Raw genomic sequence first — 112,348 nt, 5'->3', positions numbered from 1 at the left:
CGACCTGGACCTCGGCGTGGCCGGCCGGGTGGTGCTGGGTGCCGAGTACCTGAACCAGAAGGTCGACAGCACGCAGGCCTATACCCGGAACGAACGCAACAACAAGGCGGTGTTCGCCGGCTGGAGCGGCAATTTCGGCGACCACCTGCTGAATGCGTCGCTGCGTCATGACGACAACTCGCAGTTCGGTGAAAAGACCACCGGCTCGCTCGGCTATGGCTACCGGCTGACCGACAGCATCAAGCTGACCGCGAACTACGGGACCGCTTTCCGCGTGCCGACCTTCAACGATCTGTACTGGCCGCTGGCCTATGGTTTCCAGGGCAACCCGAACCTGAAGCCGGAGTCGGCCCGCAACGGGGAAGTCGGTGCCGAGTACAACGGGGCATACGGCATGCTGCGGCTGACGGCGTTCGAGAACCGCATCGACGACATGATCAATGGCTATGTGTGCAGCGGCAGCGGTCCGTGCACGGCGGAGAACGTCGACAAGGCCCGCATCCGCGGTCTGGCGCTGGCAGGCAGCACCACCCTGCTGGGTACCCGCATCGCCGCCAACGTCAACTGGCAGGACGGTGAGGATCGCAGCAATGGCAACCAGCTGTCGCAGCGCGCCAGGGTGTTCGGCAGCGTCGACGTCAGCCGCGACATCGGTCCGGTCACGCTGGGCAGTGCCCTGACCGCCGCCGGCTCGCGCTACAGCGATCCGGCCAACAAGCAGCCGCTGGCCGGTTATGGTCTGGTCGACCTGTATGCCGACTACCGGCTGACCCCGACCACCACGCTGTACGCGCGGGTCAACAATGTGTTCGACCGCGACTACACGCTGATCCGGAGTTTCAACCAGCCGGGCCGCGAGTGGCTGGTCGGCGTGAACTGGCAACCGAAGTAAGACCGTGCGTCCGGCATCCCCGGCAGGAGGTTCCATGCTGCATCTGATCACCGGCGGCGCCCGTTCGGGCAAAAGCCGCCATGCCGAGAAACTGGCGCTGGCCCACGTCGGCCCGGTGCATTACCTGGCGACCGCCAGTGTCGGTGATGCCGAGTTTGCCCACCGGGTGGCGATGCACCAGGCACGCCGGCCGGCGTCGTGGCGGGCGGTCGAGTGCGGTGTGGCCCTGAGTGACGCGCTGCAGGATGCCGCGCGTCCGGACGGGCTGGTGCTGATCGACTGCCTGACGCTGTGGCTGGCGCACTTTCTGGCGCCGGGGGAGGCGGAACGCTATCCGCAGGCGCGGGCCACGCTGCTCGACGCGCTGGCCTCGGCGGCGGGCGACGTGGTGGTGGTCAGCAATGAAATCGGCCTCGGCGTGGTGCCGATGGGCGCAGAAACGCGCTGGTTCGTCGATGAGCTGGGCTGGCTGAACCAGTCGGTTGCCGCCATTGCCGACCGGGTCACCCTGGTTGCCGCCGGCCTGCCGCTGGTGCTGAAGGGAGGGGCGTCGCAATGAAGCGAGTGCGCCATGTGGCCCTGCTGCTCTGCCTGTGCCCGCTGCCGGCCATGGCGACACCGGCCGGCGTCAGCGTCAGCGACGATACCGGTGCCCGCGTTTCACTGCCGCAGCCGGCGCGGCGCATCATTTCACTGGCACCGCATGCGACGGAAATGCTGTACGCGATCGGTGCTGGCGGGCGGCTGGTCGGGGCGACCAACTACAGCGACTGGCCGGATGCCGCCCGCCGCCTGCCGCGCGTCGGTGGCTACAGCGGCGTCAGCGTGGAGAAGGTCATGGCGCTGAAGCCGGATCTGGTGGTCGGCTGGGCCAGCGGCAATGCCCCGCGCGAGCTGGCGCGAATCCGGGCGCTCGGCATCCCGGTCTATCTGACCGAACCGGACTCGCTGGATACCGTGCCGGCCAGCATGGAAAAGCTCGGCATCCTCAGCGGCTTCAGTGACGGTGGCCGTCGTCAGGCCGCGGCGTTCCGGACCCGGATCGCCGCGCTGCGCGAACGCCATGCCGGACTGACGCCGCTGCCGGTCTTCATCCAGATCAACGTGTCGCCGCTGATGACGGTCAACGGCCGCCAGTTCATCTCGGCACTGGTCGCGCTGTGCGGCGGTCGCAATGTGTTTGCCGCGCTGGCGCCGCGGGTACCGCAGGTCGGGGTCGAAGCGGTGATGGCGGCGCGACCGGCGGTGATGCTGGTGCCGGGCGACGTCGACCGGCTCGCGGCGTGGAAGCGCTGGACGACGATTCCGGCGGTGGCGAACGGGCAGTTGTACGGCCTGCCGGAAGACCTGGTCAGCCGGCCGGGTCCGCGCCTTGCCGACGGCGCCAGCGCGGTCTGCCGCGTGCTGGACAGTGCCCGCAGCCGGTCGTGACCGGTCGGGATTTGACCCTGTCGGACGGCCACGCTACAGTGCCCCGGATATGGATACCGAACTCGAAAAACTCCAGGCCAGCGTGAGCGAGCTGGCCGCACTGGCCACCCGCCTCGGCAATGAGAATCGCGCCCTGCGCGCAGAGCGGGAGACGCTCGAGCAGGCCAATCGCACCGCGAACGAACGCGTGGCCGCCGCCGAACAGCGGCTGGTCGACCTGTCCGCGCGGCTGGCGGTGACCGAACAGCGCGCGCAGGATGCCGAAGCGCGCAATACCGACCTGACTGCCCGGCTCGATACCACGCGCTCGCGCATCGAAGCCCTCCTGACCCGACTGCCGGAGATCGATAAATGAGTGATACCGTCACCGTCGGCCTCGATCTGCTTGGCCGCCGCTTCACCTTTTCCTGCCCGTCCGAAGAACGCGACAGCCTGATGGCCGCCGCCCGCATCCTCGACGAGAAAATGCGCACCATCCGTGACAACAGCCGGGTGGTCGACGGCGAGCGCATCGCCATCCTCGCCGCGCTGAATCTGACCCATGACCTGATGCTGAAACGGGTCGAAAATCCGCTGGACATGGAAGCGATTCAACGTAAAATAGAATCCATCGACGAGACGGCACAGCGCGCCATACAGGCCCAGGCCGACTTGTTCTGATCTCTTACAGCTTTAGTCCCCTGCGGTGTTCGGGAAGGCTTAAATTCTCTGAACCAATAGATGTTAAAAGGCTGCCAGCTGATTGCGCGTGGGCGAGTCGTGCCGCTAGCCGGTGCGCCCGAAATGCGCTGCCGGTGGCCACCTGAACCTCAGGTTCGGGATGACAAGTCTAATCGGCACCTGCGGGGGCTACCCTCTTCTCCCTCCCCATGACCCTGACGGAAGCCAAGCGCGCCCTGCGCCGCGAACTGCGCGGCAAACGGCTGATGCTGACGCCCCGTTACCGGCTTTCCGCCGCGAACCGGGTCGCCATCCGGGCCCAGTCCTATCTGGCGCCGGGTCGTCGAATCGCCGTCTATCACGCCAGTGGCAGCGAGCTTTCGCTCGCGCCGCTGATTGCGCGCGCGCTCGCGCGCCGCTGCCGGGTGTTCTGGCCGGTGGTGCCGGCGCGCGGCCGGGTGCTTGGCTTCGTCGAACTCACGTCGTCCACCCGCTGGCGCGTCAGCCGGCTCGGCATCGTCGAACCGCTCGGGCCGGTGGTGCCGGCCTCGCGCCTGCAGGCGGTATTCATGCCGCTGGTCGGTTTCGATGCCGCCGGTTACCGGCTCGGCCAGGGGGGCGGCTACTACGATTGCACCCTGTCTCCGCTGATGCGCCGCCACGCCCGTCCGTGGCTGTTCGGCTGCGCGTTTGCCTGCCAGCGCGCCGACGCCATCCCGCGCGAGGCGCACGACCTGCCGCTGGACCGGGTCCTGACCGAACAGCGCGTCTGGCGGCCCGCCCGCTGATCGCCTGCTTGTTCCTGCCGTTCGCCGCAGGCACAATCGATTCCTTCCGCATAGTGAAATGACATGTTCTGGCTGATGAAGTCCGAGCCCGCCTGCTGGGGGATCGACGACCTTGCCCGCGACGGGCGTGGCGAGTGGACCGGGGTGCGCAACTACCAGGTGCGCAACTTTATCCGCGATCGCATGCGGCCCGGCGACCGGGCGTTCCTGTGGCATTCGAGCTGCCGCGAGATCGGCCTGGCCGGGGAGATGGACATTGCGTCGGCCGCCTATCCGGACCCGACCCAGTTCGATCCCGACAGCCGCTACTTCGACCCGAAAGCCACGCCGGACCAGCCGCGCTGGTATTCGGTCGACGTGTCGTTCGTCACCCGCTATCCGCGGGTCATCACCATGGCCGAACTGCGTGCCGTGCCCGAGCTGGCGACCCTGCAGGTGCTGGCGCCGGGCAGCCGGCTGTCGGCCATGCCGGTCGATCCGGCACACTGGAAACTGATTCACGAAAGGTGGCGCTAGTGCCCGATCTGTCCATTCTGGCCGCGCTGGCCGGCGTCGGTGTCATTGCCGGTTTTCTGGCCGGTCTGCTGGGGGTGGGGGGCGGGCTGATCATCGTGCCGGCCATGGTGTGGACGCTGGAGGCCAGCGGTTTCCATACCCATGTCCAGCACCTGGCACTCGGCACCTCGCTGGCGGTGATGGTGTTCACCAGCATGTCCAGCGTGCGCGCCCATCATCTGCGCGGTGCCGTCGACTGGAGCATCGTGCGCCGGATGGCACCGTGGATGGTGATCGGCACGCTGGCCGGCACCCAGGTCGCCGGCTATCTGCCCAGCCGCGAACTCAAATGGTTCTTTGTCGTCTATGCGTACGCGGTTGCGGCGCAGATGCTGCTCGACAAGAAGCCGAAGGGCACGCGTACTCTGCCGCAAACCGCCGGCATGGGTGTCGCCGGTGGCCTGATCGGGCTGGTTTCCAGCTTTGTCGGCATCGGTGGCGGCTCGATGAGCGTGCCGTTCATGGTCTGGTGCCAGATCGCCGTACCGCGGGCGATTGCGACCAGTGCCGCGCTCGGCTGGCCGATCGCGGTGTCCGGCGCGATCGGCTACCTGATCAGCGGCTGGCAGGCACCCGGCCTGCCGCCGTGGTCGGCCGGCTTCATCTATCTGCCGGGCCTGATCACGCTGTGCGTGATCACCAGCGCGCTGGCACCGCTGGGCGCGGCGCTGGCGCACCGCTTGCCGGTCAGCCGGCTGAAGAAGGTGTTCGCCGCCCTGATGGTGGTCATGGCGACCGACATGCTGTGGGGGCTGCTGCGCTAGCAGCCGGACTTCGCCCGCCGCCACAGCGGCCAGCCGGACCCGGCCGACGCCGGGCGGAACACCAGCCAGTTGCCGAGCATGACCAGGGCGACGCCGGCCAGCGCCAGCGGTGTCCATACATAGCCTTCGGCGAACACCGAAATGTTCAGCGCCACCAGCGGGAACAATACCGTGCAGTAGGCGGCGCGCTCCGGGCCAAGCCGGCCGACCAGCATCAGGTAGGCGGTGAAGCCGATCACCGAGCCGGGAATCGCCAGATACAGCAGCGCGCCGACATAGCCGGGGCTGGGGTCGAACACGAATGGCACGCCCGCCGCCGCACTGCCGACCAGCAGCACCAGCGCACCGCTCAGCATGCCCCAGGCGTTGGTGTACAGCGGCTTCAGGCCGAGTGACTGCAGCCGCGCCGACAGCAGGTTGCCGGCCGAGAAGCACAGGGTGCCGACCAGACTCAGGCCGAGGCCGATGGCCGTGCGCATGCCCGAGGTGTGGGAGAACTCCGGCGAGAACAGCGCCAGCAGGCCGAGCAGGCCGACGGCGCCGCCGAGAATCACGTTCGGGGCGATGCGGCGGCCGAGGAACAGGCGTGCATTGACCGCATTCCACAGCGCAGCCGTCGAGAACACCACCGCTTCCAGTCCGGTGGTGATGTAGTCCCCTGCATGGTAGAAGCACAGGAAATTGACGCAGAACAGGCACAGGCCCTGGGCGAATACCAGTCCCCAGGCCTGGCGCGGCAGCGGTTTCAGCTGGCGACGCACGGCGAGAATGGCGAACAGCACGGCGGCGGCCAGGGCAAAGCGCCAGCCGATCGACAGGCTGACCGGCACCTCGCCGAGCTGCATCTTGATGGCGATCCAGGTCGTGCCCCAGATCAGCACGACGGACAGGTAAAGCAGGGCATTCATGATGAAACATCCGGAGACGGGAATGTTTCCATCATCACCAGTGATGGCCGTTGCTGCTTGCACGTTCTTGCGCTTTTGTTGCAGCGCGGCAGCATGCGCGGTCGGTCGGCAGTACACTGCCGCACATGGACTCGTCGCTGGACCATCAGATCTTCACCATCCTGTCCGAGCGCTCGCATGCCACGCTCGAACGCGCCGCCATGCTCAGCGACGGCATCGGCGTGGCCGAATGGCGCAACCACGACGACCAGACCTGCTACAGCGAACCGGGCAGTCATACGCTGTCGCTGTACCTGTCCGGCGGGCAGGGCACCTGGCGGCGCAGCCAGCCCGGCCACTATGGCGCACCGGGGCGACTGTGCCTGCTGCCGGGCGACCATGCGTCGGAATGGGTCATCGACGGCGACCTGCACTTCGTCCACCTGTATTTCTCGCCGACCCGGCTGGCCGAACTGATCGTGACCAGCATGGATCGCGAACCCCGCGCGGTGCAGCTGGCCGACCTGACCTATCTGGACGATGCCGTGCTGGCAGGCTGGTGTCGCCGCATCCACGCCATCGACTGGACGGAGGATGCCATGCGGCTGGCGGCGAACGAACTGGTACAGCAGACACTGCTGCACCTGGTGCGCCAGCACAGCGGCTGGCGGCCGGGCGCGGTCCGGGGCGGGCTGGCGCCGGCGCTGCGCCGGCGGCTGGTCGACTATATCGATGCCGGGCTGGATGGCGAGATCACGCTGGCCGAACTGGCCGGGCTGTGCGCGCTGTCCGAATTCCACTTTGCCCGTGCGTTTCGCGCCAGCTTCGGCCTGCCACCGCACGCCTGGCTGATTGCGCGCCGGCTCGACCGCGCGCGCCGCTTGCTGCGCGACGGCGACCTGCCGCTGACCGCGGTGGCGGCGGCCTGCGGCTTTGCCAGCGGCAGCCACCTGACGCGGCGCTTTCGCGACGCGCTTGGCGCAACGCCGTCGCAATATCGCGCGGCGTTGCGGCGTTAGCTGTAGTCGACGATCAGCGGCGCGTGATCGGAGAACTTCTCGTCCTTGTAGACGCTGGCCGAGGTGGCACGCGCGGCCAGTGCCGGTGTGGCGATCTGGTAGTCGATGCGCCAGCCGACGTCCTTGGCATAGGCCTGGCCGCGGTTCGACCACCAGGTGTAGCCGGGGATGTCCGCATACAGCCGGCGCCAGACGTCGACGAAGCCGACGCGGTCGAACACGTCGCTCAGCCACGCGCGTTCCTCGGGCAGGAAGCCGGAGTTCTTCAGGTTGCCCTTCCAGTTTTTCAGGTCGATTTCCTTGTGGGCAATATTCCAGTCACCGCACAGCACCAGGTCACGGCCTTCGGCGATCAGCGCTTCCAGTTGCGGCAGGAAGGCGGCCATGAAGGCGAATTTCACCTGCTGGCGCTCTTCGCTGGACGAGCCGGACGGCAGGTACAGCGAAATCACGCTCAGCGGGCCGAAATCGGCGCGCAGATAGCGGCCTTCGGCATCGAACTCGGGCAGGCCAAGTCCTTCGATCACCCGGTCCGGCTGCTGGCGGGCATAGATGCCGACGCCGCTGTAGCCCTTCTTCTCCGCGCAATGGAAGGCACTGAACGGGTAGCCGGGCGGCTGGCGGTGAAGGGGCGACAGGTCGGCGTCCTGGGCCTTCAGCTCCTGTACGCAGACGATGTCGCCGCCGCTGCCGGCCAGCCAGTTGAAAAACCCTTTCTTGTCCGCCGAGCGGATACCGTTGAGGTTGGCGCTGATGATGCGTGGCAAAGTGGATCTCCGGGAAGGGGGTTGCGGGGCGGGATGCGGCGTGACGCGAGGCGCCGGCACGGGTATGCTTCGCGCCGTTTGCGCGGCCGCGCTGGACGGCCGCCACCGGATCAGGAGTGGGGCCATGAGCGATTTTCGTCAGGATTTTATTCGTTTCGCCGTCGATGAGCAGGTTTTGCGCTTCGGCGAGTTCGTTACCAAGGCCGGCCGGCCGAGCCCGTACTTCTTCAATGCGGGCCTGTTCAACCACGGCGCGAGCCTGCTGGCACTGTCGCGCTTCTATGCCCAGTCGATCGACGCCAGCGGCATCGGCTTCGACATGATGTTCGGCCCGGCCTACAAGGGCATCGTGCTGGCCGGTGGCGTGACCATGGCACTGGCCGAACGTGGTCGCGACGTGCCGTTCGCCTACAACCGCAAGGAAGCCAAGGACCATGGCGAAGGCGGCGTGCTGGTCGGCGCCCCGCTGCGTGGCCGGGTGCTGGTGATCGATGACGTGATTTCCGCCGGTACTTCGGTGCGCGAATCGGTCGAGCTGATCCGTGCCGCCGGCGCGGAACCGGCCGGTGTCGCCATTGCGCTGGACCGGATGGAACGCGGTCAGGGCACGCTGTCGGCCACCCAGGAAGTAGCCGAACAGTTCGGTATCCCGGTGGTCGCCATCGCAACCCTCGACGATCTGCTCGGCTACCTGGCCGGCGCGCCGGAACTCGAACAGAACCTGCAGCGGGTGCAGGCCTATCGTCAGCAGTACGGGGTGGCGGCGAGCTGAACCGGACCCCGGCAGTGCAAAAGCCACGGGCATATTTCCGTGGTTTTTTGCATTCCGTTACCCTGCCTGCCCCCTTTTTCTACAATACTTCCGGATATTGCCAATTCCGGGAGTCGATAAATGCGCACGCTATGGAAACTGTTGATCGCCGCATGGGTGCTGAGCCTGTCCGGTTGCGGCTACAACACGCTGCAGGCCAATGACGAGCAGATCAAGGCCAGCTGGGCCGAAGTGGTGAACCAGTACCAGCGTCGTGCCGATCTGGTGCCGAATCTGGTCAATACGGTCAAGGGCTATGCGACGCACGAGGAAAAAGTGCTGACCCAGGTCACCGAGGCACGGGCGCGGGTGGGCAGCATCCAGGCCTCGCCGGAACTGGTCAACGACCCGGAGGCGTTTGCCCGCTTCCAGTCGGCGCAGGCCGGTCTGAGCAGCGCGCTGTCGCGCCTGCTGGTGGTGTCGGAGAACTATCCGGACCTGAAGGCCAATACCGGCTTCCGCGATCTGCAGGCGCAACTGGAAGGCACCGAGAACCGCATTGCCGTGGCCCGCAACCGCTATATCCAGTCGGTGCAGGACTATAACCTGACCGTGCGCAGCTTCCCGTCCAACCTGACCGCCATGGCATTCGGCTACAAGGTCAAGCCGAACTTCACGGTGGAAAACGAACGCGCCATCTCGACGGCGCCGACGGTCGATTTCGGCACCACGCCGGCGGCGCCTGCCGCTGCGGCACCGGGCACGACGAAATGACCCTTGCCGCCACGACCAGGACCCTGCTGACGGCAGTGGCCCTGGTCTGCAGCCTGTTCGCCGCCGCCGGGCCGGTGGCGGTGCCGGCGCTGACCGCGCGGGTGACCGATCTGACCGATACGCTGGACGCCGGGCAGCGCGCCGCGCTGGAGCAGAAGCTGCAGGCCTTCGAGGCGAAGAAGGGCAGCCAGCTGGCGCTGCTGATCGTGCCGACCACTGGCGACGACAGCATCGAGCAATACGGCATGCGGGTGGTCGAGCAATGGAAGCTCGGGCGCAAGAAGGTCGACGACGGGGCACTGCTGATCGTGGCCAGGAATGACCGCAGCCTGCGCATCGAGGTCGGCTACGGGCTGGAGGGCGCGCTGAATGACGCGACCGCCAAGCGGATCATCAGCGAAATCATCGTGCCGCATTTCCGTGACGGCGATTTCTATGCCGGCATCGATGCCGGCCTAGACAGCATGATGGCGGTCATCGATGGCGAGCCCCTGCCGGCGCCGCAGGCGCCGCGTGGCGAGAACGGCGGTGGCGGGCTGGACCTGCTGGTGTTTGCCGTGGTGCCGGTGTTCGTGCTGGGCGGGCTGCTGCGCAGCATGCTGGGCCGGCTGCCGGCCGCACTGCTGCTGGGGGCGGGGACGGCGGCGGTGTTCGAATGGCTGTTTGCCACCCCCTTGCTGCTGACGCTCGGTGCCGGTGCGCTGTCCTTCGTGCTGACCCTGCTCGGCATCGTGGGGACCGGTGGCGGCTTTGGCGGCGGGGGCTTCGGTGGTGGTGGCGGACGCGGCGGCGGATTCGGTGGCGGCGGTGGGGGCTTTGGTGGTGGTGGGGCTTCGGGAAAATGGTAATGACAGTATGCAAACGCCTGTACAGGCATCTGGGCATGACACGCTGGCGCCAGCGGCAGGCATTTCCGCCGGCGACGCTGGCGGCGATCGAGGCCGCCATCGCCAGCGGTGAAAGCCGCCATGGCGGGCAGGTGCGCTTTGCGGTCGAGGATGCGCTGTCGCCGGGGGCGATCCTGGGCGGGCGCACGGCGCAGAGCCGCGCCATCGAGGTGTTTTCGCTGCTGCGGGTCTGGGATACCGAGCACAATAACGGCGTGCTGGTTTATGTGCTGCTGGCGGACCGGGCGGTCGAAATCGTTGCCGATCGCGGCATCGATGCCAGGGTGGGGGCGGCCGGCTGGGCCGGGATTTGCGAGCAGATGGAAACGGCCTTTGGCCGCCGCGACTTCCGTGGCGGTGCGCTGGACGGCATTGCGGCGGTGACCGGGGTCATTGCGACCCATTTCCCGGCCGGTGGCGGGCCGAACGAGCTGCCGGACCGGCCGGTGCTGCTGTAGCGGCATGGGTGAGCAGCGACGGCCGCTGTGGCGTCGCTGCTCACCCCTCCGCTCAGGCGGGACGACGCGCCAGTGCCCGGGCGCCGATGTCACGGCGCATCTGCCGGCCGTCGAAGTAGATCTGGTCGGCCACTTCATAGGCGCGGTGCTGGGCCATGCGCACGCTGTCGCCGAGCGCCGTCACGCACAGCACGCGGCCGCCGGCGGTAACGACCTGCTGCTGCTCGTTGAAGCGGGTGCCGGCATGGAACACGACGCAGTCGGCGCTTTCTGCCGGCAGGCCGTTGATCACGTCGCCGGCCTTCGGCGTTTCCGGGTAGTTGCCGGCGGCGAGCACGACACCCAGTGCCACGCGGCGATCCCATTCGGCCTCTACCTTGTCCAGGCGGCCATTGACGCCGGCTTCCAGCAGTACGGTGAAGTCGGACTTCAGTCGCAGCATGATCGGCTGGGTCTCCGGGTCGCCGAAGCGGCAGTTGAACTCGATCACCGACGGCGAGCCCTGGGCATCGATCATCAGCCCGGCATACAGGAAGCCGGTGTAGACGTGGCCGTCCTTCTTCATGCCTTCGAGCGTCGGCAGGATGATTTCGCGCATCACCCGGGCATGGACGCCGGGGGTGACCACCGGTGCCGGGCTGTAGGCACCCATGCCGCCGGTGTTCGGGCCCTGGTCGTGGTCCAGCAGGCGCTTGTGGTCCTGGCTGGTGGCCATCGGCAGCACATGGTCGCCGTCGACCATGACGATGAAGCTGGCTTCCTCGCCGACGAGGAAGTCCTCGATCACCACACGGTGACCGGCGTCGCCCATCTTGTTGCCGAGCAGCATGTCGTCGATGGCGGCATGCGCTTCTTCCGGCGTCATTGCCACGATCACACCCTTGCCGGCGGCCAGGCCATCGGCCTTGATGACGATCGGTGCGCCCTTGCGGTCGATATACGCGTGCGCGGCGGCGGCATCGCTGAAGGTTTCATAAGCGGCGGTCGGAATGCCATGGCGCTTCATGAATGCCTTGGCGAAGTCCTTGGACGATTCAAGCTGGGCCGCATACTGGGTCGGGCCGAAGATCTTCAGCCCGGCCGCGCGGAACGCATCGACCACGCCGGCCGCCAGCGGCGCTTCCGGTCCGACCACGGTCAGCGCAACGTCCTCGTCGCGGGCGAATGCCACCAGCGCGGGAATGTCGGTGACGGCGATATTGGTCAGGTGCGGGTCGAGCGCCGTACCGGCGTTGCCGGGGGCAACGAAGACCTTGGAGACGCGGGGCGATTTGGCGATGCGCCAGGCGAGCGCATGCTCGCGACCGCCCCCGCCGATGACCATGACTTTCATGCTGTTTCCTCAATGTCTGCGACACGGGCCGTCAGCGACGACCCCGGTGGTCCGTTCGTCGGCCAGGCCTAGAACGAGATGTTGAATGCTTTGGGCACCGGATAGCGCAGGGTGGCCGCATCCGGTTGCAGTGTCATTTTGCGCTGGATGGCCTGCCCGCGCAGCCGCCCGCTCCAGTCGACTTCCAGTGAATAGAACGGCTTGCCCGCCTCGGGAACCAGGCGCCAGCTGGCGGTCAGCTCGGTGCTGACCGGGCAGTTCGACGCATCGGGGCAGGTGCCGGCATCGCTGGCGCTGGTGACCAGCTCGCCCATCGGGACGATATGGCCGTCGCGCGCAGCGAAGAATTCGACGTTCTCGCGGCTGTAGCCCATGTGCGTCCAGCCATTGCTGATCTGCCAGCCCCAGGCCTGCTCGCCGAGCCGGACCAGCCGGACCCCGGGCGCCATGCCCTGGGTACCGGCGGTCAGGGTACGGCTGTCCTTCAGCACGAAGTCGCCGGCCTGGTCGGCGAACAGCAGCGTTCGCACCTGGCCGGAAGCCGCGAAGCTGTCCATGCCGTCGCCCTGTGCATCCACGGTGTCGGCCACGAAGGCGGTCAGCGCGTAATGCACACCGTCGGCGGCGGTGAAGAACTGCGGGGCGAGGAAGTGGCCGTCGAGGCGGGTCGGGCCGTTCTGGGTCTCGGCATCGACCAGCCAGCGACCGGGTTTCGGACCGGCGCTCATCTTCTGCGCGCTGCGATAGTGCTCGAGACCGCGTTCCAGCGTCCGGCCGTCGGGTGCCGGTGCCACCGCCACCGCCGTGGCGGCGGGGGCACCGGACACGGCGGCAGCCGGCGTGGTGGTCAGCATGCGGACCAGGACGGCCAGCACGATGCCCGCCAGCGCCAGAATGGCCAGAAACAGCAGCAGGGGTGTTTTTTTCCTGGTCACGGGCTTAGTGGCGGAAGTGGCGGAAGCCGGTAAATACCATGGCGATGCCGTGCTCGTCAGCTGCGGCGATCACTTCCTCGTCACGCATCGAGCCACCCGGCTGGATGATGGCGGCGATGCCCTGCTCGGCGATCACGTCGACCCCGTCGCGGAACGGGAAGAACGCATCCGACGCAGCCACGGCGTTCTTCAGTGCCAGACCGGCATCCTGCGCCTTGCGGGCGGCGATGCGGGTCGAGTCGACGCGGCTCATCTGGCCGGCGCCGATGCCGGCGGTCTGGCCGTTGGCAACGAACACGATGGCGTTCGACTTGACGAACTTGGCCACACGCCAGGCGAACAGCAGGTCGCCAAGCTGTTGCGCGGTCGGCTGGGCTTTGGTGACCACCTTCAGCTCGGCGGCGGTGACGTTCTTGATGTCCGGCGTCTGTACCAGCACGCCGCCGCCAACGCGCTTCAGCTCGAAGCGGTTCGAGCCGGTGGCAATCGGCACTTCCAGCACGCGGACGTTTTTCTTCGCCGCGATCAGCTGGCGCGCTTCGTCGGTGAACGACGGCGCGATCAGCACTTCGAGGAACTGGCCGGTCACGGCCTCGACGGTCGGGCCGTCCACTTCGCGGTTGAAGGCGATGATGCCGCCGAAGGCACTGGTGGTATCGGTCGCGAACGCCAGCCGGTAGGCGGTCAGCGGATCGGCTGCGACGGCGACACCGCACGGGTTCGCGTGCTTGACGATCACGCAGGCGGCATCCTCGAAGGTCTTGACCGCTTCCCATGCCGCATCGGCATCGGCGATGTTGTTGTAGCTGAGTTCCTTGCCCTGCAGCTGCCTGTAGTGGGCGAGGGCGCCCGGTGCCGGGTCGAGGTCGCGGTAGAACGCGGCGGCCTGGTGCGGATTTTCGCCGTAGCGCATGTCCTGGGCCTTGACCAGCTGGACATTGAGGCGGTTCGGGAAGATGACCCGGCTCGGCTTGCCGCTGAGTTCGCCATCGGACAGCGAGGTCAGCCAGTTGCTGATCGCGCCGTCATAGGCGGCGGTGTGGGTGAAGGCCTTCTTGGCCAGCGAGAAGCGCGTGGCGCGCGACAGGGCGCCGGTGGTCGAACCCAGTTCTTCGAGCAGCGGTGCGTAGTCGGCACTGTCGGTGACGATGGCGACGTGGGCCCAGTTCTTGGCTGCCGAGCGGACCATGGTCGGGCCGCCGATGTCGATGTTCTCGATGGCGTCCTCGATGGTGCAGTCGGGATCGGCAACGGTGGACTCGAACGGATACAGGTTCACGCACACCAGGTCGATGTTGCCGATGCCGTGTTCGACCATCTTGGCGACATGTTCCGGCAGATCGCGGCGACCGAGAATGCCGCCATGGATTTTCGGATGCAGGGTCTTGACCCGGCCATCGAGCATTTCCGGGAAGCCGGTGTAGTCGGCGACCTCGATGACCGGCACATTGTTGTCGGCCAGCAACTTGGCAGTGCCGCCGGTGGAGAGGATTTCCACGCCATGGGCGGCGAGGCCGCGGGCGAAGTCGAGAATGCCGGTCTTGTCGGAAACGCTGATCAGCGCGCGTTCGATTTTGGTCATGACAGCCTTGATGGATGTGAGAGTCGAAAGGGAAAGGAGCCTGTTCACGGTCGCGGTCGGATCATGGCGCCTCCCGGCGTCATGACCCGCCGGGCTTACAGCATCTGGTACATCTTCATCTTTTTCCTGAGCGTATTCCGGTTCAGGCCCAGCAGGTCGGCGGCACGGGTCTGGTTGCCGCCGGCGTAATCGAGCACGACCTCGAGCAACGGCTTTTCCACCCGCGCCAGCACCATGTCGTAGATGGCGCACGGCTGTTCTCCGTCCAGATCCTGGAAATACTGCTCCATGGCGAGCCGGATGGATTCGGAAAGATGGTCGTGGCGTGGTGTCATTGTTGTCGTGCCGTCGAGGTTGAACAAGTCGCCGTCCGTCCGGAAGGCGGGTTACTGTGCATAGTCGAGCCGTGAACCGTGCTCGGCCAGGCGGTCGAAATAGTCGGCCACCGCCCGGTGCTGACCGGCGGTGGATTCCAGCTGGTACATCGCCTGCCGGAACGCATTGGCATCGCGCAGGCCGTTGGTATACCAGGCGATGTGCTTGCGGGCGACGCGGCAGCCCTGGTATTCACCATAGAAGCCATACAGGTCATCGAGGTGTTCCAGCAGTACGCCGCGCACTTCGCTGATCTCCGGCGGCGGCAGACGGGTGCCGGTGTCCAGATAGTGCTGGATCTCGCGGAAGATCCACGGCCGGCCCTGGGCGGCGCGGCCGATCATGATCGCGTCGGCGCCGGTGTGCGCCAGCACGGCGCGGGCTTTCTCCGGCGAATCGATGTCGCCGTTGGCGATGACCGGGATCGAGACCGCCGCCTTGACCGCCGCGATGGTGTCGTATTCTGCGTCGCCGCGATACAGGTCCTCGCGCGTGCGGCCGTGCAGCGCCAGTGCCTGGATGCCGGCGGCCTCGGCGATGCGGGCCACGGTCAGCGCATTGCGATGGTCGCGGCTCCAGCCGGTGCGGGTCTTCAGCGTGACCGGCACGTCGACCGCGCCGACCACGGCTTCCAGAATGCGGCCGACCAGCGCCTCGTCGCGCAGCAGCGCGCTGCCGGCGGCGACATTGCAGACCTTCTTGGCCGGGCAGCCCATATTGATGTCGATGATGGCAGCGCCGTAATCGACATTGCGCCGGGCCGCTTCGGCCATCTGCGCCGGATCGGCGCCGGCGATCTGTACCGAGATCGGTGCCGGTTCTCCACTGTGGTCGGCCCGCTTCAGCGTCTTGCGGGTGGTGGCCAGTGCGGTATTCGCGGCAATCATCTCGCTGACCGCCAGCCCGGCGCCGAAACGGCGGCACAGCATGCGGAACGGACGATCGGTCACCCCTGCCATCGGCGCGACGACAAGCTTGTTGGGGAGACGATGCGGACCGATGTTCATGTGTGATTAAAAAATAGGCAATTGGGCAGCGAGGGGCGCCATTTTAATCGCTTTTCCACAGCGGGTAAAAAGCTTTTTGCCTAAATTTTGTGCGCTTTCAATCGATATCCCGCATGAGACACGCGCCGCGTGCCGGCGCGGGCCCGGCAATGGCAGAATATTCACTTTGCACCCGTCGTCGACCCGGGGCCCACACGGTCGTCATGACATAATCCCCCCCATGAAAAGACTCGGCCTGTTCCTGATTCCTGCGCTGCTCGGCGGTTGCGCCGCTGTCGGCGTCAACTCCCCCAACCATGGTTTCGATGACGGCAATCTGTACCAGTATGCGGCGCGGCCGCTCAGCAGCGGCCAGGACGCCGAGCTGACCGTCTGGGCGCCGTATATGGGACTGGGCCAGCCGCAGCTGTACGAGGCGCTGTCGCACTATGCGGCGCGGGAGGCGCAGGCGCGTGGCTGCACCAGCTACCAGCTGTCGAACCAGACCAGCGGCATTACCAATACCCTGTGGCGCGGGCAGCGCTATGTGCGCGGCAATCTGCTGTGCACGGTGGCCGTGCCGCCGGCGCCGGTGGTGACCGATATGTATCCGCCGATCTACTCCGCGCCGGTGGCCGAACCGCTGGTGCGGCCGGCGCTGAAGCCGACCAAGGCGCCGGCACGGAAAAAAACCGTGAAGAAGACGGTGAAGAAGAAAAAGCCGGCCGCCTGCGCCTGCCCGGCGCCGACACCGGCAGCCAAACCGAAGCCGTAGCAATCAGCAATAATGGCGCCATTTTGGCGCCATTATTGTTTTTGTGGTGCCATAATGGCACTGATACTGGCGCACGCCGGTTTCTCTGACATGGATTGCACGGATGCCAACGTATCCGGGAGAAGTGAAATGACGCTAGCAAAAGAGCGGGATGTCCCCGCTGCGGCCCGGGGGCGGATATCGGCGCGTGTTCCACAGAGCGTGCAGGAGCACCTGCAGCAGGCTGCCGATCTGACCGGCGCGACGCTTAACCAGTTTGTTGTCCAGGCGGCGCTGGATGCCGCGGAAAAGGTGCTGGCCAGGGAGCGATCTCTTTTATTGTCCGATGAGGAGGCCAGGCGCTTCTGTCAGTTGCTGGACCATCCATCCGAGCCCAATGCTGCCTTGCGTGGCGCTCATGAACGCTATTCCGCCAGAAAGGTTCCTCATGCAGGCACGGATTCAACCTTTGAATTCGACGCATGAGCGTGGTGCGTTTCGTTGTGGCCACGCTGAACTGGACCGCTGGCTGGCGGAGGTTGCCGGGCAGCACCAATTGAAGGACCTGTCGAGGACGTTCGTCCTTGCCAGTCTCGCTGAACCGGACAAGATCCTTGGGTTTTATTCGCTTGCGACCAGCGAGATTCCTACCGGGAACTTTCCGCCCGGGCTGGCCAGAAAACGTCCCCGAGTGATACCGGTTGCCCGCATGGGCCGGTTGGCGGTGGATGGGGCCTCGCAAGGGAAGGGATATGGAGAGACGCTGCTGCTGGATGCGCTGAAGCGGGTCGAGTCACTATCTGCGTCGATAGGAATCAATGCCGTTGTGGTCGATGCCAAGGACGACGACGCAGCGCGGTTCTACAGCCGCTATGGATTCACGCCGCTCAGTCATCATCCCCTCACGCTGGTCATGCCGCTAACCCTCGTTCGTCAGCTTGGGTCGTAGCGGATAAAGAGGAACGCTGTCTGAAAACAAAACCCCCGCACGTTATCGTGCGGGGGTTTTGTCTGCATCTGGCGAAGTCAGCCTGTAAGCCGGGTTCTGTGTCGGACGGTTGCCCGTCCCAGACAGTCATTCCTCTAGGCGTACGGTTACCCGCACGCTCCAGCAACCTACCCGGGAACAACGCGAGCCGCGTTGGCGCTCCCTGCTTGGTCTTGCTCCGGATGGGGTTTAGCCTGCCGTCCGTGTCGCCACGTCCGCGGTGCGCTCTTACCGGGACCGGTTGCCCGATCCGTTCCCGAAGGAATCCACCTTTTCACCCTTGCCTGTGCCGGTTGCCCGGCCATCGGCGGTTCTGCTCTCTGTTCCACTTTCCGTCGCCTCGCGACGCCCGGCCGTTAGCCGGCATCCTGCTCTGTGGAGCCCGGACTTTCCTCCCCCCGCGAACGGGCGGCGACTGTCCGGCTGACTTCGATGCGCATTCTAACCGATGCCGGGCCGGACGTTGTTCTTACTTCAGCCGGACCGAAAGCGACGGGCGTCTGCCTGCATGGCCAGTCTGCTTACTTGACCGAAATCTTGTCGAATACGCCGCCGTCGGCAAAGTGGGTGTGAGCGACCTTCGCCCAGCCACCGAGCGACTGGATGGTGAACAGCTTTACGTTCGGGAACTGCGACGCGTATTTGGCGGCGACATTCTTGTCGATCGGGCGATAGTAGTTCTCGGCAATGAGGGTCTGCGCTGCCGGCGTGTACAGGTAGTTCAGGTAATCCGTGGCGATGGCACGGGTGCCTTTCTTGTCGACGTTCCTGTCGACCACCGCCACCGGCGGTTCGGCCAGAATGGACACGCTCGGGGCGACGATGTCGAACTTGTCCGGACCCAGCTCCTTCTTCGACATCAGCGCTTCGTTTTCCCAGGCCAGCAGCACATCGCCCATCCCGCGTTCGACAAAGGTCATGGTCGCGCCGCGTGCGCCGGTATCCAGCACCGGCACGTGCCTGAACAGTTCCTTCAGGTAGGCGGTGGCGGTCTGGGCGTTGCCGCCAGGCTGCTTCAGCGCCCAGCCCCAGGCCGCGAGGTAGTTCCAGCGTGCGCCACCGGAGGTTTTCGGGTTCGGGGTGATGACCTGTACGCCCGGCTTGACCAGGTCGCCCCAGTCCCTGATGTTCTTCGGATTGCCCTTGCGGACCAGGAACACGATGGTCGAGGTGTACGGGCTGGCATTGTGCGGCAGGCGGCTCTGCCAGTTGGCCGGCAGCGCCCTGGTGCGTTCGGCGATTTCGTCGATGTCCCAGGCCAGCGCCAGCGTCACCACATCGGCCGGAATGCCGTCGATGACCGAGCGGGCCTGCTTGCCCGAGCCACCATGCGATTGCTGGATGGTCAGGGTATTGCCCGGATGCTTGCCCTGCCATTCCTTGACGAAGGACGCATTCACGTCCTTGTACAGCTCGCGCGTCGGGTCATACGACACGTTCAGCAGTTTGTAGTCGGCAGCGAGGGCATGGCCGGCGGTGGCCAGCAGCGCGGCGAAGAGCAGGGTGCGTTTCATCAGGGGGACTCCGTGGGTGTGGGGTAGCGTGGAGCCATGCTAAGACGAAACGAATATTCCAAAAAAATAATGGAAAATCCTTACGTAATTTCTTTTTGGTCTATTGAGGCGGTCAGCCCCGGCAGGAACGCTGCTTTACAACGTCAACATACCCTCTGAGAATCGCCGCATGATCTCGCTCTCACTGCACCCGCTTCGGACCGAACTGAATGACGAAGCCCATGCCCGACCTTCGCTGCCGGTGGCCGCGCCGGCCCGGTTGACGTCACTGACGTTTTTCTTCGAGCGCGACAGCGGCGAGCAACTGGCCGCCGTGTCCGCACTGGCGGCCCGCCTCGGCATGGATGCGCCGCCGGCTGGCGCCACGCACTATGTCGGCCGGGCCGGCGAGCTGACCGTCAGCTGGTCGCGGCATACCGAATTCGTCAATTACATCTTCGGTCTGGACGGGACCGGCGGCGATCCGTTCGTGCAGAACGCGCTGACCCATATCCCGGACGACTGGCTGGAAACCGTGCCCGGGCAGATGCTGGCCGGCGTCCATGCGCTGATCATCGATGCCGGCGCCGCCGGGCAGCTGGACCAGATGGCGGCCCGGTGGTTTTCCGCCCATGACCTGATCGGCGCCGACCTGGCCGACGGCAATGCGATGGCGCTGACCGACCTGCGGCTGCATGACGACGCCTATGCCGGAGTCGGCTTCGTGCGCTACGTGATGCTGAACCGCGACATGAGCGCCCGCCAGGCCGGGCGCATGCTCGGTCGTCTGTTCGAGATCGAGACCTACCGCATGCTGGCGCTGCTGGCACTGCCGCTGGCCAAGCAGCAGATCCGCGAACTGGACCTGCTCGGTGTCGCCTTGCGCGATGCGACGCGGCGGCTGCGCGCGACCGACGAAGAGCCGGCGCTGCTGGCCGATCTGGCCGGGCTGTCGGCGCAACTGGAGGATGCCGTCAGTGCCAGCCAATACCGTTTTTCCGCTGCCAGCGCCTATTACGAACTGGTCGGGCGGCGCATCGGCGAGCTGCGCGAGTCGCGCATTGCCGGTCTGCAGCCGTTTCGCGAATTCATGGAGCGCCGGCTGGCGCCGGCCATGGCGACCTGCGAAACCGCCACCCGGCGCCAGGAACGGCTGTCGACGCGGCTGCAGCGTGCAACGGCGCTGATGCGGACCCGCATCGAGGTCGGCCTGCAACAGCAGAACCAGCAACTGCTGCAGTCGATGGACCGGCGTGCCGAGCTGCAACTGCGACTGCAGGAAACGGTCGAAGGGCTGTCGGTCGGCGTGCTGACCTACTATGCCGTCGGCCTGTTTGCGTATGCGGCCAAGGCGGTCAAGGCTGCCGGCTGGCATGTGAATCCCGAACTGGCCACCGGCCTGGCCATCGTGCCGATCGCCGCCTGCGTGTGGTTCGGCGTCCAGTTCGCGAAGCGGCGACTGCTGCACGACGATTGATGGCGGGGCGCGCCGGCTTCGCCGACTGTTGTAACATCGACGGCATATTCCGAGGAAACGCGAGATGGACATCCAGACCTATATGCACGAACTGGGCCGCGCCGCCCGCGCCGCCAGCCGCGAGATGGCGCGCGCCGACACGCTGACCAAGAATACCGCGCTGCACGCGATTGCCGATGCGATCGATGCGGCCACCGACGCGCTGCTCGAAGCCAATGCCGAGGATGTGGCCGCTGCGCTGGCCGATGGCCTGGCACCGGCGATGATCGACCGGCTGACGCTGAACGAAAAGACCATTGCGACCATGTCAGAAGGGCTGCGCCAGATTGCCACGCTGCCGGATCCGGTCGGCGAGATGGGCGGCTTCGCCTACCGGCCGTCCGGCATCCAGCTCGGCAAGATGCGGGTGCCGCTCGGCGTGATCGGCATCATCTATGAAGCCCGCCCGAACGTGACCGCCGATGCCGCCGGCCTGTGCCTGAAGGCCGGCAATGCGGTGATTCTGCGCGGCGGCAGCGAAGCGATCCGCTCGAATCGCGCCATTGCCGATTGCGTCAGCGCCGGGCTGGAGCAGGCCGGGCTGCCGGCCACCGCCGTGCAGGTGGTGGAGACGACCGACCGTGCTGCCGTCGGCCAGCTGATCACCATGCCCGAATACGTCGACGTGATCGTGCCGCGCGGCGGCAAGGGGCTGATCGCCCGCATCAGCGCCGAGGCGCGGGTGCCGGTCATCAAGCATCTGGACGGCAACTGTCATACCTATGTCGACGTCGACGCCGATCTGGTCAAGGCGCTGTCGATCTGCGACAACGCCAAGACCCAGCGCTACGGCACCTGCAACACCATGGAAACGCTGCTGGTGAATGCGGTGGTCGCGGCGGAGTTCCTGCCGCAGATCTGCGCGATCTACCTCGACAAGGGCGTCGAGTTGCGCGGTGACGACACGGTGCGCGCGCTGGTCGGTGCGGACAGGGTGGCGGCGGCGACCGAGGACGACTGGTTCACCGAATATGCGGCGCCGATCCTGGCGCTGAAGGTGGTTGACGGGCTGGACAGCGCGATCGCGCATATCAACCACTACGGCAGCCATCACACCGATGTGATCGTGACCGAGAATTACACGTCGGCGCGCCGTTTCCTGCGCGAGGTGGACTCCAGCTCGGTGATGGTCAATGCCAGCAGCCGTTTTGCCGATGGTTTCGAGTACGGGCTGGGTGCCGAAATCGGCATTTCCACCGACAAGATCCATGCGCGTGGTCCGGTCGGGCTGCTGGGGCTGACCAGCGAGAAGTGGATCGTGCTCGGCGACGGCCAGATCCGCGTCTGAGAGACGGCATGACCGGGCTGGCCGGGTGTCCGGCCAGCCACTATCCTGAATACGTTCGTCCTGCCCGCGGAGTTTCGCCATGACGCTTTCCCGTTCCCAGCAGCGCTATGTCGATGGCAAGACGCAACGCCGCTTCACCCCGCGCCGCAGCCATGGCGAACTGTCGCTGGCCGCGGCGCGTGATCCGGTCGCCATGATCGAGGCATCCAGCCAGGGGCGGGTGCCGGCGCTGGTGCCGTTGCGTTACCAGCGCATGCTGGCGTCGCCGTTTGCCTTCTTCCGGGGCGTGTCGCTGATCCAGGCCGCCGATCTCGCCGCCGGGCCGGACAGCGGCATCATCGTTCAGGCCTGTGGCGATGCCCATCTGATGAATTTCGGCTTTTTCGCCTCGCCGGAACGCAACCTGCTGTTCGACATCAACGATTTCGATGAAACCCATCCCGCACCATGGGAATGGGATCTGAAGCGCCTGCTGGTCAGCCTGGTGCTGGCCGGGCGCGAACAGGGCTTTTCCGCGGCTACCATCGAGGCGGCTGTCCGGGCGGCCACCACCAACTACCAGGCCTTTGTTCACCGTGCGACCGGCATGGGGGCGATGGCGGTCTGGTACGACCGGGTGTCGATGGACATGCTGCAGCAGCGGGTCGAGGACGACCCGGCGCTGAAGAAGCGACTCAACAAGCTGGCGCAGCAGGCGGTCGGCCGTACCAATGAAAAACTGCTGCCGAAGATCACCACCGTCGAAAATGGCATGCTGCGGTTCAAGGAAATGCCGCCGACACTGTTCCATACCCATGACGACGGTTCGCTGCTGCCGAATGACGACAGCTGGCTGGCCTCCGGCAACTGGCAGGCGATGGTCGAGCCGATGATGGCGGACTACCTGGCCACGCTGATCGACGATCGTCGTGCGCTGTTGTCACGGTTCCGCATGGAAGACATGGCATTCAAGGTGGTCGGGGTCGGCAGTGTCGGTACCCGCTGCCTGGTGATGCTGCTGCAGGACGATGGCGACGAGCCGCTGTTCCTGCAGATCAAGGAGGCCAGACCGTCGGTGCTGGAAGGTCATACCGGCCGCTCTGCCTTCAGTCATGAGGGGGAGCGGGTGGTGTCCGGCCAGCGGCTGATGCAGGCGGCCAGCGATGTGTTCCTCGGCTGGACCACGGGCCCGGCCGGACGGCACTTCTATGTGCGGCAGCTGCGTGACATGAAAACCTCGGTGTCGCTGGCCGAGATGGATGCCGGCACGCTGGAAGCGTACGGCCGGGTCTGTGCCCGCACGCTGGCGCGCGCGCATGCGAAGTCCAGCGGTCGGGCTGCGGAAATTGCCGGCTACTTTGGTCAGAGCGCGGTGCTGGTCGATGCGCTGGTGCGGTACGCGCACGGCTATGCCGACCAGGTGGAGGCCGATTACGATGCGTACCGGCAGGCGGTCCAGCAAGGGCGGATTTCGATCGACACCGGCGACCCGCTGAAAACGGGGGCGCTGTGAAGCCGGCGCCGCGCTACCGCCTGCTGCATGGCCGGGGGCGGACCGTGCTGCGGCTGGGCCTGCTGGCGATCAGCCGCCGGGCCCTGCGGGCGCGCCGGCCGGTTCTGGCCGGCGGTCTGCTGGTGCTGGCCTGGGTATTGCGCCCGCGCTGACGCCGGCTGCTACCAGAAGCGTTCGCCGGGGGCTAGGTAGCGCCACTGGCCGAGCGGCAGGTCACCGAGCAGTACCTTGCCGATGCGCACGCGCTTGAGGCCGACCACCCGCAGGCCGACCAGTTCGCACATGCGACGGATCTGGCGCTTCTTGCCCTCGTTCAGCACGAAGCGCAACTGGTCGCGATTCTGCCACCACACCCGTGCCGGCTTCAGTGCCTCGCCATCGAGCGACAGGCCGTGGTTCAGCAGGCGCAGGCCGTCGGCATTCAGGCGGCCTTCGACCCGGACCAGGTATTCCTTGTCCACCGGCGAGTCCTCGCCGATCAACTGCCGGGCGATGCGGCCGTCCTGGGTCAGCACCAGCAGGCCGGTCGAGTCGATGTCGAGCCGGCCGGCCGGTGCCAGACCCTGCAGGTGCTCGCGCCGGAAGGTCTGGCGACTGGCGTCACCTTCCCACAGATTGGCCGGCAGGATCAGCGCGGCGGCGGGCTGGTAACCTTTTTCCGCCTGGCCGGACACATAGCCGATCGGCTTGTTGATCAGCACGGTCACCCGCGCCGCCTGTGCCTCGCTGGCCACGCGGTCGAGGTCGATGCGCTGGTTCGGAAATACCTTGCTGCCCAGCTCGCTGACGACGACGCCGTCAACGCGAACCAGACCGCGGGCAATGTAGTCGTCCGCCTCGCGACGCGAGCACAGGCCCAGTTCGGACATGCGCTTGGACAGGCGGATCTTGTCGGTGTCTTCCATGATGGGATCCCGGGTAATGGACTGGTTCCCGCAGCAAGGGTGGGAATCAGCATGGCAAGCAATGAATGCGAACGTCCGGCGCGCGGCCGGACGTGGGTATGGGAGGCAGTATATCAGCCGATCTGGCGGCAATTCTCGGCAAAGCGGTGTTCACCATCCGCGCCGCGCCAGAACAGGGCGCTGCCCGGAGGGTCCGTCTGCCATTGCCAGACCAGCTGGGCATTCTCGAAACGGTTGCCCTGTTCGGATGCCACCGGCGTCAGCAGGTAGTGGCGATCACGGTAGCGCAGATCGACACGGGTCAGGCCGGACAGGTCCAGCGGCATGTCGCGCACGGTGAAGCGGACGCCGTTGTCGCAGCGGTAGCGGTCGACGCCGGCTGCCTTCGCCGCCGGCGCGGCGAGCAGCGCGGCAAGCAGCGCCGGGTACAGCAGGCCGGGGCGAAGGGTCATGTTCGTGCGCGCCGATCAGTGTTCCTGCAGGCGTTCCTGGACATAGGCCGAGTCGCGCAGCTGACGCATCCAGTCGGCGTAGGCCTGTTCGGCCTTGCGGGCGCGCAGTTCCTGGCGGACTTCGTTGCGCTCGCGCTCATTGCCGACGTCCTGCTGGCGCGAACCGGCGATCTGGATCAGGTGCCAGCCGAACTGGGTGCGGACCGGTTCGGACAACTGACCCGGCTTCAGCGCCTGATAGGCGCGCTCGAAATCGGGCACCATGTCGCCGGGGTTGACCCAGCCCAGTTCGCCACCGCGCGCGGCACTGCCATCCTCGGAGTAGAGCTTGGCGGCTTCGGCGAACGGCATGCCCTTCTGGATGCGGTCGCGGATCTGCAGGATGCGGTTCTTGGCATCCTGTTCGCTGACCGCCTCGTTGGTACGCACCAGGATATGGGCGACGCTGGTCTGCTCGACCATCTGCGCCTGGCCGCGGGTGCGCTTTTCCTCGAGCTTCAGGATGTGCAGGCCGTTGGCAGAACGCAGGATCGGCGTGTGCTGGCCGACCTGCAACGGGTCGATGGCCGCGACGAACGGTGCCGGCAGGCGGGCTGCGCTGCGCCAGCCGAGTTCGCCGCCGCTGAGGGCATCGCCGGCATCGGAGAACGAGGCGGCAACCTGGGCGAACGGCTTGCCGGCCTGCAGCAGGGCGATCGCCTCATTGGCACGCGCCTGTTTCTTGGCGATGTCCTGCGGATTGGCCTGGTCCGGCAGCGAGACGAGGATATGGGCCAGCCGGTATTCGGTGCGGCTGGCATTGACGGCGCTCTTCAGTACGGCATCGACTTCGCTGTCGGACACGAACACCTTGCTGTCGACTTCGCGTTCGCGCAGGCGGTCGATCATGACCTGCTTGCGCAGGGTCTCGCGGAAGGCCTGCTCGCTGGTCCCGCTCTGCTTGAGCTTGTCGCGGAACTGCGCCGTGGTCAGCTTGTTCTGCTGCGCCAGACGGTCGATCACCCGGTCGAGCTCGTTGTCGTCGATGCGGATGCCATTGTTGGTCGCGTACTGCAGCAGCACTTCCTCGTTGACCATGCGGTCCAGCACTTGCTGTTCCAGCACGGCGTCGGCAGGCAGCGGCACATTCTGTTTCTTCAGCTGCTGCACCGCCTCGGCCACCCGGGCGGACAACTGCCGCTGGGTGATGACGCCCTTGTTCACGACCGCGACGATACGGTCGGCGGTGCGGACTTCGGCGGCGGCGAGCGCAGGCTGCGCCAGCAGACTGGCGGCCAGGATCAGGGCGGAGGGGCGGAGGAGCGGTCGAAGGTTCATTGGAGGATAGCGTTCTTGTTTGACTCGGTATAGCCAGGGATGGCCAGCTTGAGTGCATCGAGGGGATTGTTGCCCAGGCGGCCGAATTCCGCCAACTCCAGCTGGAAGAAATAGCTGGTCTTGGTGTCGTTCAGGCTGGATACATAGTGCTGGACCACGAAGCGCGCTGCCCAGCAGCCGGCACGGTATTCGACGCCGGCCAGGTGTTCCAGCGGCGTGCTGTCGGTCAGCGAGTAGTTTTCCCGTGCCACGCCATACCAGCGCGGGGCGATCGGCCACATGACGCCGAGGTCGATCTGGCGCTGGTTTTCATACACCTGGGAGCCGACCTGGACCTGGCGGTCGTAGCGGTAGCGCAGCGACGCGACCCGGTCCGGATCGGGCGAGTAGCGGATGCCGGTGCTGTAGCGCTCGGCTTCCTTCAGCGTGTTGTTCCACTGGTAGTTGGCTTCGACCGACGTGCGGCGGTTCAGGTCGCCGCCGATGGTGCCGAGTACGTCCGACAGCCCCTTCTGCGGCGCGGTGCCACCGGGCAGCGTCACGCGCTGGTCGATGAACGAGTAGCGGCCGGCCAGGCCGAAGCGCAGGCGCTCGATGCCATTTTCGGGATCGAGAAAGCGCGTGGTCGCACCGAAGGTGACCTGGTTGGCATCGTTGATGCGGTCGCCGCCGGTAAAGCGGTTTTCGGTAAAGATCTGCGCGAAGTCGAACGTGTTTTCCGTGGTGTCGAACACCGGCAGTTTCGACTGGTCGCGATACGGGATGTTCACGTAGTACAGCCGCGGCTCAAGCGTCTGCACCATGTCGCGGCCGAACAGATTCAATGGCCGTTCGAAATACATGCCCGAATCCAGGCTGACGATCGGCAGCGTGCGCGATGCGTTGCCCTGTTCCTGGTCGGTGCCGGAGCGGCTGTTCAGGCTGTAGTCGGTGTAGTGCACACCGAACTTCGGTGTGACGTAACCCCAGCTGCTGGTCAGCGGCAGCGATACCGACGGGTAGGCGATGAAGCGCTCGCCTTCCTGCTTGGTCGGGTGGGCAAAGCTGACGAATTCCGAATCGAATTTCAGGTTCAGCGGGGTACCGAGGCCGATATTCGCGTCCGTGCCGGTGGTGAACAGCAGTTGCGGCATGCGCTGGTACGGCGGATCGACCGGGGCGGCCGGGTCCTGCAGCGTCTGGTATTTCTGTGCACGCAGGGTCCAGCTGCCCCAGCCCGGATTCCAGTACAGCGACACGTCCTGCAGCAGGTTGATGTTGTCGGCCACGGCAAAACGGCCGCTGCCGAGGTCGCGGAAGTAGTTGCTGTCGCTGGCGTGGTTGTAGTTGATCGCCAGATTCAGTTCCGGTGTCAGCTGCTGGTTGTGGCGGATGGACAGATAGTCGCGCGTCTGACCTTCCTTCCGGTCGTCGAGCACTTCAGCCGCAATGCTGCCGCTGTAGCCCGGCTGCAGGTAGCGGAATTCACCGCCCAGCTGCAGGCCGCGATTGGCGATCAGGCGCGGCGTCAGCGTCGCATCCATGTTCGGTGCGATATTCCAGTAGTACGGCAGCGTGAAATCGAGGCCGTTGCCGGAATCGTAGCGGAAGGTCGGCATCAGCAGGCCGGACTTGCGCTCATTGCTGAGCGGGAAGTCGAGATACGGCGTCCACAGGATGGGCACGCCCTGGAACTCGAAGTAACCGTTGCGGGCGGTACCGACATTGGTGGTGTAGTCGAGGTCGATATCGCGGGCGTTGATGTACCAGTCGTCGCGGCCGGGGTCACAGGTGGTGAAGCGGCCACGGAAAATGTTGTAGGTGTCCTTGCCGGTCATGTCGACGCGCTCGCCCTTGCCGCGCAGCTTGCTGTCGGTGCGGGTCAGGTCGGCATCGAACAGCACGCCGCGGCTTTCGTCCATCGCGTAGTCGAGGTCGCGGCCGATGACGGTGTCGGTCGGGCGGCTCAGCTTGACCCGGTCGCCGGCCAGTGCGCGGCCCCTGGCCTGGTAGTAATCGAGCCAGTCTGACTCGATGGTCTGGTCGCCGCGAACGACGACGACATTGCCTTCGGCATGCAGGCGATCATTGACGATCCCGTCGATCTGGTCGGCGGTGACGGTGGTTTCCGGTTCGGCGGCGGTCGCTTGCGCGGGCGTCGTCGGTGTGGCTGGAGCGGGCTCGGCGGCTGCGGCGAATGCGGATAGCAAGGCGGCAACAAGCGGGGTCACGCGAAAAATGCGCATGGGCGGGGGCGGACTGGATTGCGGTGGAAAAACCGGCGATGGGAGCATTATCTGCAACCTGGCGTCGGACTGCGACGAATTATGCCGGCTGACAGTGGAAAATCTTGCGTAAAATCGCACAGTTTGCCATTTGCCGCAATTCCGGACACCCGATGACACGACTTTCCACCCTGCAGAACTGGGTCAGTGACCAGTGCGCCGTACCGAACCTCGAACTGACGCCCGCCTCGAGCGATGCGAGCTTCCGCCGCTACTTCCGCGCGGTGCTGCCCGACCGCAGCGTCGTGGTGATGGATGCGCCGCCCGAGCACGAGGACTGCCGGCCGTTCATCCACGTCGCCGGACTGTTTGCCGATGTGCATGTGCCGAAAATCCATGCCAGTGACCTCGATCAGGGCTTCCTGCTGCTGGAAGACCTCGGCTCGACCACCTATCTGGACGTGCTCGATGCCGACAACGCCCGCGCACTGTATCTGGATGCCATCGACGCGCTGGTGCGCATCCAGCTCGCCAGCCGCCCCGGTGTGCTGCCGGATTACGATGCCGCGCTGCTGACGCGGGAAATGTCGCTGTTTCCGGACTGGTTCGCCGGTACCCATCTGAAAAAACCATTCACGCTGGCCCAGCGCAAGGTCTGGGACGAAGCGGTCGAACGGATTGTCGCCAATGTCCTGGCCCAGCCGAAGGTGTTCGTCCACCGCGACTACCACAGCCGCAATCTGATGCTGTCCGCGGGTGACAATCCCGGCGTCATCGATTTTCAGGATGCGGTGTACGGGCCGATCACCTATGACCTGGTGTCGCTGCTGAAAGATGCCTATGTCGAGTGGGATGAAGAGTTCTGTCTCGACCTGGTCATCCGCTACTGGGAAAAGGCGCGCAAGGCCGGCCTGCCGGTCGACCCGTCGATCGACCAGCTGTATCGCGACTACGAGTGGATGGGCGTGCAGCGCCACCTGAAAGTCGCCGGCATTTTCGCCCGGCTCAGTCACCGTGACGGCAAGGACGGCTATCTGAACGATATCCCGCGCGTGCTCACCTATCTGAAGCGGGTGTGCAACCGCTATGTGGAACTGCGCCCGCTGGGTGAGCTGATCCGCGACCTGTCCGGCGAAGTGACCGCGACCGGTTTCACCTTCTGAGCATGACGATGACGGACATGAAAGCCATGGTGCTGGCAGCCGGTCGCGGCGAGCGCATGCGGCCGCTGACCGATACCACGCCCAAGCCGTTGCTGCAGGTCGGGGCGGAACCGCTGATCGGCTGGCACCTGCGCCATCTGGTCCGGGCCGGGCTGAACGATATCGTCATCAATACCGCCTGGCTGGGGGAACGCATTGAACAGGTGCTGGGCGATGGCGCCGGTTACGGCGCGCGGCTGCACTATTCGCGAGAGGGCACGGCGCTGGAAACCGCCGGCGGCATCGCGACCGCGCTGCCGTGGCTGGGCGAGCGGCCGTTCATGGTCGTCAATGGTGATGTGCTGACCGATATCGACTTTGCCGCCCTGGCCCGCGCCGGCGCGATGCTGGACGGCGTGACCCGGCTTGCGCACCTGGTGCTGGTCGCCAATCCGGCGCATCACCCGCACGGGGACTTCGACCTCGATGCCGACGGGCGGGTCGTCGACGCGCCGCGGCATACCTTCAGCGGCATTGGCGTCTATCACCCGGCGCTGTTCGTCGGGCTGGCCGCCGGTCAGCCGGCGAAGCTGGCGCCGCTGCTGCGCGAGGCCATGGCGCGGCGCCAGGTCAGCGGCGTGCTGCACGACGGGCTGTGGCTGGATGTCGGCACGGTCGAGCGACTGGACGCGGCACGGCAGATCGCGGCGGCATGGTCGTGAGCACCACGCCGGGTCTGGCAGTTCCCCGTCGCCTGCTGGGCATCGATCCCGGCTCGCGGGTGACCGGCTTCGGCGTGATCGACATCATCGGCCAGCAGCGGGTCTATGTGGCCTCCGGTTGCATCCGCACCCAGCCGGGGGCGCCGCTGACCGACCGCATCCGCACCCTGCTCGACGGACTGTCCGAAGTGGCCGCGGCCTATCTGCCGGCCGAGGCAGCGGTCGAGCAGGTATTCGTCAACGTGAATCCGAAGGCGACGCTGATGCTGGGCCAGGCGCGTGGCGCCATCCTGTCCGCGCTGGTGCTGGCCGGTCTGCCGATTTCCGAATACACCGCGCTGCAGGTCAAGCAGTCGGTAGTCGGTCACGGCAAGGCCGACAAGACCCAGGTCCAGCACATGGTGGTGCGGCTGCTGAAACTGTCCGGCACGCCGCAGGCCGATGCGGCCGATGCGCTGGCGGTGGCGCTGTGCCATGCCAATCACAGTCATGCTGCCATTGCCGGCTTTGCCCGCGACGGGCTGCGGATACGCGGCGGCCGGCTGGCCTGAATCGTCCGCCCCGGGTCCGATCCCTGCACCCGACACGGTGTCGGTCGTGCGCCGCAGGTGGTATGGTCGTGTGGCACAGCCTCAGTCCGCCGCCGCCCGTTCTCTGCGCCGAGGTTTATCGACCTCCTGACGGCGGATATACTCTGCTGCAATACGGACGCTGTTTTCATTCGCGCGACCTTCACCAGGGGCGCGCGATACGTTTTCAAGCCCCCCGATTTCCTACTTACCGACAGATTTGCGATTGCCCGACATGCAAGAACACTACAGCCCGCGCGAGATCGAAACCGCCGCGCAACAACACTGGGACACCACCGCCGCGTTCCGCGCCGTCGAAGACACCGCCAAGCCGAAGTTCTACTGCCTGTCGATGTTCCCGTATCCGTCGGGCAAGCTGCACATGGGCCACGTCCGCAACTACACCATCGGCGACGTGCTGTCGCGCTACATGCGCATGCGCGGTTTCAATGTCCTGCAGCCGATGGGCTGGGACGCGTTCGGCATGCCGGCGGAAAACGCCGCGCTGAAGAACCAGGTCGCACCGGCGGCGTGGACCTATTCGAACATCGACTACATGCGCGCCCAGCTGAAGCGGCTCGGCTTCGCCATCGACTGGGAACGGGAAGTCGCGACCTGCAAGCCCGACTACTATCGCTGGGAACAGTGGCTGTTCACCCAGCTGTTCAACAAGGGCATCATCTACCGCAAGAACGGGGTGGTGAACTGGGACCCGGTCGACCAGACCGTGCTGGCCAACGAGCAGGTGATCGACGGGCGCGGCTGGCGTTCGGGCGCGCTGGTCGAAAAGCGCGAAATCCCGATGTACTACTTCAAGATCACTGCCTACGCCGACGAGCTGCTGGCCGATCTGGACAAGCTGGACTGGCCGCCGCAAGTGGTCACCATGCAGAAGAACTGGATCGGCAAGAGCTTCGGTGCCGACATCGTGTTCCCGTATGACGTGGATTCGATCGGTCATGCCGGCGAGCTGAAGGTGTACACCACCCGTCCGGACACGCTGATGGGCGCGACCTATGTCGCCGTCGCTGCCGAGCACGCGCTGGCCACCCAGGCCGCCGCCGGCAACCCGGCACTGGCTGCCTTCATCGCCGAGTGCAAGCGCGGTGGCGTGTCCGAGGCCGACCTCGCCACCCAGGAAAAGAAGGGCATGGCGACCGGCCTGTTCGTCGTCCATCCGCTGACCGGTGAAAAGCTGCCGGTCTGGGTCGCCAACTACGTGCTGATGGGGTACGGCGAGGGCGCGGTGATGGCCGTGCCGGCGCATGACGAACGCGACTTCGCCTTCGCCAATCTGTATGCGCTGCCGATCAGGCAGGTGATCGCCCGCCGCGACGGCGACAATGATTACGATGCCGGCCAGTGGCAGGAATGGTATGGCGCCAAGGACGACAGCGTGCTGACGGTGAACTCCGGCAAGTACGACGGCCTTACGCCGCAGGCGGCCTTCACCGCCATCGTCGACGACCTGGCCGCGCAGCAGCATGGTGCAAAGCGCACCCAGTATCGCCTGCGCGACTGGGGCATCTCGCGCCAGCGCTACTGGGGCTGCCCGATCCCGATCATCCATTGCGACAGCTGCGGCGACGTGCCGGTCCCGGCCGACCAGTTGCCGGTGGTGCTGCCGGAAGACGTGGTGCCGGACGGTTCCGGCAATCCGCTGGCCAGACTGCCGTCGTTCTACCAGACCACCTGCCCGACCTGCGGCAAGCCGGCCCGGCGCGAAACCGACACCATGGACACCTTCGTCGAGTCGAGCTGGTACTTCGCCCGCTATGCGTCGCCGGACTGCGCCAACGGCATGGTCGATGCGCGTGCCGGCTACTGGATGAATGTCGACCAGTACATCGGCGGCATCGAACACGCCATCCTGCACCTGCTGTACGCCCGCTTCTTCAACAAGCTGATGCGCGACGAAGGCCTGCTGAACAACGACGAGCCGTTCCAGCGCCTGCTGACCCAGGGCATGGTGGTGTGCGAAACCTTCTATCGCGACCTCGACAATGGCGGCAAGGAATGGATTGCCCCGGCCGACGTCGTCATCGAACGTGACGGCAAGGGCAAGATCGTTGCCGCCACCCATCGCATCGACGGCCTGCCGGTCGTGGTCGGCGGCATCGAGAAGATGTCGAAGTCGAAGAACAACGGCGTCGATCCGCAAGCGCTGATCGAATCGCATGGCGCCGATACCGCCCGCCTGTTCATGATGTTCGCCGCCCCGCCGAGCCAGTCGCTGGAGTGGTCGGACGCTGGCGTCGAGGGCGCATTCCGCTTCCTCAAGCGGCTGTGGAAGACTGTGCACGAATTCGTGGCCGATGGCGTGGTGACGGCCTATGCCGGCGGCGAGCTGGATGCCGGACAGAAGGCGCTGCGCTTCAAGCTGCACAGCACCATCCAGAAGGTCAGCGACGACTTCGGCGTGCGCCAGCAGTTCAATACTGCCATCGCGGCGGTGATGGAATTGCTGAACACCTATGACAAGACCGGTCGTGGCGATGCCACCGGCCGCGCGGTTGGCCAGGAAGTGCTGGAAACCGCCGTGCTGCTGCTGTCGCCGATCGTGCCGCATATCGCCGAAGCGCTGTGGAGCGCCCTGCGTCCGGACAGCGCCCTGCTCGACCAGGCGTGGCCGCTGGTCGATGCCGCCGCGCTGGTGCAGGACGAAATCGAGCTGGTGGTACAGGTCAACGGCAAGCTGCGCGGCAATGTCACGGTGTCGAAAGATGCCGGTCGCGACGCGATCGAGGCCGCCGCGCTGGCGAACGACAATGTGGTGAAGTTCATGGAAGGTCGTCCGGCGAAGAAAGTCATCGTCGTGCCGGGCCGGCTGGTGAACATCGTCGTCTGAGATTGACCCCCGCGCCCCCGCCGCCAGTGACGGGGGCGCCCATTCACCGGGAGCCCCGATGTTTTCCATGCGTACCGTATTCGTCGCGCTTGTCGCGCTGGCCCTGACTGCCTGCGGCTTCCACCTGCGCGGCAGTCCGGAAGACACGGCAATGATGAAAATGCCGTTCAAGTCGGTCTATGTGGCGCCGGGCAGCCAGATTTACCCGTCCATCGTGCGTCAGCTGGCCTTCCGCCCCGACGTGGTACGGGTGAACGACATCAAGGCCGCCGAGGCCGTGCTGCGCGTGGCCGGCGAACACCAGGAGAAGGAAACCTCCGCGCTGACCCGTGCCGGTCAGGTTGCCGAATACCGGCTGATCTACTCGGTTACGGTCACGCTCGAACGCAACAAGGTCATGTATGGCGAACCGGTCACCGTGCGCGTGCACCGGACCTTCCCGTACAGCGACAACTCGGTGCTGGGCAAGGCCGAGGAAGAACAGACGGTCTGGAAGTCGCTGCGTGACGATGCCGCCACGCTGCTGCTGTACCGCATCGCTGCACTGAAGCCGGTCGACCCGCTGGCGCCGGTGGCAACACCGCCGGCCAAACGCTGATGCAGAAGCGTATCGACGAGCTCGACCGGCTGCTGGCCGGCGGGCTCGCACCGCTGTATGTCGTGCATGGTGATGAAACCCTGCTGGCGCTGGAAGCGGCGGACGCGATCCGTGCCCGCGCGCGCCAGGACGGGTACCAGGAGCGCGAAGTCCTGACCGTGGAAAGCGGCTTCGACTGGTCGTCGCTGACCGCGGCGGCCAGCAGCGTGTCGCTGTTCGCCGACCGCAAGTTGCTGGAAATCCGCATCCCGTCCGGCAAGCCCGGTACCGAGGGCGGGGCGGTGCTGGCAGCCTTTGCCGCCCGGCTGCCCGAAGACACGGTGACGCTGGTGCAACTGCCGAAGCTCGAACGCGCGCAGATGAGCGGCAAGTGGTTTTCGGCGCTGGACGCCGCCGGCATCGTGCTGGCCGCGCAGCCGGTCGAACGGCGCGAGCTGCCGGCCTGGATCGCCCGCCGGCTGGAACGGCAGCAGCAGAGGCTGACGCCGGACGCACTGGCGTTCATGGCTGACCGGGTCGAAGGCAATCTGCTGGCGGCGCGGCAGGAGATCGACAAGCTGGCGCTGCTGCACCCGCCTGGCGAACTGGATCTGGACGCACTGCGGGCCGCGGTGGCCAATGTCGCCCGCTTCGATGTGTTCAAGCTGTCCGAGTCCTGGCTGGCCGGCGATGTGGCCCGGGTCACGCGCATGCTGGCCGGTCTGAAGGCCGAAGGCGAGGCGCCGGTGCTGGCACTGTGGTCGGTGGCCGAGGAACTGCGCGGCCTGATCCGTCTCCGTGTCGGTCTCAAGGACGGCAAGCCGCTGGCGGCGCTGATGAAGGAAAACCGGATCTGGGGCGAGCGCCAGCGACTGGTCGAACCGGCGCTGCGCCGGCTGTCGCAGGCCAGGCTGCAGACCGCGCTCGGCCAGTGTGCCGACATCGACCGTGCGATCAAGGGCGCCGGTGACGGCGACCCGTGGGACAAGCTGGAACACCTGCTGCTGGCCCTGAGCCGCACGCCCTGACCTGCTGCGGGCGAACGCTCGTCCGTTCCGCGTCGCGGGCCCGTCCGGTGGGCGGTAGACTGAAAGCGTTTACTTGATAAGGACTGGCGCCCTTGCGACGGCCCCGGGACGCAGTATGGGATACAAACTCGGCATCAACACCCTCGGCATGCACGGCCAGGGCGGGCCGCTGGATGCGCTGCCGTATCGCAAGATCGCGCTGGTCTGCGAAGGCGGCGGCCAGCGCGGCATTTTCACTGCCGGCATTCTCGACACCTTCCTGAAGCAGGATTTTTTCCCGTTCCAGCTGATGATCGGCACCTCGGCCGGCGCCCAGAACGTCTCGGCCTATGCGTGCGGCCAGCATGGCTATGCACGCGACGTCATTACCCGGCTGACCACCAGCCGCGAATTCTTCAACCCGATGCGCTTTATCCGTGGCGGGCACCTGATCGACCTGGACTGGCTGCTGGACACCACTGCCCAGTCCTGTCCGCTTGATCTTGAACAGGCGCGCCGCCGGCTGGAAGGGCGTGAGCTGCTGCTGTGCGCCTGCCGCAGCGATGATTTCCGCCCGGTGTACTTTCGCGTGCAGCAGGATGACTGGCTCGGTGCGATCAAGGCATCGAGTGCCGTTCCACTGTTCTACCGGCGCGGCGCGGTACTGAACGGCGTGACCTATCTCGATGGCGGCGTGCGCGACGCCATCCCGGTGCGCGAGGCCTGGCAGCGTGGCGCCGACCTGATCGTGGTCATCCGCACCACGCCGGCCGGCGTCATGGAACCGCCGCCCTGGCGCCTGCGCATGCAGGGCGCACTGGCGAAAAGCCGCTTCCGCGACTGGGTCGCCCTGTTCGAGTCGCACGAGCAGAGCTATGTCGATACGCAGAAATTCATCGAAAACCCGCCCGGCAACCTGCGCATCGTCGAAATCGCGCCGCGCCGGCCGCTGCGCAGCCGCATCGTCGGCAGCTCGGCGGGGGAACTGGACAGCGATTACCGGCGCGGCACACTGTGCGCCCGGCATTTCCTGAACAAGGTTGCCCCGTACCTGCAGCAGGTGGACCCGCGCTGAAACCGGTCTGGCGTCCGGCAAAAAAAGCCGCCGGGCAGCAGCCGGGCGGCTTTGTCGTGGCGGAGCAGATCAGCTTGCGAGTTTGTTCCGGATCAGCGCGGCCACGTCAGCCAGCGGCACACTGGTCGCGGCACTGTCGCGGCGTTGCTGGTATTCGACGTTGCCTTCCTTCAGCCCCCGGTCGCCGATGACCACGCGGTGCGGCAGGCCGATCAGCTCGCCGTCGGCCAGCAGCACGCCCGGGCGCTCGTCACGATCGTCCAGCAGCACATCGATGCCGGCTGCCTTCAGTTCGGCGTACAGCGCGTCGGCGGCTGCCTTGACCGTCTCTGAGCGGTGATAGCCCATCGGCACGATGCCGACGGTGAACGGGGCCATTGCATCGGTAAAGACAATGCCGCGCTCGTCGAAGTTCTGCTCGATCGCTGCGGCGACAATGCGGCTGACGCCAATGCCGTAGCAGCCCATTTCCATGACCTGTGACTTGCCGTCGCGGTCGAGGAAGGTGGCCGACAGTGCTTCCGAATACTTGGTGCGCAACTGGAATACGTGGCCGACCTCAATGCCGCGGCACAGCGCCAGTTCGCCCTGGCCGTCCGGACTCGGGTCGCCGGGCAGCACATTGCGCAGATCGGCGACTTCCGGTTCGGCGACATCGCGGCCCCAGTTGACGCCGGTGTAGTGCTGGTCGTCCTCATTGGCGCCGGTAATCATGTCGGCCATGGCGGCGACGGTGCGGTCGGCAATGACACGGCCCTTGAATCCGACCGGACCCAGCGAGCCGGGGCGGGCACCGAAGGCAGCCTCGATGTCGGCCGGCGCGGCGAAGGTCAGCGGCGAGTCGATACCGTCGATCTTTTCCGCCTTCAGCTCGTTCAGGGTGTGGTCGCCACGAACCAGCAGCAGCACCGGGCCGTCGCTGCCGTTGACTACCACCGCCTTGACGGTGGCCTTGATGTCGACATTCAGGAAGGACACCAGGTCGGCGATGGTCTTGACCTTCGGCGTGTGCACCTTGCACATCGGTGCGCTCGCTGCCGGACGCGGCGTGGCCGGGGCGACGGCCTCGGCCAGCTCGACGTTGGCGGCATAGCCGGAGGTCGGGCAGTAGGCGATCACGTCCTCGCCGGAGTCGGCCAGCACCTGGAACTCGTGCGAGCCGGTGCCGCCGATCGAGCCGGTATCGGCCGCGACCGGGCGGTACTCGAGGCCCAGACGGTCGAAGATGCGGCAATAGGCGTCGTACATGGTCTGATAGGTGGCCTTCAGACTGTCGAAGTCGGTGTGGAACGAGTACGCATCTTTCATGACGAATTCACGCGCGCGCATCACGCCGAAGCGCGGGCGGACCTCATCGCGGAACTTGGTCTGCACCTGGAAAAAGTTCAGCGGCAGCTGCTTGTAGCTTTTCACTTCCTTGCGCACGACGTCAGTGATGACTTCCTCGTGGGTCGGGCCGACGCAGAAGTCGCGGTCGTGACGGTCCTTCAGGCGCAGCAGCTCCTTGCCATAGAACTCCCAGCGGCCGGATTCCTGCCACAGTTCGGCCGGCTGGATGGCCGGCATGATCAGCTCGACGCTGCCGGCGCGTTCCATTTCCTCACGCACGATGCGTTCGACCTTCTTCAGCACGCGAAAGCCGATCGGCATCCAGGTGTACAGACCGCTGGCCAGGCGCTTGATCAGACCGGCGCGCAGCATCAGTTTGTGACTGGGAAGTTCGGCTTCGCTCGGTGCTTCCTTGAGCGTGGACAGGAAAAATTGGCTGGCGCGCATGGTGACGATATCCGTTGGAATACTGGCAAAATTGTCCTGATTGTAGCGTGCGGCGGGCACGGGCGAACAGGGAGGTGCGGCGTTTCCGCCACTGGGATCAAACGGATCATGAAGATGTATTACTCCCGGCGCGTTGCACAGACTACAATTCGACCGTTTCCGTTGCACCGCCGGCTAGTCCCGGCGGTTTCGCTTTCATGCAGACTGCCACTACGTCCAAACCGTTGCCTCCCGTTGTCATCGCCGCCCTCGGCGTGGTCTTCGGCGACATCGGCACCAGCCCGCTGTACACGCTGAAGGAATGCTTTTCTCCAGCGCACGGGCTCGCGCCGACGGCAGACAACGTGCTGGGCATCCTGTCGCTGATTTTCTGGGCGATCATGCTGGTGGTGTCACTGAAATATGTTGCCTACGTGTTGCGGGCCGACAATAACGGCGAAGGCGGGGTCATGGCGCTGATGGCGCTGGCGCTGCGCGCCAAGCGCAGCTGGAGCCTCGGCCTGATGATCGTCGGCATCGCCGGGGCGTCGCTGTTCTACGGCGATGCCGTGATTACTCCCGCCGTGTCGGTGCTGTCCGCTGCGGAAGGGCTGGAAGTGGTGACGCCGGAGCTCACGCCGTATGTGCTGCCGCTGGCGATCTGCGTGCTGGTGGCCCTGTTCTTCGTCCAGCGTTACGGCACGGCGAAAATGGGCACCTGGTTCGGCCCGGTCATGGTGCTGTGGTTTGCCTCCCTGGCTGCGCTGGGGCTTTACAACATCATGCAGGTGCCGGAAGTCCTGGCAGCCCTGAATCCGTATCACGCCTTCCTGTTCGTCGAGACACACCGCTTTGCCGCCTATCTGGCGCTGGGTGCCGTGGTGCTGGCGCTGACCGGCGGCGAGGCACTGTATGCCGACATGGGCCACTTCGGCCGCCGGCCGATCCGCTGGGCCTGGTTCGGTCTGGTGCTGCCGTCGCTGACGCTGAACTACTTCGGCCAGGGGGCGCGCATCATCAAGGAACCGTCCGCCGTCACCAATCCGTTCTTCAACCTGGCGCCGGACTGGCTGGTGCTGCCGCTGGTGGTACTGGCGACACTGGCCACGGTGATCGCGGCGCAGGCGGTGATCTCCGGCGCCTATTCGCTGACCCGTCAGGCGGTGCAGCTCGGCTACTGCCCGCGGGTCGACATCCGCCACACGTCGGAAAACGAAATCGGCCAGATCTACATTCCGGTGGTCAACTGGGCACTGCTGGCTTCGGTGCTGATCGTGGTGCTGGTGTTCCGCAGCTCGTCGGCACTGGCCGCCGCCTATGGCATCGCCGTGACCGGTACCATGGTGCTGACCACGATTCTGGCTTTCATCGTGTCGCGCTATCGCTGGCGCTGGCCGCTGCCGGCCGCGCTGGCCGTGACCGCCTTCTTCCTGAGCATCGATCTCGCCTTCTTCAGCGCCAACGTGCTGAAGGTGGTGGACGGCGGCTGGCTGCCGCTGCTGCTGGGCCTGGTGATCTTCACCCTGCTGACCACCTGGAAGCGCGGGCGCGAGCTGCTGTACCAGCGCCTGTTCGCCGATGAACTGCCGCTCGACGACTTTATCCGCAACCTGGAATCCTATCCGCCGGCACGGGTGACCGGCACGGCGGTGTTCATGACCGGGTCGACCCAGGGGATTCCGCATGCGCTGCTGCATAACCTGAAGCACAACAAGGTGCTGCACGAGCGGGTGGTGCTGATGACGATCAAGAACGTCGACGAACCATTCATGCAGGATGACACCCGGGTCGTGGTCCGGCGGCTGTCGCCGGCATTCTGGCAGGTGATCGCGCGCTACGGCTTCAAGGAAAGCCCGAGCGTGCCCGACGTGCTGGCACTGTGCGCCGAGCAGGACCTGGTGCTGGAAGAAATGGATACCTCGTTCTTCCTGTCGCGCGAATCGCTGATCTCGTCGTCGCGGCCGGGCATGGCACGCTGGCGCGAGCGACTGTTCGTGCTGATGTCGAAGAATGCGACCCGGGCGACCGACTTCTTCCACATCCCGGCCAACCGGGTAGTGGAAATGGGGACCATGGTCGAACTGTAGTCAGCCCTCGCCGCGCCACAGCGGCAGCCCGCTGCCGCGCGTGGTGCGCTCCCAGTCGAAGGTCGGGCCGGGATCGCGCTTGCGGCCGGGCGCGACATGCTCGTGGCCGGCCAGCTCGCGCACGCCCGGGTGGCGTGCCTTCAGCGCCTTCAGCAGCGGGATCAGCGTCAGGTACTGGGCATCGGTGAACGGATCGGTCAGATTGCCTTCCAGCTCGATGCCGAGCGAGAAGTCATTGCAGCGCTCGCGTCCGCGCCAGTTCGACACGCCGGCATGCCAGGCCCGCGCCACGGTCGGCACGCACTGCCAAAGCGTGCCGTCGCGACGAATGAAAAAGTGGCTCGACACCCGCAGTCGCGCCACTTCCGCATAGTACGGGTCGGCATCCGCCTCCAGTGTATTGGTGAACAGCCGCAGCACGGCGTCGCCGTCATAACAGTCCGGCGGCAGGCTGATGTGGTGGATCACCACCAGCTCGATGTCCATGCTGCGGGCATCGTGGTTTGGCGAACGGCACTGCCGTGCCGGGCTGCAAATTCCTTGAGCGTCGATAATCATCGGAGCGTGGGCCTGCGTCTACAATGGCGATCACTGTAGCAGATGCCGCCCGCCCCCGAATCCGCCTGGAGTCCGCCCGATGCAGCCAGAAGAACCGTTTGCCGCACCCGCGCCGAGCTTCGCCGCGCCGCTGGACATGCTGCATGCCTGTCACGACAAGGTGCGCCGCTTTGCCGGCTGGCTGGATGCCCTGCCGGCCTGGCTGGAACAGCACGGCTGCAATGACGGTGCCGTCAGCGCGGCGCAGGGCATCTTGCGCTATTTCGATATTGCCGGCCCGCTGCATCACGATGACGAGGAACGCGACCTGTTTCCGCTGCTGCTGGCCCGCGACCCGTCGCTGGCCGATGAAATTGCCGCACTGAAGGCCGAGCACCGCGCATTCGCCGGGCTGTGGGCGCAGCTGAAGCCGCAACTGGAAGCCGTGGCGGCGCGCCAGACCGCCACGCTGGATGCCGCGCTCGCCCACGCCTTTGCCGGCCGCTACCGCGAGCATGCGGCGCGTGAGGAAGGCGGGGTCTTCGCGCAAGCCGCCGTGCTGCTGTCCGCCGCCGAACTGGCGGCCATTGGCGAGCCGATGCAGGCGCGGCGTCGCGCCTAACTGAGCGTGATCGCCAGCACCAGATACGACGCGTACAGCACGCCGTTCAGCATCAGGTGGCGGATGCGGATACCGCCCGGATGACGGGCCAGATGCCGCAGCCAGCAGGCGGCGACCAGCGTGATCACCAGACCGAGGAATACTTCCGGACGCGGCACCCACGGTGTCAGCGCAATGCCGATGGCCGGCAGCAGGGTGCCCTGGAACACCATGGCGCCGGTGATGTTGCCGAAGGCCAGGGTGTCCTTGTCACGGCGGACCCACAGGATGGAATTGATCTTCTCCGGCAGTTCGGTGGCGATCGGAATGATCAGCAGCGACAGCAGCAGCGGCGAGATGTGCAGGAAGGACGAGGCGCCGGCCACGCCGTCGATAAAGCCCTCGGCGCCCCAGACCAGCAGCGTCAGCCCGAGACCGAGCTGAAGGACGATGGTGAACAGATTGACCGGCAGCCGCAGCCGCGCCAGATACATGGTGTTTTCCGCTTCGGTGCCGTGCCCGGCCTCGACCAGCGCGCTGGATGCCTTCAGCGTTACCAGCATATAGACGAAGTACAGCAGCACCAGCACGAACGACAGCATGCCGCGCAGGTGCAGGCTGTCGTACTGGTGCGGGACGAACATGGCCAGCGTCGCAATGGCGTAGCCGGCCAGGAAGAAGCTCAGGTCGCGCTTGAGACCGGTCGGTTCCGGCCGGATATGACCGTGCAGTCCGCGCTGGCGCAGCGCGGCGATGGCCATCATGCAACAGGTCAGGGTGCCGAGCATCAGCGGCGCGCCCAGAATGGCGCCGACCCCGATCTCGTGGTTGACCGTCTGGTCGGCGGTGCCGCCGATAATGGCCAGAATCGGCACCAGCGTTTCCGGCAGCGCGGTGCCGACTGCCGCGAACAGCGAGCCGGTGACACCCTCTGAAATATGCAGCTTCTCGCCCAGATGCTCCAGCGCATTGGTGAAGATTTCGGCGGCGGCAAGAATGACCAGCAGGAAGAAGAACAGTTCGGCGAACAGCAGCGGCATGACGATGGCCGGGTCAAAATGGCGGGCCGTCATTGTATGCCTGTGGCGGCGGCTGTGCTGCGGCTGCAGGCATTGTCGCCGCTGGTGTCCACCCTGCAAGAGAGCGAAGAACGGACGAGCGAAGCGAGGTTTCCCCGCGGCGGCGGGGACGGAAGGGGGCGGGTTCAATCAGGCGACTGCCGTGCTCATGACGGTTGCTGTCAGCCGGGCGTGTACCGGCGCCCCTGCTGCCGCTGGTGTCCGCCCTGCAAGAGAGCGAAGAACGGACGAGCGAAGCGAGGTTTCCCCGCGGCGGCGGGGACGGAAGGGGGCGGGTTCAATCAGGCGACTGCCGTGCTCATGACGGTTGCTGTCAGCCGGGCGTGTACCGGCGCCCCTGCTGCCGCTGGTGCCCACCCCTGCAAGCAGTCGAGGCCGCCCTTGGTAAGGGCGGCCCGGCGTCGACGGCGTGGATCACACGGCCGGACGGTATTTCCTGACCTCGGCGGCGGATCGCGCCGCGTTGGCGATGACGGGTCGGTTAACAGATGGATGACATCTGCCGACGGGATCTGGAGCGGTTCAGACGCTGCTGTGCTGAGCGTGCAGCCGTTCGGATTGGGAAAGCTTGTTCAGCGCCGACAGATAGGCCTTGGCACTGGCGACGATGATGTCCGTGTCGGCACCCTGACCATTGACGACGCGGCCGTCGCGGGCGAGACGCACGGTGACTTCGCCCTGGCTGTCGGTACCCTGGGTAATGGCATTGACCGAGTACAGTTCGAGCTCGCTGCCGCTGCTGGCGACGCTTTCGATCGCCTTGAACGTGGCGTCGACCAGGCCGGACCCGCTGGACTCGGCACGACATTCCTGCCCCTGCTGGTTGAACACGATCTCGGCACGCGGCGACTCGCCGGTTTCGGTCGCCAGTTTCAGCGACACAAACCTGAACGCTTCCGGCTCATGGGCGCTCAGCTCTTCGTTGGCCAGCGCCAGCAAGTCTTCGTCGAAAATTTCGCGCTTGCGGTCGGCCAGCTCCTTGAAGCGGGCGAAGGCTGCATTCAGTGCCACCTCGCTGGCGATCTCGATGCCGAGCTCGGTCAGCTTGGTGCGGAACGCGTTGCGGCCGGACAACTTGCCGAGGGTCAGGCGGTTGGTCGACCAGCCGACACTTTCGGCCGACATGATTTCGTAGGTTTCGCGGTGCTTGAGCACACCGTCCTGGTGGATGCCGGATTCATGCGAGAACGCATTGGCGCCGACGATGGCCTTGTTCGGCTGTACCGGATAGCCAGTGATGGTCGATACCAGCTTGGACGTCGGCACGATCTGGGTGGCATCAATGCGGGTTTCCAGCCCGAACACGTCCTTGCGGGTCTTGATCGCCATGACGATTTCTTCCAGCGACGCATTGCCGGCGCGCTCGCCAAGGCCATTGATCGTGCACTCGACCTGGCGTGCGCCGCCCTGGATCGCGGCCAGCGAATTGGCGACCGCCATGCCGAGGTCGTTGTGGCAGTGGGTCGACCAGATCACCTGGTCGGCGCCGGGTACGCGGGCGATCAGCGTGCGCATGTGTTCCTGCCAGACCGACGGAATGCTGTAGCCGACCGTGTCCGGGACATTGATGGTGCGGGCGCCGGCCTTGATCACCGCCTCGAAGATGCGGATCAGGAAGTCGATGTCGGAGCGGACTGCATCCTCGGCCGAGAACTCGATGTCATCGGTGTATTCGCGACCGACGGCGATGGCACTGACCGCGGCGGCCACCACCTCGTCCGGCGTCATGCGCAGCTTCTTCTCCATATGGATCGGGCTGGTGGCGATGAAGATGTGGATGCGGCCCTTCGCGGCCGGCTGGATGGCTTCACCGGCGGCCCGCACGTCGCGTTCGTTGGCGCGGGCCAGCGAACAGACCGTGCTGTCCTTGATGATGCCGGCGATGGCATGGATGGCTTCCGCGTCTCCCGGGCTGGCGGCAGCAAAACCGGCCTCGATGATGTCCACCCCCAGACGTTCCAGCTGGCGGGCGATGCGGATTTTCTCTTCCTTGGTCATCGCCGCGCCCGGGCTTTGTTCGCCGTCGCGCAAGGTGGTGTCGAAAATATAGAGGCGGTCGCTCATTTCACTATTTCTCCGGGGGTCAGGCGCGCTCGCAGTGAGCAGATAGGTGTTCAGATCGAAACGCCGGCCTTGCTGTGCCGCAAGTTGTGCCAGCTTGTTCAGCTGCGCCTGCGGCAGGCCGCCGCGTGCGCGCCATTTGTACACCGCTGCGCGGCTGATCGGCTCCTCGGGCCAGGCGCGCGTCAGCGCATCGGCCAGGGTGGCGGGGCCGCCAAAGTCGTCGATCAGTTTTGCAATGTCCAATGACATGGGTGTCTTTCCTGAAGTGCTGTAGGAAACTTACCCAATATCGGACAACCGGTCAAACAAAAATCGTAATCAAGCGTAAAAAACTTCATTTTTCCCATGTCCAAACAACAATATCGGACATATTGTCCGATATTGTTGTTGAAAAAAGGCGCATCAGGCTGTGGCGGACGGCACCGGATCGAAGCGATAACTGTCCATCGACAGCGCACTGTCCTCGCCGTGATAGAAACGTGTGGCCCGGGCCCCGGCCCCGGCGGCACCCAGCGCGACGAACAGCGGCAGCAGGTGCTCGTCGGTCGGGTGGGCACGCGTGGCGCCCGGTGCCTGGTGGCGATAGTCGAGCGCGCTGTCCACCGCGCCGGCCGTCAGCGTCCGGTACATCCAGTCGGCGAACGCCTCGACATAGGGCTGGGCCGGCAGGCCGGACATGGCATCGCGCAGATTGTGGGTCAGGCTGCCGGAAGCCAGTACCAGCACGCCGTCGGCCGGCAGCGCCGACAGGGCCTGGCCGACCCGGTAATGCCAGGCCGGATCACGGCGTGGCTGGACCGACAGCTGCAGCACCGGAATATCGGCCTGGGGATACAGTTCGCGCAGCGGCGTCCAGGCGCCGTGATCGAGACCGTAGTCGGGATCTGTCGTGGCCTCGATGCCGGCGCCGGCCAGCAGATCGACAATTTCCCGCGCCAGCGCCGGCGCGCCGGGGGCCGGGTATTGCAGCTGGTACAGCGGGGCGGGGAAACCGTAGAAATCGTGGATGGTGGCCGGCTGCGCGGCGGTCGACAGTACCGGCGCCGGCGTGTTCCAGTGTGCCGACACGGCGAGAATGGCACGCGGGCGCGGCAGGCTGGCAGCCAGCGTGCGCCAGGCATGACCGATCTCGCCGGTATCCAGTGCCAGCATTGGCGAACCATGGGAGACGAACAGGGTGGGCAGGGTGGACATGAGGGCTCCTTCGCGGCGGATGTGTCGATGGCCCAGTGTCGCACTGCCAGCCCGGGAGATAAACCGGCTGGTTCGGTACGGTTTGTAGCGAAAACCGGAACAATCGCGTGGCAACAGGCCAGCAAAAAAGGAACCCGCGGGTTCCCTTTTTGCTGGCCTTGCCGATCGCGAACGTCAGTCCTGTCGCGGGCTGTCGTCTGCCTTGTCCGCCGGGCTGATGTCGAGCTCGGCACGCGGTACCGGTTCGACCGCGGGCTTGCGGCGTCCCATGCGCAGCAGTGCCAGCACATAGCCGGACAGCGCATAGACGACAAAGAAGCCGAACAGCACCAGCGCCGGCGTCGAGGCCGTCAGCAGGATGACCACCAGCACCACCAGCATGGCGACGAACGGCACCTTGGCGCGCGGATTGATTTCCTTGAACGAGTAGAAGCGGACGTTGGTGACCATCGAGATGCCGGCAAAGGCGGTGAACACCAGCGCGATCCAGTCGATGCCGGGCACGTCGAGGCTGTACGCGTGCACGATCCACACCAGGCCGGCGACCAGCGCCGCGGCGGCCGGACTCGGCAGGCCGGTAAACCAGCGCTTGTCGGCCACGCCGATCATGGTATTGAAGCGTGCCAGGCGCAGTGCCGCGCCGGCGCAGTAGATGAAGGCGACCATCCAGCCGAGCTTGCCGAAATCGCGCAGCATCCATTCATAGGCAACCAGTGCCGGCGCGACGCCGAAACTGACCATGTCGGACAGTGAGTCGAACTCGGCGCCGAAAGCGCTCTGGCTGTGGGTCATGCGGGCGACGCGGCCATCCATGCCATCGAGGATCATGGCAATGAAAATGGCCACGGCGGCCAGCTCGAACTGGTTGTTCATGCCCTGCACGATGGCATAGAAGCCGGCAAACAGCGCGGCAAGCGTGAACAGGTTCGGCAGCAGGTATATCCCCTGGCGGCGCAGGGGCATTTTTGTCTGGGTATCTGGCATGTGTCTGATGGGGGCGCAGCCGCGGAAGGTCTCCGCGGCCGGAGGCGATGTTATTCCGCCAGCTCGGCGAGAATGGTGTGAGTGGCGCTCACTTTATCACCGATGGCAACCTTGACGGTAGCCGACAGCGGCAGGTACACGTCCACCCGGGAACCGAAGCGGATAAAGCCGTAGCGCTGGCCACGGGCCAGGCGGTCGCCCGGCTTCGCGTAGCAGAGGATGCGACGCGCCACCAGACCGGCGATCTGGATAAAGGTGACCTCGGTGCCGTTGTCCATCCGCACCGATACCGCGTTGCGCTCGTTTTCGGTCGAGGCCTTGGCCATCGACGCATTCAGGAAGCTGCCGGCATGGTAGTTGACCTGGGTCACCGTGCCATCGACCGGGCTGCGGTTCGAGTGCACGTTGAACACGTTCATGAACACGCTGACCTTGATCGCCGGCTGCTTCAGCTGCGGGTCCTCGGTGCGTTCGACCACCACGATCCGGCCGTCAGCCGGGCTCAGTACGGCGTTCTTCTGCGTCGGGATGGTTCGCGCCGGGTCGCGGAAGAACTGCACGACAAACAGCGCCAGCAGCCAGAACGGCAGCGACCAGGCACCTATCGCATAGCTCAGGACAATGGCCAGGGCAACGGAGCAGACAATGTAGGGCCAGCCTTCGCGGGCCAGGATCGGGTGCGGGTAGTGATTCATGGACTCGTTCAGTTCGTAACCAGCGGACGATTGTAAAGCAGCCGTTGCTGTGACAGGCAGCTTTTCTGATCTGCCGGCGGGCGGGCCGGATGAATGTGCTGGCGGATTCTCAAAATCGGACGGCATTTTCGCTGGTGGGGATGACGTTGTCCCAGCATGCCTGACGGAATGTTCATCGTTGTCTACCTCCATGCATATGACAACTCATGAACAAAGCATATCCCTGCCTGCCCGAGTCATTCCTCACGGCTAAGTCCTGTCTCGGATATGAAACAGTCATGGCGTTCTGCCAGCGGTGTGAAAATAAAAAGCCATTGAAATCAATGCGTTGATCGGTTGGCACGCATCCTGCCATATGAAGGGCAGAAAAGTCCGACACACCGGAGACCGCCATGAACACAACGTCCTACTTCCGCCCGATGCTGGTCAGCCTACTGGCTGCCCATGCCGGGCTGGCACTGGCGGACGGCGGCAATATCGTCATCCGGCGCGAACTGCCTGTCACCCCGTATTTCCAGCTGGCGAACACGCCGAAAAATCCGCAGACCACCACCGTGAACACCGACCGCTCGCCCGAGGTGCTGGGCAGCATGGGGATCGGCGAAGCGAACAGTGCGCTGCTGGGGGCCCGGCCCGGGGTTTACGGCACCCAGTCGGGTTCGACTGCCCAGGCCGTCACGGCGCCGATCGGCAGCAACCTGTCGACGATGGGCGGCAGCCAGGGCGGCGGTGCCAGCGGCGGAGCGTCGGGCAGCCTGGGCGGCAGCATTGCCAACACCGTGACCCGTTCACTCGGTATCCGCTGAGGACATGGCCATGAAGCGCACTCCCCTCTGCCTGGTCCTGCTGCTGCCGCTGGCGGCGACGGCGGCCGACATGGACACCCTGATTCAGGGCAGCGGCGGCCAGTCGGTCGGTCGTCAGGCGGTCAACCAGGCCGCCGGCCTGGGCAACCAGCAGGCGAACCAGACCGTGCTGTCGACGACGACGGCGGGGCTTGCACAAGCCGCCGCGCAAACCGGGCAGGCACAGCGGGTCACGGCCGGCGATCTGGCCGCGCTGGGCAAGAACAATTACAGCGCCAGCATCAGTGGCGGGAGCTTCCAGGGCGGGGTCGGCGTGCTGCAGGTCAATCAGGTCAGCGGGGGTTTCAACCAGACGCTCAACCAGTTTGCGCTGGCGACCGGACCGAATGCCAGTGCGACGACCACGGCCAGCCATGTCGGTGCGGTCGACGACAGCCGGCTGGCCGGTCTGACCTCCGCCGCGCCGGACAGTGGTGGCAGCGGGAACGAGGTGGCCGGCGGCAAGCGGCAGGCCACGATGGATGCGGCAAGTTTTCAGAATCTCAGTGGCGTGGTTCAGGTGAACCAGGTCGCGGGAAACGGCAATCAGGCAGGCAATGGCATCGCCCTGGCGGTACATGCGCCCTGATGGTCTGGCAGTGAGGCAGTGGCAGTAAGGAATTCACGGGGACGGGCAGTTCTCGACTCCATGATGCCGGCGCGGGCAAACGCGCATTCAATCAAGCAAGGAGAAACTCATCATGAAAACCCAGATCAAACTGGTTCTGCTGGCAGTGGCCGGCGCGTTCGCAGCCTCCTCGGCCCTGGCTGGTGGCGGTTACAACCCTCCGGGAGGCGGGGAAGACGGCGGCACCAAGTTCACCGACACCAAGAGCACCTCGTCGACGGTGAGCAATACCTCGACCGCCAGCAAGACCACGACCGGCAAGTTCGCCCAGGAATCCGACAAGAGCAATGTCGAAAAGGTCAGCACTGACATCAAGATCAACGGCGGCGGCACGCTGAACATCACGGCCAAGGCCGATGCGGCGACCAACACCCGTCAGGTCAGCTATCGCAATGATGGCGAGCTGGGTTCCAATGCGTCCGCCTCCGTCGACCACAGCGTGACCGGCAACCTCGGCAATGTCGGCCTGAACGTCGGCGCCGGTGATGGCAACCAGCAATCGAATGCGCTGGCCATTGCCGACCTGTCCTTCGTGACCGGTGGCGTCTCGGTGTCGTCGGACAGCTGCCGCGGTGGCGATTGCGGCAATGGCGGGACCAGCAGCAAGGGCGCGGCAGCCATTGCCAGCAGCCAGGCCGAGCAGGATGGCCAGCTGAACAACTGGTCGATCGGCCATGGCGACAAGCTGACGGCCGCGGTCTGGCACTCGGTCAACGGCAACACCGGCGTCGTGGGTGTGAACGTGGCGGCCGGTCAGGGCAACCAGCAAGGCAACAGCACGTCGATCGCCAATGCCAAGGGTGCCATCCTGGCTTCCGCGACCGCTTCGACCAGCCAGCAGCTTGACCACAACAAGTCCTTTACCGATCAGGCTTGCGATCTGACTGCAGCCGTCGGCAACTCGCTGATGAACAACACCGGCAACGTGGGTGTGAACATCGCTTCGGGCATCGGCAACCAGCAAGCCAACTCGCTGGTTATCGCAGCGGCTTCCGGCAAGTAAGGAAAGCGGCAGGGGAGGACGGGGCGCGGACTTTCGGGTTCGCGCCCATGTTGCAGCCGAATGGTGCGCAGGCAGCGTGACCGCAGTGGCCGCTGTTCCCGCGCAACGGAGAATGTCATGACACGCAAATGGATGCGGACGGGCGTGCTGGCGCTGCTGGTGTCGGGGCCTGCCCTGGCGGCCGCGCCGGACAGCGCGCCGATGCGGGTCGATGTCTCCAGTACCGTGTCACTGTCGAAACCGGTCTGGAGCCTGAAGGCAGCCAGGTTTCGCAATGTGGTGCAACAGCAGACCGACTACAGCTGTGGCGCAGCCGCACTGGCCACGCTGCTGCGTTACGCCTATGGACTGCATATCGATGAAGGCGACCTGATCGAGGCCATGATGGGGGTGTCCGACCCCGAACTGGTCCGGACCCAGGGTTTCTCGATGCTGGACATGAAGACGCTGGTCGAGGCGATCGGCCTGCGCGGGCGCGGTTACCAGATGAAGCTGGAAGACCTGCCGACCATCCGCGTACCGACCATCTCGCTGGTCGACTATCGCGGCTACAAGCATTTTGTCATCGTGCAGCGGGCCACCCGCGACGTGGTGTTCATGGCCGATCCGGTGCTGGGCAATCGTCGCGTGTCGCTGAAGGAATTCGGCGAAGGCTGGAATGGTGTGCTGCTGGCCGTCATCGGGCCGAACTACAACCGCAACAACGTGCTGCTGACGCCGCCGGACCCGTTGCGGCGCAGCCGGATGGTGAACGAGTTCCGGCCGATACGGGATGCCGACCTGATGGAGTTCGGCTTCACGCAAAGCGATTTTTTCTGATCGTGCCTGGCACGGTCACGGGGGACAACCATGAAACGGATTGTCTGGATGGGCTGTCTGGCGGGGCTGGGGTTGTCGGCCCCGGCGCTGGCGGCCGAGCCATTGCGCATTACCGAGGTCGGCAACGACATGCTGGCCAATATGCGCGGCAAGTATGTGGCACCCGGTCAGATCGTCAGCTTCGGTCTGGAAATGGTCACCAGCTGGCAAACGCAGGCCGGCGACACCCAGTCGGCTGCAGTGAAGTTTGCCGCGTCGCAGGGCAACGGCTTTTTGCCGACCATCACCGTCTATCAGTCCGGGAACAAGAGCGGGGCGGCAGCGGCGGCAGGGACCGGTACCGTGGTGCAGACCGACCTGTCGACGGTAAAGGGGGTGTCGCAGGGAATACAGATTGCCGGCGACGGCAACCGGGTCGGCAATGGCATCGGCGTGGAAGTGGGGCCGGCCGGCACCACGGCGCCGGGGCTGACTGCCGGCATGACCCAGGTCGGCACCCTGTCGGCCAGCGGTACCACCACGCTGCAGGCCGGCAATGTGCTGGCGGCATTGCAGAGCGGCCGTCTGTCGCTGAGCATGGCGGTCGCCGGGCAGGGGACGGCGCAGCAGGGCATCGGCAACGGCAACCTGAGCCAGCAGACGGCTGTCATCAGCAGCCACAATCAGGTGACCAATCTGGCCCGGCTGACCGTGAACATCGACGCCGCGTCGCTGCGCTCCAGCACCGTGCCGCTGGTCAACCTGATGCGCGGCATCCAGTAGGGCGACACCTGCGCCCCGTTTTGACTGTGACCGTCTTTTCCGCCTGTGCGGGGACACGGACCAGACAACAATAATCATGCACTGGCCTGCTCCTTGCCCCCGGAAACCCCCTTTTGTTCCGGGGCTCTTTTTCATTTCCGCGTTCAGAAGTTGTACGGGAAGCGGAGGCTCAGCGAGTAATCCGGCGAATCCGGCGTCAGCCCGATTGCCAGGTTCGGCACCACCGACAGGTTCTTGTTCACCACCCAGGTCAGACCGAAGTTGAACGCGGCGGCGTGGGTGTCGCTGTTCAGCACATCCTGTTCGCTCTGCCCGTCGTACTGGATACGGGTCTTCCGGGCAATCGACGACGAGTACGACATGCCGAGGCTCATGCGGTCGTTGAGCGCAAAGGCCATGCCCATGCCGAGCTGGATGCTGTCGCCGAGCTTGACGTGGCCGGGCAGCGTCTGACCGACCTGCTGGCTGATATCGTCGAAGTGGCGGCGGATGTTGTAGGTGTAGCCGAGGTTGGCGAACAGCACGACCGGATCGACCGTCTTGACGAAGGACATGCCGGCAGTGACCGCCCATACGCCGTTGCCGGTCGGCAGCTCGTTCGGGGTGGCCAGCACCTGGTTGCCGCTCTGGTCGCGCGTGACCAGCTTGATGCCGTATGGCTCGCGTCCGGTCGGTGCCCGCACGCGCAGGCTGCCGACGATGTCCGGCCAGTTCTCGTCTTCTTTCACCAGCTTGTACGCCAGGCCAAAACTGGCATCGCCGATGGCCGGGCCGGACGAGACGTTGGCTTCGATCGGGACGGCGGTGCCGGTCTGGGTGATGTAATCGCTGTAGCGGTACAGGAACGGGATATTGGCATCGAACTGCCAGCGGTCACCAAGCGACATGCGCCCGGTCAGGTCAAAGGTGAAGGTGTTGCTCTTGATGCGGTCGAGATTGATGCTGCCGAGCAGGATCGAGTCGAGCGCATAGAAGCCGCTGACGTTCAACTGGCGCGAATCGTAGTGCGAATAAGTGAGCCCGGCTTCCAGCGAGAAGCGGCTGCCGGTCAGGAAGCCGCTGGCGTTCTGGTAGATGTCCTCGACGCTCTTCTGCGGCGGGATATCCTGTGCGGCAGCCTGCTGGACCGTGCCGATTGCCGCCCCGCTGCCGGCCGCACCGCCGGCTGCCGCGAAGTCGCCCCCCGCCGTTGCGGCGGCACCGGCACTGCTTCCGGCTGCTGCCGTGGCGGGCGGGGCGCCGGAGGCGGCGGCCAGCGCCTTGATGCGGGTTTCGAGCTGATCAAGTGTGCGTTGCTGCGCGGCGTAGCGCTGCTTGAGCAGATTGAGTTCCTGGGTCAGGCGCTGGACTTCTGCATTGTCCACGGCAGCGAAGGCGGCGGGAGCCCAGGCCAGCGAGACGGCAGCGGCGATACAGGACGGAACGAGGAGGGATGGCTTCATGCGCGGCCCGGTATGAATGTTTCGGACAGCGCGCACCCCGCGCGCCGTCGCGTATGTCATTTATGGCACATGGATGAAGTTTTCCCAGTCGGATTTTTCCTGCCGATGTGCGGCCGGGAACCGGTCAGGGCGGATTTGCCGTCGATCAGTCTGCTGCGAACAGCGCCCGTGCATGGTGGGCAATGTGGTCGCCGATAAAACTGGCGATGAAATAATAGCTGTGGTCATAACCGGGATGCAGCCGCAGCGTCAGCGGGTGGCCGGCTGCCGCGGCCGCGGCCCGCAGTCGTTCCGGTTGCAGCTGGGTGGCGAGAAAATCGTCTGCTTCGCCCTGATCGACCAGCAGCGGCAGTCTTTCCGTTGCAGAAGCCAGCAGTTTGCAGCTGTCATATTGCTGCCACAGTTCGCGATCATCGCCCAGATAGGCGGAAAACGCCTTTTCTCCCCACGGCACCTGGCCGGGAGCGACGATAGGCGCGAAGGCCGAGACGCTGCGGTAACGACCGGGGTTTCTCAGTGCCAGCACCAGCGCGCCATGGCCACCCATCGAATGACCGGCGATGGCGCGCTGGCTGCCGGCGGGCAGGCAGGCTTCGATCAGTGCCGGCAATTCGTCGCGCACATAGTCATACATCCGGTAGTGCGCCGCCCAGGGCGCGCGGGTGGCATTGACGTAAAAGCCGGCACCCTGGCCGAGGTCGTAAGCGGGATCGTCGGCGACCCCGTCGCCGCGCGGGCTGGTATCCGGCGCGACCAGCATGATGCCATGCTCGGCTGCGTAGCGCTGTGCGCCGGCCTTGGTGATGAAGTTCTGCTCGGTGCAGGTCAGGCCGGACAGCCAGTACAGCACCGGCACCGGTCGCTGCTGCGCCTGCGGCGGCAGGTAGACCGCGACATGCATCGGGCAGCCGAGCACGGCCGAGGTATGGCGGTAGACGTCCTGCCAGCCGCCGAAGCAGGCGTTGCGTGCTATGCGCTCCATGTCAACTGCCCTGGAAGTGGATGACCGCGCGGATCGATTTGCCTTCATGCATCAGGTCGAAAGCTTCGTTGATGCGTTCCAGCGGCAGGGTGTGGGTAATGAACGGATCGAGGTCGATCTCGCCGTGCATCGCCTGTTCCACCATGCCCGGCAGCTGGCTGCGACCCTTGACGCCGCCGAAGGCCGAACCGCGCCAGACCCGGCCGGTGACCAGCTGGAACGGGCGGGTGCGGATCTCCTGGCCCGCGCCGGCCACGCCGATGATGATGCTTTCGCCCCAGCCCTTGTGGCAGCACTCCAGTGCCGCGCGCATCACGTCGACATTGCCGATGCACTCGAAGCTGAAATCGACGCCGCCGTCGGTCATCTCGACGATGACGTCCTGGATTGGCCGCGCATGATCCTTCGGGTTGATGCAGTCGGTGGCACCCATGCTGCGCGCCAGCGCGAACTTGTCCGGGTTGGTGTCGATGGCGATGATGCGGCCGGCTCTGGCCTGCACCGCGCCCTGGATGGCGGCCAGACCGATGCCGCCGAGACCGAATATGGCCACGGTATCGCCGGCCTTGACCCTGGCGGTATTGTGCACCGCGCCGATGCCGGTGGTGACGCCGCAGCCGAGCAGGCAGACCTTTTCCAGCGGCGCTTCCGGATTGACCACGGCCAGCGAGATTTCCGGCACCACGGTGTACTCGCTGAAGGTGCTGCAGCCCATGTAGTGGTAGATCGGCTGGCCGTTGTACGAGAAGCGGGTGCTGCCGTCCGGCATCAGGCCCTTGCCCTGGGTGGCGCGTACGGCCTGGCACAGATTGGTCTTGCCGGACAGGCAGAACTTGCACTTGCCGCATTCGGCCGTGTACAGCGGAATGACGTGATCGCCTTCCCGGACGCTGGTGACGCCGTCGCCGACCTTGACCACGATGCCGCCGCCTTCATGGCCGAGCACGGCCGGGAAGATGCCTTCCGGGTCGTCGCCGCTGAGGGTGAAGGCATCGGTGTGGCAGACACCGGTATGGGTGATGCGGACCAGCACTTCGCCGGCGCGCGGATCTTCGACGTCGATCTCGACGATTTCCAGGGGTTTGCCTGCAGCAAAGGCAACGGCGGCGCGTGATTTCATGGTTCGGCTCCAGTGGGGGCGGGGGCCGCGCAAGCGGCGGCCGGCATGCCGCCATTATGGCCGGGCCGCCCGCCAATGAAAAACCCTTCGCCAATGGCGAAGGGTTCGGGAACAGCCTGACGCCCCGCGATAACGGGGGCGTGCAGTCCGGTCAGTTCTTGCTCTGGTCGACCAGCTTGTTCTTGGCGATCCACGGCATCATCGCGCGCAGCTGGCTGCCGACCTGTTCGATCGGATGAGCGGCGGTCAGGCGACGGCGGGCGGTCATGCTCGGGTAGTTGGTCTTGCCTTCGAGGATGAACATCTTCGCGTATTCGCCGGACTGGATGCGCTTGAGTGCATTGCGCATCGCGTCCTTGGTCGCTTCGGTCACGACTTCCGGGCCGGTCACGTACTCGCCGTACTCGGCGTTGTTCGAGATCGAGTAGTTCATGTTGGCGATGCCGCCTTCGTACATCAGGTCGACGATCAGCTTCAGCTCGTGCAGACACTCGAAGTAGGCCATTTCCGGCGCGTAACCGGCTTCGGTCAGCGTTTCGAAACCGGCCTTGACCAGCTCGACCGCACCACCGCACAGCACGGCCTGTTCGCCGAACAGGTCGGTTTCGGTTTCTTCGCGGAAGTTGGTTTCGATCACGCCGCCCTTGGTGCCGCCGTTGGCCGCAGCATACGACAGCGCCACGTCGCGGGCCTTGCCCGACTTGTCCTGGTACACGGCGATCAGGCTCGGCACGCCGCCGCCCTTCAGGTATTCGGAGCGCACGGTGTGGCCCGGGCCCTTCGGCGCAATCATGATCACGTCGACGTCGTCGCGCGGCACGATCTGGTTGTAATGGACGTTGAAGCCGTGGGCGAAGGCCAGGGCCGCGCCCTTCTTCAGGTTCGGCTCGATGTCGCTGGCGTACACCTCGGGCTGCGATTCGTCCGGCAGCAGGATCATGACCACGTCGGCCTTCTTGACCGCCTCGGCGACTTCCTTGACCTTGTGGCCGGCCGTTTCGGCCTTCTTCCACGATGCGCCGTTCTTGCGCAGGCCAACGACGACGTCTACGCCGGAATCCTTCAGGTTTTGCGCGTGGGCGTGACCTTGCGAACCGTAACCGATGATGGCGACCTTCTTGCCCTTGATCAGGCTGAGGTCGGCGTCTTTGTCGTAGTAAACCTTCACTGTATTTCTCTCCATGCTGCGTGAAACGGGCCGCGTCGCATGCGGCGCGGCGGCCAGTCAGTGCCGCCAGTTTCAGCGGGTGTTGCCGGGGTTTCTCAAATTTTCAGGATGCGCTCGCCACGGCCGACGCCGGAGGCGCCGGTGCGGACCGTTTCGAGGATGACCGCACGGTCGATGGCCTCGATGAACGCGTTGAGCTTGTCGCTCGTGCCGGTCAGCTCGATGGTATAGCTTTTTTCGGTCACGTCGATGATGCGGCCGCGGAAGATGTCCGCCATCCGCTTCATTTCCTCGCGATCCTTGCCTGCGGCGCGAACCTTGATCAGCATCAGTTCGCGCTCGATATGCTCGGACTCGTTGAGGTCGATGACCTTGACCACCTCGATCAGCTTGTTGAGCTGCTTGGTGATCTGTTCAATCACGTCATCGGATCCGTGCGTGACGATGGTCATGCGGCTGAGCGTCGAGTCCTCGGTGGTGGACACGGTCAGCGAGTCGATATTGTAGGCGCGGGCGGAAAACAGCCCGACGACGCGCGACAGCGCGCCGGCTTCGTTTTCGAGCAGAATGGACAGGATGTGACGCATGGTATTTTCTCCCCCGTCCGTTAGCACAAGTTGGTGTAGTCGCGGTCCGACGCCGAAGGCAGATCGGACATGTGCGGCGGCAGGTCCATCTCGTCCAGCCCCTTGCCGTTGCCGACCATCGGAAACACGTTGGCGGTCGGATCGGTGCGGAAGTCGAGGAAGACCAGGCGGTTCTTCAGCTTCTGGCCGAAGGCTTCGCGCAGCACCGGCTCGACGTCGGCCGGGCTTTCGATCTTGAAGCCGACATGGCCGTAGGCCTCGGCGATCTTGACGAAGTCGGGCAGCGAATCCATGTACGACTCGGAATAGCGGTTGCCGTAGTAGAACTCCTGCCACTGGCGGACCATGCCGAGGTAGCGGTTGTTCAGGCTGATGACCTTGACCGGCGTGTGGTACTGCTTGCAGGTCGACAGTTCCTGGATGTTCATCTGGATCGAGCCTTCGCCGGTGATGCAGGCGACGACGGCGTCCGGGTTGGCAAGCTGCGCACCCATGGCGGCCGGCAGGCCGAAGCCCATCGTGCCCAGACCACCGGAGTTCAGCCACTGCCGCGGACGGTCGAACTTGTAGTACTGCGCGGCGAACATCTGGTGCTGGCCGACGTCGGACGCGACGATGGCCTGGCCACCGGTCACTTCATACAGCTTTTCCACCACGAACTGCGGCTGGATGATCTCGCTGTCCTGGCGGTAGCGCAGACACTGCGGCTCACGCCAGGCTTCGATCTGTTCCCACCATGCGGACACGGCGGCCGGATCGGGCAGCAGGTTTTCATGGCGGATCTGCGCCATCAGCTCGGTGACGACATCGCGCACATGCCCGACGATCGGAATGTCGACCTTCACGCGCTTGGCGATCGAGCTCGGATCGATGTCGATATGGATGATGCGCTTGGGCACGGCGGTGAACTTTTCCGGCACCGACACCACGCGGTCATCAAAGCGGGCGCCGATCGCGATCAGCACGTCGCAGTTCTGCATCGCCAGATTGGCTTCGTAGGTGCCGTGCATGCCGAGCATGCCGACAAACTGGCGGTCGGTGGCCGGGTAGGCACCGAGACCCATCAGTGTGTTGGTCACCGGGGCATTGAGCAGGCGTGCCAGCTCGGTGACCTCGGGACAGGCATTGGCCAGGATCGCGCCGCCGCCGACATAGATGAACGGCCGCTTGGCTTCCTGAATCAGCTGCGCCGCCTTGCGGATCTGGCCGGGGTGGCCGCGGCCGGCCGGCTGATAGCTGCGGATGTGAACCGAGTCAGGGTAGTTGAATTCGATGCGTGCCTGGGTGACGTCCTTCGGGATATCGATGACCACCGGGCCGGGACGACCGGTCTGGGCGATGTGGAAGGCCTTCTTGAAGGTTTCCGCAAGGTCGTTGATGTCCTTGACCAGGAAGTTGTGTTTCACGCACGGCCGGGTGATACCGACCATGTCGACTTCCTGGAACGCATCCAGCCCGATGGCAGGTGTCGCGACCTGGCCGGAGATGACAACCAGCGGGATCGAGTCGAGGTAGGCCGTGGCAATGCCGGTCACGGCATTGGTCGCACCGGGACCGGAGGTCACCAGGGCAACGCCCACTTTCTGGCTGGAGCGGGAATACCCATCGGCAGCGTGTACGGCAGCTTGTTCATGACGTACCAGTACGTGCTTGAACTTGTCCTGTCTGAAGATTGCGTCGTAGATTTCCAGCACTGCCCCGCCCGGGTAGCCGAAGACGTATTCGACCCCTTCTTCCTGCAGACAGCGCGCGACGATTTCGGCGCCGGAGATTTCCATTTGATAGCCTCTTGATGCCAGTTTCATCATTACGGGTGGCAATCGAAGTTAGCTGATATGACAAAGGGCGGTCAAGCGGATTTGTGCTTTGCAAAAAAACAGCCACAGCCCGGATTTTGCTGGAGAATCCTCCTTCTGCGTGACCATGGCACCGGCACGGAGTCGTCCATGCCACATAACGGTGCGTTAGCCGTATTGCGTGCTGCGCAAGCGCCGGATGTGGCAATAATCTGTTAGGCTGCATCACGGTTTTCCCTCGTCATTCTGTACTGGAAAAATGTCCGGTCCCTCCCGAGAATTTCTCGTTTCCCCGCTCGTGCCGATTGCCGAACGCTACTTTCTCGCCTGCTCGGGCGAGGTTGGGCAGGCCTCGGACGGGGTCGCGGCGTTGATGGCACGGCTGGCGTGCTACGGGCCGGCGCTGGATGCCGGTCTGCTGCCGCTGGCCTGGGTGCGGGAGATGAGCCGGCTTGGCCGGCAACTGGCGCGTCAGGCCGAGCCGCTGGAACCGGATGCCAGGCTGGATCTGGAAGCGACCTGGCAGCGCGCCTTGCGCGTGCTGCCCGCTGCGGAGCGCGATGCCCTGTTCGCCGTCGACCTGTACCGCTTGCCGGTGAACGATGCGGCACGAGCGCTTGGCGCGTTGCCGCGCGCCGTGGCCGCCCGCGCCGCGCAGGCCCGGGCGCACCTGCTGGTGCTGATGCGCCAGCAGGGACACGATATCGACGATCCGGTCGCGCTGATCACCACCGGCATCACCCGGCTGCACGCGGTGCCGGCCCCGGCCCCGGCAGGGGCCGCGCCGATCCTGACCCCGTCCGCCACCTGGCGCTGCTGGCGGCTGCGGCATGCCTTGCTGCTGCGCCGGGGAGCCTGGGGACTGGGCGTGATGCTGCTGCTGGTCTGCGTTGCCGTCGGGGTGCAGATGCGCTTCGGCAATCGCCAGGATGCCGCACGCGATCTGCGCTTGCTGGCCAATGAGCTGCCGCCGGCCGCGTTCGTGCCGGACGGGGAGGGACGATGAGCAGGGTGTGGATGCTGTGCCTGACGCTGACGCTGGCGCTGGTCGCCTGTTCGCCCTCCGGGCGACCGGTCAACCCGCCGTGGTCGCAACTGACCGAGCAGGAGCAGAGCGTGCTGGCGCCGCTGCAGCCGGAGTGGAATCGCTACAACCCGCGCAAGAAACAGGAGTTTCTGGCCCTGGTCGGTCACTGGGCGTCGCTGACGCCGGCCGAGCAGACCAATGTGCAATTGCACCTGTACGACTGGGCACTGATGGAAATGCCGGACCGGCAGGCAGCACGCCGGACGTTCGACCGGATCGAGTCCCTGCCGCCGGCGGCGCGGGACGCCGCACTGGCGGAACTGGCCGAGCGCGAGCGGGTTCGCGAAGGGCGCGAGCCGGCGGCCGGGATCGAAACACCGGATGCTCCGTCGGCGCGCTGAGCCGATGACCGCAAGCCGCCCACCCTCTAGAATGGCGTTTTTCGCCAGAGGGCACTGACTACGTGACCGATACCGCCGACTTCCTGCCCGCCGGCCAGCTGCGCCGACTCGGCAGCCTGTGCTACGACTTTATCCTGCTGGCCGCCCTGGTGGTGGTGGCGGGAGGCGTATTCCAGCCGCTGTTTTCCTTCTACGGCAAGCTGCCCTGGCTCGACCTGCTGTATCAGGTCTACCTGCTGACCGTGGTGTTCGGCTACTTTGCCTACTGCTGGATTCGCAGCGGACAGACGCTGGCAATGAAAACCTGGAAGCTGCGCCTGACCGATGCGCGCGACGGCGGGCGCCTGCGCTGGTCGCAGGCCGTGGTGCGCTTTGTGGTGACCGCGCTGTTCTATGCGCCGGTACTGCCGGCCTGGAGCTGGGCGCACTTCAATCCGTCGCAACGCTGGATCGCCATTGCGGTCACGGCATGGGCCTGTGTACCGCTGCTGTGGAGCCTGTTCGACCGTGACCGCCGCTTCCTGCAGGATCGCCTGGCCGGCACCCGCATCATTCGTTGCTGATGCCCTGATGCAGCCGGTCGGTTCGCGCCGGCCGCTCGGTGGCCGCCGCGCGCAGCGTCGGCGACCAGTTCCACTGCCATTGCTTCCATGCCGCCTGCACGGCATTCGGGTAGCCTGACTGGCCGAGGCTGCCGTTGTAGCGTCCCAGCGCCCGGAACAGATTGCCGCGCTCGATATCGAGATAGTGGCGCAGGATCACGCAGCCATAGCGCAGATTGGTACGGTACTCGAACAGGTCATGTCCGGGCGAACCGATCGCGCCCAGCCAGAACGGCATGACCTGCATCAGCCCGCGCGCGCCGACGCCTGACTGCGCCTGGCTTTTGAACCCGCTTTCGACCTGGATCAGGCCCAGCACCAGTTGCGGGTCGAGACCGACGCGGGTGGCTTCGTAGTGGATGGAGACCAGCAGGCGTTCGCGCCACTGGCGATCCGGCAGCCGCGCCTCCAGCCGGCGCGACATCTCGAACAGCCAGTCACGGCCCTCTTCCGCATTGACGAACTCCATGCGCGGCAGCGTGCGCTCGTTCAGCCCGTCACGCATCGCACTGGCGACACCCGCCGCCATGCGTTCCTCGCGTTGCGCACCGGCCTGTGCCGGCAGCGCGCACAGCAGGCACAAGGCGAGGAGAAGGGGGCGGGCGCGGAGGGTCGTCATGGGGCGCAGTGTTGCAGAGCGGTGCGGCCAGCGCAAACCGGTCGGAACCATGCCCTTGCCGCCTGGAAACAGAAAACCCCCGCAGCGGCAAGCCGCGACGGGGGTCGGTACGCAGGAAAAGTCTAGAAGGCGTAGCGGTAGCTCGTCGACAGGCCGACGTCACTGGCGCCGTTGTCACGGCTGGCAAAGGCGCTGACCTCGAAACGGCTGTCCCTGCCGTGGTGGCTGAGGCCGAGCTTGCCGTCGTAGCCCAGGCGGTGGTTGCCGCTCGCCGGCAGCTCGAAGCGGCCGGCGGCCGGGACGCTGGCGAAGCCGGCCTGGCGGATGCCGGCCTGCCGGTACAGCGTCGGGCGACCCAGCAGTTCGGCGTCTGCCCGCCAGCCGCGGCCGTTGCGGAAGTTGATGGCGTTGTAACGGACGCGCAGTCCGAGCACGCCGTCCACGGCGCTGTCGCGTGCCGCCGAGAGTCGCAGCGCGTAGGTGCCGGCATCCCGTTCGGTCAGTGCCGCATCACGCTGGTGGCGCAATTTCAGGCCAAGCAGCGGTTCCAGGGTCAGGCCGGACGCCAGCGTGTGCGGCATGGCGAGGCTGAACTGGCTGCTGAACTGGTCTCGACGCTGGTCGGCGCGCGGTTGCAGGTTGACATCGCCATAGCGCAGTGTGCGCCGGGTACCGGCCTGGTGCTGTGCATACTGGAACGAGCCTTCCAGCCGGGCACGACCCAGCGGCTGCGCATAGTGCAGGCCGAACAGCTGGCTGCGGCCATTGAGGCCGGCATTCGTTGTCGATCCGGATTTGACGCTGGCAAAGCCGTAGCGGGCGGTCAGCCGGGCGTCGTGACCGAGTTCAAAGCGCTGGCGCAGGGCGACGAGGTCATAGGTCGAGCTGCCAAGCCTGGCTTCGGGCTGGCCATGCCGGCTGCCGACCAGGCGGAAGCCGAAGCCGGCCTGGTTGCCGGGCATGTCATCGCTGAAGCGGGCGAAGCGCTGTTCCAGTGTGCGCAGCGGCTGCAGCGAGGCGGCAATGCCGGCGCCGGACAACTGGCGCAGCGCATGACCGATATCGGCAACCGAGGCCAGTTCGAGGCTGCGGAACAGCGGACTGCCGTCATAGCCCTGTTCCATCGCCGCGGCGATCGGCTGCAGTGCGGCGTCGGGCACCAGCTGGCGGTAGTCGTTCTTGGTCATCATCACGCCGACATCGCCGTCGCCGTCACGATAGGCCTGGGCATGCCAGGCGGCGGAACGTGAGCGGATATGCTCGATACCGTCGATGCGGCTGCCGCGCAGCACCTTGTCGAAGCGGGCCTGGCGCGAAGCCGTGCCGGTGGCGAAGGTGGTGTCGATGCTGACCGCGCTGGCATCGAGATGTGCGCCGTCCAGCGTGCCGGCGCCGCCGTCGGGCCGGGTGCCGATCACGTAGCCGGCCAGCGAGCGTGTGGCACGGAGTGCCTGGGGTTCAGGCTTGTCCTTCTGCTGACTGAAAAGGGGGTTGAAAACGAAACCGGTGTCAGCCTCCGTGCCGCTGACGTCACGGCCGCGGGTACTGGTATTCCTGAATACGCCACAACTTTTATCCGGGCACAGCAGGTTGACCTTGCCTCGATTGATCAGGATGCTGCCGGTGCCGGCGATCTGGAACGCATGAGAGCGGCTGGCGTGGACATTGATGACGCCGCTGTCGTCGTTGACGATGGCGCCGGAAGTATTGCGCTTGCTCAGGACCATGGCGGCCATGCCGGTATCGGTCGTTCCCTTTTTGCCCAGATTGATGATGCCGCGGTTGACCAGCTGTGAATCGCTGTTGCTGTGCATCGCCATCGCCTTGTCGCCGCGAACGGTGATTTCCCCGCCCTCGTCGTTGAGGAGGTCGTGACCGGTATGCTGGTGGACCCGCAGTGCGCTGCGGGTACGGCCGGTGGCGGTGAAATCGATGCTGCCGCGGTTGATGAACAGGCTGCGTGCCGGGTCACGCGTGCCGGATGCGGAAGGGACGTTACCGCGTGGTGCCGGTCCCATCGGGCCGGCCGAAGTCATGATGCCGTAGCCGTCGCGCGCCACCAGCTTGCCGGTGTTGGTGGCCAGCCCGCCTCCCGGGCTGGCAACATAGATCGCGTGCCGGCTCTTGCCCGTGCCGGCTTTTTCCGCGATGACGTTACCGTGGTTGACGACGGTGCCGCCCTGACCGTAGCGCAGGGCGCCGGCACCGCTCAGGTGAATGCTGCCGTCTGGCCGGTTGGTCAGCGTGCCGGTGACCTTGAGTGGCTGACTCAGGGTCAGCGTGCCGCTGTTGACCATGTCGGCATGAACCATGCTCGACTTGTTACTGCTCAGGGTCAGGGTCGCGCCGAGCGCGTTGCGCATGGTGCCGAGCGCCACCAGCGTGATGTCCCTGGCGCTGCCATCATTGGTCAGCGTACCGTCCCCGTGGATGAAAAGGGTGCCGTTGCTCAAGGTGCTGGTGATCAGCATCCGGTTCGATCCCTTGGCCAGCGGCGTTCCGGTCGGAGACTGGCTTGCCCCTCTGCCCTGGCCTCCCACGCTCAGCTTGCGACCTCCCAGATCAAGCGGTGCCGAAACCACGAATTGCTGATCGTCGGAGCCGGTCGGCGTGACATCCGGCTGGTGCGGTAACCGGGCTTCCGGCATCGGAACACCGTTGAGGTTGACCGCGCCCCGGTTGATCAGAATGCTGCTGCTGTCGGCATGGAAGGCCTGGGCGCCATCTGCATTGACATTGATCACACCCTGGGTGTCGTTCAGTGCCGTGGCGCCATTGAGGGCGACCATCCCGTAGTGCCGGCCACTGGTTGACCGGGATGATGCGTCCGCTTCCAGATTGATGATGCCCTGGTTGGTCACGATGGCGCCCGGGAACGAGGCCACCATGCCGACGCCGGCATTGTGAACGGTGATGGTTCCCTCATTGGTGGCATTGGCCCGGGTGGTGCGCTGGCCGCCGAGAGGGGCGCTGACCGACAGGCCGAAGCCCAGCTCATGCACGGGTATGGCCAGGGCCTCCGGGGCTGGCGCCGGTTTGCCGGCTTCCAGATGCAGCGGATCGATATCGATCAGACCCCGGTTGATCAGGTGTGGAAGGGAAGTGTTGTCCTGTCCGCTGGCGGCCATGCCGCTGGCGCCAAGCCCGCGGGCGGTGATGGTGGCGGCATGGCCGTTGATGGCCATGGCCCCTTCTTCGGGGATGCCGTCCGGGCTGACCTGGCCTATTGCCTGCAGTGCCGTGGCGCCCGGGCCGACGGTAATCCGGCCGCCCAGGCTGGCCTGGGCCCGGGAACCGGCAATGCGGATGCCCACCGCGTCCTGGTCGACGGTCAGCAGGCTGTTGGTCCGGGTGTCGAGCCGGGTGTTGCCGGCGCTGATCATGATGCCGGTTGAGCCGTTCCCGGTCACGGCGGTGGTGCCGGCCTGAAGCGAGACCTGGCTGAAGGCGCCCCGGGCGGCGATGCCGGTTCCCCCGCCGGAGATCCGCATGCTGCCGCCATCGCGATAGACCTCGCCTCTCGGGCTTTCCAGCACGACACCGTACGAATCCGCACCGTCAATGGTCGACGAGTCGTGCAGACGGACCATGGAACGGATGCCGGAGATCCGGATGCCGGTGGCGCCAGCCGTCACGCTGCCGGCCGGTCTGGCCTGGCCCGATGTCTGGCCTGACGCCGGGCCGGTGGTGGCGGAAACCGGAAGCTGGTAAGGAATGATGCCGCCCGGTTCCTGCGGGGCGGCGGCCTGGTCCAGCGCCGGGTCGTACAGTTCGACCCGGGCCCGGTCGCCGATGATGTGGAAGGCGGTTGCCCGGTCGAGTACCGTGCCGAAGCCCTCGCCGAGGGCACGGGCCGAGTATCCGACGATCCTGACACCGGTGGACAGGGGTCCGCCGACATTGAACGGGCGGGACAGGCGGACCTGCGCCTGGTTGCCGTCAATGGCGATGCCGGTCGCACCGTTGACGATCCGGCCACCGCCATCAAGCGACAGCCGGGCACGGTGGCCTTTCACCTTGATGCCGACCGACTGGCTGCCATTGACATTCAATGTCTTGCGGACCCGCTGCACATCGGCCCGCTGACCGATGATATGGAGGGCGGTGGCCCCCTGTGCCGCGCTGATCGGGTGGTCACTGACAATCCGGGCGTCATCGGCACGGATTTCCTTGCCGGGCGTGCCGGCATCGCTGGCGTTGATCAGTTCCAGCGTATACGGCGGTGAGTTGCCGGCCGCCGCCGGCGCCGCCATGGCGCCGGCGACCGCCACCGAGCCGCCGGCCCGGAAGAAGGCTGCCAGCAAACGTCGGCATGTGCCACTCAAGCCCGGTTCAAGCAAGCGCTGCCTGAGCAGGTATTGGCGTTGGCTTAACAAGAAAAGGCGCTGATAAATATATAACATGATGAGTCATCCTTGCATGAGCTTCCAGGAATCGAGTCATGACGCTATATGAACCGGATCGGGCGAGGCAGTGACACAAGGCTGGTTTGCAAATGGGAACTATCCGTATTATTTCTGGAAAAATCCGCGGTTCGTTGAATTGGGCAAGTATTTGCGTAGTTAGATATACGTTTTGTCTGCTTGAATAAGAAAAACCTGCTTCTTGCCAGAGAAGAGGCGAGACAGAAGCAGGCGGTGACAATTCAGAAACCATGGCGATAATTGGCCATGATTCGCCGGTCTCCGGCGCCATTCTCGCGGCTGGCAAAGGCGCTGATTTCAAAGTGGCTGTCCTTGCCATGGTGGCTGAGGCCGAGCTTGCCGTCGTAGCCCAGGCGGTGGTTGCCGCTCGCCGGCAGCTCGAAGCGGCCGGCGGCCGGGACGCTGGCGAAGCCGGCCTGGCGGATGCCGGCCTGCCGGTACAGCGTCGGGCGACCCAGCAGTTCGGCGTCTGCCCGCCAGCCCCTGCGGGAGGCGACGGCATCGTAGCGGACGCGCAGCCCGAGTACGCCGTCCACGGCGCTGTCGCGTGCCGCCGACAGGCGCAGCGCGTAGGCGCCGGCATCGCGCTCGGTCAGCGCGGCATCACGCTGGTGGCGCAGTTTCAGGCCAAGCAGCGGTTCCAGGGTCAGGCCGGATGCCAGTGTGTGCGGCATGGCGAGGCTGAACTGGCTGCTGAACTGGTCTCGACGCTGGTCGGCGCGCGGGCGCAGGTTGACATCGCCATAGCGCAACGTGCGTCGGGTCCCTGCCTGATGCTGCGTGTATCGGAACTCTCCTTCCAGTTGTGCACGACCCAGCGGCTGCGCATAGTGCAGGCCGAACAGCTGGCTGCGTCCGTCGAGACCGGCATGGGTGGCCGGTCCGGATTTGACGCTGGCAAAGCCGTAGCGGGCGGTCAGCCGGGCGTCGTGACCGAGTTCAAAGCGCTGGCGCAGGGCGACGAGGTCATAGGTCGAGCTGCCAAGCCTGGCTTCGGGCTGGCCATGCCGGCTGCCGACCAGGCGGAAGCCGAAGCCGGCCTGGTTGCCGGGCATGTCATCGCTGAAGCGGGCGAAGCGCTGTTCCAGTGTGCGCAGCGGCTGCAGTGAGGAGGCGATGCCGGCGCCGGACAACTGGCGCAGCGCGTGACCGATATCAGTTGCCGAGCCCAGTTCCAGGCTGTGGAACAGCGCGCTGCCGTCGTAGCCCCGTTCCAGCGCCGCAGCGACCGGATGCAGTGCCGCATCGGGGACCAGATCGCGGTAGTCGTTTTTGATCAGGGTGATGCCGATATCGCCATCGGCGTCACGGTAGGCCTGTGCCCGCCAGGCGGCATTGCGCGAGGTGATCCGTTCGATGCCGTCGATGCGCTTGCCGCGCAGTACCTTGCTGAAGGTGGCGTGCCTGAGGCTGCTGCCGGTGGCGAACCCGGTGTCGACGGTCACGCCGCTGGCATCGAGATGTCCGCCGTCCAGCGTACCGGCGCCGCCGTCCGGCCGGGTGCCGATCACGTAGCCGGCCAGCGACTGTGCATGAGCGGCGGCCGGGGCGGCGACAGGCAGGCCGTTGTGGTCATAGTGCGGGCTGTCGTTGCCGCGGTGATCCGATTCGTCGTCAGCCGGAACGCTGGCTTCGCTGCGAAACTGCAGGCCGGCTGTATTCAGGCTGATGTCCTGGTCACGGGTAGAGGCGTCCCGGTATGTCTGGCAACTCTGGTCGCCGCAGGAGAGGCTGACCATGCCGCGGTTGACCAGCAAGGCATTGTTCCCGTCAATGCTGAATGCATGCGATTGTCTGGCGTGGACATTGATGATGCCTCCCTGCTCGTTGACCAGCAGCGAGGGCGCCGACCGGGGCCGCGAGCCCTGCCAGCCCCGCTGCGCCATGGCGACCATGCCGACATGGCGTGAGCCGGGCTCCCCAAGGTTGATGATGCCGCGGTTGATCAGCTGCGAGGTGGTGTCGCTGCTCATGGCGACGGCATTGTCGCCGCGCACGGTGATGACGCCTGTCTTGTCGTTGACCAGGTCGGTGATCAGGTCATGGTCGTTGCCGGTCGAGGCCGTGACGGACAGCGCGCTGGTGGCGCCGTGCTCGGCGGTGAAGTCGATGCTGCCGCGGTTGATGAACATCTGCCGCTTGTTGCCGGCTTCGGCCCTGACTGCCGTGTAGCCGCCACGGGTGATCATGCTGCCGACGTTGGATTTTGTCCGGCTGCCATTGTTGTCCCCGCTGCCGCTCAGAACCAGCAGTGCGGTACCGGCCGCGGCAGGCCCGGCCCGCTCCGCCAGGATACGGCCCAGGTTGACGAAGGCGCTGTCGGATGACGCATACAGGGAGCCGTTGCCGGTCAGCAGCATCTGCCCGCCATGCCGGTTGACGAAACGGCCGCCATCCAGGGTCTCCAGGCGGGCTTCCGTGCGGATCTGCCCGTCGTTCCACAGCGTGTTCCGGATCTGCGCGCTGTCCAGCTTCAGCTCGCCGCTGTCGGTGTTGTGCACATGGCCGGACGAAGTCAGGTGCAAAGGATCGAGCCGGCCGGTATTGACGAATATTCCGCCGGCCTTTCCGTCCACACCCAGATGGACATGGCCGGTTCCGGTCGGCCCGGCGGGGTCCGGCGCATCGAGACCGGACGTGTCCGGCAGCGTGAACCGGTAAGTCTGGGTGGCATGGGGGCTGACGACAATGCGGCGCTCGCTGTTTGCACAACTGCTGTTGCCGCAGAGCAGATGGACCTTGCCGCGATTGATCAGGATGGCAGCCGATGGCAGGTTGCCGTCAGGCCGGTGGATCCGGAAAGCGAACGAGTGCCTGGCGAAGACATTGATGACCCCCTCGGTGTCGTTGAGCAGGGTCGAGCGCATGATGACGGCCGGGTGCCGGCCGTCGGGCTTGCCCCAGGCGCCCGCCTCCATCGCGGCCATGCCGAAGTCGGCCGTATCCCTGACTCCGAGATTGATGGTGCCCCGGTTTACCAGGTGGCTTGCCATGCCGTTGCTGCCCATGGCGACCGCATGGTTGCCGCGGACGGTGATGATGCCGCCGCGGTCGTTGATCAGCGTGTTGAAATTGTTGAATTCAGGGATGTGCAGTGCGCGCGTGGCGCCGTTCTCGGCGGTGAAATCGATGTTGCCACGGTTGATGAACGTCCGCTTCTGGTAGTCGCTGGCCTTGAACGTGACGGCACCGTAGCCGCCACGGGCGATCAGGGTGCCGGTATTCAGTCCCGGCCGGGCGGGCCCGCCACCCTCTGCACTCATCATCAGGATGAAGCGCTCGCTGCGCTGGCCGATGGCATGACGGGCGGTGACGGTGCCGTCGTTGATGAACAGGCTGCGTGCCGTGGCGCGGATCGTGCCCTTGCCGCTCAGCCTGATGACGCCGCTGTGCGCATTGATCAGCCGGCCGCTGCCGGCACCGGTCAGTGCGGCTTCCAGATCGATCGTGCCATGGTTGCGCAGGGTGTGATGAAAGTGGCTGTCCGCCAGCGGATGCAGTGCGATGCGGCCGCTGGGCCCGTTATGCAGGGGACCATGAGCGGCCAGGGTGGTGTCGCTCAGCGTCCCGGTGTTGATGAATGCGCCCTGGTCGGGAATGTGCAGCGTGGCCGAACGGATCAGGCTGATTGGCCGGTACGGGTTCTGCCTGATGGCGCTCGGCAGGGGAAGGACGGGGGGGCTGCCGGTGCCGGGATTGACGGGGGCTCCGATCTGCCGGTCTGCCGGCGCGGACAGGGGAGGATTGCCGGTATCGGGACTGGCCGGGTTTCCGCCCGGCTGGCCAGCCGGTGTGGAGCGGGGCGGCAGGGCGGCGTCAGGCGCGATGTGATTGCCTGCCGGTGCCGACGGCTTGTCCCCCTTCTTGCTGCCAAGCAGCGCGGCCAGTCCGGCCAGCCCGAGTCCGGCTAGACCCAGCCTGGCGGTGTGGATACCGGAGAAACGGAGCGCGGTGTGGCAGGGGCCGGATGCCGGGGCCGCCGCCTCGCAGTTATCGGCCCGGTCATCCCATGTGATGTCGGCGGGGGCCGCATTGGCCGCCGGGATGCCGGCAATGAGGGCCGACAGCGCCACGATGCCGCCTGTCCGGCCAAACCCGGACGGCAAATGCCGCGGGCAGTGCACAGGTCCGGTTTTTCGCTTTCTGGCGCGGTACTGGATTTGCCTGGCAGTTAATCCCGAAAGATAACCATATAATCGCTGCATCGCAGATTCCGTTTCATCATGAAAACAAGGCTGCGAGGCTATACGGTTTGCAAATCGGCGATAAGGAAAGCAATACGTTTTCTTGTCGGGAGTTTTTCTGTTTTTTTATGAGGATGGATGGAATGTCGTTGCCGGTTTTTATTGGGGCGGCGATGAGAAATAACCATGCGGTGCAAGCTTTTTTACTTTTCCGTTTAAATCCCGTTTTTGCTGCGCACTATTTGAAAGGCACTTTGCCGGATCGTGATAAAAAACGGGCCGGAAAGCATACGTATTACCCGTTCCGGCAATGCACCTGCTGACCGGCGATATAGGTTGCGGCAATGGCGCGATCGTCACCGAGCGTCATCTGGATGAACAGGGCATCCTGCCAGTCGCGCGCGTATTTCATGCGGTAGGCGATCAGCGGGGTGGACATCAGGTCAAGCACGGCGATATCCGCTTCCATGCCGGCCTCAATCGCGCCGATACGGTCGTCCAGGCCCAGTGCGCGGGCATTGCCGCGCGTGGCCAGGTAGATGGCCTGGGCGGCCGACAGCGGAAAACCGTGGAACTGGGCGGCCTTGTACGCCTCGTTCAGCGTCTGCAGGATCGAGAAGCTGGTGCCGGCGCCGAGGTCGGTGCCGAGGCCGACCGCGACCGGGCGGCGGGCGTCCCGGGCGCGGCGCAGGTCGAAACAGCCGGAACCGAGGAAGAAGTTCGAGGTCGGGCAGTGCACGATGGCGCTGCCGGTCGCGGACAGGATGTCCAGCTCGGCTTCCGACAGGTGGATGCCGTGGCCGTACAGCGCGCGTGGCCGCAGCAGGCCGTAGCGCTGGTAGACGTCGGTGTAGTGGGTGCAGGACGGAAACAGCGCGCGGACCCAGGCCAGCTCGTCGATGTTCTCCGCCAGATGCGACTGGATCAGCGTGGTCGGGAAGTCCTGCGCCAGGCTGCCGAGCGCGTCGAGCTGCTCCGGGGTCGAGGTCGGGGCAAAGCGTGGCGTGATCACGTATTCGGCGCGACCCCTGCCGTGCCATTTCCCGATCAGTGCCTTCGACTCGTCATACGCACGCTGTGGCGTGTCGAGCAGCGCCGCCGGCGCGTGGCGGTCCATGCACACCTTGCCGGCCATGATGCGCATGTTGACCCGGGCGGCGGCCTCGAACAGGGCGTCGACCGACTGCGGGTGCACGGTGCAGAACACCGTCGATGCGGTGACGCCGTTGCGGTGCTGCTCGCGCAGGAAGACTTCGGCGATTTCGGCGGCATGTGTCTTGTCACTGAAGCCCTGTTCAGCGACGAAGGTGTAGTTGTTCAGCCAGTCGATCAGTTGCTCGCCATGGGCGCCGATCATTTCGGTCTGCGGATAGTGGACGTGGCTGTCGATAAAGCCCGGCAGCAGCACGCAGTCGCGCCAGACCGTGACCGGTACGTCGGCGGGCAGGGTCGGCAGGATGTCGGCGGCCGGGCCGACGGCATTGATCAGCCCGTCGGCCATGACGATGACGGCGTCGGGCTCGTAGACCGCACAGTCGGACAGCGCGTGCGTGAACGGATCGTCGCGGAAGGTCAGCATGGCACCACGCAGTGCGGTTTTCATCGGTGGTGTCCTCATTCAATGCAGAAGCGCAGCACGAACAGCGCGGCCACGGCGGCGATCGGCAGGCTGACCTGGCGCCACTGGCCGGACAGGGTCTTGATCAATACATAGCCGATCACGCCGAAGGCAATGCCGTCGGAGATCGAGAAGGTATAGGCCATGGTGGTGACGCAGGCGATGGCCGGGGCCGATTCGCTCATGTCGTCCCAGTCGATATGGGTCAGGCTGCGCAGCATCAGCACGGCGACGAACAGCAGCGCCGGTGCGGTGGCGTGGGCCGGGATCATGGCCGCCAGCGGCGCGAACCACAATGACAGCAGGAACAGCAGGCCGATGACGACCGCGGTCAGGCCGGTGCGGCCACCGGCGGCGATGCCGGTCGTGCTTTCCAGGTAGGACGTGGTGCTGGACGTGCCGAGCAGGGCGCCGATGGTGATGGCGGTGCTGTCGGCCAGCATCGCCTGCTTGAGGCGCGGCAGCTTGCCGTCGCGGTCGAGAAAGCCGCCGCGCTCGCCGATGGCGATCAGCGTGCCCGAGGTCTCGAACAGGTCCATCAGGAACAGGCTCAGTACGATGCCCAGCGTGGCGCTCTGCAGCGCGCCGCCGATATCGGCCTGCAGCCAGGTTGGCGCCAGTGATGGCGGGGCGGAAAACACGCCGCCGTACGGTGTCAGTCCCAGTGCCACCGAGACCGCCGTCACCGCGAGGATGCCGATCAGGATCGCGCCGCGCACGCCGAGCTTGTCGAGCACGACCATCAGCACGAAACCGCCCATCGCCAGCAGCGCCTGCGGCGAACCGACCTTGCCAATGGCGATCAGGGTATCCGGGTTGCCGACCACGATGCCGGCCGTGGACAGGCCGAGCAGGGCCACGAACAGGCCGACGCCGGCAGCGATCGAATGCTTGAGGCTGCGCGGGAACGCGTTGACGAACCATTCGCGGATGCGCAGGCCGCTGACCAGCACGAACAGGCAGCCGGATACGAACACGCAGCCGAGCGCGACCTGCCATGGCAGACCCATGCCCTTGACCAGGCCGAAGGTGAAGAAGGCATTGATGCCCATGCCCGGCGCCTGGCCGATCGGGTAATTGGCCAGCAGGCCCATGATCAGCGAGCCGACGGCAGCGGCCAGGCAGGTGGCGACAAAGGCGGCGCCATGGTCGATGCCGGCCTGCGACAGGATGTCGGGATTGACGAACAGGATGGCCGACATGGTCAGGAAGGTAGTCAGGCCGGCCAGGATTTCGCGGCGCACGGTCGTGCCGTTCGCCACGAGCGAAAAGTATCGTTCGAGCATGGAGGAGGTGATGGGCTGGTGGCGGAATTCATCGTAGCCGACAGGCGGGGACGATTCCGGAATGCATCCGTGAAACAGACGGACGCCCGATGGCGGCGCCGGGGGGCGCCAGGCGGCGCAACCGGCGGGAAATCCGGCGCGCCGCAGTCAGGGATTGCGGTCGGCTGCGAGTATAGCGACTGACCGTCCCGGCGTCAGCGGGCGGCGCATTGTGCCAATAGCTTCTACACTGGGAGCGGAGCGGCCCGCGTGCCGCGTGCATGAAAACCGGGAAAGGAAAAACCATGGGACTTCTGGATGGATTGTTGCAGTCGGCCGGCGGGCTGCTGGGCGGGCAGCAGGGTGAGGGCGGCAATGCACTGGCCGGCATCTCCGAACTGATCCAGCAGCAGGGTGGCCTGGGGGGACTGGTGGAAAAGTTCCAGCAGGGCGGGCTGTCGGACGTGGTCGGCAGCTGGATCGGTACCGGTGACAATGCACCGGTCAGTGCCGAGCAGATTCAGCAGATACTCGGCAGCGAACAGGTCAGTGCCCTGGCGGCGCGCTTCGGTGTCGACCCGCAGCAGGCATCCGATCTGGTGGCGCAGTATCTGCCGCAGGTGGTCGATACGCTGACACCGAACGGCGAAGTCGAGGCCGGCAGCGGCGACCTGCTGTCGCAGGGACTGGGTGCGCTGTCGGGGCTGTTCAAGCGCTGAGACGCGCCGGGAGGCTACTCGCGGTGGTACGGGTGGCCGTTCAGGATGCTGACCGCGCGGTAAATCTGCTCGGCCAGCAGCACGCGTACCATACCGTGCGGCAGCGTCATGGCCGACAGCTGCAGCAGCAGATCGGCACGCGCCTTCAGTTCGTCCGACGTGCCGTCGGCACCGCCGACCACGATGGCGATATCCTGGCCGTCGCCGAGCCAGCCCTTGAGACCGTCGGCCAGCTGCATCGTGGTCCAGGCCTTGCCGCGCTCGTCGAGCAGCACCAGTTTTGCACGCGGCGGCAGCGCGGCGACGATGCGCGCATGCTCGGCGGCGATGCCCTTTTCTGCCGTGACGCCGGACCCGCGCTTCTCCGGCTTGATCTCGCGCAGTTCGAGCGTGACCTCACGCGGCAGGCGTTTCGCGTAGTCGGCGTAGGCGTCGTCAACCCAGCGCGGCATCTTGGTGCCGACGGCGAGCAGTGTGATCTTCATGACTGTTGCGGCGTGACGGGACTCAGACCGCTTTCCAGTCCTTGCCCGGGATCGGCGTGAACACCGGCTTCTGGCCGCCCCACAGCGCTTCGAGGTCGTAGTAGTCGCGCACGGCCGGCAGCATGACGTGGATGACCACGTCACCGGCATCGACCAGCACCCATTCGCCGCTCAGCTCGCCTTCGGTGCCGACGATGTCGACGCCGTTTTCCTTCAGCTTCACATGCACGCTGTTGGCCAGCGCCTTGACCTGGCGGTTCGAGTCGCCGGTGCAGACCACCAGGCGGTTGAACAGCGACGTCAGCTCGCGGGTGTCGAGGTTGACGATTTCCTTGCCCTTCACATCTTCCAGCGCCTCGACGGCGAGGGCGGCAATGGCGTCGGAACTGGGGTAAGCGGTTGCGGTTTGATTCATCTAGATACTTTCAATTCGGTAGAGCCGGTGTCGGCGGATGTAGCCCAGGACGGCGGGCGGCAACGCCCCCAACCCGTCCCCGCCCGCAGCCAGGTCGGCGCGGATGGCGGTGGCCGATACGTCGACCGGCGATAAAGTCAGGGCGCGGATTCTACCCGCGGCAGGAAAATTTGCAAAATCAGTCGCTTGGCGCGACTGCCACAAGGCGTCCACGGCAGGTGGCAGCGGCAGGGTCCCGAAGCCCGGACGGGCGGCGACCGCCAGGTTGGCCAGCGTCAGCAAGTCCTGCCAGCGATGCCAGCGATCGAGGCCGGCCAGCTGGTCGGCGCCGATCAGCCACCACAGCGGCCGCGACGGCCCGACTTCGCGGCGCAGCGCCGCCAGCGTATCGACGGTATAGCCGCTGGCGCCGGGCGCCAGCTCGCGGGCATCGATATCGAGCCCCGGCTCGTCGGCCACTGCCAGCCGGGCCATGGCCAGCCGATGGACGGCGGACGCATGCGGTGGCGGGCGGTGCGGCGGCACCCCGGACGGGATCAGGCGCACGCTGTCCAGCGCCAGCTCGTCGCGCAGCGCGCACGCCAGCCGCAGATGGGCGCTGTGGATCGGGTCGAAGGTGCCGCCGTACAGGCCGATGCCGGCCGGCCTGGCCGGCTTACCAGCGGACATCATGGTCCTCGGTCACGCCGGCCAGGCCGCGGATGACTGACACGGCGCCGTCGGGACCGGCGCGCAGGCTGCCGCTGAACGTGCCGACCGGCTGGACATAGCGGGTCGATGCCAGCACCAGATTGCGGTCCTCATGGCGGGCGCCTTCCGGGCTGAAATGCAGATCGACCAGCCCGTCGCGGTCGCGGATGCGCCATGGTTCGAGCGGGTCGGTGCCATGCTCGATGCTGACCGGGCCGACCGGTATCAGCCGGCCATCCATCCACAGCGCGTTTTCCGCCTCGCCCAGATAGCCCTGCTGCAGATTCAGGCCGAGGCGGCCGTCAAAGGCGCTGGCCCAGCGCCAGCGGGTATGACGGGCCAGCAGCCCGCTGGAGTGGTCAAGCGATGCCACGGCACCGTCGAGCGAATAGCGTTCGCCACCGGCGTCGACAAAGCCGCTGAGTGCCAGTCCGCCGGTCTTGTGCGTGACATGCGCGATCCCGCCCTGCGGCACGGCGATCACCGACAGTACCGGTGGCAGGGGGGCCGTCGGCAGGTGGGCGGCCAGGCGCAGCCCGTCGGCGCTGACCGCCAGTTCCAGCCGGTCGGGATGGCGGACGAAACCCAGCCGGACCGCCCCGCGCGCATAGTGCGCGTCGCCGAGTGGCGTATCCGCCACATGTGCGTGCAGGCCGGGCAGACCGTCGCTGGCGCAGGCGGCGACCATGCGCCGGCTGCTGCGGTCGAACACGTAGCAGAAGCCGGAAGCGATCCAGCCGGCGTCGACGACCGCCATGCCGACGAAGAAGCGCGGATGGCTGATGCCGGCGTATTGCCAGCGCTTGTGCCGCAGCCGCCGGCTCAGACGGGCGAACGGGGACAGGGCCAGTGCCGACCAGCCGGTATCGGCGATCAGACCGGCGTAACGACCGCAGCGCGGCTGTCCGGCATCGTCGGTGGCACGCTCCGGTGCGGGCGGGAAGGAAGAGGAGAAGCCGTTCATGCGCAGGCGGATCGGAAACGGGAATGACCCCGAGTGTACCCAGATTGGACGCGGCTGCCGTGGCGAAAGTCGTCTTCGCGGCAAGACTGATGACCGGTTTGGCGGCTATGATTGACCGCATGAGAACATCGTCCGCCCTCCTGCTGGCTTGCCTGCTGGTCAGCCCGACTGTCCCGGCCCAGATCCTGCTGCCCGATCTGGGGGATTCGGCGCAAGCCGGTTTTACCAGCAGCGACGAAGCGCGCGCCGGCCGCGACGGCTTCCGCTGGCTGCGCGAGAACAATGCCCTGCTTGGCGATGCCGAGCTGGATGACTACCTGAGGCGGATGTCGGTGCGGCTGGCCAATTCCAGCCCCGACCCGGCCCAGCATTACCGGCTGTTCGCCATCGACGACAACCAGATCAACGCCTTCGCCATGCCCGGCGGCTATATCGGCATCCATACCGGGCTGATCGTCGCGGCACAGAACGAAAGCGAACTGGCCTCGGTCATGGCGCACGAAATGGCGCACGTGACCCAGCACCATATCGCGCGGCAGATGGAGCAGCGCGGGCTGGGCAACCTGATGGCGCTTGGCGGCATGCTGGCCGCCGTGCTGGCCGCCAGCGCCGGTGGTGGCGCCAACGCGGCGATTGCCGCCGCGACTGCCGGCCCGGGTCTGGCGATCCAGAACCAGCTGTCGTTCAGCCGCGACTTCGAGCGCGAGGCCGACCGTGTCGGCATCCAGACGCTGGGCAAGGCCGGTTTCGATTCCCGGGCGATGGGCAGTTTCTTCGAGCGGCTGCAAAAGACCAACCGCATCAACGACAACAATGCGCTGGCTTTCCTGCGTACCCACCCGGTGACCTCCGAACGGGTGTCCGACGCCGAGAACCGTGCGGCCAGCCAGCCGGCACGGATGCCGGCCGACTCGGTCGAATTCCTGCTGGCGCGGGAGAAGTCCCGTGTTGCGGTGATGGAACCGCTGGCGGCGGCACGCTTCTACCGCGATGCGATCCGCGATCGCCGCTATGTCAGCGAAATGGCCCAGTGGTACGGGCTGTCCGCTGCCCTGCTGGCACAGAACGACATTGCCGGCGCGCGGGACGCGAACCGGCGGGCGGCCGCGCTGGCCGGCCAGCCGAATCCGTGGCTGATCGGCCAGGAAGCGGCCATCGAACTGGCGGCGCGCAATTACGATGTGGCGGCACGGCTCTACCATGACGGCCGGGCGCGCTTCCCGGATGCGCCGGCGCTGGCCTATGGCGAGATCGACAGCCTGATCGCCGGCAAGCGGCTCGATCCGGCCCGCGACCTGGCCGAACGTGAAGTCACCCGCCGCCCGGACAGCGCCGTGCTGTGGCAGCGGCTGGCGCGCATCTACGCGGACCGCGACGTGATGCGCTACCACTTCGCACTTGGCCAGCAGTTCTATTACGAGGGCAATTATCGTGCGGCGCTGGAGCAGTACCGTTTCGCCCGCGATGCCTGGGGCGACGATTTCTACGTCCGTTCGCGTATCGACGCCCGCGTCGACGAACTGACGCCCATCGTCAAGGAAGAAAAGAACGAACGCCGTTAAGACTGCTGATGTCAGGTGGGCACCGACGGTCACCGTGGCGTCGGTGCATGCCCGACTGACAGGATCCGTCGCGGGCACGGCAGTCCGCCTGACTGGATCCAGCCTCTTCCGTCTCCAGCGCCGCGCTTCCGTCGCGGCGTTTTGCTGCCGACCCCCTTGGCGTGTTCGACAATCCGGTTATAGTGACGATTGTGTGGCGAACACGCTGCATTTGCGGATGCGGTGACAATTTCTTTCGCAAAGCAACATTGCCGCGCCAAAGGGTCAAAAGCGGAGGCAGCGGGCTCCGGGGCAGTGAAAAATGCTGTTGTACTGGCAATTATTTGCTGAAATGTTCGGTTTTGCCGCGCTGCAGCGCAACATGACGGGTGTCGTTGCCGTCGACGTGACTGGTTGACGTGAACGAAAACGGCTGCAAAAAAAACCGACTTGCGACACAATCCGGTGTACAAAAAACGACATAAGCTGTTCGTTTCCAATCATTACAAATTCGCGCAACACGCGATTTCGCTTTCCGGCGGAAGACTGACGCCAGCCGGATAACTCGTTTGAGGTGGATGAGACATGACCGAACCCCTGCACAACGACATCGACCCGCAGGAAACCCAGGAATGGCTGGAAGCACTGCAATCGGTGCTTGCCAGCGACGGCGCCGAGCGCGCCCATTACCTGCTGGAACAAATGGTTGAACGTGTGCGCCGCCAGGGCGCGCACCTGCCGTTCGACGCGACGACGGCCTACCGGAACACCATTCCGGTCGGCAAGGAAGTGAAGTCGCCCGGCAATCACGAACTCGAACACCGCATCCGCTCGATCATCCGCTGGAACGCGATGGCGCTGGTGCTGCGCGCCGGCAAGAAGGATCTCGAGCTGGGCGGCCACATCGCCAGCTACCAGTCAGCCGCGACGCTGTACGACGTGGGCTTCAACCACTTCTGGCGTGCGCCGAACGAAGAGCAGGACGGCGATCTGATCTATGTGCAGGGGCACTCCGCGCCGGGCATCTATGCGCGCGCCTTTATCGAGGGCCGCCTGTCCGCCGACGCGCTGGACAACTTCCGCCAGGAAGTGGACGGTCATGGCCTGTCGTCGTATCCGCACCCGTGGCTGATGCCGGACTTCTGGCAGTTCCCGACCGTGTCGATGGGCCTGGGCCCGCTGATGGCCATCTACCAGGCCCGCTTCCTGAAGTATCTGGAGAGCCGCGGGCTGGCGCGTACGCCGGGACGCCGGGTCTGGGTATTCTGTGGCGATGGCGAAATGGACGAGCCGGAAAGCCTGGGCGCGATCGCGCTGGCCGCACGCGAAGGCCTCGACAACCTGATCTTCGTGGTCAACTGCAACCTGCAGCGTCTGGACGGCCCGGTGCGCGGCAACGGCAAGATCATCCAGGAACTCGAAGGCGACTTCCGCGGCGCCGGCTGGAACGTGCTGAAGGTTGTCTGGGGCAGCCGCTGGGACCCGCTGCTGGCGATGGACACCCATGGCCTGCTGAAGAAGCGCATGGACGAGTGCGTCGACGGCGACTACCAGACCTTCAAGTCCAGGGACGGTGCCTACGTTCGCGAACACTTCTTCGGCAAGTATCCGGAGCTGCGCGAAATGGTCGCCAACATGTCCGACGACGAGATCTGGGCGCTGAACCGTGGCGGCCATGACCCGCACAAGGTCTATGCGGCCTACCACGAAGCGACCACCAATGCGCGCGGTCGCCCGACCGTGATTCTGGCCAAGACCATCAAGGGCTACGCGATGGGTCGTTCCGGCGAGGCGCAGAACATCGCCCACCAGGCAAAGAAGATGGATATCGACTCCATCCGCCGCTTCCGCGACCGCTTCGGCATTCCGGTGACCGACGAGCAGCTCGAACACGAAGTCCCGTACTACAAGCCGGCCGACGACAGCCCGGAAATGCAGTACATGCGCAGCCGTCGCGGCGCGCTCGGCGGCTACCTGCCGTCGCGCCTGCCGGTCAAGGCGCCGATGGCGATCCCGGGTCTGCACGTGTTCGACGCGCTGCTGAAGAGCAGCGAAAGCCGCGAATTCTCGACCACCATGGCCTTCGTGCGCATGCTTGGCGTGCTGCTGAAGGACAAGAACATCGGCAAGCAGATCGTGCCGATCGTGCCTGACGAGTCGCGTACCTTCGGCATGGAAGGCATGTTCCGCCAGTACGGCATCTGGTCCAGCCAGGGCCAGAACTACGTGCCGCAGGATGCCGACCAGCTGATGTTCTACAAGGAGTCCAAGGACGGCCAGATGCTGCAGGAAGGCATCAACGAACCCGGCGCGATGTCGTCGTGGATCGCTGCCGCCACCTCGTATGCGAACCATGGCATCCCGATGGTGCCGTTCTACATCTATTACTCGATGTTCGGCTTCCAGCGCGTCGGCGACCTGGCCTGGGCGGCCGGCGACCTGCGCGCCCGCGGCTTCATGCTCGGCGGCACCGCCGGCCGGACCACGCTGAACGGTGAAGGTCTGCAGCACGAGGACGGCCACAGTCACATCCAGGCCGGGCTGATCCCGAACTGCGTGTCCTATGACCCGACCTATGCCTACGAACTGGCCGTGATCCTGCAGGATGGCCTCAAGCGCATGTATGTCGAACAGGAAGATGTGTACTACTACATCACCCTGATGAACGAGAACTACACCCACCCGGCGCTGCCGGAAGGCGATGCGGCGATCGACGGCATCCTCAAGGGCATGTACCTGCTGAAGGCCGGTGCCGACAGCGAACTCAAGGTCCAGCTGATGGGCTCGGGCACCATCCTCAACGAAGTCATCGCCGGCGCCGAGCTGCTGCGCGACGATTTCGGCGTCAGCGCCGATATCTGGAGCGTGACCTCGTTCAACCTGCTGGCCCGCGACGGCCGCGAAACCGAGCGCTACAACCGCCTGCATCCGGTCGCGACCGCTCGCCAGTCGTTCGTGGAAACGCAACTGGGCGGACGTCAGGGCCCGTGCGTGGCTGCAACCGACTACATCCGCGCCTACGCCGACCAGATCCGCGAATTCGTGCCGGGACGCTACACCGTGCTGGGCACCGACGGCTTCGGCCGTTCGGACAGCCGCGCCAACCTGCGCCGCTTCTTCGAAGTCGACCGCTACCAGGTCGCCGTGGCGGCACTGAAGGCGCTGGCCGACGAAGGCCGGATCGATGTCGCGCGGGTCGAGGAAGCCATCACCAGATACGGTATCCAGGCCGACAAGCCGGCCCCGTGGACGGTATAAGCGGGTAAGGGATGAACCGGGCCCCCGCCAGCCGGCGGGGCCCCTCGGGCGCGGGGCGGGCGGATTCGCCGCCTCGCGTCTGGCCAAGGACAAGACATGAGCCAACAAATCGAACTGAAGATTCCCGACATCGGCGGGCATGCGGGCGTGGATGTGATCGAAGTGTCCGTGAAAGTGGGCGACCGGGTGGAGAAGGACGACACGCTGGTCACGCTGGAAACGGACAAGGCGACCATGGACGTACCGGCAGAAGCCGCCGGCGTGGTGAAGGAAGTACGGGTCAAGGTCGGCGACAAGGTCGGCGAAGGTGACGTGATCGTGCTGCTGGAGGCTGAATCGGCCGCTGCGGCGCCGGTCGCTGCCCCTGCAGCTGCCACCCCTGCAGCTGCTACCCCTGCAGCTGCCCCGGTCGCTGTTGCCCCGGCTCCGGTGGCGGCCGCACCTGCCGCTCCCGCAGCAGCAGGTGGCCGGCAAACGCTGACCGTGCCGGATATCGGCGGCCATGACGGCGTCGACGTGATCGACGTTGCGGTCAAGGCCGGTGACCGGATTGCTGTCGACGACACGCTGATCACGCTGGAAACCGACAAGGCGACCATGGACGTGCCGGCTACCGCTGCCGGTCTGGTGGTGGAAGTGAAGGTCAGGGTCGGCGACAAGGTCGGCGAGGGCGCCGCCATTGTCGTTATCGAGGCTGAAGGCCAGGCTGCCGCCTCGCCGGCCGCCGCCCCGGCCCCGGTGGCGGCACCGGCCGCTGTCGTGACCGCGCCGGCTGCCAGCCCGGTCGTGGCGGCAGCGCCGCGTGCGGTCGCTCCGGTCGATCAGGTCGCCTTTGTCAGCGCCCATGCCGGACCGTCGGTCCGCCGCCTGGCGCGCGAGCTGGGTGTCGACCTGTCGAAGGTCTCCGGCACCGGCCGCAAGAACCGCATTACCGAAAGCGACGTCAAGACCTTCGTCAAGGGCGTGCTGCAGAACCCGGCCGCGGCCGTCGCCGCTGCGCCGGTCAACGGCTCGGGCCTCGACCTGCTGCCGTGGCCGAAGGTCGATTTCGCCAGGTTCGGTCCGGTGACCAGCGAACCGCTGTCGCGGATCAAGAAAATTTCCGGCGCCAACCTGTCGCGCAACTGGGTAATGATTCCGCATGTGACCCAGTTCGACGAGGCCGACATCACCGACATGGAAGCCTTCCGCAAGCAGATGGGCGAAGAGCTGAAGGCGGACGGGGTCAAGCTGACGCCGCTGGCCTTCCTGATCAAGGCCGCGGTCAAGGCGCTGCAGAAATTCCCGGCCTTCAATGCGTCGCTGGACGGCGACAACCTGGTGCTGAAGCAATACGTGAATATCGGCTTTGCCGCCGACACGCCCAATGGTCTGGTGGTGCCGGTGGTCAAGGACGCTGACCGGAAGAGCCTGATCGAGATTGCGCAGGAAACCGGCGTGCTGGCGAAAAAGGCCCGCGACGGCAAACTGCTGCCGGGCGACATGCAGGGTGGCTGCTTCTCGATTTCCAGCCTGGGCGGTATTGGCGGCACGGCGTTCACGCCGATCATCAATGCCCCGGAAGTCGCCATCCTCGGCGTGTCCAAGTCGGCGATCAAGCCGGTGTGGAACGGCAAGGAATTCGCGCCGCGGCTGATGCTGCCGCTGAGCCTGTCCTACGATCACCGCGTGATCGACGGCGCGGCCGCTGCGCGTTTCACCAGCTACCTGAGCCAGGTGCTGGGTGATATCCGCCGCCTGATGCTGTGACGCCGGAAACGGCATGCCGTCCTGGTGGCGGCATGCCGCAGACCCACAAACAGAATTCAGGCATGGGCGGCGGCAACGCCCTCGTCCATGCCCGGGAAAACCTATGAGCCAAATCGAACTGAAGATTCCCGACATCGGCGGGCATGCGGGCGTGGATGTGATCGAAGTGTCCGTGAAAGTGGGCGACCGGGTGGAGAAGGATGACACGCTGGTCACGCTGGAAACGGACAAGGCGACCATGGACGTACCGGCAGAAGCTGCCGGCGTGGTGACGGAAGTCCGGATCAAGGTCGGCGACAAGGTCGGCGAAGGTGACGTGATCGTGCTGCTGGAGGCCGGATCGGCCGCTGCCGCCACCCCTGCTGCTGCGCCAGTTGCCCCGGTGGCCGCACCCGTCGCTGCCGCAGGCGCCTTTGCCGGCAATGCCGACATCGAGTGCGATGTGCTGGTGCTTGGTGGCGGGCCCGGTGGCTACTCGTCCGCGTTCCGCAGTGCCGACCTGGGTCAGAAGACCGTGATCGTCGAGCGTTATTCGACGCTGGGTGGCGTGTGCCTGAACGTCGGCTGCATTCCGTCCAAGGCTCTGCTGCACAACGCGGCGGTGATCGACGAAGTGGCCCACCTGGAAAGCCACGGCATCAAGTTCGGCAAGCCGGAAGTCGACGTCGACGTGCTGCGCGCCTACAAGGACAAGGTCATCGGCAAGCTGACCGGTGGCCTGGCCGGCATGGCCCGCGCGCGCAAGGTCGATATCGTGCGCGGCGAAGGCCGCTTCCTCGATGCGAACCATCTCGAGGTCAGCGTGACCCTGGGCGAAGGCCGCGAACAGACCGGCGAACGCAAGGTGATCCGCTTCAAGCAGGCGATCATTGCCGTCGGCAGCCGGGTGGTGAAGCTGCCATTCATTCCCGAGGACCCGCGCATCGTCGATTCGACCGGCGCGCTGGCGCTGCGTTCGGTGCCGAAACGCATGCTGATTATCGGTGGCGGCATCATTGGCCTGGAAATGGGCACGGTGTACTCGACGCTGGGTGCGCGTCTCGACGTGGTCGAGATGATGGACGGCCTGATGCAGGGCGCGGATCGCGATCTGGTCAAGGTGTGGGAAAAGTGGAACAGCCACCGCTTCGACAACATCATGCTGAACACCCGCACCACGGCGGTCGAGGCGAAGGAAGACGGCATCTGGGTCACGTTCGAGGGCGAAAAGGCCCCGGCCGGCCCGCAATGCTACGACCTGGTACTGGTTGCCGCCGGCCGTGCGCCGAACGGCAAGCTGATCGGTGCGGAAAACGCCGGTGTGCTGGTCAACGAACGCGGCTTTATCCCGGTCGACCAGCAGCAGCGGACCAACGTGCCCAACATCTACGCCATCGGCGACGTGGTCGGCCAGCCGATGCTGGCGCACAAGGGGGTACACGAGGGGCATGTGGCGGCGGAAAACTGCGCCGGCCACAAGGCGTATTTTGATGCCCGCGTGATTCCGGGCGTCGCCTACACCGATCCGGAAGTCGCCTGGGTCGGCGTGACCGAGGATGAGGCCAGAAAGGCCGGTCGCAAGATCAGCAAGGGCGTGTTCCCGTGGGCCGCCAGCGGCCGCGCGATCGCCAATGGCCGCGACGAAGGCTTCACCAAGCTGATTTTTGATGCCGACAGCGGCCATATCGTCGGTGGTGCCATTGTCGGACCGCATGCCGGCGACATGATCGGTGAAATCTGCCTGGCGATTGAAATGGGCTGCGATGCCGAGGATATCGGCAAGACCATCCATCCGCACCCGACCATGGGCGAATCGGTCGGCATGGCGGCCGAGGTGGCGCTGGGCGTGTGTACCGACCTGCCGCCGCAACGACGCAAGTAAGCAAAAAAGCCAAAAAATCGCCCCGTGCCGGAATTTTCGGTTCGGGGCGATTTTTTATGCTCATGTACTTAGTCGGGAAGCTGGTGCCCGCTATCAATATGATTTGTCTGAATACTCTGCCCGGCATGGGTCGTTACTCAAGGAGCCAGTGCTTGTCGCCACCGCCTGAAACTGTGATTTGTGCTGCAGTTCACGGCCTGTCTGGTGTAGATTTGACCCCTGCCGAAGCGGCTGAAAGATAATTTTGTGCCAACGGTGTGCTTTTGTTTCACACAAGGCATAATCGACCCGCCTTTATTATTACGAATAGCATAACGGGAGCGTGACTTTGGGGCGGGAAGGCAGGGAGTGGAGCGTACAGCAGGGCCGGCCATCCCGGGCACGGGGGCTGCGGCCTGACGGGCGTCGTCCTTCGCTCACCGGTTCTCCCTGTTTGCGCTGCCATCCGGCCCTGGGGCGGCTGCGCATGCCCGACCGCACTCAGTCCCCCGCGCATCATGGCTGAACGCATCCCTTCCCACCTGCCGTTGAGCCTGTATCCGATCGACCGGCTGCGCCGGATCCTGGTGATCGGTTTCTGCCTGCTTGTGCTGCTGGTGACTTCCGGGCTGCTGATTACCGGCTGGCACGGCTACCGCAATGCGCTGGAAGCCGAACGCAGCCAGCTTGGTTCCCTGTCCCGGGTGCTGGCTGCCCATTTCTCGCAAGTCTTCCGCGCCTCGACCGGGCAACTGATGTCCCTGACCCGTTCCGAGGAAGTGCAGGCCCTGCTGGCAAAGCGCAACGAGGCGGCGCTGCACGACGTGCTGCGCGATGCGCTGATGCTCGATCCGCAATCCAATTTCCTGACCGTGGCCGATCGTCACGGCGACGTGGTCGCCACCTCGATGGTCTACCCGGTGCACCAGCTGGACATTCGCGGGCGCGAAGTCTTCGAGTCGCTGCGTCGCAACCCGGCGCAGGCGTTTCTGTTCGGCCGGCCGGTCGCCAACCGCATCAACCAGCATCAGTTCGTGCCGATGGCGGCGCCGATCGAAAGTGGCGGTCGCCTGCATGGCGTGGTGATGGCGGGGATCGATCCCGGTTTTTTTCAGGCGTTCTACCGCACGCTGGGCATTGACGACGATACCGCGATCGATCTGCTGCAGCAGGACGGTACCCGGCTGATTTCGTTTCCGGAACAGAGCCTGGCGCAGACAACATCGCCACAGCGCGCCCGCATCGTCTCGGGGCTGATCCGCGATCGCCGCGAGGGCGGGCTGTTCGAATCGGTGCTGGACGGCGACACCCGGCTGGTCGCCATTGCGCCACTGGAGAAACTGCCGCTGGTGGTCAGCGTCAGCCGCAGCAAGTCCCGGGCGCTGGCCGGCTGGTGGGCGGAGATGCTGTCCAAGGGCCTGCTGCTGGCCCTGACCATGGCCGGCCTGACTGCCCTGCTGCTGGTACTGCTCGCGCAGCTGAAGCGGCTGGAGCGCAGCGAACGGCGACTGCGACTGACACAGAACTCGGTCGACAACAGCGCCGAGCTGGTGCTGTGGGTGTTTGCCGACGGCACGGTCAGTTACGCCAATCGCGAGGCAACCCGCTGCCTGGCACGGAACGACGAGATCCTGATTGGACGGCGCATCGGCAGCCTGATGCCGCAGCTGGAGCCGGATCGCTGGCGTGCGCTGTACCTGCGCGGACTGGACCGGCAAAGCGAACTGTTCGAATGCACGCTGCGGCTGGCGGACGGCACCGAAGTCGCGGCGGAAGTGACCAGCAGCGTGCTGGTGCGCGAGACCGGCGAGACCGTCATGTGCCTGCAGGCGCGCGACATCAGCGCGCGGCGCCGGACCGAGGCCGCGCTGGCCGCCAGCGAGGCCCGGTTGCGGCTGGCGCTGGAAGCGTCCGATACCGCGCTGTACGAAATGGACCTGTCCAGCGGCAAAATCGTGCTGACCGGCTCGGTGCTGCGCCGCTTCGGCCTGCACTCAAGCCACTTGGAACTGCCGCTCGAAGCCTGGTTTGCCCATCTGCATGAAGAGGATCGCGCCCGGGTCGAAGCCGAATTCACCGGCTGGCAGCGGGTGCCGCCGGAACGGGTGGAAAGCACGCACCGGGTCAATGTGCGCAACGGCGAAACGCGCTGGGTGCAGGCTCGCGGCCAGTTTGTCGACCCTGATGTGCTGGGTCGGCCGCAGCGGCTGATCGGCACCATCAACGACGTGACCGCGCAGAAACTCAACGAGGCGCGCATCGAGTATTACGCGCGCTTCGATGCGCTGACCGGGTTGGCCAACCGCTATGCGCTGTACCAGCACCTGTCGCATGCGATCGACGAGGCCGAAGTCCAGGAGCGGCCGATCGGCGTGCTGTTCATCGACCTGGACAACTTCAAGAACATCAACGATTCGCTAGGCCATGCCGTCGGCGACGAAGTGCTGAAGGCGGTAGCCGGCCGGCTGGACGAATTCATTGGCCCGGACGATACGCTGGCGCGCCTGGGCGGCGACGAATTCCTGATCATCCTGCCCGGTGCCACCGAGCAGGGCGCCGGCGAGGTGGCCTCGTGCATCGTCACCGCGATGTCGGTGCCGTTCCGGGTCGGCGAACGTGAACTGTCGACCACGCCGTCGATCGGCATCAGCCTGTATCCGCGTGACGGCATCGAGGCCGATCACCTGATCCGCAACGCCGACGCGGCGATGTACCAGGCCAAGGGGCGCGGACGCAATACCTTCCAGTTCTACAGCAGCGACATGAACGACCGCGCCGCCGAGCGGCTGGAGCTGGAAGTGCAGCTGCGCACGGCCCATCTGCGCGGCGAGCTGTGTTTGCACTACCAGCCGCAGGTGGATGCCATCAGCGGCCGCATCGTCGGTGCCGAGGCGCTGATGCGCTGGCAGCATCCCGAATACGGCATGATCTCGCCGGGACGTTTCATCCCGATCGCCGAGGAAAGCGGGCTGATCGTGCAGATCGGCGACTGGGCGATCCGCGAAGCCTGCCGGCAGGCCGTTGTCTGGCAGCGGCAGGGGCTGGAGCCGATCACGGTTGCGGTCAACCTGTCCGGCCGGCAGTTCCAGCAGCCGAACTTCGTCGCCCAGGTGGCTGATGCGCTGGTCGAGACCGGTCTGGCGCCGCAATGGCTGGAACTGGAAGTGACCGAGAGCATCGTCATGCACGATGTGCGGCAGGTGATCGCCACGCTGTCCGAGCTCAAACAGCTCGGGGTACAGCTGTCGATCGACGACTTCGGCACCGGCTACTCCAGCCTCAGCTATCTGAAGCGCTTCCCGGTCGACCTGCTGAAAATCGACCAGAGCTTCGTGCGCGACCTGGAGAACGACGATTCAGACGCCGCCATCGTGCGCGCCGTGATTTCGCTGGGCAAGCACCTGAACCTGCGCCTGGTGGCCGAAGGGGTGGAGACCGAAGGGCAGTTCGCCTTCCTGCAGGCGGCCGGCGTCGACCTGATCCAGGGCTTCTGGTTCAGCCGCCCGCTGCTGGCGGAAGATTTCGCTGCCCGGTTGCGCGACGACCAGGCCGAGGCGAGGGTGGCCGATCTGGCAGGCTGAGCGGCCCGGCTCTCCGCTATTTGCATTTTGTAGGTGACTTGTCATGTTTCGGTAACAGGCCGTTTCTATGCTTGCCACAATTCTTGCAGCCAGGACCCGACTTCCCCCATGCCCGCCAACATTCTGCTTGTCGAAGACGAGCCGGCGATCCAGGAACTGATCGCCTTCAATCTGAACCAGTCCGGGCACCACGTGCTGCGTGCCGCCAGCGCGGAAGCCGCAATGACACTGGTCAAGAACGCCCTGCCGGATCTGGTGCTGCTCGACTGGATGCTGCCAGGCCAGAGCGGGATCGAGTTTGCGAAGAAACTGCGCGCCGACGAGCGGACCCGCGCCGTGCCGATCATCATGCTGACCGCTCGCTCCGACGAGCAGGACAAGATCACCGGGCTGGAAACCGGCGCCGACGATTACATCACCAAGCCGTTCTCGCCGCGCGAGCTGCAGGCACGGATCAAGGCCGTGCTGCGTCGCCGCGCGCCGCAGATGACCGACGATGCAGTCGAGGTGCGCGGGCTCAAGCTCGATCCGGGCACGCACCGGGTCTATGCCGGCGACCAGCCGCTCGATCTCGGCCCGACCGAGTTCCGCCTGCTGCACTTCTTCATGACCCACCCGGAACGCGTGCACAGCCGTGCCCAGCTGCTCGACCAGGTCTGGGGCGACCATGTGTTCGTCGAGGAGCGTACCGTCGACGTTCATATCCGCCGCCTGCGCAGCGCGCTGGAAGGCAGCGGCCATGATTCGCTGGTGCAGACCGTGCGAGGCACGGGCTACCGCTTCTCGGCCCAGGCATGAAGGCATTCCTGACCCGCAGTGCCGCCTGGGCCGGCGTCCTGTGCCTGTTCGCACTGGCTGCGTGGTTCACCGCCGGTGCCGCTGCGCTGTTCGCCGTGCTGGCGATCGGTCTGGCGGCGTGGCTGGTCTTCCATCTGTACCACGTTGCGCTGCTGATCCAGTGGATGCGCCATCCGCGTCCGGAGCGCATTCCCGAGGGGCTGGGAAGCTGGCAGCAGATCTTCTCCGCGCTGTACCGCCAGGCGCGCCAGCAGAGCATGAACCAGAAGAAGCTGTCGAATGTGCTCGAACGCTTCATCAATGCCGGCGAAGCCATGCCGGACGGCGTGGTGGTGCTCGACGAGCACGACCGTATCGAATGGCTGAACCCGATGGCGGTCGAGCACTTCGCCCTCGACCGCAAGGGCGACGTCGGCAACCAGATCGCCAACCTGGTGCGTCAGCCCGGCTTTCATCGCTACCTGACCGAACAGAACTACAGCCAGCCGCTGATCCTGCGCCAGTCGCAGCCGACCGAGCGGGTGCTGTCGGTGCAGCTGGTGCCGTTCGACTCGACCCGCAAGCTGATCTTGTCGCGCGACATCACCCAGCTGGAACGGGTGCAGACCGTGCACCGTGATTTCGTCGCCAATGTGTCGCACGAGCTGCGCACGCCGCTGACGGTGATTGGCGGCTTTGTCGAGACGCTGGTCGACATGGAGTCGCCCAGCCCCGAAGTGCTGCGCCAGTTCCTGCCGCTGATGATGGAGCAGGCGCGGCGCATGCAGAGCCTGGTCGAGGACCTGCTGACGCTGTCGCGGCTGGAGAACGGCGGCGGCACCCAGACCGACCGCGTCGACATGGATGAATTGCTGCGCGTGCTGCTGGTCGAGGCGCAGGGGCTGTCGCAGGGCCGGCATGAGGTGGTGCTGGAGCAGCAGAGCGACCGCTGGCTGTGGGGCTCGGTCAACGAACTGCACAGCGCATTCGGCAACCTGGTGTCCAATGCCATCCGCTACACGCCGGCCGGCGGCGCCGTGACCCTGCGCTGGCAGTTCGACGGCAACCGCGCCGTGTTCAGCGTGACCGATTCCGGCATCGGCATCGCCCGCGAACACCTGCCGCGACTGACCGAACGCTTCTACCGGGTGGACCGGGGACGTTCGCGCAACTCGGGCGGCACCGGTCTTGGCCTGGCCATCGTCAAGCATGTGCTGGCGCGCCACCATGCGCGGCTGGAAGTCAGCAGCGAGCTGGAAAAAGGCAGTACTTTCAGCGTGTCGTTCCCGCGCGAGCGGGTCGCCGAACCGGACGCGGTCACGCCATAGCGCGCGGATTGCGCGCGGACGTGGCGGCAAAGGAACCGTCGCGCTAGGATGTTTGTCTGAATCCTGTAGAACAAGAACGGACAAGCCTCATGAAGCGACTCTCCGCCATACGCCCGCTGGGCCAGCGCATCTGGCTCGACAACCTGTCACGCGAACTGCTGCAGACCGGCGCGCTGGAATGCCTGGTCCGGGATGACGGCATTGCCGGCGTCACCTCGAACCCCGCCATCTTCGAAAAAGCCATTCGCCACGATCCGCGTTACCAGACCGATCTCGGCCGCCTGAAGGCGGTGCCGAAACTGTCGGCCGAAGAGCGTTACGAAGCCCTGGTCATCCCCGACATCCAGCTGGCGTGCGACCAGTTGCGTGATGCCTATGTCGGCAGCCATGGCGAAGACGGCTATGTGAGCCTGGAAGTGTCGCCGCTGCTCGCCGATGACGAGGCCGGCACGCTGGCGGCCGCCCGCCGGCTGTGGCGTGCGATTGCGCGTCCCAACGCCATGATCAAGATCCCGGCGACGCCGGCCGGCATCGCCGCCTTCCGCACGCTGATCCGCGAAGGGATCAACGTCAACATCACGCTGCTGTTCTCGCTGCGCCAGGTCGAGGCGGTGTGGGACGCCTATATCGCCGGCCTGAATGCGCGCATGGACGACGACCTGCCGCTGCATCACGTCAAGGCGGTCGCCAGCTTCTTCCTGTCCCGCGTCGACAGCCTGCTCGATCCGCAACTGCCGGAGGCCCTGCGCGGCAAGAGCGCGCTGGCGCTGGCGAAGAGCGCCTATCAGCGCTATCTGGAACGGTTTCACGGCAGCGAGTTCGCGCCGCTGCGCGCCCATGGCGCCTGCCCGCAATACCTGCTGTGGGCCAGCACCGGCACCAAGGACCCGGCCTACTCCGATGTGATGTACGTGGAAGGCCTGATCGGCAAGGACACGGTGAATACCGTGCCGGACGCCACGCTGGCCGCTTTCCGCGACCATGGCGAAGCCGCGCCGACGCTGACGGCCGGACTGGATGCGGTCGATGCGCAACTGGCCGCGCTGGTCGCTGCCGGCATCGACCTCGACCAGGTCGGCGACACGTTGCAGCAGCAGGGACTGGCGCTGTTCGACAACGCCTACCGCGCCCTGCTGGAACTGACCGCCTGAGCGGCAAGGACGCCGTTCAGCGCAGGTGACCGAGTACGTTGCCGGCGAATGGCGTCCACCATCCCATCTTCACTCCTGCGTCGCGCAGCAGGCTGCCGCTCCACACATTGCAGGTCTGCAGCAGGCTGTAGCGGCCATTGGCCGGGTAGAACGCATCGTGGTCGCCATAGGCCATGCCGGCCAGCGGCGTGAGCGGCGCGGCGAAGCGGGCGAGGATGCGCTGCTGCAGCGCACGGTAGTCGGCCGGGGACAGCGGCACGGCGCGGCAGTCGCGCTGCCCGGCCGGATCGGACCGGTAGCCGACATGCATCAGGCTGCGGTCCAGCCCCAGCGCAGCCGACAGGGCAATGCCGGGGCGCAGGTCCGACCAGTCGCGGGTTTCGAGATAGAAGCGCCGGCTGCCCCAGCCAAAGCCCAGCCAGCCCAGCGCGCGGACATCCGCGCGGAAGTGGGACGGCGGGAACCACCGGGACAGATCGGGTCCGGTGCCGCCGGCGTCCCGCACCGGCAGGACCAGATCGACATGCACCCCATTGCTGCAGGCGTAGACCGGTACTGTGGCGCCGTTCGCCAGCGGGCGACCGGGCGACGACAGCCAGTCGCCGAGCAGCACGCTGGCGGCGCCATAGCCGAGCGGCAGCGCCAGCAGGCCCGACAGCAGCGTTCGCCTCATCGGCGTCACTGACCGGTGTACGGGACTTCCAGCAACAGCGGGGCGGCGATCTTCGCCTTCAGCGTGGCCAGATTGTCTTCATGGCGCGCCATGTCGGGGTCGATGCGGTTGGCGATCCAGCCGGCCAGCGGCAGACCACGGTCGACAATGGCCTGCGCGCTGAGACGCGCATGATTGATGCAGCCGAGGCGCATGCCGACCACCAGCATGACCGGCAGATCCAGTGCCACCGCCAGGTCGGCGATGTCCAGCCGGTCGGACAGCGGCGCCAGCCAGCCGCCGGCCCCTTCCACCAGCACGATGTCGGCCTGCCGGGCCAGCGACTGGTAATGCTCGACCAGCCGCGCCAGGCTGATTTCGACCCCGGCGTCGCGGGCGGCGAAATGCGGCGAGATCGCCGGCTCGAAACGATAGGGATTCATCAGCTCGCGGTCGCGCTGGCCGGTCGCCGCCACCAGCCGCTCCACATCGCCATTGACCAGCGTGCCGTCGGCCGCACGCTCGCAGCCGGACGCCACCGGTTTCATCGCCAGCACACGCCGGCCGTCGCGCCGCCAGCGTTCGATCAGCTGTACGGCGACATGGGTCTTGCCGACATCGGTGTCGGTACCGGTAAGGAAATAGCCCTGGGCCATGGATGAATGTCCGTGAGGATCGGACGGACGAGTGTAGCGCGACGCACCCGGATACGGTGGGCTATTGCGCCCGCTGCATCGCAACATACTGTTGCGAATGGAATTTCTTTCTTGCCCATCGCCATCGTTGCTACATATACCGAGGTGATACGGCGCAGCGAGTGACAAGACGCCGTCCGCCATTTCTGCGGGGGGAAACCATGATTCGTACCGTCGCAACGGCCTGTGCCGTTGTCGCGCCGACGGCGCGCGCGGACTGGGCGCTGAATCTCCAGGCACCCGTCACCCGGATTGCCCGCGACATTTTCGATCTGCACACCATGCTGCTGCTGGTGTGCGTGACGATCTTCGTCGTGGTGTTCGCCGTGATGTTCTATTCGATCTTCCGCCACCGCAAGGCGGCCGGTCATCAGGCGCGGCACTTTCACGAAAACACCACGGTCGAGGTGATCTGGACCGTGATCCCGTTCGTGATCCTGGTCGTCATGGCACTGCCGGCCACGCGCACCATCCTTGCCCAGAAAGACGCCAGCGGCGCCGACATGACGGTCAAGGTGACCGGCTACCAGTGGAAATGGGGTTACGACTATGTCGATGACGGGCTGAGTTTCGTCAGCAACCTGTCGACGCCGCGCGCGCAGATCGAGCGCAACGTGCCCCGGAACGCCGAATACCTGCTCGAAGTCGACCAGCCGATGGTGGTGCCGGTCGGACGCAAGGTCCGGCTGATCATCACCGCCAATGACGTCATCCATTCGTGGTGGGTACCGGCTCTCGGGGTCAAGCAGGATGCGATCCCGGGGTTTGTCCGCGATGCCTGGTTCAAGATCGACCGTCCCGGCGTCTATCGCGGCCAGTGCGCCGAGCTGTGCGGCAAGGAGCATGGCTTCATGCCGATCGTGGTCGATGCGCGCAGCCCGGCCGACTACCAGGTGTGGCTGGACGCGCAGAAGAAACAGGCGGCCGCGCAGCGTGACGACCCGGACAAGGTGTGGACGCTGGCCGACCTGAAGGCGCGTGGCGAGAAGGTCTACCAGGCCAACTGTGTCGTCTGTCACCAGGCCGACGGGCACGGCATCCCCGGCAACTTCCCGTCCATCGCCGGCTCGGCCATCGCCACCGGCGCGCCGGCCGCCCATATCGATATCGTGCTCAACGGCAGCCGGAAGAACCCGGCCATGGCGGCCTGGGGCAAGCAGCTCGGCGATACCGATCTCGCCGCGGTCATCACCTTCGAACGCAATGCCTTCGGCAACCACACCGGTGACGTGGTGCAGCCGAAGGACATCGTCGCCGCGCGCGGCGGCAAGACCGCCTGAGGAGGCTTCACATGACGACGGTTGTCGAACCGGGCCTGGCCCACGATGAGCACGCCGCCCCCCATCACGGTCATCCGCAGGGCTGGCGGCGCTGGCTGTACGCGACCAATCACAAGGACATCGGCACGCTGTACCTGACCTTCGCCTTCATCATGTTCCTGTCCGGCGGGGTGCTGGCGCTGGCGATCCGCGCCGAACTGTTCCGGCCCGGCCTGCAGTTCTGGCAACCGGAGCTGTTCAACCAGTTCACCACGCTGCACGGGCTGATCATGGTGTTCGGCGCCATCATGCCGGCCTTTACCGGGCTGATGAACTGGATGATCCCGCTGCTGATCGGCGCCCCGGACATGGCCTTCGCGCGGATGAACAACTGGAGCTTCTGGCTGCTGCCGCCGGCCGCCCTGCTGCTGATGCTGTCATTCGCCGTGCCGGGTGGCGCCGCGGCAGCGGGCTGGACGCTGTACGCGCCGCTGTCGACGCAGATGGGCGTCGGCATGGACATGACCATCTTCGCCATCCACATCATGGGCATCAGCTCGATCATGGGCTCGATCAACATCATCACCACCATCCTGAACATGCGCGCGCCGGGCATGACGCTGATGAAAATGCCGATGTTCGTCTGGACCTCGCTGATCACCGCCTACCTGCTGATCGCGGTGATGCCGGTGCTGGCCGGCGCGGTGACCATGGTGCTGACCGACCGCCATTTCGGTACCCACTTCTTCAATGCCGCCGGCGGCGGCGATCCGGTGCTGTACCAGCACATTTTCTGGTTCTTCGGCCATCCTGAGGTCTACATCATGGCGCTGCCGGCCTTCGGCGTCGTCAGCCAGGTGATTCCGGCCTTCAGCCGCAAGCCGCTGTTCGGCTATCACTCGATGGTGTACGCAACATCCAGCATTGCCATCCTGTCGTTCATGGTCTGGGCGCACCACATGTTCACTACCGGCATGCCGGCGACCGCGCAACTGTTCTTCATGTACTCGACCATGCTGATCGCGGTGCCGACCGGGGTGAAGGTATTCAACTGGGTCGCCACCATGTGGCAGGGCGCGATGAGCTTCGAGACGCCGATGCTGTTCGCCATCGGCTTCGTCTGCCTGTTCACCATGGGCGGGCTGTCCGGCGTGGTGCTGTCGGTGGCGGCGGTCGACGTGCAACTGCAGGATACCTACTACGTGGTCGCCCACTTTCATTACGTACTGGTCGCCGGCGCGCTGTTCAGCCTGTTCTCGGCCACCTACTACTGGCTGCCGAAGTGGAGCGGGCGGATGTACAACGAGCGCATGGGCCGCTTCCACTTCTGGTGGTCGCTGGTCTGGTTCAACGTCACCTTCTTCCCGATGCACTTCCTTGGCCTGGCCGGCATGCCACGGCGGATTCCCGACTACGCCCTGCAGTTTTCCGGCTTCAACGAGGTCGCCAGCATCGGTGCTTTCCTGTTCGGCTTCGGCCAGCTGATCTTCCTGTACAACGTGCTGTGGACAATCCGGTACGGGCCGCCGGCACCGGCTCGGCCGTGGGAGGGTGCCGATACGCTGGAATGGACCGAGCCGAGCCCGGCGCCGTACCACTCGTTCTCGGACCCGGCCGAGGTCGCCCATGCCGAATTCGACCTCAACGGCCGGGTGGTGCGGCGATGAAACCGGCGACCCGTACCGCCTGGCTGGCCGCCGCGTTCGCGCTGGCGTGCTTTGTCGGCGTCATGCTGCGCCAGGCCATCAGCGGAGGGCTGGGCGGATGACGGCCCCGACGGTGGATCGTGCGGCCGGCAACCGCGTGCTGCTGTACAAACTGCTGGTGATTGCCGTGCTGATGTTCGGCTTCGCCTTTGCGCTGATTCCGTTCTATCGCGAGATCTGCGCCGCACTCGGGCTCAACGAGCTGACGCGGGCGGATGCGGCGCCGGCCAATACCCAGGTCGACCTGAGCCGCAGCCTCAGTGTGGCGCTGGACGCCAATCCGCAGCCGGGGTCGCCGTTGTCGCTGGTGCCGCTGCGGCCCAGTCTGAACGTGCATCCGGGCGAATTCGCCCATGTCGAATACCGCATCGTCAACCAGAGCCAGCGCCGGATCTGGGCGCAGGCGCTGCCGGCCTATTCGCCGGTCAGCGCGGCGCAGTACTTCCACAAGCTGGAATGTTTCTGCTTTCGCGAAATGGTGCTGGAGCCCGGCGAGTCGCGCACGCTGCCGGTGGTGTTCGTGATCGATCGCCAGGTGCCGGACAGCGTCGGCGCACTGGCGCTGTCGTACCGGGTGATCGAAGTGGCGGGGAAGGGCGGGTCATGACCGTGCTGCAGACGCTGCGCACCGTGCTGGCGGCCTTCTTCGGGGTGCGTGGCCGCCGCTCGGCCGAGCGCGACCGGCAGATTTCGCCGCGCGACATCATCCTGACCGCGCTGCTGCTGGTGCTGTGCCTGATCGTCCTGCTGGTGCTGGCGGTCAGATGGATTGCGGGATAAGGAGAACGACATGCAGGCACATACCCCCGACAGCGGCGACTACTTCGTCCCGGCCCCCAGTCGCTGGCCGATGGTCGGCGCCGTGGCGCTGTTCCTGCTCGGGCTGGGCGCGGCGCTGGCGGTCAACCGCATCGCACCCGGGATGTGGCTGCTGGCAGCCGGTGCGGCGGTGCTGGTGTGGATGCTGGTCGGCTGGTTTGGCGACGTGATCCGCGAGTCGGTCGGCGGACGCTACTCCGGCCAGGTGGACCAGTCGTTCCGCTGGGGCATGAGCTGGTTCATCTTTTCCGAAGTGATGTTCTTCGGCGCCTTCTTCGGCGCGCTGTTCTATGTCCGCGCCATTGCGCTGCCCGACCTGTCCGGCCAGGTGACCGGCCAGTGGCTGTGGCCGGATTTCCGCGCCGCGTGGCCGGCCAGCACCGGCCCGCTGACCGCAAGCGACTACACGCCGATGGAAGCATGGGGGCTGCCGGCACTGAATACGCTGATCCTGCTGTCGTCGGGGGCGACCGTGACCGTCGCGCACTGGGCCATGCTGGCCGGCCAGCGGCGCCGGCTGGTGCTGGCGCTCGGCGCGACGGTTGCCCTTGGCCTGACCTTTCTGTGCCTGCAGGCCTGGGAATACCACCACGCCTTCAGCAGCCTGAACCTGACCCTCGGCTCCGGCGCCTACGGCATGACGTTCTACATGCTGACCGGCTTTCACGGTCTGCACGTGCTGCTGGGCTCGGTCATGCTGCTGGTGGTCTGGCTGCGGGTGCTGCGCGGGCACTTCGATGCCGACCACCATTTCGCCTTCGAGGCGGCGGCCTGGTACTGGCACTTCGTCGATGTGGTGTGGCTGATGCTGTTCGTCTTCGTCTACTGGCTGTGACCGTGCCCTTTACCGGCCCGGGCCGTGCGGTGCCCACCAGCCGAGCGCCGCACCGAGCCACAGCAGACCGAACAGCAGCAGCGACAGCGCGATGCGTGCCGTCAGCGCACGCACCGCGCCCCGGGAGCCCGGGGGCTGGCGCAGCACGCGGCGCAGCGCGTGGCCCAGGCTCAGGACAATGAGGATGAGCAAGGCAATGGCGACATATCTCATGGCGACGGATTCGCAGGACGGTGCCTCCCAGTCTAGACGGCGCGGACGGGCCATGCCGTGGCTGGCTGCCATGATGGTGGCCGCCGCCTGCCTGGCACTGGCCGGCTGGCAGTGGCAGCGCGGGCAGCGCCAGGCCGCAGCGGACATGCAGCTGGCGGCGCGCGCGGTCCACGCACCGGTCATGCTGGATGAATTGCCGGCCGATACCGGTGCCTGGATCGGCCGGCGGGTGACCCTGGTCGGCCGGGTGGTCTCGCCGCCGATCCTGCTCGACAACGTGACCCGCAACGGCCAGCCGGGCTGGCGGGTGCATGAGTTGCTGGAACTGGCCGACGGCCGCAGCGTACTGGTGGTGCGCGGTTTTGCCGATCGGGCCGCCCGTGATGCACTGCCGGCCGGCGCGGGCCGGGTCGACGGCCGGCTGGCAGCATGGCCGGGCGTGCGTCGCGTGCTTGACGGGCCGGATCACGCCGGCGATGTGTGGCAGGCGCTGCCGCCGGCCGCGCTGGCGGCGGCCTATCGGGTCAGGCTGGCGCCGCTCAGCCTGATCGCCGACCGGACCGATCCACCGTTGCAGCCGCTCGATACGATGGCCGGGCGGGGCATGACCCCCGACCGGCATTACGCCTATGCACTGCAATGGGCACTGCTGGCCATTGCCGCACTGGCGGTCTGCGCGGCGCTGGTCCGTCACCCGGAAAGGACACGCCCATGAGCCCGCCCGCTGCCGGAGGCCGCCGCGCCCGTCGCATCCTGATCCTGCTGCTGCTGTTGACCGCCGCGCCGATCCTGCTGGCCACCGCGGCCTATTACTGGTGGCCGCCGCGCGGCGGCGCCAGCTATGGCCAGCTGATCGTGCAGCCGCTGCCGGTGGCGATCGCGCCGGGGCACTGGGTGCTGGCCAGCTGGGCGCCGGCGCCGTGCGATGCCGACTGCGGTCAGCGGCTGGACAATGCCCGCCGCTTGCGGGTGGCGCAGGGCGAGGCGGCCTCGCGGCTCGACGTGGTCTGGCTGTACCCGCCCGGGGCAACGGTCAGTGTCGACGCCGACGATGTGCATGCCGTGGCGCTGGATGCCGGGGTGCTGGTCGCGCTGGCGCCCGGGATGCACCCGCTCGACGACCTGTACCTGATCGACCCGCACGGCAATCTGGTCTTGCGCTACCCGGCCGGATTCGAGCCACGCCGCGCCCTGGTCGAAATCGGCAAGGTGATGAAGGTCAACCGGGGGATGGGCTGATGCGCAAACTGGTGTGGATCGCCTGGTGGCTGACGCTGGTGGTGGTGCCACTCGGCGCCTATGTGCGGCTGTCCGACGCCGGACTCGGCTGCCCGGACTGGCCCGGCTGCTATGGCCATCTGTCGGTGCCGGCTGCCGCCCATGAGCTGGACCATGCCGCAAGCCGCTTTCCCGACCAGCCGCTGGATGCCGGCAAGGCCTGGAAGGAGATGATCCACCGCTATGCGGCCGGTCTGCTCGGGCTGACGATTCTGGCGCTGACGGTCGCCGGCTGGCGCCGCGCGCGTCGGGCCGGCCTGCCGCCACCGGCACTGGAAACCACGCTGGCGGCCGTGCTGGTGCTGCAGGCCCTGCTTGGCATGTGGACGGTCACGCTGCTGCTGAAACCCGCCGTGGTGACGCTGCATCTGATCGGCGGCATGAGCACGCTGGCGCTGCTGACCGTGTTGCTGGCCCGCGAGCGCGGACTGGCGCCGGTCCGGCTGGCGGCGCGGGCGCGCTGGGGGGTCGGGCTGGTTCTGGTGGCGGTAGTTGGCCAGGTGCTGCTTGGCGGCTGGGTCAGCAGCAACTACGCGGCGCTGGCCTGCGGCGTGCAGTTTCCGGCCTGTCGCGGCGAATGGCTGCCGGACGGCATGCTGTTCCGCGACAGTTTTCATGTCTGGCGCGCGCTGGGCGAAACCGCCTCCGGCGCGCTGCTGTCCAGCGATCACCTGACTGCCATCCACTGGCTGCACCGCGCCGGTGCCGGCGTGGTGACGCTGTCACTGGGCCTGCTGCTGGTCCGGCTGTGGCCGCAACACCGCCTGCGCCGGCACCTGCTGGCGCTCGGTGTCCTGCTGCTGACCCAATTGCTGCTCGGCATGGCCAATGTCCTGCTGCAATTGCCGCTGCCGCTGGCCGTCGCGCACAACGCGGTCGGTGCCTGGCTGCTGGCCGGTGTGGTGCTGCTCGGCTGGCGGGTCTGGCAGTCGGCGGCACAGACCGTTTCCGACCCATCCGCTGCCTGGAGTCCATCATGCGTGAATCGGTACTGAGCCCTGCCGGGCTGTGGCGTGACAAGGCGGCGGCGCTGCTGTCGCTGACCAAGCCGCGCGTGGTGCAACTGATCACTTTCTGCGCGCTGATCGGTTTTCTGCTGGCGGTGCCGGGCTGGCCGGATGCGGTGACGTTCGTCGCCACCGGGGTCGGCATCACCCTGGCGGCGGCCGGCGCGGCGGCGATCAACTGTCTGGTCGAACGGACGGTCGATGCGCGCATGCGCCGCACCGAGCGCCGGCCGCTGGCCAGCGGCCGGCTGGCGCCGGTCGAGGCGCTGGTGTTCGCCGTGCTGCTGGCGGTGACCGGGCTCGGCATACTGTGGATTCGGGTGAATGCGCTGACCATGTGGCTGACGCTGGCAACCTTCGTCGGTTACGCCATCGTCTATACGCTGTGGCTGAAGCCGGCCACGCCGCAGAATATTGTTATCGGCGGCGCCAGCGGGGCGATGCCGCCGCTGCTCGGCTGGGTCGCGGCCACCGGGCAGATCAGCGGGGATGCGCTGCTGCTGTTCGCCATCATCTTTGTGTGGACGCCGCCGCATTTCTGGGCGCTGGCGCTGTACCGGCGCGACGACTACGCCCGTGCCGGCCTGCCGATGCTGCCGGTCACGCACGGCGAGCGCTTCACCACCCTGGCCGTGCTGCTGTACACCCTGCTGCTGTCGGCGGTGACACTGCTGCCGGTGGCGACCGGCATGGCCGGCGGGCTGTATCTGCTGGCTGCGCTGGCACTGAACGGCCGCTTCCTGCAGATTGCATTTGGCATGCATCGTCGTTATGCTCACGCGACTGCCCGCCGCGCGTTTGTCTTTTCGATCTGGTATCTTTCCGGCTTGTTCGCGGCCTTGCTTGTGGACCACTACCTGCCTTGGCCAATGTCCTGATCCCCGTTGCGGGGAGGGCACTGGCGTGGACGCTATGAAATACCTGATCCGCGCCCTGGCGCTTATGCTCGTTGCCTGTCTCGCCGCCTGTTCGCCCGAGCCGGCGGCGCCTGCTTTCTCGGCGACCGATGTCACCGGGATCGACTATGCGCGCGACTTCTCCCTGGTCAACACCAGCGGCAAGCCGGTCCGGCTGTCGGACTATCGCGGCAAGGTCGTCGCCGTGTTCTTCGGCTACACCCACTGCCCCGATGCCTGTCCGACCACCATGGCCGAACTGGCCAATGCGATGAAGAAACTCGGCGCCCGGGCCGATAAGGTCCAGGTGCTGTTCGTTTCCGTCGACCCGGAACGCGATACGCCGGATGTGCTGGCCGCCTATGCTGGAGCATTCGATCCGCGCTTCCGGGCGCTGACCGGTACGCCAGAGGCGATCGCCAGGGTGGCGGGCGATTTCAAAGTGGTTTACCGCAAGGTCGCCGGCGATCATGCCGCCGAGTACACCATCGATCATAGCGCCGGCACGTATTTGTACGATCCGGACGGTCGCCTGCGGGTCTATGTGCCGTACGGCAGCGGCGCCGACGTGTTTGCCCACGATATCGGTGCGCTGATCGGCCCTGACCGCTAGGCGTCATCCTTCAGGCCTGACCCCAAGATTCACACAGGATTAGAAACACGTGACCGATTCCGCCGAATCCCCAGCCGCCGAGCCCAGCGATACCAACGGGCTCCACAAACCGCTTCGTCCCAGCGACGAACTGGCGAAATTCGCCATGAGCACGCCGCTGGAGATCGTCCATCACATTCGCCGGGTCATTGCCGCGTCGAACCTGGTGACGGTGTTCTCCAATCGAGGCAAGACCTTCATGCTGACCCGGCTGCTGGCGGTGGATGCCAAGGCCGGCAAACTGGTGTTCGACATCGGCTCCGGCGATGACGTCAATCGCCAGATTGCCTCGTCGGACCGCAATGTGTTCGTCTGCTCGCCGGAAGGCATCAAGACCCAGTTCGTGACCGGCCCGGCCCGGCTGATCAGCTGGGAAGATCGCCCGGCCTTTGTCGTCGACCTGCCGCTCGAAGTGATCAAGCTGCAGCGCCGCGAGTATTTCCGCATCCAGACCCCGCTGGCCAGCCCGCTGCTGTGCCGCCTGCACGACTACGTGAACCCGGATGGCGAACGCGGCATCTCGCTGCCGATCTACGATGTCAGTCTCGGCGGCCTGTCGCTGGTGCTGCCGGGCGATGCGCCCGGCTTCGAGATCGGCACCGTGTTCTCCGACTGCTCGCTCGACCTGCGCCAGCAGGGCTCGCTGCCGGTCGAACTCGAAATCCGCAACCGGCTGATCATGCAGCAGAAGAACGGCGCCGAGCAGCATCGTATCGGCTGCATGTTCATCCATCTCAACCACCCGCTGCAGAACCAGTTGCAACGCTATATCGCCCAGCTGGAGCGCGAACGCCGCGCGCTGCTGGACTGAACCGCTTCAGAAAGTCGTCTTCATGCTTACCATTGCGCTCTCCAAGGGCCGCATTTTCGATGAAACCCTGCCGCTGCTGGCGGCGGCGGGCATCGTTCCGTCCGAGGACCCGGAGTCCTCGCGCAAACTGATCATCGGCACCAACCAGCCGGACGTGCGGCTGATCATTGTCCGCGCGTCCGACGTGCCGACCTATGTCCAGCATGGTGCGGCCGATCTCGGCATCGCCGGCCGCGACGTGCTGATCGAACACGGCGGCGCCGGCCTGTACCAGCCGCTGGACCTGGAAATCGCCAAGTGCCGGATGATGGTCGCGGTCCGCAAGGGCTTCGACTACGAGGCCGCCGTGCGCCAGGGCGCGCGGCTGCGCATCGCCAGCAAGTATCCGGGCATCGCCCGCGACCACTTCGCCAAGAAGGGCGTTCACGTCGACATCATCAAGCTGTACGGCTCGATGGAGCTGGCGCCGCTGGTCGGGCTGGCCGACGCCATCGTCGACCTGGTGTCGACCGGCAACACGCTGAAGGCCAATGATCTGGTCGCGGTGGAACCGATCGTCGACATCAGCTCGCGGCTGGTGGTCAACATGGCCGCGCTGAAGCTCAAACACGACATCATCCGCCCGCTGCTCGACACGTTCGCGTCCAGCGTCGCGGTCTAGGAGCCGGCACCATGTGGGAAACCCTGCTGGCCATCACGGTCATCGCCACGCTGGCGATGATGAGTCCGGGTCCGGACTTCTTCCTGGTGGTGAAGAATGCCGCCCGCTATCCGCGTGCGGCGGCCATGGCGACCGTCGCCGGCGTCAATGTCGGCATCCTGGTTCACATGAGCTACTGTATTGCCGGGCTGGCGCTGGTGATTGCCACCACGCCGTGGCTGTTCAACCTGCTCAAGTACGCCGGCGCAGCCTACCTGATCTGGATCGGCATCCAGGCGCTGCGTTCGCGCGGCGGTCCCGGGCTGGCCAGTGTCGGCACGGCGCCGCGCGAGCAGATCGGCCTGCGCGCTGCCTTCATGCAGGGCTTCCTGTGCAATCTGCTGAACCCGAAGGCCACGCTGTTCTTCTTCAGCGTGTTCACCCAGCTGATCCGCCCGGATACCGGACTGGGCGAAAAAGCGCTGATCGGCTTTGTCATTTTCGCGCTGGGCGTGGTTTACTGGCCACTGCTGGTGCTGGCGATCCAGCATCCGGCCGTGATCCGGGTGATGTCGCGCCTGCAACGCGGCATCGACCGCGTGCTGGGCGGCGTGCTGGTGGCGCTGGGCATCAAGGTCGCGCTGTCCTGAGCGTTCCCGCCGGGACCGGCGCGCCGGTCCGTAACGAACTTTAGTGTTGGTGTGAGTCCATGTCTGTCCGCATTCTGAATACCGCCGAGGCCGGCTTCGACGCCGCGCTGTCCGAGTTGCTCGCCTTCGAAAGCGCGCAGGATCCGGCGGTCGACACCGCCGTTGCCGCGATCGTCGAAGACGTCAAGGTGCGTGGCGATGCCGCGCTGGTCGAATATACCGCCCGCTTCGATCGTTTCACCCCGGCGTCCGCCACGGCGCTGGAACTGACCCGCACCGAACTGGAAACCGCGTTCCGGCGCATCCCCGATGCGACGCGCATCGCGCTGGAACAGGCCGCCGACCGGGTACGACGCTACCACCAGCACCAGTTGAGCAGCTCGTGGAGCTACGTCGAGGACGACGGCACGCTGCTCGGCCAGCAGGTCACGGCGCTCGACCGGGTCGGCATCTACGTGCCGGGCGGCAAGGCCGCCTATCCGAGCTCGGTGCTGATGAATGCCATGCCGGCCAAGGTGGCCGGTGTCGGCGAAATCATCATGGTGGTGCCGACGCCGGGTGGCGAACGCAACGACCTGGTACTGGCCGCCGCCTATCTGGCCGGCGTCGACCGTGCGTTCACCGTCGGCGGGGCCCAGGCTGTCGCCGCGCTGGCCCACGGCACCGAAACCATTCCCGCCGTCGACAAGATCACCGGCCCCGGCAATGCCTATGTTGCCGCCGCCAAGCGTCGCGTGTTCGGCGTGGTCGGCATCGACATGGTGGCCGGTCCGTCGGAAATCCTGGTCATCTGTGACGGCAGCACGCCGGCCGACTGGATCGCGATGGACCTGTTCAGTCAGGCCGAGCACGACGAGATCGCCCAGGCCATCCTGCTCTGTCCGGACGCGGCCTTTATCGACGAAGTCCGCGCCAGCATCGAGCGCCTGCTGCCGACCATGCCGCGCCGCGACATCATTGCCGCCAGCCTGGCCAACCGTGGCGCGCTGATCCAGGTCGCCGACCTGGCCGAGGCGTGCGACATCTCCAACCGCATCGCGCCCGAGCACCTGGAACTGTCGGTCGCCGATCCGGAAGCGTGGCTGCCGCAGCTGCGTCATGCCGGCGCGATCTTCATGGGGCGTTTCACGTCCGAATCGCTGGGTGACTACTGTGCCGGACCGAACCACGTGCTGCCGACGTCGCGCACCGCGCGGTTTGCGTCGCCGCTGGGGGTGTACGACTTCCAGAAGCGTTCCAGCCTGATCCGCGTCAGCGAGGCCGGGGCACAGACCCTGGGCCGTATCGCCAGTCCGCTGGCGCATGGAGAAGGGCTGATCGCCCACGCACGCAGTGCCGAGATGCGCCTGCACGACTGATGGCCGGGGCTGCCCGGCAGCGGGCAATCCAGTGCTGGGTATTTCCCGTGATGGCGTCATAATGAAGGTCCGGGCGACTGCCCGGCCTGCCGAAATTGTTGTCGTGCCCGAGTTGAGAGATGACCTCCCCACTGATTCGCCCTGAAATTGCCGCACTTGCGGCCTACCACGTACACGATGCCTCGGGCTATCTGAAGCTCGACGCGATGGAAAATCCGTACCGGTTGCCGGACGCGCTGCGTGCCGAGATGGGGACCAGACTGGCCGACGCACTGATCAATCGCTATCCGGACCCGTCCCCGGCCGGCCTGAAGGCCAGGATCGCCGCCGGCTTCGGCGTGCCGGCCGGCATGGATCTGCTGCTGGGCAACGGCTCGGACGAAATCATCCAGCTGGTGGCGATGACGCTGGCCAGACCGGGGGCCACATTGCTGGCGGTCGAGCCGAGTTTCGTCATGTACCGGATGATCGCCACCTTCTGCGGGCTGGCATATGTCGGCGTCCCGCTGCGCGACGATTTCCAGATCAACCTGGACGCCACACTGGCCGCCGTGCGCGAGCATCGTCCGGCGCTGACCTTCCTGTCCTATCCGAACAACCCGACCGGGCCGCGCTTCGACCGTGCCACGGTCGAGGACGTGATCCGCGCGGCCAGCCCGGGCCTGGTGGTGATCGACGAGGCCTATCACGCCTTTGCCGACGACTCGTTCCTGCCGCGACTGGGCGAATTCGACAATGTGGTGGTGATGCGCACGCTGTCCAAGCTCGGCCTGGCCGGGCTGCGACTGGGCTTCCTGGCCGGCAGTCCGGCGTGGCTGACCGAATTCGACAAGGTGCGGCTGCCGTACAACGTCAACGTGCTGACCCAGACTGCCGCGCTGTTCGCGCTCGAACACCTCGACGTGCTGGACCGGCAGGCAACGCAGCTGCGCGCCGAACGCCGCCGGCTGTCCGACGCGCTGGCCCGCCTGCCGGCACTGACCGTCTATCCGAGCGAGGCGAATTTCATCACCATCCGCGTACCGGATGCCCCTGCGACCTATGCAGCGCTGAAGGAAGCCGGCATCCTGATCAAGAATCTGCACGGCGCCCACCCGATGCTCGACAACTGCCTGCGGCTGACCGTGGGCACGCCACAAGACAATGCCGCCATGCTGGCGGTCCTCAATGCACTGTTTGCCTGACATGCGCCAAGCTACCGTTACCCGCAATACCCTTGAAACCCAGATCACGGTGTCGATCGACCTCGACGGCACCGGGGTCGGCCGCTTCCGGACCGGCGTGCCCTTCCTCGATCACATGCTCGACCAGATCACGCGCCACGGCCTGATCGACCTCGATATCGAGGCGGCCGGCGACCTGCATATCGACGCGCACCACACGGTCGAGGATATCGGCATCACGCTGGGCCAGGCCTTCGCGCAGGCGATCGGCGACAAGCGCGGCATCCGCCGCTACGGTCACGCCTACGTGCCGCTCGACGAGGCACTGTCGCGCGTGGTCATCGACCTGTCCGGCCGTCCGGGCCTGGTCTACAACCTGGAATTCACCCGCGCGACGATCGGCAGCTTCGACGTCGACCTGTTCAGCGAGTTCTTCCACGGTTTCGTCAATCACGCGATGGTCACGCTGCATATCGACAACCTGCGCGGCGTCAACAGCCATCACCAGGCCGAGACCGTGTTCAAGGCCTTTGGCCGTGCCTTGCGCATGGCGGTCGAACCCGATGAACGCATGGCCGGCCGCACGCCGTCGACCAAAGGGACGCTGACGGCATGAAAATCGCAGTCGTCGATTATGGTATGGGCAATCTGCGCTCGGTCACCCAGGCGCTGGAGCATGTGTCCGCCGGGCGGGCCGAGATCCTGCTGACAGACCGGCCCGAGCTGGTGGCCGCTGCCGACAAGGTGGTGTTTCCGGGGCAGGGCGCGATGCGCGACTGCATGGCCGGGCTGGTGCAGTCCGGGCTGCGCGACGTGGTGCTGGACGCCGCCCGCAACAAGCCGTTCTTTGGTGTCTGCGTCGGCGCGCAACTGCTGCTCGACCACAGCGAGGAAGGCGACACCGCCGCGCTCGGTTTTTACCCCGGCACGGTCAAGCGTTTCCCGAGCGGCCAGCTCGATGCGGCCGGTGCGCGGCTCAAGGTGCCGCACATGGGCTGGAACGAAGTCTGGCAGACCCGCCGTCACCCGCTGTTCGACGGCGTGGAAGATGGCGCGCGGTTTTATTTCGTCCATAGTTACTACATGGCGCCGGCCGACCCTGCATTGAGCCTCGGCTTTGCGGAATATCCGTTTGCCTTTTCGGCCATCCTCGGGCGCGGCAATGTGTTCGCCACCCAGTTCCACCCGGAGAAAAGCGCGGCGGCCGGTCTGCGGCTGCTGGACAATTTCATCGGCTGGGACGGGAGCGACGCATGACATCCGTCACTGCCCGCGGATGCGTGGCCCGGACATGAGTGCCATGGCGCTGCTGATGCTGGTGAACCTGCTGCCGCTGGCCGACCGCCCGCCCGAACATGTACCGAAACCCGCGCTGCTCGACGATGTCGGCCGTGCCGTGCTCGGCTGCTATCACCCGTCCGGCGATGTGCACGATGTCCAGCTGACGCAGTCGGCCTGGGGCGGCGCACGGCGGTATGGCGCGGATCGCGCCGGCATCATCAAAGTTAACTGGCGTGGGGCGCTCGGTCATGACCGGGTGCTGTACGCTGCCGTGCTCGGACGCGATCGCCGCGAGGCTCGTACCGTGCTTTTGTCGGACACCGCCAGTATCCCGGCGAGTCCGGATTGTCCGCTGGAACAGTGGACTCAACCCAACCATTTGTAAATCTGGCAATCATGCTGCTCATTCCCGCCATCGATCTGAAAGACGGACAATGCGTCCGTTTGCGCCAAGGTGTCATGGAAGATGCCACCGTGTTCTCCGACAACCCGGTCGAAGTCGCCACGCACTGGCGCGATCAGGGGGCTCGTCGCCTGCACCTCGTCGATCTCAACGGTGCCTTTGCCGGCAAGCCGAAGAATCTCGGCGTGATCCGCGACATCCTGACCGAAGTGGCTGATGACATGCCGGTCCAGCTGGGGGGCGGGATTCGCGATCTCGACACCATCGAGCGCTATCTCGACCTCGGCCTGACCTACGTCATCATCGGCACTGCTGCGGTCAAGACCCCCGGTTTCCTGCGTGACGCCTGCGACGCCTTCCCCGGCCATGTCATCGTCGGTCTCGACGCCAAGGACGGCAATGTCGCCGTCGACGGCTGGGCCAAACTGACCGGCCAGAACGTCGTCGACCTGGCGAAACGCTTCCAGGACTACGGTGCCGAGTCGGTGGTGTACACCGATATCGGCCGCGACGGCATGCTGTCCGGTGTCAACGTCGAAGCGACCGTCAAGCTGGCCCAGGCGCTGACCATCCCGGTCATTGCCTCCGGCGGCCTGACCAACCTCGACGACGTGCGCGCGCTGTCTGCCGTCGAGAGCGAAGGCATCGAGGGGGCGATCACCGGTCGCGCCATCTATGAAGGTACGCTCGACTTCAAGGCCGCGCAGGATCTGGCCGACACGCTGGCCGCGTAAGGGGCCCGGCGGCGCGGCCGCCGCGTACCGGCCCGCCCTCGCGAGGGGGCGGGTGTCGCGGCGTGCCGCGCGTTCACCCAACAGGAACAGACCGACTCCATGTCGCTAGCCAAACGTATCATCCCCTGCCTTGACGTGACCGCCGGACGGGTGGTCAAGGGTGTCAATTTCGTCGGCCTGCGCGATGCCGGCGATCCGGTCGAAATCGCGCGACGCTACAACGAGCAGGGCGCGGACGAACTGACCTTTCTCGACATCACCGCCTCCAGCGACGCACGCGACATCATCCTGCACGTGATCGAGTCGGTGGCGGCGGAAGTCTTCATTCCGCTGACGGTCGGCGGCGGCGTCCGCGCGGTGGACGATGTCCGCCGGCTGCTGAATGCCGGCGCCGACAAGGTCAGCATCAACACCTCGGCGGTCACCAACCCGCAACTGGTGGCCGACTGCGCCGCCCGCTTCGGCTCGCAGGCCATCGTCGTCGCCATCGACGCCAAGAGCGTCTCGCCGGAGAATGACCGCTGGGAAGTGTTCACCCATGGCGGCCGCAACGCCACCGGGCTCGATGCGGTCGAATGGGCGCGCAGGATGCAGGCGCTGGGCGCCGGTGAAATCCTGCTGACGTCAATGGACCGCGACGGCACCCGCATCGGCTTCAACCTGCCGCTGACCCGAGCGGTCAGCGATGCCGTCGACGTGCCGGTGATTGCATCCGGCGGCGTCGGCAACCTGCAGCATCTGGCCGACGGCGTCATCGAAGGCCATGCCGATGCCGTGCTGGCCGCCAGCATCTTCCACTTCGGGGAGCATACTGTCGGCGAGGCCAAGGCGCTGATGCGCGCGCAGGGCATTGAAGTCCGACTCTAAGCATTTAAGCCGGCGAACGTATCGCCGGCCCGGCAGCCAGGAGAAGCACGATGAGTACGATGCACCCGCAGGACTGGGCCGATCTGGTCCATTACAACGAACAGGGGCTGGTCAACGTCATTGCCCAGGATGCGCGCACCGGCCGCATCCTGATGGTGGCGTGGATGAACCGCGAAGCGTTGCAGCTGACCGCCGACACCCATATCGCGCATTACTGGAGCCGCTCGCGCGCCAAACTGTGGAAAAAGGGCGAAGAGTCCGGCCATCTGCAGCGCGTGGAGGAAATCCGCCTCGACTGTGATGGCGACGCCGTGCTGCTGCTGATCGAGCAGGTTGGCGGCATTGCCTGCCACACCGGCCGCGAAAGCTGCTTCTACCGCCGGCTCGAAGGCAGTGCCTGGATCGTGACCGACGCGGTGAAAAAGGATCCGCAAGCGATCTACGGCAAACCGGACGCGCATTGAATCCGGGCCCGGCATGCGGTTTTCTTGACCTGCCGGGCTGCTTTTGTCATCCGGTGCCGTTAGACTGGCGCCGGTAACTCCCCAGACTCACGAAAGTGCGAACCATGATTCCCGCCGAAGTGCTGTACAGCATTGCCGACACGCTCGAAGCGCGCAAAAGCGCGGCCCCGAGCTCGTCCTACGTGGCGAGCCTGTTCAACAAGGGCGAAGATGCCATCCTGAAGAAGGTTGCGGAAGAAGCCGCCGAGACGCTGATGGCGTCCAAGGACGGCGACAAGCTGCACCTGGTGCGGGAAGTGGCGGATCTGTGGTTCCACTCGATGGTGCTGCTTGCCTTCCACGGCCTGCGTCCCGAGGACGTGCTGGCCGAGCTCAAGCGCCGCGAAGGCATCTCGGGCCACGACGAAAAAGCGTCGCGGACCGCTTCCTGACCGCATCCGCAAGGTTTTTCCTCATGACCGACTGCATTTTCTGCAAGATCGCCCACGGCGACATCCCGTCGAGCAAGCTGTATGAAGACGACGACGTGCTGGCCTTCCACGACATCCATCCGAAGGCACCGGTGCACTTTCTGGTGATCCCGAAACGGCATATCGACTCGCTGTTCGTGGTCGACGACAGCGATGCACCGCTGCTCGGCAAACTGATGGTCACCGCGTCGAAACTCGCGCGCGAGCAGGGCCTCAGCGAAGGCTACAAGACCATCGTGCATACCGGCGAGGCCGGCGGGCAGGAAGTGTTTCATCTGCACGTCCACGTACTGGGCGAAGCAGCGTAAAATCGCGCGCGGCGACGCCGCCAATCCCCCGCTTCCCGCCGGGACGGGCATTTACTTACCATCCGCACCCGCCGCGCGGGGGCAACATCGATATCTGAAGGCAGGACATTATGGGATCGTTCAGCATTTGGCACTGGCTCATCGTGCTGGTCGTTGTGGTGCTGATTTTCGGCACCAAGAAGCTGCGCAACGTCGGTCAGGACCTGGGCTCCGCCGTCAAGGGCTTCAAGGACGGCATGAACAGTGACGCCACTCCCGCCGCCAAGGCCGACGACAGCGCGGCGCAGAAGGAAGGCCGCGTGATCGACGCCGAACCGACTGACAAGAAGTAAGCCGTGTTCGACATCAGTTTCGGCGAGCTGCTGGTCATCGGCATCGTCGCGCTGGTGGTCATCGGGCCGGAGAAGCTGCCCAGTGTCGCCCGTACCGTCGGCGCCCTGGTCGGCCGGCTCCAGCGCTACGTCAATGACGTCAAGACCGACATCCAGCGCGAGACCAGTTTCAGCGAACTCAGGCAACTGGGCAGCGAAATGACCGATGCCGCCGACAACCTGCGCCAGACCATCCATCGCCAGATGAGCGAAGTGGAAGGCGCGGTCAACGACGTCAAGTCCGGCATCGAGGCACCGCTGGCCGAGGCCGGCGCCGCCGTGCGTGAAGCCGGCGACAGCGTGGCCGCCGCCTTCGACCTGCGCGCCGATGCCGCGACGGCTGACACCGTGCCTGCCGCCACTGCGACCGACACGGTCAGCGTCGCCGCCAGCGATGCCCCGGCGACCGACGGTCAGCCGGCGCCGGACGTCGACGACGGCCAGCTCGACCTGTTTGCCACCGCCCCGCCGCCGCCGGCCACCCCGCCTGCGGCCGGCGACGTTTCCAGCAAGGCCGCATGACCGAACCCGCTACCGAACAACCCCTCGTCGCGCACCTGCTCGAGTTGCGCACGCGCCTGGTGCGCGTGATCCTCGGCATCGTCATCGTCTTTCTTGCGCTGTTCCACTGGTCCGGCGACATCTACGCGCTGCTGGCGCGACCGATGATGCAGGTGATGCCGGCCGGTGCGCAGATGATCGCCACCGACGTCACCACGCCGTTCTTCGTCCCGCTGAAGGTGACGATGATGGTCGCCTTCGTGCTGGCGCTGCCGAACACGCTGTACCAGCTGTGGTCCTTTGTCGCCCCGGGGCTGTACAGCCACGAGAAGCGGCTGATCCTGCCGGTGATGGTGGCGTCGATCTCGCTGTTCCTGATCGGCATGTCGTTCGCCTACTTCCTGGTATTCCCGGTGGTATTCGGCTTCATGACCGCCGTCACCCCGCATGGCGTGGCGATGATGACCGACATCGACAAATACCTGTCGTTCGTGCTCGGCATGTTCCTCGCCTTCGGCATCACCTTCGAAGTGCCGGTCATCGTCGTGCTGCTGACGCGTTTCGGCATCATCACCGTCGAAAAACTGCGCGAAGCCCGTCCGTACGTGATCGTCGGCTCGTTTGTCGTCGCCGCCGTGGTCACACCGCCGGACGTGCTGTCGCAGATCATGCTGGCACTGCCGCTGTGGCTGCTGTACGAACTGGGCATCATCTGCTCGGGCTGGCTCGGCAAGCCGCAGCCACGCAAGGAGCAGGACGCATGAACCGGATCGCCGTGTGCCACTGGGGGGCGATCACCAGCCTGATCGGCCTGATCGTGCTGACCCTGGCATGGGAGCTGTGGCTGGCGCCGCTGCGTCCGGGCGGCAGCCTGATGGCGCTGAAGAGCCTGCTGCTGCTGGCGCCGCTGTTCGGCGTCCTGCGCGGCCGGGTCTACACCTACCAGTGGGCGAGCATGTTCATCCTGTTCTTCTTTGCCGAAGGCGTGATGCGGGCCTGGTCGGACACCGTACTCCTGTCCCGTGTCTGCGCCGGCATCGAGATCGCGCTGTGCACCCTGTTCTTCGCCTCGGCGGTCTACTACGCCAGATTCGCCCGGATGGCCGGCATCCCGGTGCGCTGATCCCCCGGCATTGACCCGGTCAATGCCGTCTTTCCTGCTGCTTTCTGCAGTAAAAACCAGCAAATAATCAGCGGCTTCCCGTTGCAACTCGGGAATCCGGCAGATGGCATGCGCGCCGGTGCCGCGTAGCGTGACGGAGTCCAATCCGTCCCGCGCCGTCACCATGCCCCTCGTCCGCCGCTGCGTGCCGTCCCTGCTGCTTCCGCTGCTGTT

The 112,348-nt window shown here is 65.8% G+C and carries 109 protein-coding genes, 2 other RNA genes and 1 pseudogene (1 of these 112 cut by a window edge); 74 read left to right on the top strand and 38 right to left on the bottom strand.

The window, feature by feature from the left end; genetic code table 11:
- From Q352_RS20815 to Q352_RS0111600, 9 genes are all read left to right on the top strand, one after another.
- Positions 1–892, top strand: the 3' end of a protein-coding gene (locus Q352_RS20815) for a TonB-dependent receptor domain-containing protein (RefSeq protein WP_169735648.1). Its footprint begins 968 nt before the window's first position; the window shows 892 of its 1,860 coding nt (coding positions 969–1,860); the start codon falls outside the window, past its left edge; its stop codon occupies positions 890–892.
- Between the two features lie 34 nt (positions 893–926).
- Positions 927–1,451, top strand: a complete 525-nt coding sequence (gene cobU, locus Q352_RS0111630) for a bifunctional adenosylcobinamide kinase/adenosylcobinamide-phosphate guanylyltransferase (RefSeq protein ID WP_028499496.1) — start codon at positions 927–929, stop codon at positions 1,449–1,451.
- Entirely contained in the window at positions 1,448–2,323 is an 876-nt protein-coding gene (locus tag Q352_RS0111625; protein ID WP_028499495.1) for a cobalamin-binding protein, read from the top strand. Before cobU ends, Q352_RS0111625 begins: the two co-directional genes overlap by 4 nt.
- A gap of 49 nt (positions 2,324–2,372) precedes the next feature.
- On the top strand, positions 2,373–2,678 hold the full coding sequence (locus Q352_RS20810) for a carbohydrate porin (protein ID WP_036386101.1): 306 nt from the start codon (positions 2,373–2,375) through the stop codon (positions 2,676–2,678).
- Complete coding sequence (locus Q352_RS0111615) at positions 2,675–2,983, top strand: cell division protein ZapA (RefSeq protein ID WP_028499494.1); 309 nt, start codon at positions 2,675–2,677, stop codon at positions 2,981–2,983. The genes Q352_RS20810 and Q352_RS0111615 overlap by 4 nt, the downstream gene beginning before the upstream one ends.
- Positions 2,984–2,997: 14 nt before the next feature.
- A non-coding RNA gene (gene ssrS, locus Q352_RS22825) (6S RNA) lies at positions 2,998–3,176 on the top strand.
- A 16-nt stretch (positions 3,177–3,192) separates the two neighbouring features.
- Positions 3,193–3,771, top strand: coding sequence for a 5-formyltetrahydrofolate cyclo-ligase (locus Q352_RS0111610; protein ID WP_028499493.1), 579 nt, complete (start codon positions 3,193–3,195; stop codon positions 3,769–3,771).
- Positions 3,772–3,834: 63 nt separating this feature from the next.
- Positions 3,835–4,287, top strand: a complete 453-nt coding sequence (locus tag Q352_RS0111605; RefSeq protein WP_028499492.1) for an EVE domain-containing protein — start codon at positions 3,835–3,837, stop codon at positions 4,285–4,287.
- The gene (locus Q352_RS0111600; protein ID WP_199489857.1) at positions 4,287–5,090 is read left to right on the top strand and encodes a sulfite exporter TauE/SafE family protein; all 804 of its coding nucleotides are present in this window, start codon (positions 4,287–4,289) and stop codon (positions 5,088–5,090) included. The genes Q352_RS0111605 and Q352_RS0111600 overlap by 1 nt, the downstream gene beginning before the upstream one ends.
- On the opposite strand, the gene Q352_RS0111595 is transcribed toward Q352_RS0111600, so the two are convergent.
- A complete protein-coding gene (locus Q352_RS0111595) occupies positions 5,087–5,998 on the bottom strand; it encodes a DMT family transporter (protein WP_028499490.1) in 912 nt (303 codons plus the stop codon). The two genes, Q352_RS0111600 and Q352_RS0111595, sit on opposite strands and share 4 nt — an antisense overlap.
- A 125-nt stretch (positions 5,999–6,123) precedes the next feature.
- Between Q352_RS0111595 and Q352_RS0111590 the strand changes: the two genes are divergently transcribed.
- Positions 6,124–6,996: a helix-turn-helix domain-containing protein gene (locus Q352_RS0111590; protein ID WP_028499489.1), complete on the top strand. Its 873-nt coding sequence runs from the start codon at positions 6,124–6,126 to the stop codon at positions 6,994–6,996.
- On the opposite strand, the gene Q352_RS0111585 is transcribed toward Q352_RS0111590, so the two are convergent.
- Complete coding sequence (locus Q352_RS0111585; protein ID WP_028499488.1) at positions 6,993–7,763, bottom strand: exodeoxyribonuclease III; 771 nt, start codon at positions 7,761–7,763, stop codon at positions 6,993–6,995. The genes Q352_RS0111590 and Q352_RS0111585 overlap by 4 nt on opposite strands.
- A 124-nt stretch (positions 7,764–7,887) precedes the next feature.
- Here Q352_RS0111585 and pyrE point away from each other — a divergent pair, with 124 nt between their 5' ends.
- The 4 genes from pyrE to Q352_RS0111565 all read left to right on the top strand — a co-directional run bounded on the left by pyrE (position 7,888) and on the right by Q352_RS0111565 (position 10,633).
- A complete protein-coding gene (pyrE, locus tag Q352_RS0111580; RefSeq protein WP_028499487.1) occupies positions 7,888–8,535 on the top strand; it encodes an orotate phosphoribosyltransferase in 648 nt (215 codons plus the stop codon).
- 120 nt (positions 8,536–8,655) lie between these two features.
- On the top strand, positions 8,656–9,288 hold the full coding sequence (locus Q352_RS0111575) for a LemA family protein (protein ID WP_028499486.1): 633 nt from the start codon (positions 8,656–8,658) through the stop codon (positions 9,286–9,288).
- On the top strand, positions 9,285–10,136 hold the full coding sequence (locus Q352_RS0111570) for a TPM domain-containing protein (protein ID WP_028499485.1): 852 nt from the start codon (positions 9,285–9,287) through the stop codon (positions 10,134–10,136). The genes Q352_RS0111575 and Q352_RS0111570 overlap by 4 nt, the downstream gene beginning before the upstream one ends.
- Before the next feature lie 35 nt (positions 10,137–10,171).
- Positions 10,172–10,633 (top strand): TPM domain-containing protein, encoded by a 462-nt coding sequence (locus tag Q352_RS0111565; RefSeq protein ID WP_233495286.1) that lies wholly within the window; start codon positions 10,172–10,174, stop codon positions 10,631–10,633.
- Between the two features lie 52 nt (positions 10,634–10,685).
- On the opposite strand, the gene purD is transcribed toward Q352_RS0111565, so the two are convergent.
- From purD to dusB, 5 genes are all read right to left on the bottom strand, one after another.
- The gene (gene purD / locus Q352_RS0111560) at positions 10,686–11,966 is read right to left on the bottom strand and encodes a phosphoribosylamine--glycine ligase (protein ID WP_028499483.1); all 1,281 of its coding nucleotides are present in this window, start codon (positions 11,964–11,966) and stop codon (positions 10,686–10,688) included.
- Positions 11,967–12,034: 68 nt separating this feature from the next.
- Positions 12,035–12,901 (bottom strand): hypothetical protein, encoded by an 867-nt coding sequence (locus Q352_RS0111555; protein WP_028499482.1) that lies wholly within the window; start codon positions 12,899–12,901, stop codon positions 12,035–12,037.
- Positions 12,902–12,905: 4 nt separating this feature from the next.
- A complete protein-coding gene (purH, locus tag Q352_RS0111550) occupies positions 12,906–14,483 on the bottom strand; it encodes a bifunctional phosphoribosylaminoimidazolecarboxamide formyltransferase/IMP cyclohydrolase (protein WP_028499481.1) in 1,578 nt (525 codons plus the stop codon).
- A 95-nt stretch (positions 14,484–14,578) separates the two neighbouring features.
- Entirely contained in the window at positions 14,579–14,818 is a 240-nt protein-coding gene (locus Q352_RS0111545) for a helix-turn-helix domain-containing protein (protein WP_028499480.1), read from the bottom strand.
- A gap of 51 nt (positions 14,819–14,869) precedes the next feature.
- Positions 14,870–15,865: a tRNA dihydrouridine synthase DusB gene (dusB, locus tag Q352_RS0111540; RefSeq protein WP_028499479.1), complete on the bottom strand. Its 996-nt coding sequence runs from the start codon at positions 15,863–15,865 to the stop codon at positions 14,870–14,872.
- 220 nt (positions 15,866–16,085) lie between these two features.
- Between dusB and Q352_RS0111535 the strand changes: the two genes are divergently transcribed.
- Genes Q352_RS0111535 through Q352_RS0111525 form a run of 3 tightly spaced genes read left to right on the top strand, consistent with a single transcriptional unit; the run spans position 16,086 to position 17,547 of the window.
- Entirely contained in the window at positions 16,086–16,619 is a 534-nt protein-coding gene (locus Q352_RS0111535) for a hypothetical protein (RefSeq protein ID WP_028499478.1), read from the top strand.
- 54 nt (positions 16,620–16,673) lie between these two features.
- Positions 16,674–17,084 (top strand): type II toxin-antitoxin system TacA family antitoxin, encoded by a 411-nt coding sequence (locus Q352_RS0111530; protein WP_211249623.1) that lies wholly within the window; start codon positions 16,674–16,676, stop codon positions 17,082–17,084.
- Positions 17,047–17,547 (top strand): GNAT family N-acetyltransferase, encoded by a 501-nt coding sequence (locus Q352_RS0111525; RefSeq protein ID WP_028499476.1) that lies wholly within the window; start codon positions 17,047–17,049, stop codon positions 17,545–17,547. The genes Q352_RS0111530 and Q352_RS0111525 overlap by 38 nt, the downstream gene beginning before the upstream one ends.
- Positions 17,548–17,616: 69 nt before the next feature.
- On the opposite strand, the gene rnpB is transcribed toward Q352_RS0111525, so the two are convergent.
- Positions 17,617–18,017: RNase P RNA component class A (rnpB, locus tag Q352_RS22320), an RNA gene on the bottom strand.
- A 90-nt stretch (positions 18,018–18,107) separates the two neighbouring features.
- A complete protein-coding gene (locus Q352_RS0111520) occupies positions 18,108–19,100 on the bottom strand; it encodes a sulfate ABC transporter substrate-binding protein (RefSeq protein WP_036386100.1) in 993 nt (330 codons plus the stop codon).
- A 169-nt stretch (positions 19,101–19,269) separates the two neighbouring features.
- On the opposite strand from Q352_RS0111520, the gene Q352_RS0111515 reads away from it, so the two are divergent.
- The 4 genes from Q352_RS0111515 (at position 19,270) to Q352_RS23400 (ending at position 23,527) form a co-directional block, all read left to right on the top strand.
- The gene (locus Q352_RS0111515) at positions 19,270–20,556 is read left to right on the top strand and encodes a DUF3422 family protein (protein WP_028499474.1); all 1,287 of its coding nucleotides are present in this window, start codon (positions 19,270–19,272) and stop codon (positions 20,554–20,556) included.
- Positions 20,557–20,620: 64 nt separating this feature from the next.
- Positions 20,621–21,883 (top strand): glutamate-5-semialdehyde dehydrogenase, encoded by a 1,263-nt coding sequence (locus Q352_RS0111510; protein WP_028499473.1) that lies wholly within the window; start codon positions 20,621–20,623, stop codon positions 21,881–21,883.
- 79 nt (positions 21,884–21,962) lie between these two features.
- Positions 21,963–23,375: a DUF2252 domain-containing protein gene (locus Q352_RS20805; RefSeq protein ID WP_051528894.1), complete on the top strand. Its 1,413-nt coding sequence runs from the start codon at positions 21,963–21,965 to the stop codon at positions 23,373–23,375.
- Complete coding sequence (locus Q352_RS23400) at positions 23,372–23,527, top strand: hypothetical protein (protein WP_156952532.1); 156 nt, start codon at positions 23,372–23,374, stop codon at positions 23,525–23,527. The genes Q352_RS20805 and Q352_RS23400 overlap by 4 nt, the downstream gene beginning before the upstream one ends.
- Positions 23,528–23,536: 9 nt before the next feature.
- Here the strand turns inward: Q352_RS23400 and Q352_RS0111495 are convergent, their stop codons facing one another.
- From Q352_RS0111495 to Q352_RS0111480, 4 genes are all read right to left on the bottom strand, one after another.
- Positions 23,537–24,280: a pseudouridine synthase gene (locus tag Q352_RS0111495; protein WP_036386099.1), complete on the bottom strand. Its 744-nt coding sequence runs from the start codon at positions 24,278–24,280 to the stop codon at positions 23,537–23,539.
- 113 nt (positions 24,281–24,393) lie between these two features.
- Positions 24,394–24,732: an MliC family protein gene (locus Q352_RS0111490; RefSeq protein ID WP_028499471.1), complete on the bottom strand. Its 339-nt coding sequence runs from the start codon at positions 24,730–24,732 to the stop codon at positions 24,394–24,396.
- A gap of 15 nt (positions 24,733–24,747) precedes the next feature.
- Entirely contained in the window at positions 24,748–26,049 is a 1,302-nt protein-coding gene (locus Q352_RS0111485) for a peptidylprolyl isomerase (protein WP_028499470.1), read from the bottom strand.
- A complete protein-coding gene (locus Q352_RS0111480; RefSeq protein ID WP_159075962.1) occupies positions 26,046–28,259 on the bottom strand; it encodes an LPS-assembly protein LptD in 2,214 nt (737 codons plus the stop codon). The genes Q352_RS0111485 and Q352_RS0111480 overlap by 4 nt, the downstream gene beginning before the upstream one ends.
- A 167-nt stretch (positions 28,260–28,426) precedes the next feature.
- On the opposite strand from Q352_RS0111480, the gene Q352_RS0111475 reads away from it, so the two are divergent.
- From Q352_RS0111475 to Q352_RS0111445, 7 genes are all read left to right on the top strand, one after another.
- Positions 28,427–29,416, top strand: coding sequence for an aminoglycoside phosphotransferase family protein (locus Q352_RS0111475; RefSeq protein WP_028499468.1), 990 nt, complete (start codon positions 28,427–28,429; stop codon positions 29,414–29,416).
- Between the two features lie 17 nt (positions 29,417–29,433).
- The gene (gene murU, locus Q352_RS0111470) at positions 29,434–30,117 is read left to right on the top strand and encodes an N-acetylmuramate alpha-1-phosphate uridylyltransferase MurU (protein ID WP_028499467.1); all 684 of its coding nucleotides are present in this window, start codon (positions 29,434–29,436) and stop codon (positions 30,115–30,117) included.
- 14 nt (positions 30,118–30,131) lie between these two features.
- On the top strand, positions 30,132–30,668 hold the full coding sequence (ruvC, locus tag Q352_RS0111465; protein WP_028499466.1) for a crossover junction endodeoxyribonuclease RuvC: 537 nt from the start codon (positions 30,132–30,134) through the stop codon (positions 30,666–30,668).
- 253 nt (positions 30,669–30,921) lie between these two features.
- Entirely contained in the window at positions 30,922–33,534 is a 2,613-nt protein-coding gene (gene leuS, locus Q352_RS0111460; protein ID WP_028499465.1) for a leucine--tRNA ligase, read from the top strand.
- 67 nt (positions 33,535–33,601) lie between these two features.
- Positions 33,602–34,132 carry an LPS-assembly lipoprotein LptE gene (locus Q352_RS20800; protein WP_158537486.1) on the top strand — a complete coding sequence of 177 codons (531 nt, stop codon included), beginning with the start codon at positions 33,602–33,604 and terminating at the stop codon, positions 34,130–34,132.
- Positions 34,132–35,139 carry a DNA polymerase III subunit delta gene (gene holA / locus Q352_RS0111450; RefSeq protein WP_028499464.1) on the top strand — a complete coding sequence of 336 codons (1,008 nt, stop codon included), beginning with the start codon at positions 34,132–34,134 and terminating at the stop codon, positions 35,137–35,139. Before Q352_RS20800 ends, holA begins: the two co-directional genes overlap by 1 nt.
- Positions 35,140–35,254: 115 nt before the next feature.
- Positions 35,255–36,193 (top strand): patatin-like phospholipase family protein, encoded by a 939-nt coding sequence (locus Q352_RS0111445; RefSeq protein WP_028499463.1) that lies wholly within the window; start codon positions 35,255–35,257, stop codon positions 36,191–36,193.
- A 69-nt stretch (positions 36,194–36,262) separates the two neighbouring features.
- Here Q352_RS0111445 and Q352_RS0111440 read toward each other — a convergent pair whose 3' ends face one another.
- On the bottom strand, positions 36,263–37,969 hold the full coding sequence (locus Q352_RS0111440; protein ID WP_028499462.1) for a proline--tRNA ligase: 1,707 nt from the start codon (positions 37,967–37,969) through the stop codon (positions 36,263–36,265).
- 197 nt (positions 37,970–38,166) lie between these two features.
- On the opposite strand from Q352_RS0111440, the gene Q352_RS0111435 reads away from it, so the two are divergent.
- Complete coding sequence (locus tag Q352_RS0111435; protein ID WP_036386094.1) at positions 38,167–40,035, top strand: potassium transporter Kup; 1,869 nt, start codon at positions 38,167–38,169, stop codon at positions 40,033–40,035.
- Here the strand turns inward: Q352_RS0111435 and ampD are convergent, their stop codons facing one another.
- Positions 40,036–40,593: a 1,6-anhydro-N-acetylmuramyl-L-alanine amidase AmpD gene (ampD, locus tag Q352_RS20795; RefSeq protein WP_036386091.1), complete on the bottom strand. Its 558-nt coding sequence runs from the start codon at positions 40,591–40,593 to the stop codon at positions 40,036–40,038.
- A 79-nt stretch (positions 40,594–40,672) separates the two neighbouring features.
- Between ampD and Q352_RS0111425 the strand changes: the two genes are divergently transcribed.
- Positions 40,673–41,194 (top strand): hemerythrin domain-containing protein, encoded by a 522-nt coding sequence (locus Q352_RS0111425; protein WP_028499460.1) that lies wholly within the window; start codon positions 40,673–40,675, stop codon positions 41,192–41,194.
- Here Q352_RS0111425 and Q352_RS0111420 read toward each other — a convergent pair.
- The 5 genes from Q352_RS0111420 to Q352_RS0111400 form a co-directional block, all read right to left on the bottom strand.
- Positions 41,191–42,246 carry a sodium:calcium antiporter gene (locus Q352_RS0111420; RefSeq protein ID WP_244879576.1) on the bottom strand — a complete coding sequence of 352 codons (1,056 nt, stop codon included), beginning with the start codon at positions 42,244–42,246 and terminating at the stop codon, positions 41,191–41,193. The two genes, Q352_RS0111425 and Q352_RS0111420, sit on opposite strands and share 4 nt — an antisense overlap.
- 528 nt (positions 42,247–42,774) lie before the next feature.
- The gene (locus Q352_RS0111415; RefSeq protein ID WP_028499458.1) at positions 42,775–44,565 is read right to left on the bottom strand and encodes a 2-isopropylmalate synthase; all 1,791 of its coding nucleotides are present in this window, start codon (positions 44,563–44,565) and stop codon (positions 42,775–42,777) included.
- Between the two features lie 153 nt (positions 44,566–44,718).
- Positions 44,719–45,510: a dioxygenase family protein gene (locus Q352_RS0111410; RefSeq protein ID WP_028499457.1), complete on the bottom strand. Its 792-nt coding sequence runs from the start codon at positions 45,508–45,510 to the stop codon at positions 44,719–44,721.
- A gap of 174 nt (positions 45,511–45,684) precedes the next feature.
- Positions 45,685–46,473 (bottom strand): CDP-diacylglycerol--serine O-phosphatidyltransferase, encoded by a 789-nt coding sequence (pssA, locus tag Q352_RS20790; protein WP_169735647.1) that lies wholly within the window; start codon positions 46,471–46,473, stop codon positions 45,685–45,687.
- A 71-nt stretch (positions 46,474–46,544) separates the two neighbouring features.
- The gene (locus Q352_RS0111400) at positions 46,545–47,189 is read right to left on the bottom strand and encodes a phosphatidylserine decarboxylase (RefSeq protein ID WP_028499456.1); all 645 of its coding nucleotides are present in this window, start codon (positions 47,187–47,189) and stop codon (positions 46,545–46,547) included.
- 392 nt (positions 47,190–47,581) lie between these two features.
- Here Q352_RS0111400 and Q352_RS0111395 point away from each other — a divergent pair, with 392 nt between their 5' ends.
- From Q352_RS0111395 to Q352_RS0111375, 5 genes are all read left to right on the top strand, one after another.
- Positions 47,582–47,995 carry a FapA family amyloid fibril periplasmic chaperone gene (locus tag Q352_RS0111395; RefSeq protein ID WP_036386088.1) on the top strand — a complete coding sequence of 138 codons (414 nt, stop codon included), beginning with the start codon at positions 47,582–47,584 and terminating at the stop codon, positions 47,993–47,995.
- A gap of 10 nt (positions 47,996–48,005) precedes the next feature.
- Positions 48,006–48,623, top strand: a complete 618-nt coding sequence (locus tag Q352_RS0111390) for a FapB/FapC family functional amyloid domain-containing protein (protein ID WP_028499454.1) — start codon at positions 48,006–48,008, stop codon at positions 48,621–48,623.
- Between the two features lie 112 nt (positions 48,624–48,735).
- Complete coding sequence (locus Q352_RS20785) at positions 48,736–49,665, top strand: FapB/FapC family functional amyloid domain-containing protein (RefSeq protein WP_036386083.1); 930 nt, start codon at positions 48,736–48,738, stop codon at positions 49,663–49,665.
- Positions 49,666–49,782: 117 nt separating this feature from the next.
- Complete coding sequence (locus Q352_RS0111380; RefSeq protein ID WP_199489859.1) at positions 49,783–50,484, top strand: C39 family peptidase; 702 nt, start codon at positions 49,783–49,785, stop codon at positions 50,482–50,484.
- A gap of 30 nt (positions 50,485–50,514) precedes the next feature.
- Positions 50,515–51,246 carry a hypothetical protein gene (locus Q352_RS0111375; RefSeq protein ID WP_156952531.1) on the top strand — a complete coding sequence of 244 codons (732 nt, stop codon included), beginning with the start codon at positions 50,515–50,517 and terminating at the stop codon, positions 51,244–51,246.
- A gap of 143 nt (positions 51,247–51,389) precedes the next feature.
- Here the strand turns inward: Q352_RS0111375 and Q352_RS0111370 are convergent, their stop codons facing one another.
- From Q352_RS0111370 to ilvB, 6 genes are all read right to left on the bottom strand, one after another.
- Positions 51,390–52,688 (bottom strand): transporter family protein, encoded by a 1,299-nt coding sequence (locus Q352_RS0111370; RefSeq protein WP_028499451.1) that lies wholly within the window; start codon positions 52,686–52,688, stop codon positions 51,390–51,392.
- Positions 52,689–52,833: 145 nt separating this feature from the next.
- Positions 52,834–53,670, bottom strand: a complete 837-nt coding sequence (gene fghA / locus Q352_RS0111365) for an S-formylglutathione hydrolase (protein WP_028499450.1) — start codon at positions 53,668–53,670, stop codon at positions 52,834–52,836.
- 1 nt (position 53,671) lies between these two features.
- Positions 53,672–54,790, bottom strand: a complete 1,119-nt coding sequence (locus Q352_RS0111360; RefSeq protein ID WP_028499449.1) for an S-(hydroxymethyl)glutathione dehydrogenase/class III alcohol dehydrogenase — start codon at positions 54,788–54,790, stop codon at positions 53,672–53,674.
- A 151-nt stretch (positions 54,791–54,941) separates the two neighbouring features.
- A complete protein-coding gene (ilvC, locus tag Q352_RS0111355; RefSeq protein WP_028499448.1) occupies positions 54,942–55,958 on the bottom strand; it encodes a ketol-acid reductoisomerase in 1,017 nt (338 codons plus the stop codon).
- A 95-nt stretch (positions 55,959–56,053) separates the two neighbouring features.
- Positions 56,054–56,545: an acetolactate synthase small subunit gene (gene ilvN / locus Q352_RS0111350; protein ID WP_028499447.1), complete on the bottom strand. Its 492-nt coding sequence runs from the start codon at positions 56,543–56,545 to the stop codon at positions 56,054–56,056.
- A 20-nt stretch (positions 56,546–56,565) separates the two neighbouring features.
- Complete coding sequence (gene ilvB, locus Q352_RS0111345) at positions 56,566–58,323, bottom strand: biosynthetic-type acetolactate synthase large subunit (protein ID WP_028499446.1); 1,758 nt, start codon at positions 58,321–58,323, stop codon at positions 56,566–56,568.
- Positions 58,324–58,600: 277 nt separating this feature from the next.
- Between ilvB and Q352_RS0111340 the strand changes: the two genes are divergently transcribed.
- The 3 genes from Q352_RS0111340 (at position 58,601) to Q352_RS0111330 (ending at position 60,332) form a co-directional block, all read left to right on the top strand.
- Positions 58,601–59,347, top strand: coding sequence for a hypothetical protein (locus Q352_RS0111340; RefSeq protein ID WP_146745122.1), 747 nt, complete (start codon positions 58,601–58,603; stop codon positions 59,345–59,347).
- Positions 59,344–59,769 (top strand): DUF3106 domain-containing protein, encoded by a 426-nt coding sequence (locus tag Q352_RS0111335; RefSeq protein WP_028499444.1) that lies wholly within the window; start codon positions 59,344–59,346, stop codon positions 59,767–59,769. Before Q352_RS0111340 ends, Q352_RS0111335 begins: the two co-directional genes overlap by 4 nt.
- 62 nt (positions 59,770–59,831) lie before the next feature.
- Positions 59,832–60,332 (top strand): RDD family protein, encoded by a 501-nt coding sequence (locus Q352_RS0111330; protein WP_028499443.1) that lies wholly within the window; start codon positions 59,832–59,834, stop codon positions 60,330–60,332.
- On the opposite strand, the gene Q352_RS20780 is transcribed toward Q352_RS0111330, so the two are convergent.
- The 5 genes from Q352_RS20780 to Q352_RS0111305 all read right to left on the bottom strand — a co-directional run bounded on the left by Q352_RS20780 (position 60,319) and on the right by Q352_RS0111305 (position 72,502).
- Positions 60,319–60,990 (bottom strand): transglycosylase SLT domain-containing protein, encoded by a 672-nt coding sequence (locus Q352_RS20780; protein ID WP_156952530.1) that lies wholly within the window; start codon positions 60,988–60,990, stop codon positions 60,319–60,321. The genes Q352_RS0111330 and Q352_RS20780 overlap by 14 nt on opposite strands.
- A 122-nt stretch (positions 60,991–61,112) precedes the next feature.
- A complete protein-coding gene (locus Q352_RS0111320; RefSeq protein ID WP_156952529.1) occupies positions 61,113–65,315 on the bottom strand; it encodes an autotransporter outer membrane beta-barrel domain-containing protein in 4,203 nt (1,400 codons plus the stop codon).
- A gap of 320 nt (positions 65,316–65,635) precedes the next feature.
- On the bottom strand, positions 65,636–69,487 hold the full coding sequence (locus tag Q352_RS20775) for a pectate lyase-fold domain-containing protein (protein WP_036386078.1): 3,852 nt from the start codon (positions 69,485–69,487) through the stop codon (positions 65,636–65,638).
- A 406-nt stretch (positions 69,488–69,893) separates the two neighbouring features.
- Complete coding sequence (guaD, locus tag Q352_RS0111310; RefSeq protein WP_036386075.1) at positions 69,894–71,201, bottom strand: guanine deaminase; 1,308 nt, start codon at positions 71,199–71,201, stop codon at positions 69,894–69,896.
- 11 nt (positions 71,202–71,212) lie between these two features.
- On the bottom strand, positions 71,213–72,502 hold the full coding sequence (locus Q352_RS0111305; protein WP_028499440.1) for an NCS2 family permease: 1,290 nt from the start codon (positions 72,500–72,502) through the stop codon (positions 71,213–71,215).
- 257 nt (positions 72,503–72,759) lie between these two features.
- On the opposite strand from Q352_RS0111305, the pseudogene Q352_RS0111300 reads away from it, so the two are divergent.
- Positions 72,760–73,200 (top strand): annotated as a pseudogene (locus tag Q352_RS0111300) (YidB family protein); the annotation flags it as partial.
- Positions 73,201–73,214: 14 nt separating this feature from the next.
- On the opposite strand, the gene rlmH reads toward Q352_RS0111300, so the two are convergent.
- Genes rlmH through Q352_RS0111280 form a run of 4 tightly spaced genes read right to left on the bottom strand, consistent with a single transcriptional unit; the run spans position 73,215 to position 75,754 of the window.
- Positions 73,215–73,685: a 23S rRNA (pseudouridine(1915)-N(3))-methyltransferase RlmH gene (gene rlmH / locus Q352_RS0111295; RefSeq protein WP_028499438.1), complete on the bottom strand. Its 471-nt coding sequence runs from the start codon at positions 73,683–73,685 to the stop codon at positions 73,215–73,217.
- A 22-nt stretch (positions 73,686–73,707) separates the two neighbouring features.
- A complete protein-coding gene (gene rsfS / locus Q352_RS0111290) occupies positions 73,708–74,100 on the bottom strand; it encodes a ribosome silencing factor (RefSeq protein ID WP_036386070.1) in 393 nt (130 codons plus the stop codon).
- Positions 74,101–74,772 carry a nicotinate-nucleotide adenylyltransferase gene (gene nadD, locus Q352_RS0111285; RefSeq protein WP_234413012.1) on the bottom strand — a complete coding sequence of 224 codons (672 nt, stop codon included), beginning with the start codon at positions 74,770–74,772 and terminating at the stop codon, positions 74,101–74,103.
- Complete coding sequence (locus Q352_RS0111280; RefSeq protein ID WP_036386065.1) at positions 74,756–75,754, bottom strand: DUF2804 domain-containing protein; 999 nt, start codon at positions 75,752–75,754, stop codon at positions 74,756–74,758. Before Q352_RS0111280 ends, nadD begins: the two co-directional genes overlap by 17 nt.
- 119 nt (positions 75,755–75,873) lie before the next feature.
- On the opposite strand from Q352_RS0111280, the gene Q352_RS0111275 reads away from it, so the two are divergent.
- The 8 genes from Q352_RS0111275 (at position 75,874) to tal (ending at position 90,979) form a co-directional block, all read left to right on the top strand.
- Complete coding sequence (locus Q352_RS0111275; RefSeq protein WP_028499434.1) at positions 75,874–77,316, top strand: beta-barrel assembly-enhancing protease; 1,443 nt, start codon at positions 75,874–75,876, stop codon at positions 77,314–77,316.
- A 564-nt stretch (positions 77,317–77,880) separates the two neighbouring features.
- Positions 77,881–80,553 carry a pyruvate dehydrogenase (acetyl-transferring), homodimeric type gene (aceE, locus tag Q352_RS0111265; RefSeq protein WP_028499433.1) on the top strand — a complete coding sequence of 891 codons (2,673 nt, stop codon included), beginning with the start codon at positions 77,881–77,883 and terminating at the stop codon, positions 80,551–80,553.
- Positions 80,554–80,649: 96 nt separating this feature from the next.
- Complete coding sequence (gene aceF, locus Q352_RS0111260; protein ID WP_028499432.1) at positions 80,650–82,302, top strand: dihydrolipoyllysine-residue acetyltransferase; 1,653 nt, start codon at positions 80,650–80,652, stop codon at positions 82,300–82,302.
- Positions 82,303–82,405: 103 nt separating this feature from the next.
- A complete protein-coding gene (gene lpdA, locus Q352_RS0111255; RefSeq protein WP_028499431.1) occupies positions 82,406–84,163 on the top strand; it encodes a dihydrolipoyl dehydrogenase in 1,758 nt (585 codons plus the stop codon).
- 497 nt (positions 84,164–84,660) lie between these two features.
- Positions 84,661–87,723, top strand: coding sequence for a bifunctional diguanylate cyclase/phosphodiesterase (locus Q352_RS22315; RefSeq protein ID WP_084300094.1), 3,063 nt, complete (start codon positions 84,661–84,663; stop codon positions 87,721–87,723).
- Between the two features lie 108 nt (positions 87,724–87,831).
- Complete coding sequence (gene phoB, locus Q352_RS0111245) at positions 87,832–88,521, top strand: phosphate regulon transcriptional regulator PhoB (RefSeq protein ID WP_028499430.1); 690 nt, start codon at positions 87,832–87,834, stop codon at positions 88,519–88,521.
- On the top strand, positions 88,518–89,828 hold the full coding sequence (gene phoR / locus Q352_RS0111240; protein WP_028499429.1) for a phosphate regulon sensor histidine kinase PhoR: 1,311 nt from the start codon (positions 88,518–88,520) through the stop codon (positions 89,826–89,828). The genes phoB and phoR overlap by 4 nt, the downstream gene beginning before the upstream one ends.
- An 89-nt stretch (positions 89,829–89,917) precedes the next feature.
- Entirely contained in the window at positions 89,918–90,979 is a 1,062-nt protein-coding gene (gene tal, locus Q352_RS0111235; RefSeq protein ID WP_028499428.1) for a transaldolase, read from the top strand.
- A 16-nt stretch (positions 90,980–90,995) separates the two neighbouring features.
- Here tal and Q352_RS0111230 read toward each other — a convergent pair whose 3' ends face one another.
- Together Q352_RS0111230 and bioD are read right to left on the bottom strand one after the other, a co-directional pair.
- Positions 90,996–91,652 (bottom strand): TIGR02117 family protein, encoded by a 657-nt coding sequence (locus tag Q352_RS0111230; RefSeq protein WP_028499427.1) that lies wholly within the window; start codon positions 91,650–91,652, stop codon positions 90,996–90,998.
- Positions 91,653–91,657: 5 nt separating this feature from the next.
- The gene (gene bioD, locus Q352_RS0111225) at positions 91,658–92,287 is read right to left on the bottom strand and encodes a dethiobiotin synthase (protein ID WP_028499426.1); all 630 of its coding nucleotides are present in this window, start codon (positions 92,285–92,287) and stop codon (positions 91,658–91,660) included.
- A 200-nt stretch (positions 92,288–92,487) separates the two neighbouring features.
- Here bioD and coxB point away from each other — a divergent pair, with 200 nt between their 5' ends.
- From coxB to Q352_RS0111195, 5 genes are all read left to right on the top strand, one after another.
- Complete coding sequence (coxB, locus tag Q352_RS0111220; RefSeq protein WP_028499425.1) at positions 92,488–93,606, top strand: cytochrome c oxidase subunit II; 1,119 nt, start codon at positions 92,488–92,490, stop codon at positions 93,604–93,606.
- An 11-nt stretch (positions 93,607–93,617) separates the two neighbouring features.
- Complete coding sequence (gene ctaD, locus Q352_RS0111215) at positions 93,618–95,252, top strand: cytochrome c oxidase subunit I (protein ID WP_028499424.1); 1,635 nt, start codon at positions 93,618–93,620, stop codon at positions 95,250–95,252.
- A gap of 97 nt (positions 95,253–95,349) precedes the next feature.
- Positions 95,350–95,898 carry a cytochrome c oxidase assembly protein gene (locus Q352_RS0111205; RefSeq protein ID WP_028499423.1) on the top strand — a complete coding sequence of 183 codons (549 nt, stop codon included), beginning with the start codon at positions 95,350–95,352 and terminating at the stop codon, positions 95,896–95,898.
- On the top strand, positions 95,895–96,071 hold the full coding sequence (locus Q352_RS22820) for a DUF2970 domain-containing protein (RefSeq protein ID WP_084300092.1): 177 nt from the start codon (positions 95,895–95,897) through the stop codon (positions 96,069–96,071). The genes Q352_RS0111205 and Q352_RS22820 overlap by 4 nt, the downstream gene beginning before the upstream one ends.
- Before the next feature lie 10 nt (positions 96,072–96,081).
- Positions 96,082–96,945: a cytochrome c oxidase subunit 3 gene (locus tag Q352_RS0111195; RefSeq protein WP_028499422.1), complete on the top strand. Its 864-nt coding sequence runs from the start codon at positions 96,082–96,084 to the stop codon at positions 96,943–96,945.
- Positions 96,946–96,954: 9 nt separating this feature from the next.
- Here the strand turns inward: Q352_RS0111195 and Q352_RS23395 are convergent, their stop codons facing one another.
- Positions 96,955–97,158 (bottom strand): DUF2909 domain-containing protein, encoded by a 204-nt coding sequence (locus Q352_RS23395; RefSeq protein ID WP_028499421.1) that lies wholly within the window; start codon positions 97,156–97,158, stop codon positions 96,955–96,957.
- Between the two features lie 52 nt (positions 97,159–97,210).
- On the opposite strand from Q352_RS23395, the gene Q352_RS22310 reads away from it, so the two are divergent.
- The 22 genes from Q352_RS22310 to Q352_RS0111080 all read left to right on the top strand — a co-directional run bounded on the left by Q352_RS22310 (position 97,211) and on the right by Q352_RS0111080 (position 112,135).
- On the top strand, positions 97,211–97,873 hold the full coding sequence (locus Q352_RS22310) for an SURF1 family protein (protein ID WP_028499420.1): 663 nt from the start codon (positions 97,211–97,213) through the stop codon (positions 97,871–97,873).
- Positions 97,870–98,397: a redox-active disulfide-containing membrane protein gene (locus tag Q352_RS0111180; protein ID WP_028499419.1), complete on the top strand. Its 528-nt coding sequence runs from the start codon at positions 97,870–97,872 to the stop codon at positions 98,395–98,397. The genes Q352_RS22310 and Q352_RS0111180 overlap by 4 nt, the downstream gene beginning before the upstream one ends.
- Positions 98,397–99,431, top strand: a complete 1,035-nt coding sequence (locus Q352_RS20755; protein WP_051528889.1) for a COX15/CtaA family protein — start codon at positions 98,397–98,399, stop codon at positions 99,429–99,431. The genes Q352_RS0111180 and Q352_RS20755 overlap by 1 nt, the downstream gene beginning before the upstream one ends.
- On the top strand, positions 99,413–100,321 hold the full coding sequence (gene cyoE, locus Q352_RS0111170; protein ID WP_051528888.1) for a heme o synthase: 909 nt from the start codon (positions 99,413–99,415) through the stop codon (positions 100,319–100,321). The genes Q352_RS20755 and cyoE overlap by 19 nt, the downstream gene beginning before the upstream one ends.
- A 34-nt stretch (positions 100,322–100,355) precedes the next feature.
- Positions 100,356–100,952 carry an SCO family protein gene (locus tag Q352_RS0111165; RefSeq protein WP_028499417.1) on the top strand — a complete coding sequence of 199 codons (597 nt, stop codon included), beginning with the start codon at positions 100,356–100,358 and terminating at the stop codon, positions 100,950–100,952.
- 49 nt (positions 100,953–101,001) lie between these two features.
- Positions 101,002–101,802, top strand: a complete 801-nt coding sequence (locus tag Q352_RS0111160; protein ID WP_028499416.1) for a flagellar brake protein — start codon at positions 101,002–101,004, stop codon at positions 101,800–101,802.
- Positions 101,803–101,824: 22 nt separating this feature from the next.
- A complete protein-coding gene (gene hisG / locus Q352_RS0111155) occupies positions 101,825–102,463 on the top strand; it encodes an ATP phosphoribosyltransferase (RefSeq protein WP_028499415.1) in 639 nt (212 codons plus the stop codon).
- A gap of 11 nt (positions 102,464–102,474) precedes the next feature.
- Positions 102,475–103,092 carry a LysE family transporter gene (locus Q352_RS0111150; RefSeq protein ID WP_028499414.1) on the top strand — a complete coding sequence of 206 codons (618 nt, stop codon included), beginning with the start codon at positions 102,475–102,477 and terminating at the stop codon, positions 103,090–103,092.
- Between the two features lie 59 nt (positions 103,093–103,151).
- Entirely contained in the window at positions 103,152–104,450 is a 1,299-nt protein-coding gene (hisD, locus tag Q352_RS0111145) for a histidinol dehydrogenase (protein WP_028499413.1), read from the top strand.
- A 119-nt stretch (positions 104,451–104,569) separates the two neighbouring features.
- The gene (gene hisC, locus Q352_RS0111140; RefSeq protein WP_028499412.1) at positions 104,570–105,634 is read left to right on the top strand and encodes a histidinol-phosphate transaminase; all 1,065 of its coding nucleotides are present in this window, start codon (positions 104,570–104,572) and stop codon (positions 105,632–105,634) included.
- A 1-nt stretch (position 105,635) separates the two neighbouring features.
- The gene (gene hisB, locus Q352_RS0111135) at positions 105,636–106,229 is read left to right on the top strand and encodes an imidazoleglycerol-phosphate dehydratase HisB (protein WP_028499411.1); all 594 of its coding nucleotides are present in this window, start codon (positions 105,636–105,638) and stop codon (positions 106,227–106,229) included.
- Positions 106,226–106,870 carry an imidazole glycerol phosphate synthase subunit HisH gene (hisH, locus tag Q352_RS0111130; RefSeq protein ID WP_028499410.1) on the top strand — a complete coding sequence of 215 codons (645 nt, stop codon included), beginning with the start codon at positions 106,226–106,228 and terminating at the stop codon, positions 106,868–106,870. Before hisB ends, hisH begins: the two co-directional genes overlap by 4 nt.
- Positions 106,871–106,913: 43 nt before the next feature.
- Complete coding sequence (locus tag Q352_RS0111125) at positions 106,914–107,279, top strand: hypothetical protein (protein ID WP_146745134.1); 366 nt, start codon at positions 106,914–106,916, stop codon at positions 107,277–107,279.
- Positions 107,280–107,290: 11 nt separating this feature from the next.
- A complete protein-coding gene (gene hisA, locus Q352_RS0111120; RefSeq protein ID WP_028499408.1) occupies positions 107,291–108,031 on the top strand; it encodes a 1-(5-phosphoribosyl)-5-[(5-phosphoribosylamino)methylideneamino]imidazole-4-carboxamide isomerase in 741 nt (246 codons plus the stop codon).
- 99 nt (positions 108,032–108,130) lie between these two features.
- Positions 108,131–108,898: an imidazole glycerol phosphate synthase subunit HisF gene (hisF, locus tag Q352_RS0111115; RefSeq protein WP_028499407.1), complete on the top strand. Its 768-nt coding sequence runs from the start codon at positions 108,131–108,133 to the stop codon at positions 108,896–108,898.
- 59 nt (positions 108,899–108,957) lie between these two features.
- Positions 108,958–109,362, top strand: a complete 405-nt coding sequence (hisI, locus tag Q352_RS0111110) for a phosphoribosyl-AMP cyclohydrolase (RefSeq protein WP_036386105.1) — start codon at positions 108,958–108,960, stop codon at positions 109,360–109,362.
- 104 nt (positions 109,363–109,466) lie between these two features.
- Complete coding sequence (locus tag Q352_RS0111105; RefSeq protein ID WP_028499405.1) at positions 109,467–109,793, top strand: phosphoribosyl-ATP diphosphatase; 327 nt, start codon at positions 109,467–109,469, stop codon at positions 109,791–109,793.
- Positions 109,794–109,816: 23 nt separating this feature from the next.
- Positions 109,817–110,140 carry a histidine triad nucleotide-binding protein gene (locus Q352_RS0111100; protein WP_028499404.1) on the top strand — a complete coding sequence of 108 codons (324 nt, stop codon included), beginning with the start codon at positions 109,817–109,819 and terminating at the stop codon, positions 110,138–110,140.
- Between the two features lie 110 nt (positions 110,141–110,250).
- Complete coding sequence (tatA, locus tag Q352_RS0111095; RefSeq protein ID WP_028499403.1) at positions 110,251–110,472, top strand: Sec-independent protein translocase subunit TatA; 222 nt, start codon at positions 110,251–110,253, stop codon at positions 110,470–110,472.
- Between the two features lie 3 nt (positions 110,473–110,475).
- Complete coding sequence (tatB, locus tag Q352_RS23920; RefSeq protein ID WP_028499402.1) at positions 110,476–111,033, top strand: Sec-independent protein translocase protein TatB; 558 nt, start codon at positions 110,476–110,478, stop codon at positions 111,031–111,033.
- A complete protein-coding gene (tatC, locus tag Q352_RS0111085) occupies positions 111,030–111,776 on the top strand; it encodes a twin-arginine translocase subunit TatC (RefSeq protein WP_028499401.1) in 747 nt (248 codons plus the stop codon). The genes tatB and tatC overlap by 4 nt, the downstream gene beginning before the upstream one ends.
- Positions 111,773–112,135 (top strand): DUF2069 domain-containing protein, encoded by a 363-nt coding sequence (locus Q352_RS0111080; protein ID WP_028499400.1) that lies wholly within the window; start codon positions 111,773–111,775, stop codon positions 112,133–112,135. Before tatC ends, Q352_RS0111080 begins: the two co-directional genes overlap by 4 nt.
- The last annotated feature ends 213 nt before the right edge of the window (positions 112,136–112,348 follow it).

This window comes from Microvirgula aerodenitrificans DSM 15089 (genome assembly GCF_000620105.1).
GTDB lineage: Bacteria > Pseudomonadota > Gammaproteobacteria > Burkholderiales > Aquaspirillaceae > Microvirgula > Microvirgula aerodenitrificans.
The sequence above is the reverse complement of the archived record's forward strand: the minus strand, read 5'-3'. Positions and strand labels throughout refer to the sequence as shown.

What these genes read in the sequence shown, in the direction of transcription:
- Q352_RS0111415 (WP_028499458.1), bottom strand. Translation starts at nt 44,565, where the DNA reads ATGTCATTGGACATTGCAAAACTGATCGACGACTTTGGCGGCCCCGCC.
- Q352_RS0111570 (WP_028499485.1), top strand. Translation starts at nt 9,285, where the DNA reads ATGACCCTTGCCGCCACGACCAGGACCCTGCTGACGGCAGTGGCCCTG.
- aceF (WP_028499432.1), top strand. Translation starts at nt 80,650, where the DNA reads ATGAGCCAACAAATCGAACTGAAGATTCCCGACATCGGCGGGCATGCG.
- Q352_RS0111575 (WP_028499486.1), top strand. Translation starts at nt 8,656, where the DNA reads ATGCGCACGCTATGGAAACTGTTGATCGCCGCATGGGTGCTGAGCCTG.
- Q352_RS20810 (WP_036386101.1), top strand. Translation starts at nt 2,373, where the DNA reads ATGGATACCGAACTCGAAAAACTCCAGGCCAGCGTGAGCGAGCTGGCC.
- Q352_RS0111545 (WP_028499480.1), bottom strand. Translation starts at nt 14,818, where the DNA reads ATGACACCACGCCACGACCATCTTTCCGAATCCATCCGGCTCGCCATG.
- Q352_RS20755 (WP_051528889.1), top strand. Translation starts at nt 98,397, where the DNA reads ATGCGCAAACTGGTGTGGATCGCCTGGTGGCTGACGCTGGTGGTGGTG.
- Q352_RS0111395 (WP_036386088.1), top strand. Translation starts at nt 47,582, where the DNA reads ATGAACACAACGTCCTACTTCCGCCCGATGCTGGTCAGCCTACTGGCT.
- tal (WP_028499428.1), top strand. Translation starts at nt 89,918, where the DNA reads ATGAAGCGACTCTCCGCCATACGCCCGCTGGGCCAGCGCATCTGGCTC.
- Q352_RS0111565 (WP_233495286.1), top strand. Translation starts at nt 10,172, where the DNA reads ATGACACGCTGGCGCCAGCGGCAGGCATTTCCGCCGGCGACGCTGGCG.
- Q352_RS0111520 (WP_036386100.1), bottom strand. Translation starts at nt 19,100, where the DNA reads ATGAAACGCACCCTGCTCTTCGCCGCGCTGCTGGCCACCGCCGGCCAT.
- Q352_RS0111205 (WP_028499423.1), top strand. Translation starts at nt 95,350, where the DNA reads ATGACGGCCCCGACGGTGGATCGTGCGGCCGGCAACCGCGTGCTGCTG.
- rsfS (WP_036386070.1), bottom strand. Translation starts at nt 74,100, where the DNA reads ATGAATCAAACCGCAACCGCTTACCCCAGTTCCGACGCCATTGCCGCC.
- Q352_RS0111475 (WP_028499468.1), top strand. Translation starts at nt 28,427, where the DNA reads ATGACACGACTTTCCACCCTGCAGAACTGGGTCAGTGACCAGTGCGCC.
- hisG (WP_028499415.1), top strand. Translation starts at nt 101,825, where the DNA reads ATGCTTACCATTGCGCTCTCCAAGGGCCGCATTTTCGATGAAACCCTG.
- Q352_RS0111420 (WP_244879576.1), bottom strand. Translation starts at nt 42,246, where the DNA reads ATGACGGCCCGCCATTTTGACCCGGCCATCGTCATGCCGCTGCTGTTC.
- Q352_RS0111525 (WP_028499476.1), top strand. Translation starts at nt 17,047, where the DNA reads ATGCAGGCACGGATTCAACCTTTGAATTCGACGCATGAGCGTGGTGCG.
- Q352_RS0111595 (WP_028499490.1), bottom strand. Translation starts at nt 5,998, where the DNA reads ATGAATGCCCTGCTTTACCTGTCCGTCGTGCTGATCTGGGGCACGACC.
- Q352_RS0111230 (WP_028499427.1), bottom strand. Translation starts at nt 91,652, where the DNA reads ATGAGGCGAACGCTGCTGTCGGGCCTGCTGGCGCTGCCGCTCGGCTAT.
- hisF (WP_028499407.1), top strand. Translation starts at nt 108,131, where the DNA reads ATGTCGCTAGCCAAACGTATCATCCCCTGCCTTGACGTGACCGCCGGA.
- guaD (WP_036386075.1), bottom strand. Translation starts at nt 71,201, where the DNA reads ATGAAAACCGCACTGCGTGGTGCCATGCTGACCTTCCGCGACGATCCG.
- ampD (WP_036386091.1), bottom strand. Translation starts at nt 40,593, where the DNA reads ATGATTATCGACGCTCAAGGAATTTGCAGCCCGGCACGGCAGTGCCGT.
- hisD (WP_028499413.1), top strand. Translation starts at nt 103,152, where the DNA reads ATGTCTGTCCGCATTCTGAATACCGCCGAGGCCGGCTTCGACGCCGCG.
- Q352_RS22310 (WP_028499420.1), top strand. Translation starts at nt 97,211, where the DNA reads ATGCCGTGGCTGGCTGCCATGATGGTGGCCGCCGCCTGCCTGGCACTG.
- Q352_RS0111380 (WP_199489859.1), top strand. Translation starts at nt 49,783, where the DNA reads ATGACACGCAAATGGATGCGGACGGGCGTGCTGGCGCTGCTGGTGTCG.
- Q352_RS23395 (WP_028499421.1), bottom strand. Translation starts at nt 97,158, where the DNA reads ATGAGATATGTCGCCATTGCCTTGCTCATCCTCATTGTCCTGAGCCTG.
- Q352_RS0111180 (WP_028499419.1), top strand. Translation starts at nt 97,870, where the DNA reads ATGAGCCCGCCCGCTGCCGGAGGCCGCCGCGCCCGTCGCATCCTGATC.
- Q352_RS0111410 (WP_028499457.1), bottom strand. Translation starts at nt 45,510, where the DNA reads ATGTCCACCCTGCCCACCCTGTTCGTCTCCCATGGTTCGCCAATGCTG.
- ilvB (WP_028499446.1), bottom strand. Translation starts at nt 58,323, where the DNA reads ATGGAAATCTCCGGCGCCGAAATCGTCGCGCGCTGTCTGCAGGAAGAA.
- cyoE (WP_051528888.1), top strand. Translation starts at nt 99,413, where the DNA reads ATGCGTGAATCGGTACTGAGCCCTGCCGGGCTGTGGCGTGACAAGGCG.
- Q352_RS0111305 (WP_028499440.1), bottom strand. Translation starts at nt 72,502, where the DNA reads ATGCTCGAACGATACTTTTCGCTCGTGGCGAACGGCACGACCGTGCGC.
- Q352_RS0111335 (WP_028499444.1), top strand. Translation starts at nt 59,344, where the DNA reads ATGAGCAGGGTGTGGATGCTGTGCCTGACGCTGACGCTGGCGCTGGTC.
- fghA (WP_028499450.1), bottom strand. Translation starts at nt 53,670, where the DNA reads ATGGAGCGCATAGCACGCAACGCCTGCTTCGGCGGCTGGCAGGACGTC.
- Q352_RS0111080 (WP_028499400.1), top strand. Translation starts at nt 111,773, where the DNA reads ATGAACCGGATCGCCGTGTGCCACTGGGGGGCGATCACCAGCCTGATC.
- holA (WP_028499464.1), top strand. Translation starts at nt 34,132, where the DNA reads ATGCAGAAGCGTATCGACGAGCTCGACCGGCTGCTGGCCGGCGGGCTC.
- Q352_RS0111400 (WP_028499456.1), bottom strand. Translation starts at nt 47,189, where the DNA reads ATGAATCACTACCCGCACCCGATCCTGGCCCGCGAAGGCTGGCCCTAC.
- Q352_RS0111360 (WP_028499449.1), bottom strand. Translation starts at nt 54,790, where the DNA reads ATGAAATCACGCGCCGCCGTTGCCTTTGCTGCAGGCAAACCCCTGGAA.
- Q352_RS0111615 (WP_028499494.1), top strand. Translation starts at nt 2,675, where the DNA reads ATGAGTGATACCGTCACCGTCGGCCTCGATCTGCTTGGCCGCCGCTTC.
- rlmH (WP_028499438.1), bottom strand. Translation starts at nt 73,685, where the DNA reads ATGAAGATCACACTGCTCGCCGTCGGCACCAAGATGCCGCGCTGGGTT.
- Q352_RS0111370 (WP_028499451.1), bottom strand. Translation starts at nt 52,688, where the DNA reads ATGAAGCCATCCCTCCTCGTTCCGTCCTGTATCGCCGCTGCCGTCTCG.
- Q352_RS0111340 (WP_146745122.1), top strand. Translation starts at nt 58,601, where the DNA reads ATGTCCGGTCCCTCCCGAGAATTTCTCGTTTCCCCGCTCGTGCCGATT.
- purH (WP_028499481.1), bottom strand. Translation starts at nt 14,483, where the DNA reads ATGACCAAAATCGAACGCGCGCTGATCAGCGTTTCCGACAAGACCGGC.
- purD (WP_028499483.1), bottom strand. Translation starts at nt 11,966, where the DNA reads ATGAAAGTCATGGTCATCGGCGGGGGCGGTCGCGAGCATGCGCTCGCC.
- Q352_RS0111510 (WP_028499473.1), top strand. Translation starts at nt 20,621, where the DNA reads ATGGACATCCAGACCTATATGCACGAACTGGGCCGCGCCGCCCGCGCC.
- leuS (WP_028499465.1), top strand. Translation starts at nt 30,922, where the DNA reads ATGCAAGAACACTACAGCCCGCGCGAGATCGAAACCGCCGCGCAACAA.
- Q352_RS20780 (WP_156952530.1), bottom strand. Translation starts at nt 60,990, where the DNA reads ATGACGACCCTCCGCGCCCGCCCCCTTCTCCTCGCCTTGTGCCTGCTG.
- Q352_RS0111485 (WP_028499470.1), bottom strand. Translation starts at nt 26,049, where the DNA reads ATGAACCTTCGACCGCTCCTCCGCCCCTCCGCCCTGATCCTGGCCGCC.
- Q352_RS0111590 (WP_028499489.1), top strand. Translation starts at nt 6,124, where the DNA reads ATGGACTCGTCGCTGGACCATCAGATCTTCACCATCCTGTCCGAGCGC.
- coxB (WP_028499425.1), top strand. Translation starts at nt 92,488, where the DNA reads ATGATTCGTACCGTCGCAACGGCCTGTGCCGTTGTCGCGCCGACGGCG.
- phoR (WP_028499429.1), top strand. Translation starts at nt 88,518, where the DNA reads ATGAAGGCATTCCTGACCCGCAGTGCCGCCTGGGCCGGCGTCCTGTGC.
- Q352_RS0111535 (WP_028499478.1), top strand. Translation starts at nt 16,086, where the DNA reads ATGAAAAGACTCGGCCTGTTCCTGATTCCTGCGCTGCTCGGCGGTTGC.
- Q352_RS0111105 (WP_028499405.1), top strand. Translation starts at nt 109,467, where the DNA reads ATGATTCCCGCCGAAGTGCTGTACAGCATTGCCGACACGCTCGAAGCG.
- Q352_RS0111445 (WP_028499463.1), top strand. Translation starts at nt 35,255, where the DNA reads ATGGGATACAAACTCGGCATCAACACCCTCGGCATGCACGGCCAGGGC.
- dusB (WP_028499479.1), bottom strand. Translation starts at nt 15,865, where the DNA reads ATGAACATCGGTCCGCATCGTCTCCCCAACAAGCTTGTCGTCGCGCCG.
- Q352_RS0111165 (WP_028499417.1), top strand. Translation starts at nt 100,356, where the DNA reads ATGAAATACCTGATCCGCGCCCTGGCGCTTATGCTCGTTGCCTGTCTC.
- Q352_RS0111195 (WP_028499422.1), top strand. Translation starts at nt 96,082, where the DNA reads ATGCAGGCACATACCCCCGACAGCGGCGACTACTTCGTCCCGGCCCCC.
- lpdA (WP_028499431.1), top strand. Translation starts at nt 82,406, where the DNA reads ATGAGCCAAATCGAACTGAAGATTCCCGACATCGGCGGGCATGCGGGC.
- bioD (WP_028499426.1), bottom strand. Translation starts at nt 92,287, where the DNA reads ATGGCCCAGGGCTATTTCCTTACCGGTACCGACACCGATGTCGGCAAG.
- Q352_RS0111125 (WP_146745134.1), top strand. Translation starts at nt 106,914, where the DNA reads ATGGCGCTGCTGATGCTGGTGAACCTGCTGCCGCTGGCCGACCGCCCG.
- hisI (WP_036386105.1), top strand. Translation starts at nt 108,958, where the DNA reads ATGCACCCGCAGGACTGGGCCGATCTGGTCCATTACAACGAACAGGGG.
- Q352_RS22820 (WP_084300092.1), top strand. Translation starts at nt 95,895, where the DNA reads ATGACCGTGCTGCAGACGCTGCGCACCGTGCTGGCGGCCTTCTTCGGG.
- ilvN (WP_028499447.1), bottom strand. Translation starts at nt 56,545, where the DNA reads ATGCGTCACATCCTGTCCATTCTGCTCGAAAACGAAGCCGGCGCGCTG.
- Q352_RS0111515 (WP_028499474.1), top strand. Translation starts at nt 19,270, where the DNA reads ATGATCTCGCTCTCACTGCACCCGCTTCGGACCGAACTGAATGACGAA.
- Q352_RS0111100 (WP_028499404.1), top strand. Translation starts at nt 109,817, where the DNA reads ATGACCGACTGCATTTTCTGCAAGATCGCCCACGGCGACATCCCGTCG.
- nadD (WP_234413012.1), bottom strand. Translation starts at nt 74,772, where the DNA reads ATGATGTCCGCTGGTAAGCCGGCCAGGCCGGCCGGCATCGGCCTGTAC.
- Q352_RS0111495 (WP_036386099.1), bottom strand. Translation starts at nt 24,280, where the DNA reads ATGGAAGACACCGACAAGATCCGCCTGTCCAAGCGCATGTCCGAACTG.
- Q352_RS0111150 (WP_028499414.1), top strand. Translation starts at nt 102,475, where the DNA reads ATGTGGGAAACCCTGCTGGCCATCACGGTCATCGCCACGCTGGCGATG.
- Q352_RS0111425 (WP_028499460.1), top strand. Translation starts at nt 40,673, where the DNA reads ATGCAGCCAGAAGAACCGTTTGCCGCACCCGCGCCGAGCTTCGCCGCG.
- Q352_RS0111490 (WP_028499471.1), bottom strand. Translation starts at nt 24,732, where the DNA reads ATGACCCTTCGCCCCGGCCTGCTGTACCCGGCGCTGCTTGCCGCGCTG.
- Q352_RS0111440 (WP_028499462.1), bottom strand. Translation starts at nt 37,969, where the DNA reads ATGCGCGCCAGCCAATTTTTCCTGTCCACGCTCAAGGAAGCACCGAGC.
- ctaD (WP_028499424.1), top strand. Translation starts at nt 93,618, where the DNA reads ATGACGACGGTTGTCGAACCGGGCCTGGCCCACGATGAGCACGCCGCC.
- Q352_RS22315 (WP_084300094.1), top strand. Translation starts at nt 84,661, where the DNA reads ATGGCTGAACGCATCCCTTCCCACCTGCCGTTGAGCCTGTATCCGATC.
- Q352_RS20805 (WP_051528894.1), top strand. Translation starts at nt 21,963, where the DNA reads ATGACGCTTTCCCGTTCCCAGCAGCGCTATGTCGATGGCAAGACGCAA.
- tatC (WP_028499401.1), top strand. Translation starts at nt 111,030, where the DNA reads ATGACCGAACCCGCTACCGAACAACCCCTCGTCGCGCACCTGCTCGAG.
- murU (WP_028499467.1), top strand. Translation starts at nt 29,434, where the DNA reads ATGAAAGCCATGGTGCTGGCAGCCGGTCGCGGCGAGCGCATGCGGCCG.
- cobU (WP_028499496.1), top strand. Translation starts at nt 927, where the DNA reads ATGCTGCATCTGATCACCGGCGGCGCCCGTTCGGGCAAAAGCCGCCAT.
- Q352_RS0111610 (WP_028499493.1), top strand. Translation starts at nt 3,193, where the DNA reads ATGACCCTGACGGAAGCCAAGCGCGCCCTGCGCCGCGAACTGCGCGGC.
- Q352_RS0111280 (WP_036386065.1), bottom strand. Translation starts at nt 75,754, where the DNA reads ATGAACGGCTTCTCCTCTTCCTTCCCGCCCGCACCGGAGCGTGCCACC.
- pssA (WP_169735647.1), bottom strand. Translation starts at nt 46,473, where the DNA reads ATGCCCCTGCGCCGCCAGGGGATATACCTGCTGCCGAACCTGTTCACG.
- pyrE (WP_028499487.1), top strand. Translation starts at nt 7,888, where the DNA reads ATGAGCGATTTTCGTCAGGATTTTATTCGTTTCGCCGTCGATGAGCAG.
- Q352_RS0111390 (WP_028499454.1), top strand. Translation starts at nt 48,006, where the DNA reads ATGAAGCGCACTCCCCTCTGCCTGGTCCTGCTGCTGCCGCTGGCGGCG.
- Q352_RS20800 (WP_158537486.1), top strand. Translation starts at nt 33,602, where the DNA reads ATGCGTACCGTATTCGTCGCGCTTGTCGCGCTGGCCCTGACTGCCTGC.
- hisB (WP_028499411.1), top strand. Translation starts at nt 105,636, where the DNA reads ATGCGCCAAGCTACCGTTACCCGCAATACCCTTGAAACCCAGATCACG.
- Q352_RS0111625 (WP_028499495.1), top strand. Translation starts at nt 1,448, where the DNA reads ATGAAGCGAGTGCGCCATGTGGCCCTGCTGCTCTGCCTGTGCCCGCTG.
- hisH (WP_028499410.1), top strand. Translation starts at nt 106,226, where the DNA reads ATGAAAATCGCAGTCGTCGATTATGGTATGGGCAATCTGCGCTCGGTC.
- hisA (WP_028499408.1), top strand. Translation starts at nt 107,291, where the DNA reads ATGCTGCTCATTCCCGCCATCGATCTGAAAGACGGACAATGCGTCCGT.
- aceE (WP_028499433.1), top strand. Translation starts at nt 77,881, where the DNA reads ATGACCGAACCCCTGCACAACGACATCGACCCGCAGGAAACCCAGGAA.
- phoB (WP_028499430.1), top strand. Translation starts at nt 87,832, where the DNA reads ATGCCCGCCAACATTCTGCTTGTCGAAGACGAGCCGGCGATCCAGGAA.
- Q352_RS0111375 (WP_156952531.1), top strand. Translation starts at nt 50,515, where the DNA reads ATGAAACGGATTGTCTGGATGGGCTGTCTGGCGGGGCTGGGGTTGTCG.
- tatA (WP_028499403.1), top strand. Translation starts at nt 110,251, where the DNA reads ATGGGATCGTTCAGCATTTGGCACTGGCTCATCGTGCTGGTCGTTGTG.
- Q352_RS20785 (WP_036386083.1), top strand. Translation starts at nt 48,736, where the DNA reads ATGAAAACCCAGATCAAACTGGTTCTGCTGGCAGTGGCCGGCGCGTTC.
- Q352_RS0111435 (WP_036386094.1), top strand. Translation starts at nt 38,167, where the DNA reads ATGCAGACTGCCACTACGTCCAAACCGTTGCCTCCCGTTGTCATCGCC.
- Q352_RS0111530 (WP_211249623.1), top strand. Translation starts at nt 16,674, where the DNA reads ATGGCACTGATACTGGCGCACGCCGGTTTCTCTGACATGGATTGCACG.
- Q352_RS0111605 (WP_028499492.1), top strand. Translation starts at nt 3,835, where the DNA reads ATGTTCTGGCTGATGAAGTCCGAGCCCGCCTGCTGGGGGATCGACGAC.
- Q352_RS0111275 (WP_028499434.1), top strand. Translation starts at nt 75,874, where the DNA reads ATGAGAACATCGTCCGCCCTCCTGCTGGCTTGCCTGCTGGTCAGCCCG.
- hisC (WP_028499412.1), top strand. Translation starts at nt 104,570, where the DNA reads ATGACCTCCCCACTGATTCGCCCTGAAATTGCCGCACTTGCGGCCTAC.